Genomic DNA, 115,343 nt, shown 5'->3' with positions numbered 1-115,343 from the left:
TTCTACCACTTGCCGGGCAAGCAGTTCCAGGTTGGCCAGTTGCCGAATCTGTTGATCGTTACTGAGTTGAGGCATGGTTTAATATATTCCGAGCTCGAATTAAAAGAATTTAAGTTCAGCTTAAAAACGTGTATAAATGGCAGTTTGTATAACGTGGTTAAAAAAGTATGCTTCTGCTTGCTTAACGTACTGGTTTAAGTAACCTACCTCAACATCTACCTTTTTATGCAGACGATACCCTAAAGCCACGTATGCACGATTTTGATCAAAGAAGTGTTTATTTACTTTTTCTTTATTCTGCACGTTTACAAATATCTCGTTCTGTAAGCCTATGAACGGCCCTTTTACAAAGGTTGAATCTTTTTTGAACGGGATAACCGCCCTGGCGAAATAACGTAAGCGTTGCGAAAAGTAATGATCATTGCGGTTGGTGGTGTTGCCCAAAAATCGCTGCTCTAACCTGAATCGGTGCTGCATGGTGGAGATCTTACCGATCTTGCTATTGATGATCAATTGCTGCCAGGTACGGCTCTCGGGCCTAAAGGTTTTGCTGCCTGCTGCATCGCGACCGTTGGTGGTTATATATGCATAACCCAGAGCCGCCATTTTGTTGCCGTCAAAGTAATAGTTTACGGATGGGCGTAAAAGAATGTGCTGCAGATACTTGAACTCATCAAACGACCGGAATTGCGCATCAAAGGACAGCCCCCACTGTGGACCAAAGCGCTGGGTATGGAACAAGGCACCCCAACCGGAGAAACGGTTGTCCTGCGCAAGTAATTTTACCGGAGATAGTAGTATGAGAAACAGGAATATCCTGATTAGCTTTTTCATAGTTTATTGTTGGAAAGCTAATATAGAAAATCCCCGTTTTGTTTGGACGGGGATGAGGGATAAATCTTGCTGTGGAATTAAATGCCGAAAGCAATTAACGGTTTCTTATTGTATTTGAGTGCCGCGCTATGGTTCGAAATGAAGCGTCTTTAATAAGAATGTTTAATCCTTAAATCTTACCAGGTTCTTTCTGCCAATATCGTACACCAGCCTGAAGGCCTCCTGGTTACTGCTGTAGCCCGGCGAATTGTGCAAACTAAATATGAATTGCCCGCGTAGCCCTTTGGCAACAAACGGTGTGATAATAAAATCGAGGCGGTTATAAGTTTTAAAACGGTAGTAAGCATCGCCATACTCAATATGGTGACCATCACCTTTGTAAAACTCATCATACAAGGCAACGCGCCAGTAACTTAAATAAGCGTTGGCTACAAAGCCCTTAGGTTTCTGAAAGCCATCAACGCCACGTATACGCTCTAAAGACATCATGCCACCGGCTTCGATATTCAATGAATCCAGGAACGTTTTATGGCTGAAGTTTGCACCGAGTTTCAGTTGGATAGCACCATTATCTTTGATATGATCATTTGGCTCCGGCGTTGCACTCCCCGCATCATGAAGCATAAAGGTGTAATGGGATACATACAATGGGCCATTTAACCATGGTTGGTACTTACCTGAAAACCCGAAGAGAAACTGCTCACGATCCGTAGCCGTTTGCCGGCTTACCCAATCAATCCAGACAGTTTCTGTAAAATGCTCGTTTTTAAATCGCGTTAGCATCCCTTCAACGTTGGGCCGGTAGTAACGTAATGTATCGTTAAGCATGGCACGCGGATAATCGGTCAGCAAACCCTCGCGCGAGAAAGCACCGATATTGAACAACCAGTTCTTGTTGTTAAAGCTGTAATAAATAGTAGGATCTACCTTTACAAAAAAAGGCTTACCGCCAAACTCATGCAGCATATTTGCACCGGCGATAAAGTGGTTGTTGCTATCAAGGTTGAAGCCAAGATCAATAGTTGTACGAACGCCCGAGTAAGTGCGCGACCGCTCAGGAAATTCCTTGTATTCGCGGTTATCAAAAAATCCGAAACCGTTTAAATGGAAGTCAACATTTTGTGCTTTCGCAGCAATTGTTGTCAAAATAAGGAAGAACGATAGTAGTTGTAATTTTTTTATCATCGGTGTGGGTTATTCAACAATTAATTTTATAAAGCGGCTATTCCTGCTGCCGGTAAACGGTTCTGTACGCAGCGAAAAAAACAGATCGTATTTGCCCGGCTTTTGCGGCGCAATGGCCGTAATTTTGTAAAGCGCGCTTTGGCCTTTTTGCAAACTGATTCGGTTAAAATCGCCGCCTGCTTGTTGCACATCAACCGGTGTGGTGTGTATAAAAAAGCAGGTTTCAAGAAAAACCGGGTGTTTTACGCCAAGGTTGGCAAAGGTAATTGCGAAAGGATATGGGTTGGTTATAGTTAAGTCAAATTGTAATTTTTGGCCGGGCTTTGCTTTCACCTCTTTGGTGTTCACTGCTATGGTCACTTTTTGATAAGTGCGCACGTCATCTACCCAACCACCAAACCAGGTACCTGCTTCGTTCTGTATGGTATCCCGGGTTACAGCAGGGTTATTCCAGTTTAAAAGTAAATAGATGCGCTTATGCTGCAGGCTATCTTCAATAGGCCACAAACTGAATTGGGTGCGGCGGTAATCGCGTGCATCATAGCTCATGCCTTTGGTGGTATTATTATAGAAATCGTACTTGCTGGGGTTCTGGAAACCTTCGCTCATGATCACATAATGATCGCCTGCCTTCTGCTTAACCAAATGCGCCCAATCTTTAAAGCCATAGTAGCTTTTAAACTGATCAACCTTGCGTAACCAGGCAGGGCCAAATATAAGGCAGGCCCTTAACACAAATATGAATACCAAATTTACAGCGGCCAGCCTCATTAGCCAGGTATATGGTTTACCGGCTTCGTGTATGGATATCAGCGCCAGTATCACCAGCGGGATAAATGCAATCAACGTCCAGTGTGGTTCAACAATACCTTTCAAACTATTGAGCAGGAAAAAGATAAACGTCCCTGCGGCGTTTACAACAAGTCCGCGTTTAAAAGGATCAGTAGCTTTGTTGCGGAATGCGGCGTAAAATATAAACCAGCCAATGAATGGGCCTCCCATTGCCAGTTGCGCTGGGATGTAGCCTAATGTTTGGTCGATGCGATAACCCGCCTCAGAACGATCGAACAAGTGATAGGTGATAGTTGGATAACCGTGTTTAACCTGCCATAATATATGCGGCAAAAAAAGCAAGGTAGCAACCCCTGTCATCAGCCAGAAACTTTTACGCTTAAGCAGAGCCGGATTTGAGATAATGGTAAACCCGATGACCAACACTGCATGGTACTTGCTATACAGCAAGCATGCGATGATCAGCGCCAGCAGCAGGGTAAGTTTGATGTTATCGTCCTCGAGATACTTTTTATAGAAGTAGAAGAATAATACCGTGAACAGAAAAAGTGGCACATCAGGCGTGGTAGTAAAGCCGTATATGTTAAAGATAAAAGTACCGGCAATGATAAGATTAAACCACAATGCCCTTACCCCATATTGCCTAACGACAAGCCATATGGTATAAAGTGCTATACTGCTGCAGCAAACGGTTAGTAAACGTACGCCAAATTCGTTTTGGAACAGTGCGTATCCCAGTTTGATGAATACCGCCACCATAGGCGGATGATCGAAATATCCCCAGGCTAAAAAACGCGAATAGATCCAGTAATAAGCTTCGTCGGCATGCAGTTCGAGTGTGGCAGACTGGATGATGTTAAATACCGTCCAGCATAAAATAAAGTACCATACCAATCTGTTGTTTTGACTAACTGCCGTGCTATCCATCGGCTACAAATGTAAAATAAATTGACGCAAGCAATACATAGTTTATAGAGGTGATTATTTTAAATTTGATGATACAAATACAACGATGATGATTGACAAACAACTTGAAATTGTGCGCAAAACGCGCTTAAGCATATTGAATATTCTAACCGAATTCAGCCTGGAGAAGTTGAACAAAATACCCACGGGTTTTAACAACAATATCATCTGGAACCTGGGGCATATGGTAGCCACCCAGTACAAGATATGTTACCTAAAAGCTGGTTTGGATGATATGATTGATGATGATTTTTACAAGCGTTATGAATCTGGCAGTAAACCGGAAGGCCCGGCAGATGAGCGGGAATACGAGTTGATCAAATCATTGTTCATCACCAGCCTTGATAAACTGGCAAGCGATCATAAAGCAAAAATTTTTGACAATTACCCTACCTGGACAACCCGCTACGGTGTAGATATCGGCAACATCGATGAAGCACTTGCTTTTTTACCTTTTCACGAGGGATTGCATAACGGTTATATTATGGCTATGAGAAAGGTGGTGTAGATAACAGTCAGCTATTAATTACAAAGACAAAATTACTGCTTGCAAATCATCGAGCCTTTTAAATCCTTTATCCATGGTAAATAGAGGAAGATCGTAATATATTGCAGTAGCAGCAATTATTGCGTCCGGAAGCTTCATCTTGGTTTTCGCCCTGATTTCAATTGTTAGCTCCTTAATAGCAGGTTCAATGTCAACGATATGGCATTTAGATAGGAAGTCGCGCAACAGATCTTTATCAGTTACTGACAATCCTGAAAAACTTAAAACCTCAATTTCTGATATGACCGAAACGAAAAGACTTCTGCCGCTTAATAAATCTTGAACTTCTTCAACACCATTGAATAAGTTAATTATTAAAGATGTGTCTAAAACGATGTTATTGCCACTCATTGCGGGTTTTGAGTTGATAAGCTAAACCGTCTTCGCCAAATTTCACCTTCCCAAAGTACTTCTTAAGATCGATAGCTTCCTTTTTCGTGGCAAGCTTGTTCAACTCTTTATCCAATTGGCTGCGTGTGGTGTTTTTGTCTATCTCTATTACCTTGCCCATATCCAAATATAATTAATAAGCTTAACACAACAAAGCCCGACGTTTGCCGGGCTCTGTTTATTCTATTATATAGTCTTAAACACCTAACAATAACCTTGCAGGGTCTTCCAGCAGTTGTTTAACCCGTACCAGAAAGCTTACCGATTCGCGGCCATCAATAATACGGTGATCGTAAGATAAGGCCAGGTACATCATCGGGCGGATAACCACTTGTCCGTTTACGGCTACCGGGCGTTCAACAATGTTGTGCATACCAAGGATAGCAGATTGTGGTGCATTGATGATTGGAGTCGACATCATTGAACCAAATACACCACCATTGGTGATGGTGAAAGTACCGCCAGTCATTTCGTCGATGGTCAGTTTATTTTCGCGGGCTTTACCTGCTAAAACAACAATGGCCTTCTCAATTTCGGCAAGGCTTAAGCTATCAGCATTACGGATAACCGGAACGACCAAACCTTTAGGTGCAGATACGGCGATAGAAACGTCAGCAAAGTTGCTGTAAACGATCTCTTCACCCTCAATACGGGCGTTAACGGCAGGCCACTCTTTCAAAGCTTCGGTAACTGCCTTAGTGAAGAACGACATAAAGCCTAAGCCAACGCCATGTTTCTCTTTAAATTTATCTTTGTATTTACCGCGCAATTCCATAATAGGCGACATATCAACCTCGTTAAAGGTGGTTAACATCGCAGTTTCGTTCTTAACGGCAACCAAACGTTTAGCAACCGTTTTACGAAGCGAAGACATTTTCTCGCGGCGATCTGTACGTGTACCAGTTACTTGAGGAGCCGCAGGAGTTGAAGCAGCCGGTTTTTGACTTTCAATTTTTGGCTTTTGACTTTCCACCTGCGCGCCAAGTGCATCACCTTTAGTGATACGGCCATCAACACCTGATCCGTTTACGGACGCAGGATCAACACCTTTCTCGGCTAATATTTTGGCAGCAGCAGGCGATGGTGTGCCCGATGCATAAGTAGTACCTTTTGATGGAGCCGCTTGCGGAGACTCGTTCACTTTATCAGCAACCGATGGGGTAACCTGTACAGGTGCAGCACCAGCGGCAGCACCTTCAATTTTACAAACTACGGCACCAATGGCAAGAGTATCGCCTTCATTAGCCAAGGTTTTTAAAGTACCGGCTTTTTCAGCAGTCAGTTCAAAAGTTGCTTTGTCTGATTCCAGTTCGGCAATGGCTTCGTCCATTTCAACCGCCTCGCCATCTTTTTTGATCCAGCGCGATAAGGTTACCTCTGTTATAGACTCACCAACCGGCGGAACTTTTATCTCTAATGATTCGCCGCCGCCAGCCTGTGGTGCAGGTGCGTAAGCGTTTGCAGGATTTTCCGGACTATCGGCTGTGGCTGGTTTGTTGCCGTCGGCAGTAGTGGCAGGTGCGCTATCAGCAGCCGGCGCGCTTTCTGCAGCACCACCTTCTTCAATGGTAGCCACAACAGCACCAATAGCTAAGGTATCGCCTTCGGCAGCTGCAATTTTTAAAGTTCCGGCCTTTTCTGCGGTAAGTTCAAAGGTTGCTTTGTCTGATTCCAATTCAGCAATCACTTCGTCCATTTCTACTTGGTCGCCATCCTTCTTTTTCCAGGATGCCAGGGTTACTTCGGTAATGGATTCGCCTACCGGCGGAACTTTTATTTCTAAACTCATATTAGTATTGATAGTAGTTGTAGTTTTCTATTTAGTTAAGAGCGGGATCTTGGTGCGGGGTACCGGATAATTCTCTTCCCGGGATCTGGCACCACTCACCGTCACTCAAAAATCAATCTGCTCCGGCGTTAGCCATTTTTTCAGTGGTTTTCTCGATCTTTTCTTTAACCTTTTTGCCTGCAGGTGCCTCAAACGCCTTTGAAACGATGTGCGCCTGTTGTGCAGCGTGCTGCTTAGCGAAACCGGTTGCAGTACTGCTACCTTCCAAACGAGAGATTACACTTAAGTTAAGGTACTTATCATCATGGAACTTACGGCAAATGTACGGCCATGCACCCATGTTCTCCGGTTCTTCCTGTACCCAGATAAATTCGGTAGCGTTTTCGTATTTAGCTTTAACCTTCAATATCTGCTGAACCGGCGTAGGATACAATTGCTCTACGCGTACAATGGCAACGTCTTTACGTTTATCAGTCTGTTGTTTCTCTAACAGGTCGTAATAAACCTTACCGGTACATAATAATACGCGTTTAACCTTTTTGATATCAACGTAATTGTCATCGATCAATTCGTGGAATTTGCCATTAGTAAACTCCTCAAGCGGCGACATACAATTAGGGCTGCGCAGTAAGCTCTTTGGTGTAAAGATGATCAACGGCTTGCGGAAACTGCGGTGCATCTGCCTTCTTAAAATATGGAAGAAGTTTGCAGGTGTGGTACAATTGGCAACCTGTATATTATCATCGGCACAAAGCTCTAAGAAACGCTCAACACGTGCCGATGAGTGCTCCGGGCCCTGGCCTTCATAACCGTGTGGCAATAACATTACCAAACCATTACCGCGCTGCCATTTAGTTTCTGCGCTGGCAATGTACTGGTCAATTATGATCTGTGCACCATTAAAGAAGTCGCCAAACTGCGCTTCCCAAATGGTTAGGGCGTTAGGGTTGGCTAAAGCATAGCCATATTCAAAACCAAGCACACCGTACTCAGATAATAACGAGTTATAGATGCTTAGTTTAGCTTCATTATTGATGTTCTCAAGCGGCGTGTATTCGTCTTCAGAATCGGCAAGAGTTAATACCGCATGGCGATGCGAGAAAGTACCGCGTTTAACGTCCTCTCCACTTAACCTAACCGGGAAACCTTCTTTTAACAAGGTACCGTAAGCTAATTGCTCGCCCATAGCCCAGTCAAACACTTTGGTTTTGTTAACCATAGCCTGGCGGTCTTCAAACAATTTCTCTATTTTTTTGAAGAACACCTTATCTTTAGGCAACGTAGTAAGCGTGTTACCAATTTCGCTGATCACCTCTTCGCTTACAGATGTGTCCGGCGTGCTGATGAATTCGCTGTGGTTAGCCAGGTGCAAACCCTTCCATGCGCCTTCAAACATCGGGATGGTATCGGTAAACCTGTCTGCTGCTTTTGCCTCATCAAGCATTTGCTGCAACTCGGCACGGAAGTTTTTCTCCAGTGTTTTTACGTAACCTTCATCAACCGTTTTATCTGCAACAAGCTTTTTGCTGTAGATCTGCAACGGATTAGGGTGTGCCTCAATAGCTTTGTATAATACCGGCTGGGTGAATTTAGGTTCATCAGCCTCGTTGTGGCCATAACGGCGGTAACACAGGATATCGATAAACACATCCTCGTTAAACACTTGGCGGTATTCCATTGCCAGGTTAACAACATATGCCAATGCCTCAACATCATCACCATTTACGTGGAAAACCGGTGATAATACTGTTTTTGCAACATCGGTACAGTATGTACTTGAACGGGCATCCTTATAGTTGGTAGTGAAACCTATCTGGTTATTAATAACCAGGTGAATGGTACCGCCTGTGCTGTAACCATCCAGTTTCTCCATTTGCAATACCTCGTAAACAATGCCTTGTCCGGCTACAGAGGCGTCGCCATGTATCAATATCGGCGCAATCTTAGAATGGTCGCCGTTGTATTTAAAATCAATTTTTGAGCGGGTAATACCTTCAACAACCGGGTCTACTGCCTCCAGGTGCGAAGGGTTGGGGCAAAGGCTTAAGTGAACTTTTTTGCCTTGCTTGGTTTCCACATCCGTAGAATAACCCAAGTGATATTTAACATCACCACCAAATGATTGCGATGAATCGTAGTTTTTCCCTTCAAACTCAGAGAATACCTCTTTATAGGTTTTCTCCATTATATTTGTCAGCACGTTCAAACGGCCGCGGTGAGCCATACCGATGATAAACTCCTCGATACCCAGCTCAGAGCCTTTCCTAACAACTGAATCCAGTGCTGGGATCAGCGCCTCGGCACCTTCTAATGAGAAACGCTTCTGGCCCAAAAATTTGGTACCTAAAAAGTTCTCGAACACAACCGCTTCGTTCAATTTTGAAAGCATTGCTTTTTTCTCATCTACAGAGAAATTTGGCGTGTTGCGTTTTTTCTCCATCCTGTCCTCAAACCATTTTAGTTTTATCGGATTGCGGATGTAAGTATACTCTGCACCAATGGCCTGGCAATAGGTTTGCTCAAGCAATTCGCGGATATCGCGCAGTTTGGCGGGGCCTAAGCCAACTTCAACACCAGCGTTAAATACGGTATCCATATCGGCTTCGCTTAAACCAAAGGTTTCAAGCTCTTTGCCGGGAAAGTATTTGCGACGCTTGCGTACAGGGTTGGTTTTAGAGAATAAATGGCCGCGTGAACGGTAGCCATTTATCATATTTAGAACGTTAATTTCTTTTTGAAAATGCTCCGGAGTTTCGGCTCCGGCCGCACCGCCAACAACAGCATTATCCTGCCCAAACTGAAATCCTTCGAAGAATTTTTGCCAGCTATAGTCTACTGATTCAGGGTCTTGTTTGTAGGCTTCGTATAATGAGTTGATGTGGTCAGCGTTGCCGCTGTTTATATAATTTAGGCGATCCATGAGATAGCTATGTTGTAAGACGTTGCAAAACTAAGCATAATAGTACAATATGCCATATTTATATGTTATAACTTTTTAGCCATAACTATAGTTTGATAAAAGAAATATTTAAAGGTTTAGGCAGGCTGTAAATATTTAAACCGGCAGCTTTAAACTGAGGTGGAAATACCGTCGGCAGCGGGTGCCCAGGTACTAATGTAGTCATCGTCAGACTGCGCCGATTTTGCAGCGTTAAAAAAACGGTTGCTCTTGGTATCGTTACCCACCCCTGCCATAAAAGCCCAATTGCCCCAATTGCTGGCCGGCGAATAATCTATCAGTGTTTCCTCAAAATAGAGCGCTCCCTTTGTCCAGTCAACCTGCAGGTCTTTAATAAGATATGCTGCTACTGCCTGCCGTGCATAATTACTGAGGTACCCGGTGGCGTTTAACTGATGCATGGCAGCATCAATGTAAGGCTCACCTGTTTGGCCGTTCTTCCATCTCTCAAACAGTTCATCCTGGTTATCGGCAATATCAGGGGCACTACCAAAGCCTTCTGATCTGAAAAACTGCTGACCGTGCTTTTTAAACATAAAGCGGAAATAATCCCGCCAAAGCAGTTCCAGCATCAGCGGATCAGCATTTTGCAGGTTGTTCTCTTTTTGATGATTAAGCACTTCCCAATAAACCTGGCGGGGCGAGATGCAGCCAACAGCAAGCCAGGGCCCAAGGCCGGATGAGTTGGGCTGATTTATTATAGAAGCATTTGATAAATACTGGCGCAAACGTTTAAGCGCCTCAGTTTCCCCACCGGTTATTTTTTCACCGGCACGCGGATCGTCTACAGGCTGCACGATGCCTAATTCTTCGAGTGTCGGCAATTCACCGGGATCAATGGTCTCCGGTACAAGTATCTTCTCGGGTGTTGTAACTACAGGTCTTACCGTGCTATCTCGCTCCACCTTTTTTTTAAAGGTTACAAAGCTATCGGGGATATCTTTTATAGGGAAAGGCAGGTCTTCTTTGTGATACATGGTATGGCCGATGAAGTGCTTTAGGTTAAGCTGCTTTTTCCAAAGCGCTTCCTCTACCCTTTCAGATATGGATGTTTCATCAGGTGCAACTTCGCGATGATGGTACACCTCGCTGATGTTAAATTCTTCGGCTAATTGAACAAGCACTTCAGCAGGGTCGCCGGTACGGATAAGTAACTCTGCCCCCATTGCGCGCAGGTTATTACGCAGATCGGCAACAGCTTCAAGCAAAAATCGGGTGCGGAAAGCACCGGTTTTAGTGCCCCCGTTTATACCGGTTTTAAAGTAGAAAGGATCAAAGATAAATACCGGCAAAACGTTATCAGCCCGGCGTACCGCTTCTGATAATATCTCATTATCGCGGATGCGCAGGTCATTTCTAAACCAAACCAGTATCGTCTTTTCACTCATATGAACTACTAATCTAAACTTATTTAGATTGATTACAAAGATGCCGATTATTTATTTCTCCTGCACTTTTCGCTGCAATATTTGACATCGTCCCAACACTTTGCCCACTTTTTTCGCCAGGTAAATGGTTTATTACATACAAGGCAAATTTTTGAAGGAAGATTCTGCTTATTGCCTTTAAAATCCACGGCTATTGCTTTTTGATCTGTTTGCTAACACAGGCCTCAGCAATGTGTTTTAGTGCTATTGGCAAAAGCCGACGGCATAACGTTGAATGAATACTTTTTACGTTTTTATCGCCTTGAACACTACTGTTATCTTATTGTAAAACTAAAGCATCCTTTACACCGTTATTAATAAGTAGGTAAGATTTATGCTTACCTTTATATATAATCAACAAGAGTAAACATGGCAACTACAGAAAGCATCCAAAAAGCCTATATCGATTACGTATTAACGGAAGGACAGCAGCCTAAATCTGTTTACGTTTTTGCAAAAAGGAATAAAATGGCCGAGGAAGAATTTTACCGCTACTTTGGCTCGTTTGACGCTGTTGAACAAAGCGTATGGACAGACCTGATGCAGAAAACGCTTAATGAGATCCGCAGCCAGGAGATCTGGTCACAGTACAGTGCACGCGAAAAGGCCTTGTCTTTCTTCTATAGCTTTTTTGAATTGCTTAAGGGCAACCGAAGTTTTGCTGTTTACAGTGTTAAAAAGCAGCGCAGCATTGGCACCCCAAAGGTGCTTGAGCCTGCAAAGGAAATTTTTGAGGAATTTGCCAACAGTATTCTTAACGAAGGTTTGGAATCGGCTGAACTCAGCGACCGTAAATTCTTTAGCAAACGTTATAAGGATGCGTTATGGGTTCAATTCGGCTTTGTACTCAACTTTTGGATAAATGATGATTCGGCAGGTTTTGAGAAAACCGATGAGGCCATTGAAAAAGGCATTAACGTAACATTCGATCTGTTCCAGCGCTCGCCGTTAGATAACTTATTTGAATATGGTAAGTTCCTGGCGAAAAATGGCGGATTGAAGGAGAAAATGGGGTTTTAAGTTAACTCATTCCGCGGCACTTTGTGCTTACGCACCCTACTCCGCAAAGAGGGATGGCTTATGAAGAGATTTGTCATGCTGAACTTAGGTAAGCATCTATCACCAACGTGAAAAGCGAATACCAGATTCTTTGCTCCCGCTCAGAATGACATATATATTTAGAATACTTTTAAGCGCAACAAAGAAAGCGGAATCTATACGGCGGCTGGCGGAGATAGCCGGGTGAGTAAATAGTTTAACAATATACTAATCATTTGAGCACCAGCTTACCTTACCGTGCTGCCATATTTGATATGGATGGCACAATTGTAAATAACACACCGTTTCATTTTAGGGCGTGGCAGCAATTATTTAAGCTGCACAACTTGCCAGAACTAACAAAGGAAACTTATCTCAACCAGATAAGCGGTGTTCCTATCATCAACACAGTACACCAGTTTTTTGGTAGCAAAGCAGATGAGGAATTTGCCAAACAACTGGCCGATGAAAAGCAGAAGCTATACCAAGAAGCTTTTAAACCATTTCTACAGCCAATAACCGGACTTGAAAGTTTTTTATCAGAGCTGAAAAAAGCAGGCATTAAGATCGCACTGGCTACGTCATCAAATGAGAATGATATTGATTTTATCTTCCATGATGTTGCTATTGGTAAATACTTTGATGTGCTGGTAACCGGCGGCATGGTCAATGAGCCCAAGCCGTCGCCACAAATATTTTTAAAAGCGGCTCAACAATTGAATGTTGATCCTCATGCTTGTGTAGTTTTTGAAGATTCGTTGGCAGGTTTGCGTGCGGGTAAAAACGCAGGCATGAAGGTTGCTGGTATTACCACAAGCCATAAAGCCGATGCGATAAGCGGGCTTGCAGATATAGTTTTTGATAATTACAGCGAATTAAACCTGCAAAAGCTGGCAGCTTTATTTAATTAAAGTTCAGCCTTGATGCTCAGCCGGTCTACGCTACGCCGGACCACCCTTTCTGTTACAAGCAGCAAGGATGGTAATAAGGAATATATCATCCTGCATACGCTCATGTAGAACGGACGGTAGATCCGCGGACTGGCGGAGATGATGGGGTGATTAAATATTTGAGGATATTAACAAATGAACGACGAAAAAGCTAAAGAGCAAAACAGTATACCAACCAGTAAAGTGGAGCGTAGTGCCAAGTTTGTAAAAACCGGCTTTAAAATAGGCGGCAACTACATTAAGCATTACTCCAAAAAATTATTCAATCCGAATCTGGATCGTACCGAACTGAATGAGGACAACGCTACAGACATTTATCAATCCCTTAGCGAATTGAAGGGTAGCGCACTAAAAGTTGCGCAAATGCTGAGCATGGATAAAAACCTGCTGCCGCAAGCTTATGTAAATAAGTTCAGTCAATCGCAATACAATGCACCACCTTTATCAGGGCCGCTCATTGTGCAAACGTTTAAAAAATACTTTGGCAAAACTCCTGATCAGATCTACGATAAATTCAACATCCATTCTACCAATGCAGCCTCAATAGGTCAGGTACACCAGGCTGAGCTTAACGGCAAAAAACTTGCGGTAAAAATACAGTACCCCGGGGTTGGTGATTCTATCTCATCAGATCTTAAACTGGTTAAGCCCTTTGCCTTCCGCATGCTGGGTATGAGCGAGAAGGAATTGGACATCTACATGAAAGAGGTAGAGGAACGCCTTTTAGAAGAAACTGATTATGAGCTTGAGATCCGTCGTTCTATCGAGTTTTCTATCGCTTGCAAAGTTTTAAATAACGTGGTATTCCCGGACTATTATCCTGACCTATCCAGCAAACGCATCATCACCATGGACTGGCTTGATGGCATGCACCTGAAGGAGTTTTTGGCTACCGATCCGTCGCAGGAGTTGCGTAACAAAATCGGTCAGGCCCTGTGGGACTTTTATAATTATCAGCAACACGAATTGCGGGCAGTACACGCCGACCCGCATCCGGGTAACTTTATGATCACCACAAATAACAAATTAGGAGTTATAGATTTTGGTTGCATAAAAGTAATGCCCGATGATTTTTATTACCCGTTCTTCTCGCTCACATCAACAGACTTGTTCAAAGACAAGCAGGAAACTATAAAAGCGTTCAGGCAACTGGAAATGATCTTACCTAATGATACCCCACAGCAAGTAGAGTTTTATCATGATATGTTTAAACAAATGATAAGCCTGTTTGCCAAACCATACATCACCAGTACGTTTGATTTTAGTGATAAAAAGTTTTTTGACGACCTATTTGGCTTTGGCGAAAAGGTTTCAAAAATGCCTGAGTTTAAACAAGCGCGTGGCGTAAAACATTTTATATACGTTAACCGTACCAACTTTGGGCTCTACAATATCCTGCATGATCTTAAGGCATTTGTTAAAACAGATACCTACAAACCACAGGTTGAGAAAGCAACAGCTTAAAACATTTAGAAAAACAGGCCGTTGCCTGCTTTTTTTTAGATCAAGCTTTTTTCTAACTTAATTAGCAACAGCCATCACCGCACCTGCTAACCCAAGTAATACGGCAAACACCCAGCTGATATCAGACCGGGTTGCCCAGATCTGTACATCCGTTAAGCGACCGGTGTGTGCAAAAGACTTTGCCCTGTTACGGCAAAATACAGCAAAACCGGCAATTGCCAGCACTGTAACAGCACAGGCGGCAATCAAGAAAATCTCAAAAGTAGTTGTAAACATCATCTCAAAGGCTCCTTTACAATTGGTATGTTAACAAACGGTTAAACTCAGCCATTGGTTTTGTAAAATAGTTGTTATAGAAACCCTAACAGTTGTATCTGTCATAAAACAAGATTGTAAGCTGCCTGTTCTCAAAATCATAATATTTAAACAATACTTTTAGCAGATCTAAATGGATAATAAGAACATACTGATAACGGGCGGTACCGGGTTAATTGGTAAGCATTTAACTAACGCTTTGTTGGAGAAAGGGTGCAAGGTAAGCCTGCTATCGAGGAAAGCGGGTGACAACCCAAAAGTTAAGACTTATACCTGGGACGTTGATAAACAAGAAATAGATCCCGATTGCATTACCGGAATAGATACCATTATTCACCTGGCAGGTGCCGGCATAGCTGATAAACCCTGGACTGATGCACGAAAAAAAGAAATCGTTGATAGCCGCACAAAGTCTATCAGACTCATCTATGACCTGATGAGGAAAAAATCTCATCAGGTAACAACTGTTATATCTGCATCAGGTATAAATTATTATGGTGATAGCGGCAATAAATTACTTGAAGAAAGCGACCTGCCTGCAAACGATTTTGTTGGTAACTGTTGCGTGGAGTGGGAGAAGGCTGTAGATGAAGGCGTAGAATTTGGTCTGCGGACAGTTAAATATCGCACCGGCGTTGTTTTAACGCAAGAAGGTGGTGCACTACCAAAACTGGCAACTCCTGTAAAGTTATATGTGGGTTCGCCATTGGGCAATGGTAAACAATGGGTGCCGTGGATACACCCGCAGGACGTTACCAATATGTATTTATACGCATTGGAAACACCGGAATTAGCCGGAGCCTTTAATATGGTTGCGCCAAACCCGGTAACTAACAAAGCGCTTACAAAGGCGGTAGCTAAACAATTGCATAAACCCCTATGGGCGCCAAATCTGCCGGCATTTTTAATAAAATTATTGTTTGGCGAAATGGCTTCGCTGGTACTGGGAAGCACGCGCGCCTCAGCCCAAAAGATACAAGACAATGGTTTTACGTTCCGATACCCCGATGTAGAATCGGCTTTAAAAGAAATTTATGGATAAAAAACAGCCAATAAGCATATTTTGGTTTCGTCGCGATCTGCGAATAGATGATAACGCCGGCCTATACCATGCCTTAAAAGGCGAAAACCCTGTTTTGCCCCTTTTTATTTTCGACCGCGAGATACTTGATGATCTGGAAGAAAAAGATGATGCCCGTGTAACTTTTATAGTTGAAACGCTCGAAGACCTCAACAAGGATCTTCATAAACATCACAGCAGCCTGCTGGCAGTTTATGACAAGCCCGAGCATGCCTGGAAAGAGCTGATCTCCGAGTACAACATCAAAGCTGTTTACACCAATCATGATTATGAGCCTTATGCCAGTGAGCGCGATGCCGAAATAGAAAAGCTGTTTAAGAAACACGACATAGCATTTAAGACTTTTAAAGACCAGGTTATATTTGAAAAGGAAGAGGTAACCAAAGATGATGGTAAACCTTATACGGTTTTTACGCCTTATAAAAACAAATGGATGCAAAAGCTTAAGCCTTTTTACCTTAAAGCTTACCCCACAACAAAATACTTAAACAACCTTTACAAGTTTAAAGCGCCTGCCATGCCCACACTTAAAAAGATGGGCTTCGAAAAAAGCAACCAAACTTTTCCTGATAAGAACTACAAGGATGCAATTGCAGATTATGGCAAAAAGCGCGATTTTCCGGCATTGCAAGCTACATCGCGCGTGGGGATGCACTTGCGCTTTGGTACAGTGAGCATACGCCAGTGTGCTACTGATGCCAATAAGGCGCACGACAAAACCTGGTTAAATGAGCTGATATGGCGGGAGTTTTACTCCACGATACTTTATCATTTTCCTCAAACGATGAACCATGCCTTTAGGCCTGAGTATGACCGTATCCGCTGGGAAAACGACGAAAAGCAATTTAAGGCCTGGTGCGAAGGCAAAACCGGATATCCATTGGTTGATGCCGGTATGCGCCAGCTTAATGCCACTGGCTACATGCATAACCGCGTGCGCATGGTTACGGCAAGTTTTTTAAGCAAAGATCTACTGATTGACTGGCGCTGGGGCGAACGCTATTTTGCCAGCAAATTGCTGGATTACGAAATGGCCAGTAACGTTGGCGGCTGGCAATGGGCTGCAGGCAGCGGTACCGACGCTGCACCATACTTCAGGATATTTAACCCGGAAAGCCAGGCTAAAAAATTTGATCCTAAAATGGAGTACATAAAAAAATGGGTTCCGGAATATGCCGACTTCAGCAAATATCCAAAACCCATTGTAGATCATACTTTTGCACGCGAACGCTGCCTAAAGGCATTTAAAGCTGCGCTAAGTAAATAATTATGGTTGTGTAACCGATGCTATCTGCACTTCAAAGTGTAGTACTGAGTTAGCAGGTATACCTGCACTTTGCTGAGCTGTACCGTAACCTAATGCAGAGGGGATAAACAGAGACAAAGATGTGCCTGTGCTTCCATACTTAAGTATAGCGGTTTTGAATCCATCAATTAAGCTATAAGGTGTTAATGTTGTAGCGGTAGTTTGGGATGACTGATCAAAGTTGGTACCGTTCAATAAACTTCCAACGTAAGTTGCGCTTACATTAGAGTATTGCGTGATCTCCCCAACAGAACCTGAACCCTGGGTAACAACTTTGTAATAGAAACCTAACGGGTCTTTTGTGTAGCCGGTTAAATTATTTGCTGTAAAATAATTTTTTATCACCTGGTCATCATAAGCAGCCTGATCTTTTATTACATGCACATACATGTCAAGGCTTTGATTACCTGCTATACGGCCACTTGCAGTAATACTTCCTACACCATACCCTCGTACGCCATAAGCAAGGCGCGAGGGTATAAGAACCTGAATGTTAGCCCCCGGATACTTTAAAAGGTTATGAACAGCTAACTGCGCACCCACGGGAAAATAAAATCCCGTAGTAGTATTCACGCTTGTCATGTAGCCCAAAAAACCGTTGTAATGGTTGGCTATTGTATCAGTACTTACATACTTGCCATCCATCGATTTTAAGGTATAAACAACAGACACCTGGTCTTGATATTTTAGCGAATCGGGGCCGCTGCCCGGGGTAGCAGGGCTAATTAATTTGTAATACAAACCCGTTGCACCATCGCCTATCAGCGTCTGGTCTTTGGTGAACCCGGTTAATGCATTGGCAGATATATAAGCTTGTATCTGCTGGTCATCATACTGCTGTATATCAGGCAGATTATTATCATTCTTTTTACAAGCGGTTAAACCAGCAAGGGCAAGTACTAAAAAGGTAAAAATTCTTTGTTTCATTAAAATCAGTTCGTTACATCTAAAAGTTCAACCTCAAAATCGCATACCGAATTCTTCGGCAGTCCAAGGCTATCCTGGGCGTATGGGCCGTAAGCATAACGCGAGGGCGAGAGGATACGTATTTTACCACCCTTTTTAATTAGCGGGATGGATAACTTCCATGCCCTTAGTGTTTCACCTAAGGCAAAAGTGGGTTTAAAATTATTGCTTTGGCCAAATATCTTACCGGTTGTTAAGATCTTGGCGGTATAATTTACAGTTATGCGGGTTGAGTTGGTATACAGGTCATTACCAGTGCCGGGGGCCGATACTATACAATATATACCCGTTGGCACGTCAATGCTGTCTACCTGTACAACCTGGCTGCGTAAGTTATTGCTGTTAATGTAATCCTGGATGATACCATCATCTATTACAGCCTGCGATCTTTCTTCTGCAACAGCATCAAAACCTTTTTTGCATGATGCAAAACAAGCGGCAAACAGCAACAATATCAACAGCGCCCTATTCATGTAATTTATAACGACAAAGTTATCGTTTTATATCGCAAAAAATGCAGGTTAACACTTTTTAACACTCTTGAGGGATGCAGCCGCAATATCAGGGTTTGTAATTAAGCGTAAGCTGGTTTATTTTCCGCAGCATTTCGGTCAGATAAGCCCGGTCGGCCTCGCTGATATGCGCATTAAGATAATTATTAAATTGCTTAACAACGTTTTTTGCTATCTGCCTTTTCTCTTTACCTAAGTCTGTAAGGTAAATTTTAACCGAACGTTTATCCCCCTGGTTAGATGCCCGGTAAATTAGGCCGGCTTGTTCTAACTGATTAAGCATGCGCGACAAACTTGTTGATTTTAAGCCCAGCAATGCTGCAGCTTGCGAAACAGTGGTGCCCTCCTCATCAATATTAATGAGCAGGTAACCTATAGATTGTGTAAAACCAAACTCGGTAACTGTTTGGTTATACCGGTTAGCAACGGTTTGCCAAACTATTTTCAGGAAATAGTCAATGGTTTCCTGCTGTTTTACATTGCTTCGCATAGTGCACAAACTTAATATTTTAAATGAATACTATGTAGTTCATAGATATTAGTTAATGGTTAATAGTAAAATAATCAAACCCACTGCCTTCACCCAAGCAACACTATTTTGAATTTTTACTTTTAAATTTTCACTTTACCCTTAATACCCAACCGTAGTATCATCTCCTCGCGGATCGGCGCCGCCCTCGTATCCGTGCGGGGTAGCCAATATGGCATCAACCCGGCCTATGGCACCACGGCGACTAAGCTTATAACCTTTTTCCTGCAGCTTTGCTTTTGTCGCTTCAGTGAACGCACCGTCCTCTGACTGCACATCATCAGGGAACCACTGGTGGTGGAAACGTTTTGATGAAACCGCCTGCTGCATGGTCTGGTTAAACTCAAGTACATTCAATATAGTCTGAAAAACTGACGTGATGATAGTAGAGCCGCCCGGCGTGCCTACAACCATAAATAACTTACCGTTTTTTTCTACAATGGTAGGTGTCATGCTCGATAACATGCGCTTTCCGGGCTGTATACTGTTAGCCTTGCCGCCTATTAACCCATACATGTTAGGCACACCGGGTTTAGAGCTAAAGTCGTCCATTTCATTGTTCAGCAAAAAGCCGGCACCGGCAACAAAAATGTGAGAGCCAAAAGTATCGTTAAGCGTTGTAGTGATAGATACTGCGTTACCATCCTTATCAACAATAGAGTAATGTGTAGTTTGGTCGCTCTCGTAACCTATAAAACTACCCGGCTGTATGGCCGTGCTTGGCGTGGCAGCATCCCAGCTAAAATTCTTCATCCTTGCGTCAATGTATCTGGGGTTGATAAGGCTATCCACGGGCACTTTATAAAAATCGGGGTCGCCCAGGTATTTAGACCGGTCGGCATAAACACGCCTCTCGGCCTCCACTATCAACCTAACGGTACTATCAGCGTTAAAACCCCACCTGCGTAGCGGGTATTTTTCTACCGAATGAAGCAACTGCACCAAAGCTATCCCTCCGCTTGATGGCGGCGGCATAGTAATAACCCGATATTGTTTGTAATTGCTTGTTATAGGTTTGCGCCAAACCGAATGATAATTTTTTAGATCATTCCTGGTAAAAAGCCCGGCACCTTTTTGCATTTCTGCGATGATAAGATCGGCAGTTTTACCTTCATAAAAACCGGCACGCCCCCTGTCTCTTATTTGTTCCAGTGTACGCCCCAGATCCGCCTGAACCAAAATATCGCCCTGTTGCCAACCGCCTTGCTTAATCAAATAGCTTTTGCCGGGATTAAGCTTGGTAAATTCATCCGCAGCACGGTTAAGGTCTGATGCCAACCTCTTGGTAATTGTAAAACCCCTTAAGGCAAGGTCTACTGCGGGTTGCACCAGATCGGCCCATTTAAGCTTACCATATTTTTTATGCGCCTCGTATAACCCGTCTACAGAACCCGGCACTCCCGATGCTTTGTGCGTGTACAAACTCAGATCAGGTATGATGTTGCCGTTAGCATCCTGGTACATTTTCTCCGTAGCTTTTGCAGGCGCCATTTCCCTAAAATCAAGCGTATTGATCTCACCTTTGCCAGAACGATAGACCATAAAGCCACCACCACCAATGTTGCCCGCCTGCGGGTGCGTTACAGCCAAAGCAAACTGTACAGCTACAGCTGCGTCAACCGCATTACCACCTTTTTTCAGTACCTCTACCCCTGCTTTTGACGCATCGGGATAAGCACAAACCGCAACGCCATTTTTATAAGATGTTATGGATGGTTGCGCCAGTACGGCACCTGTTGTGCCTATCAAAAGCAGACTTATATATACTATTGTATTTCTCAAATTCATCTTTGATAGCTTTTGGGCAATTTATGTTATTGTAGCTTTAAAGCCCATGGCTTTTTTCACTTTTTAAGCTTTATTCTCAGCGGTATAAGTACAGCGACAGAAGTTTTGCACTCCAAATTAGCATAAATAAAGCTTTTAGCCGTTATGAGATGATATATAAACTAACCACTACTTGCATCTTAATATGAAAAAGATCTTACTTTCCTTAATAGCACTTTGCTCATTTGTGCTGATTACAAGTTCTGTAAAAGCCCAGGATTATAAAACTGCTGTCGGCCTAAAATTTGGCGGCTATGAGAATGGGCCATCTGTAAAATATTTTTTGAATGAGGGCACAGCAATTGAAGGCGTTATTGGTATACGTAGCCATGGCGTTGTGTTTTCCGGTTTGTATGAATTGCACCAACAGGCTTTTAACACGGCAGGTTTAAAATTTTACTACGGCTTTGGTGCGCACCTGGGCAGCGTGGGCAGCGGCGTTTACAAACGTTTTGGCGGTGATGACCAAGTGTATAACGATAGCCATATCCTTTTAGGCGCAGATGGCGTACTGGGCTTGGAGTATAAGATTGAACAAGCACCGATAGCTATTAGCCTTGATCTTAATCCACGTGTAGAATTAGCTACCGGGCCATTCTTTGATGTAGCACCCGGGCTTGGCGTTAAATATACTTTCTAAAAAAGCTATTTTAACAAAAGAGCCGCCCAAACAGGCGGCTCTTTTGTTAATGGAGTACCACTATCTTGCGCGAATATTGTTTATCCCCAAGTTTAATGTTTACCACGTAGGTGCCAGGTACAAGTGCTGATGTATTGATATCGGCATTAAAATTACCTGTTGTTATTTTCCTATTGCTTTGATATACCGTTTGCCCGGCGCTGTTTATCAATGACAACCGAAGATCGCCTCCTTGCGTTGTGTTAAAAACCACATTGACGTAATCATCAGCCGGAACCGGAAAAACCGTTAATCCTATTTCAGACTTATCAGGATTTTTAGCCACCAGCCGGAAATCAAACCCATCAGACTGGGCAACGCAACCTGTACCAAGCGTTAACTGAACAGTATAAATACCCCCCTTAAGTGGCGTATACTTTTGATTAGTAGCGCCTGCTATTGTTTCGCCATTTAAAAACCATTGCAATTCACCGGTAAGGTTTACCTGCAGATCATCACCATTTTGAGTTATTACCGGCTTTGCAACCGTAACCGGGGATCGCTGTGTTGATGCACAGCCGGGACTGCGAAGCTGTATATCATAAAAATAATAATACATGCCCTTGTAATAAGCTGTATCGGTTTCAGGTGCACTTGATGTTGCATTATTCCCTGTTAGCTTGACAATGTTGCCGGCAGTAAACGGATAGCTGATACCTGTACCCTTATTTCTATAAAGTGAAGCACCGTTCAAATAACTTGGCGTTATGGTGTAATTGCCTGCTGCAGGCAGTACTAAATTTAATGTGTAAACTCTTCCCTGGTCAAGCGGATCATCGGCTAATTCAACCGCAGGCAAATTAGGAGCGATAGTAGTTGTACGGGTTTTCGCAACATTTATGGTTGTTGTTGAAACCACTTCGCCATTATCATTTGTTGCAGTAAAGGTGATCTTGCCCGATGTACCTATGTATAACCGTGCACTCTCAATAACCATAGGTGCCTGCGTGGTAAACCTTACACCCGGCGAAAATTGATTGTAACCACCCGCCGGGCCGGCACTTTTAGTTATTAGTCCAATCTTTGCACTAAAATCATTTAACCCTGCATAGAAAGTGTTATTTAAGGGTGCTGTGGTAATAGTAGCAGGTGAGCCGGTGCCTAATGGTAGTGTACTGGTTGCTGCGGCATACCAAAATATTTGCCCATCACCACCGCCGCTCAACTCATAAGATTTTGTGTTGATACAATAGTAAGCCTGCAGATTGGATCCATCCACAGACGGAGGTGTACCAACTTCAATAGTCCCGGTTACCGAATTATTTGATGACAATGGATCACCCGGAACGTTAGTGGTTGCTGTAACCGTGTAATCGCTGCCGGGACGGGTATTAAATTTACCGCTAAAAGTAAAGTCTTCCTCTTCATCCGGATCAAGCGTGCCCGTGTAAGTTTCGCTAAAATTAGTAACGGCGCCATTAGGTGCAGTAACCCTTGCCGTTACCGGGATATTGGTTATGGTGGTGCTGCCGAAGTTCTTAAGCCTTACCTTTACGGCCACGGATGATGCACAGGTAACACCTTCAAGGCTATTTACAATGGCTGTTGCACCTGCGTCAACAGATGGTTTTAAGATCTGTACAAGATAATCCTGGGTTTCGCCCTTAGCATAATTACCACATGGGGTTATCGTTGAAGCATCGTTGGTTTCGCTTAAAACTATTCGTAAAAGTGTGGTATTCCCTATCAACGCCGAAATAGGCACGGCAATATTTCCTGAGAAGCTTGCAGTTCCGTTTATAACAGTTGAAGTTGCTACCGTTTCATTGGTATCAAATACGCCATTGCCGTTCCAGTCTATAAATATCTTGGCTATTTTATTAAAATTACCGCCGCACGTACCTAATGTGATGCTGAACGGATAAGTTTTGCCCACTTCCAGTTGCGCCGTTAAGTTGGTGTTATCAGTATAACTTGTACAACCGGCAGTGGCGGTTTTATTGATGTTGGCAAGGGTAAAGTTATTAATCTTAGAATCAGCACTTGATAGCGGTGCCGATGCACAATACGGGCTGCCTCCAATGCCTGTGGCTATTAGAGCATAAGCCTGGCTGCCCGATTTTAACGTTCCTTTGTGTGTTATGGTTATGGTGTATTTTTTCCCGGGAATAGCATCAGCAATGTTAACCTGTTCAATATTATCTCTAATGTTATCACCCGTGGTAGCTGCTGCCGAAGGGTTATCCGGCGTAAGCACCCAAGGTGAATAGGTGGTTTGGCCGTCGCTTACGCGAATGTCAAGGTCATTCACCAATTTAGGTGTACGGTTGTTGATCACGCCGTCTGCAGTTGGTGTACCTTCCGGATCAGTCCATGATATAGAAACTTCAAGCGGACCAACACCCGAAGCAGTAACTTCAAGCGTGCGGGTTTGTCCTTGAGCCAGCACTTCTTCGTTTATAAGGCTTTTAAACTTACTATCTGTTATGGCTTGCGCTGCAGCTTTCATGTCCAGCAACCCCCATCCATAAACATAATCGGGACCAACATTCCCTGCATCAAATGCAGTATGGCAAGCTAACCCCTTAAGAGTTGCTGCGCGCATGAAAGCACCACCGTTTTTTTGAGCGTAATACTCCTGCAACAAATAAAGAGAACCGGTTACGTTAGGCGCCGCCATTGATGTACCAGACGAGTAGTAATAAAAACTGGGATTACTTGTTCCGGTTGAAAGTATCTGTTCGCCGCAGCCAACAATATCCGGTTTAACACGCCCATCATCCGTTGGGCCCCAGCTACTAAAAGCTGATATGGATATATCCTGTCTGCTGCCTGGTCCGTTTGGCAGTTGTCCAACCGAACCGACCGTTAAGATATTTTTAGCAGTACCTGTTGTGGTGATGATATCATAACCATCATTACTGCTGATGGTTGATGGGCGAGGCCCCTTGTTCTCGAAGGTGGGATCGGTACGGCTTTTATAGCCATAATAGTTTGTACCTACAGCAGGGCCGTTGCTGGTACGTGAGTTACCTGCTGATTCAACTATTAAATAATACGGCGCATTATACGCTATCTGGTCCCAGTCGCGGGTACGGGAGTCATAAAAGCCAAACAAATAGTCTTCGTTATCGCCGGGCAAACCGTACCATTCCCAGCGTTGGTCGGTACTGTTATAATCCCAGCCTCCTACGTCACCATAAGAGTGGTTTGATAATAACAGCCCTGCGGCCGCACCACTCATTTCTGAAACATCGTTATCAAAATCCCATGACAATAAAGTGGAAGCATCAAAGGCCATACCTTTAGCAGGCGCATATACACCTTTCGCCAGCATGGTACCAGCTACGTGTGTAGAGTGATCTGCAACACCGGCAGATGAATTGTTTAAGGTAATGGTTTTACCAGCAAACTCGCGATGACCGGCATAAACGCTGCCACCATCCCAAATACCCAGCTTACCATTTAAAAAACTGCCGCTGCCAGACAGGTTGAGATTAAGCGAACCACCCGGCTGTACCGTATTAGTACCGGTTGTTGCCGCAGCGATAGTATTGTTGTGGGTTGATAAAAATATAGGAAATCCGCGCCCATCAAGCCCTTGCAGTATCACCAGGTTGCCGGCTTTGTTAATTCTTTTTACCGGCCAGCCATTTCGTTTAGCCAGCGATACGGCTTTAGCGTAACTTGCTGTAAAGTTTTGCTTAGCCTGAACTGATATAGCGTTAAGTTTTTGTGTGTTAGTGATGGGCAAAGGCAATTTTTGCCCCATAACATTAGCTGTACATGCCGTTAAAACAATAATGGCTATAAGGGCCAGGTACTTTTTCAAAATAAGCGCGGGTATTTAGCGGCTTAAATTTATACCTTTTTCATGAAGTTTTAGCAATGGCGCAAAATTTGCCTTATGTATAACAGTTATCAGCTATTAAGCTTTATTAAGCACTCAAGCAACTATTTAAAACAATGCTCTTTTTAACCGACCTCGCATTGGGTAAAAATTTTCCCATAGTGGGAAATATATTGCCATTCCACATTATTAAAAAATACAAGACTAAGTCGAAAAACGAATACAAATAAAAAAGGAGCGCTATCGTTAGCGCTCCCTTTTTTTATGTATTTATTAAGACCTTCTCATTGGCGGGGTCAAATTCAATTGTTTGATAATACCGTCTACCACCTTCGGTATATCATTCATCGTCCTCTTAGGATTTTGTAATTCCCCTACGCCGTAACCACGCCATACAATTTGTTGTGTACGGGCATCTATCAGGTCAATGATAATTGTGCCTTCTTTATATTGAACTTTTTGGGTGTAGCCCGGCCCGTATAAACCGCCGTAGTAACCTCCCCAGCCCCATGGGCGATAGAAGCCACCCCAGCCCCAGCCATAACCCCAGCCCCAACCACCACCGTAGTAAGGATAATAGGTTTCCCATTTTGTGCCGCGGCCGGTAACCGTTGCATAGCGTACCAAAAGATCAGGGTTTTGTTGTTGCGGAACCAAGCCCTTGGCAATCAATGCCTCTTTGGTTGCTTCCTGTATGCGGCCGTTACCTATTTCATTTAAAGGGCGCCACTGCTTGTTTGGCGATTGCATAGGCCCTGTAAGTGCAAATGTACGGTAACCGCTTAAATTGGTTTTGTTGGCTGCTGCAGTGTAATAGTTGTAGCTGCTGCAGGCAGATAGTGTTGATACAAATGCTACTACCAACACCAGGTAGATATATTTTTTCATGACGTCAATAAAATTTATAGTCTATTAGACTGAAAGTAATGCAAAGGTTTAACCAATTTATGCTTTATAGAAAAAATATTTTAGGTTAGATATTTCCCTACTATCGGCATGCGCCTGCCCATGCCAAACGCCTTTGGCGATACCCTTAAAATTGGTGGTGTTTGGTAACGTTTATGTTCGGCAATATTCACCAAACGCAGCACTTTACGCACAGTTGCCTCATCAAACCCTTGTTTGATGATCTCTGCTGATGAGCAACGATGTTCAACATACTGCGACAGTATGGCGTCCAGTATATCATACTCCGGTAATGAATCTGTATCCTTTTGATCGGGCCTTAACTCTGCAGAAGGCGGTTTGATGATCGTATTCTCCGGAATGATCTCTCTTTCGCGATTAATATAGCGCGCTAGTTGGAAAACCTGCGTTTTAAAAACATCGCCAATAACTGATATACCACCGCACATATCGCCATACAAGGTACCATAACCAACTGCCACCTCACTTTTATTAGATGTATTAAGCAATATATAACCAAACTTATTGGTCATGGCCATTAGCAGAATGGCGCGGCTGCGCGATTGAATATTTTCTTCGGCTATGTTAAACGGCAGACTTTTAAACTGCGGATGCAAGGCTTCCTCAAAGGCATCAGTGATTTTGGCAATAGCGATCACTTCAGATCTGCAACCTAGGTTATTCACCAGGTCTTCAGCATCTTTGAGAGAGTGGTCGGTAGAGAATTTGGAAGGCAGCATTACCGCCATCACATTGTCGGCCCCTAAAGCTTCTGCTGCCAGGGCACAAACCACTGCAGAATCTATCCCGCCGGATAAGCCCAGGATAGCTTGCTTGAAACCGGATTTTTGAAAATAATCCTTAATGCCTAACACCAGGCCATCATGTATCTGCTGTATGTCGCTATCTCTATTAGCTTTTAAAGTAGTTTGATGCTCAAAGGTGATATCACCTTCATCGTCCAGATCATAATAAGCCAAATGCTCAACAAAGTAAGGCATCTCATCAACAGCTTCGCCTGCACGGTTAAACACCAGCGAGCCGCCGTCAAATATCAGTTCTGTTTGTGCACCCACATGATTAACGTAAAACAGCGGCAAATTATAGCGGCGGGCGTTATCGCTTAAAATGGCAATACGCTCTTCGTCGTGGTTGTAGGCAAACGGTGATGCAGCAATATTGATCATCACATCCGGGTTTTGTTTGATCAGCTCATCCATCGGCCGGGTAATGTAAAGTGGATTCTCAATAGTATTCCAAAGGTCCTCGCAAATGGTAAGTGCTATACGCTTACCCTTAAAATCAATACACTTAAAAGATGTTGAGGGCTCAAAGTAGCGGTATTCATCGAAAATATCGTAATTAGGCAATAGCGCTTTGTTCACCACAGCTTTTACTTCACCATTTTCAATAAAGTACGCCGAATTGTTAAGATCCTTCCCTTCGGGATTATGATTGGGCGTTGGCAGGCCAATTATGCAGGCTATATCTTTGCACTCAGCGGCAATATTTTGGGCAGCTGCATCGCATAGTTCAATAAACTCTTTAAATTCTAAAAAGTCGCGCGCAGGGTAACCACAAACACACAGTTCAGAAAAAACCACCAGGTCGGCACCGTTTTGCTTAGCCTGTTTAATAGTATTTATGATCTTACCGGTATTCGATTCAAAATTACCAATATGGTAGTTCAACTGTGCTAATGCTAATTTCATAGTTTGGATATAACTGCGCGTGCGTGGGCCGCGTACAAATAAAAAAATTATTTTTGCTAAAACGTCAATAACGATGCCTTATTCCTGTAAAACAACCGTCATTTATGCAAGTTTTGCTCTTTGCCTCGCCCTTAGTGCATGCAAACGCCGTAAAGATATAGACGTTAGCAACATACCAGTAACGGTTAAGATAGAGCGCTTTGATAAAGATTTCGACCAAATGCGCACGAAACCTATGGACCAGCAGGCGGGTGTACTTTATACCAAATACGGTAAATTCTACCAGGATTTTATTGAAAGGGTGCTTAAAGCCGGTAGTGCACAAGACACGGCTTACTTTTCGGTTTTAAGACAGGTATTTGCAGGGAAGGCCTACCTGGACCTTAAGCATGACGTTGACGCAGCCTACCCAAATATGGATAAACAAAACGCTGAACTTACAGACGCTTTTAAGCGGATAAAATATTACTTCCCCAAAAAGAACCTGCCAAAGGTGTACGCTTACTTCTCGGGCTTTCAGGCGCAAACTACCATAGGTGATGGTTATTTTGGCATAGGCCTGGATCTTTTTTTAGGAGCCGACTCCAGATTTTACCCGGCATTAACGCAAAACTTCCCGCATTATATATCACGCAGGTTTACACCGGACAATATTACACCGCGGGTGGTGGAAGGAATTGCACGTGAAGATATGTTCCCCGAGAACGACGCTGACAACTCGCTGCTGGCGAAAATGATCTACAATGGCAAAATCCTGTACTTTATGGACCAAACGCTCCCTAACGTACCAGACTCAACTAAGATTGGTTATACTAATAAGCAATTGAAATGGTGCGACGATTTCAAGGGAAATATTTGGGGGTATTTTTTAGAAGAAAACCTGCTTTACGAAACCGATTATCAGAAAATACAGAAATATTTAACGGAAGCACCATTTACCCCGGGACTGGGTGACAATAATGAATCGGCACCCAAATTGGGCGTTTGGACGGGATGGCAAATTGTGAGGGCCTACATGGATAAACATCCTGACGTTACACTACCCCAGCTAATGGCCGACCGCAACGCACAAAAAATACTCAACGAATCTAAATACCGGCCTAAAAATGCTAAAGAATAAAGCTTACTTTTATTGATAGTACCCACCAATTAAATAAATCATTTAAATGAGAGCAATTAACCCATGGATAAACTTTAACGGCAATGCCGAAGAAGCATTCAACTTTTACAGGTCCGTTTTCGGAGGCGAATTCAGCAAGATTGTTCGGTTTAAGGATCTGGCAAGCGAAGAATTCAAGATAGACGAAAAGGACGAGAACAAGATAATGCACATTGCCCTGCCAATCGGCAAGCAAAACGTATTGATCGCTAATGATGTGCCCGAATTTATGGGCCCTGTAAATGAAAGCGAGAACCGTTCAAAAATTGTGGTGAGCACCGAAAGCCGCGATGAGGCTGATAAGATCTTTAGCGGACTATCAGCAGGCGGTGAGGTGGAAGGCGATATTGGCGTTACCCCATGGGGCACTTATGCCGGCATGTTCAGGGATAAGTATGGCATCGAGTGGATAGTTGAGTTTGACGAGAGTTTGTAAACCTTGTCAGTTATAGCTTGTCGATTATCTGCTCAATTGTGCTTAATGCTGCTCAGATTACCGCGCTACCACTCGCAATGGCACTGGGTTTTAAAACAAAAAAGCGCCACCGTTTTCGGTAGCGCTTTTAATATTTAAAGACGATAAATTTACTTCATTATAGCGAATACGGCTCTTAGTACGAAGATAGTACCAACTACCATAAGTATATTACCAACTGCAGATGCAAGTTTAAAATCGGCAAAGCGGATGAAAACACCTACCAAACCAATAGCTACAGCAATAATTAAAGCTATATAATGTTTCTCTGAATTTGCGTTTTGAGTTGATTGTGCCATTACAAAATTATTTGTCGCAAAAATATAAATGTTTGTTGAAAAACAGATAGCTATTAAGAATTTATTGCCTTTTCTTTTTTGCTCCAACCTTGCGGCAGGTTTTCCTCAATTTCAATGTTCTCAAATTCGGCACTGGCGCGTGAGCCTACTACCTTTGCCCAGGCAGCCATTTTAGCTATACCCTCTTTTAGGCTTACATTTTTATTTGCACCAAATACTCCGGCAGCTTTTGCGTGGTCGCTATGCGCGTGCATCACTTCTTTACGGGCTTCAAGGTGGGTAACTTTGGGTTCAACACCTAATTCATCAGCCACAACCTGCACCAACTCATTTACCGTGTAAGGCTTATCAGCGCCAACGTTAAATACCTCATTGTAGGATGCAGGTACATTTACGCAATTGGCAATATGCGGTGCAACATCATCAATATAACTAAATGCGCGGGTTTGTTCGCCATCGCCAAAAATGGTCATTGGCTTTTCCTGCATTATTTGGTTCATGAAGATACCTATCACGTTACGGTATTTATCACCAATGTTCTGGTTCTCACCATAAACGTTATGCGGGCGGAAGATCACATAATTTAAACCAAACATGTGGTGTGCTGCCTTAAGGTCCATCTCAACGGCATATTTAGCTACACCATAAGGATCTTCCGGCTGTGGCACCATGCTTTCCAGCATTGGCAACTGGCCTGCGCCGTATACAGCAATTGATGAGGTAAATACAAAACATTTTACTTTATATAATACCGAAAGGTTGATGAGATTGACCGAGCCAATAAGGTTATTGTTATAATTAAACCTGCGGATAAAGTGCGATAAGCCCTCGGCTGCATAAGCTGCCAGATGGTACACATAATCAAATCTGTGCTTCTCAAAAAGGCTTTCTAATAAGGCTACATCATTGATTGAGCCTTCAACAAACTCTACTCCTGCCGGTATATGGTCTTCAAAACCTCCGCTAAGGTCATCAAGTACTATAACTTTATGGCCAAGTGCTAAACAATGCCTTGCCACGTGCGAACCGATAAAGCCGGCACCGCCGGTTACTAATGAAGTGATCATAACTAATGTGGTATCTTAATTTACTTACTATTGTTTGTGTAAATATTTGCAAAAACCAGGCCGCCAACACCGCATGTTGTAAACCTCTATACTACAGGCACCAAACGCTTTTACAATATAAATACGTGTTGATTTAATTTCCCGTTTTGTTCAAAAACATGGTAGGTTTACACGCTATAAAATTATGTTTATTTAACTATTTAACAAGTTTTTTACTGCCCTGCCGGTGCTGCCTCTATTTGCTTTGGCACTATAGTTGTAATTTCTTTAATATCATTTACTTAAACAAAAAACATCATGGGCTTAATAAGATTTATAGCGATTGGCGCAGCGGTAGGTTTAGGCGTTAACTACCTAATGAAAAAAAGAGACGAGGATGGCCGCTCTGTATTGGATGACCTAAGAGAAAAAGCACCTGAATGGTTTGATAAAGCCAAAGAGTTTGCTGCAGATAAGGTTGATATGGCTGCTGAAAAAGTAAGGTCGTACAACGGTTAAACATTTAAGATAAAATTGGAGCCTCCTGCTTTGCAGGGGGCTTTTTTATGTTCAAAAATCCTGCAGTTAAGTATAGCTTAACAGATTATTAACCATTGTTTAACTACTCAAATTCTCACTTAAATTGAAATAATTTTTATTACAACTATATGATTTACACATATATTTAAAGATTATCTCTTAACCTGTGATCTACATTAACCGATTTACAGACAGTGTAGCAACCTGTGGCGTTTATTGCGAAAAAACGCATGCTCATACGGCTACCAAAGCTTCTTTTAGCCAGCAGATAGATGATTTTTTTAGCAAATTGTTTAGCACTGCTGATTTTCCTGCCCGCTGGCATTGCGGCAACTGGACAGATTTTCACGGATGGCTATATATTGTTTCTGATCTGAGTATATGGGCGGCATATTTTGCGATACCTATCCTGTTATTAAAGCTCGTTCGCAAACGTAAGGACCTCCCGTTCCACAAAATATTTTTGCTATTTGTTGCCTTCATATTATTATGCGGCACCACGCACTTAATTGATGCAGGTATTTTTTGGTGGCCGGCCTATCGTTTTAGCGCCTTGGTAAGGTTTATTACAGGCCTTGTTTCTATATTTTCTGTTTATGCACTTAACCGCATCATCCCACTGGCAGTTAACATACGCACGGTAAAAGACTTGGAAGATGAAATTGAAAAGCGCCGCGAGGTAGAAGAAAAACTTGCTGCCAGCGAATTTTTGCTATCAGAGGCTGGCCGCATAAGTCGTGTTGGGGGCTGGGAAACAGACCTTACAACCGATAAGCGCACCTGGAGCAACACTGTATATGATATTTTCGAGATACCGCATAATATCGATCTGGATAAACTTGAACTTACCGACTATTTTTTCGGCAGTAACCTTACCAAGGCTCAAAATGCTTTGCGTGAAGCAATAGAAAACAACACACGCTGGGACCACGAGCTGCAAATGAAGACCGCCAGGGGTAATGTTATTTGGGTTCGATCGACCGGGGAACCTCTGTTAGATGAGAATGGCAATGTGGTAAAGCTACGTGGTATATTTATGGATATAGACCGTTATAAACAAACGGAATTTGCACTCAACAAATCACTTGAGCTAACCTCTTTAAATAATCAGCAGCTTAAAAACTTTACACACATCCTTTCGCACAATATCCGTAACCACGCCAGCAATATGGCGCTCATCTCATCTTTAGTGGATACGGACAACCTTGATGCAAACAACAAGGAACTTTTTGATAAGATGAGCAATGTAAGCGCAGCTCTTAATGATACGCTTGAACATCTGTCTGAAGCGATACGCATCAAAGATACGGTGATACAGCGGGAGGTGCTTAACATAGGCATAGAGTTGAAGAAGGTGCTGGATATCTTTCAATCCGACCTTAACTTTAATAATGCGAAGATTGAATTACAGTTAGATGTAGAAATGATAAGCTTCCCACGCATTTACCTGGAGAGTATTTTAACTAACCTTATTTCTAATGCTATTAAATATCGTGATACGCAAAGGCCGCTGCTTATCACTATAAAAACCTATAAAAACGATAAACTTGAAACCGTTTTGGAATGCGTTGATAACGGCGTTGGCATAGACCTTAAGCTGCACGGCCAAAAGATATTCGGCTTGTACAAAACCTTCCACGACCGTAAGGATGCGCATGGTGTTGGCCTGTTCCTGGTTAAAACACAGGTAGAATCACAAGGCGGAAAAATTGAAGTAGAAAGTATACCGGGATCCGGATCAACCTTTAAAATAATATTTTGATGAAAAAAATAAATGTTGCGTGTGTAGTTGATGATGATGAAATATACACCTTTTCAGTAAAGCGGATTATTGCCAAAGCAGACATTGCCGATAAAACTATCTTTTTCCATAACGGGAAAGCGGCACTCGATTTTATTATCGAGAACATGAACAACAACGGGGAGTTGCCAGACCTGATATTGCTTGATCTGAATATGCCGGTGTTAGATGGCTGGCAATTCCTGGATGAATTTGCAGCGGTGTTACCCGGCTTAAATAAAAAGATTACGGTTTACATTGTAAGCTCATCAATAGACCAGGACGATTACCGCAAAGCAAAACAAATTGAGTTAGTAACAGACTTTGTGGTTAAGCCGTTAACGGTAGATCATTTGCACGATATTTTAACCATGCTGCATGCATAAACAAGCAACCCCGCCTTCGCGGGGTTGCTTCACACTAAAGAGTCCTCTTACTACTCCCTGTCGTCATAAAACCCAGGAGCAATTGCTACAGACAGCAATGTCTCCATGTGTTTATCCAACAGCTTTTTCCACCAAAACTGGTAATTACGGGGGTAAACAACCCTGTCATGGTGGTCTTTGCGGCCCAGTTCCTCAAGCGCAAGTATTTTATACATTACCTTGCGCGAATGGTCTACCACCGCGTGCGACCGTTTGGTGTAACCTAATACCTGGTTAATTTCGCGATTTGTTTTACCCAGCAGGATCAGGTTAAAAATGTCAATGTGGTGCGTTGAAAATCCCTTAGTTTTAAGGGTTGGTCTGGTTGAAAAAATGGCGTTCGTTTTCATGGCTTTACTTCTCCTTTACTTTTTCTATTCTACTTTAATCACAGTAAATTCAGTACGTCTGTTAAGCTGTCTGCCGGCAGGGTTATCCTTGCCGTTTGGTAGTGTGTTAGGTGCAATGGGGCGGCGCTCGCCGTATCCTTTGGCATAAATACGGTCTTCGGCAACGCCCATGCTAATGATGTAGTCTACACAAGCTTGTGCCCGGCGCTGCGATAGTGCCATATTGTATTTGTCGCTGCCTTTAGAGTCGGTATGGGCAGCCAGTTCTACCTTTATTTTAGGATTATCCTTCATAATGGTTACCAGTTCGTTCAATACCGTTTTTGATTCCGGGCGAAGGGTGGCTTTATCATAATCATAAAGCACATTGTTGATCAAAATAGGTTTATCTTTTTTGAAGGCTTGCAGGCATATATCAGGGTTGAACAAGGTATCGCCCTGCATTTCGCGGCCAGCTGCCGGCACCGGTAGTACTTTAGTGAAGTATCCCTCTTTCTCAAGCACCAGGTTATAAGGCCTGCTGGTTTTTACATTAAAGCTGTAGCGTGCCGTTTTATCTGTTACCAGCGATTTGATAGTTTGCTTACTTAACGAATCGACAAAGCTTACCTTAACACCGGCAAGTGCCTTACGGGTATCGCAATCAACCACAAGGCCGCTTAGTGTGTGGCGCTTGTCATAAGCCTCAAACAGGTTTAAACAGCAGTCAGATTCCCTGTCAGAGCTGATGTAAAATTTGTTGGCATTCGCAGGGTCGGGTACGTAATAGAGATCGTCTTTGGCAGAGTTCATTGGGTAGCCCATGTTTACCGGAGTACTCCAACTGCCATTGTCATTCATCGTTTCAAAAAAATCGAAACCGCCTAAGCCGGTAAAGCCTTTTGAGCTGTACACCAGGCGTTTGTTCTGCACATCGTAATACGGCGCCTGCTCATTTTGGCTGGTATTTACGGTTGAGCCCAGGTTTTTAGAATTAACCGGACTTCCGTCGCCGCTCAGGTCGGCTACCCAGATATCGTCGCCACCGTAGCCCCCGGGCTTGGTAGATACAAAGTACATTTGTTTACCATCGGTAGTGATGTAAGGTTGTATAGAGTTAAAGCCATCGGCATTAACATTAGCATTTAATTTTTCAGGCGCACCCCAAACACCATCGCTACCTTTGCGACTGGTATAAATAGCATAGGTTGATTTGCTGCCCACCTTAAACCAGCGTGTGAAATAGATATGCTGCCCATCGGGTGTAAAGACTGGCGTGCCATATTCAAGCTCTTTGCTTTTCATACTGCCATCATCTTTAAACTGCACCTGCTGTGGCTGCCCGCTGCCGTCATTCCTAAGCATGTAAAGCCTGTTCACATGCGTTTTCTCATCCTTAGCAAATCTCGATGAAGTGAAGTAGCTCATGCCATCTTTCAAGTACATGGCGTAGTCAGATCCATCAGAGAACCATGGGCCTTTGCGTTTTGCAACATCTATCAGTAATGGATATTTATATTGCTCCTTTGCAAACCGGCAATTGGTGATCTCTTTATCGGCAATGGCGCGGTACTTTGCATCGCCTTTGTAGCTGGTATTAAAATCGGTAAGCTGTTTTATGGCTTCATCAAAATGCTGGTTGGCACGCAGGCATACACCATACCACAGGCGGCTCAATGGAAATTTTGCTTCGTCGCCTTCTTGTAATACACGGTAATACCACGGTTCGGCTTCCAGGTAATTTTCATATCCACGGTACGATTCGCCCAGTTGATAGGCGATGTAGGTTTTGTCGCTAACCTTGCCATCCTTTGCTTTAGCGGTTTTTCCGCCACCGCTATATGGGATTGATTGCTGCGTAATGAGGCTCATGCCTTCGGCTGCCTTGCGGTAATAGTAAGCAGCTTCGTAATAGTCCTTATTGTTAAAAGCTTTATCGGCAAGCGCACGCGGGTTATCCTTGCTGTACTGGGCATGTACAGGTGCTATTGCCGCAATTAATAATAATATGGTTAATAGTTTTTTCATAAGCGATAAGATTATAACCTTGGGCAAATAGGTTCCGGCTCCTGTATGCGTCTGCGGAACACGTAGCTGATAGATAACTCGATACCACCCTGGCCAAAAGCCGAACGGGTTTGCGTGGTATTGAAATCATAGCTCGCGCCGATGATCATATTATTAAAATGGTAACCTACGTTAGCTATCGCAGCATCTTTAAAGCGGTACATGGCACCCAGTATAAGACCCTTATCAGCATCAACCTTAAATTCGCTATAGGCACCCGCTGCTTTTTCTTCTGCTTTTTGTTGTTTCATGTAAACAGCATGTGGCACCAGATCAAAACTCTCGTTTATCTTTAAGCGGATACCTGCGTGGGCAGTGTAGCGCATCGGTAAACGCTGTGCTGTACTGGTATTTGATGCCATGGCAATGGGATCTTTTGAACGGGCCAGGTGCGATACACTGAACCCGCCGAAGAAATTGGCATTGTGCGATGGGTCGCCATCATAGTAGAAAGCACCTGCGCCGGCATCAAACACGGTGGCATTGGTATTAAGGAAGTTCTCGTTGCTTGGTAGTGATGGGTCAAAACCACTGGCAGGGTTAAACTGGCTTCCGTATTGCGCTTTGTTTGCATCAAAAAAGCGATTGATAACACCAGCCTGCACGCCAAAGCTTACCTTCTTGTAACCATCGTTTGATACAGCGATGTTGTAAGAGAACGAGCCATAGGCCGAAAAGTAATTATAACCGATGTCACCCGCAGCCTGGTTGAGGATATTAACCCCAACACCAACCCTGTCGGTAGGGCGAAAATCGGCAGAAACGGCACCTGTTTGGTAGGCATTGTTGATGGATGCATATTGGTTCTTGAAATTCCCGGTTATACGCGTATCTCCGTTAAAAACCCCTGTTAAAGCCGGGTTAAGGTACATGGGATAGGCATAATACTGGGAAAAATGCGGATCTATCTGTGCAAAGAGGCGGTTGGCTGCTCCTATCTGGAGCAGCACCGCTATCATTACTATTATCTTATTTTTCATGTGAATAGATTTAGAGAGGTTATCTGATTAGTGTTACGGTACCTTTTTTCCTGACTACCTGCCCGCTGTTAAGCGTTACATCTGCGTAGTACACGTAAACGCCAACCGGTTGCGCACGGCCTTTATAGGTGCCATCCCAACCTGCAGCCTTGTTGGTAGTGCGGAACTGTTGTTCGCCCCACTGATCATACACCGCAAAGGTTAAGCTCTTGATGTTGGTACCGTACACATACAGCACATCGTTATTACCGTCGCCATTTGGTGTAAAGGCGTTTGGTATAAATATGCCGTCGCCAAACGGATTAGAGCTGGTGCCGGTAACCGCGTTGGAGTTTGCACTTAATTGACAGGCACTTGCACCCAGTGCACGTACCACAATGGTAACCGATTGGTTAGGGTTTAGCCCGCCAACAGTGTGCGTTAAACCATTAGCGCCAGAGCTTGGTGCTATGTAAGTAGCACCATTGTCCAGGCTTAACTCGTAGCCTACTGCACCAGGTACGGCGCTGTAAGTAAAGGTTACGCTTGATGTGGTAGTGGTTTGTACGGTTACCACCGGTGCAGGCAGCGGGCCTAACACCTTAACGGTAACCGCTGCACGTGTTGCAGATACGCAACCTGTAGGTGTACTTACGGCCTCTACATAGTAGGTTGTGGTATTGGTTAATACCGGCGTAGTGAAGTTAGCACCTGTGAACAGCGCCGTTCCACCGGTTGCATCAGCGTACCATTTTAAAGTGGTGCCTGCTTCTGATGTTGCAGTAATGGTGGTGCTGGTATTAGGGCATATTTCGGTACCGTTTGCAGATGCCACCGGTGCAGCCGGGCCCTGATTAACGGTAACCGTTACCTGTGTACGTGTGGCTGAAGGGCAGCCATCTTCATTGAGTGCTTCTACATAATAAGTAGTATTGGCATTTAATACCGGCGTAGTGTAATTAGTACCGGTGAATACGGCAGTGCCTCCGGTAGCAACGGTATAGAATTTATAGGTAAAGTTCGGCTGCGCATTGGTAACGTTCAGCACCGCACTGATACCTGCACAGGTTGCTACCGGCACATCGTTAGCTATAACCGGTGGCGCAGGTGCCGGCCTTGTAGTTACTTGTACCATGGCCAGGTTGCTGCTGCTGCAACCGTTGCTGTTAAACGCAGCTACGTAGAAATTGGTAGTTGCTGTAATAGCATCTGTTACATAGGTTGGCCCCGTAAACAATACGGTAGTTTGTGCCGGCGAGCTGTACCATTTGTAAGTGATACCATTTTGTGCAGCAGCCACACTTAGCGTAGCGCTGCTGCCGAGGCACACAGCAACATTTGTTGCTGTAACGGTTGGATCCGGAGGCAGCGGACTAACGGTAACCGTAACCAGTGTACGGGTTGATGGGTTACAGTTGCCTGCGCTTGCAGCTTCAACATAATAGGTTGTTGTTGCAGAAATATTTACTGTGTACTCGGTACCTGTGTAAAGCAGTGTGCCACCTGTCGCAGCGCTGTACCATCTGTAAACCAGATCGGCTTGCGGGTTAGCAATGCTGATGGTGAAGTCGCTGCCATCGCAGGCTACCAAACCACCTGCCGGTGCCTGTACCTGCGGCGGATTTGGTGCAGGTGTAACAGTGATATCTGCACGGGTGCGGGTTGCACTTGTACAGGTTCCTCTCACCGCCTCAACAAACAGCGATACGTTTGCAGTTACATTGTTAAGCGTATAGCTAGTACCTGTAAATACCGGCGTGGCCGAAGTTGCATCTGTATAGAAATTATATTGCTGACCGGCTACCGGGTTGTTAACGCTGATGGTAACAGATCCGCCGCTACAAACTGTTGTATTGTTTGCATTAAGCGTAGGTGCATCTATAACTCCGGTTACAGTAACAGCTACTTCAGTGCGGCCACCGTTGTTGACACAACCGCCAGCGTTGTTCACGGCTTCAACATAGAAAGTTGTGTTTTGGCTGATCGGCGCAGTGGTAACAGTTGCACCTGTGTAAACAATAGTGCCTGCAGTTGCAGTGGTGTACCAGTTGTAAGTAACACCTGCATCTGGGTTGGTTACGCTTAGCGTTGCAGTACCGCCGGTACAAACCTGTACGTTAGCTGCATCCACACCGGGTTTAGCCGGGCGCGGGTTTACAGAAACGGTAGCTGTTGTGCGCGATGGGCTTGTACAGGTTCCGTTGCTTAATTCAGCATAATAAGTACTGTTGGCAAGCGGCGTTACGGTGTAGCTTGCGCCGGTGAATAAAAGCGTGCCATTTGTGGCAGCATTATACCAGCGTACTGTACCTGTACCTGCGTTTGTAACGGTAAAGGTTACGGTTTCGCCGGCGCAGATAGTTGCTGCAGTTTGGTTAAGCGTTGGGTTAACCGGTGATGGCGTTACATTTGCAGTTACCGCTACACGGTTAGGGTTAGCACAACCGTTTGATGTGCGGCTGCTGCCTACATAATAGGTTGTTGTAGCGTTAAGTACCGGTGTGGTAAAGCTTACACCCGTACCTGCTACTGTGTTGCCGGTCGCACTGGTGTACCAGGTGTAAGTAACGCCTGCCTTAGGGTTGTTAACAGTAAATGTTGCTGTTGAACCCGAGCAAATATTTACAGTTGATAGATTTACTACAGGGGCATCAACCTGTTTGCTTGCGTAGTAAATATCAGCTGTGTTAAACACGGCTGCCACTGCGCTGTTCAACCTTATTTCGATGCGATCAAAGGCAGCTTTTGGCGCAAAACTGATGATAGCGGTACGGCCACCGGCAAGGACACGCAAACCAATAAGGCTGCTGCTCAGGTTTATCCTGTCGCCGTTATAGGTACCACCGTTATAAGATGCTATCTGCAATTGATTAAGCACCGTTGCCGAAGCAATAGTAGCAGGGATAGCTATCTTAACTGTAACACTATCATCTGCCAGGCCGCCATCGCTGAAGATCAGTTGCTGGGCCACGTACGAGCCAAGCACCGCCACCGGCATGTTTAGGCGGGCAAAGTTTGTAGTGTCGGTATCAATGGAGTTATTAGGATTAGTTATTGAACATCCAACACACAGCAATCCGCCGTTTACATCTGTTAACTGAGTTGATGCGAAATCACATGATGTTGAGAATATCGGACTTACCGTAACAGTTACCGGCGTGCGCGATGCACTGGTACAACCTGTTGCCGTTAACACTGCCTCTACATAGTATGTAGTATTGGATGTTAATACGGGGGTAGTGAAGGTTGCCCCGGTAAATATTGCGGTACCACCTGTTGCGGAGGTATACCATTTAAAAGCAGCACCCGCAGTGGTTGATGAAGCTGTAAGTGTAGCGGTTTGGCCTGATGAGATCTGTCCGCCGGCAGAAGTAACCGTAACTGTTGGATCAGCCGGTGTAGGGTTAACATTAACCTTAACCTCAGCCCTGGTTGCGCTAACGCAAGTGCCTGAAGCAGCCTCCACAAAATAAGATCTGCTGGCAGTAAGCTCAGGCGTTACAAATGTGGCGCCGGTAGCTACTGGTGTTCCACCTGTGGCAGTAGTATACCAGTTAAAGGTAACGCCCGGCTGGGTTGAGCTTGCAGTCAGCGTAGCTGTAGAACCTGAACAGGTTTGTACGGTGCTTTGCTGCACGGTTGGTACCAATGGGGTAGCAGTTACATTAGCTGTAACCTGCGTACGTGCCGAACTACCGCATCCTCCCGCAGCCTGTGCTTCTACGTAATATGTGGTATTAGCGGTAAGCGGGCCGGTAGTAAAGCTGTTACCTGTTGCTAAAGGTGTACCACCCGTTGGCGTAGCGTACCACGCAAAGGTTACACCGTTTACTGCGGTAGCAGTAAATGTTGCAGGCTGACCTGAGCAGACAGTTACCGTTGGCGCAGCTACCACCGGCGCATTAGGGGCTGGCGTTACGGTAACCACTACCGGAGTACGAACGGCCTGAGCACAACCGTCTGCTGTGCGACTTGCTTCTGCATAATAAGTAACATTTGATGTAAGTACAGGTGTGTTAAAAGTTGCACCTGTTGCCACCGGCGTACCGCCTGTTGCAGTTGTATACCATTTAATGGTAACGTGGCTTGGGGCGGTTGCGCTTAGCGTTGCTTGCGTTCCGGCGCAGGCGGTAACACTTGCAGCTGTTACCGTTGGCGCAGCAACCGATTGTGCCGCATCATAAATATTTAATGCGGTTAAAACGCCGGCAACGCCGGAGTTCAACCTTACCTCTACCCTGTCGAAATCTCCGGTAGCTTTAAATGCCACGCGGAAACGGCTGGTGTTGTTTAATAAAGTGATGGTCAGTAATGCACCGTTAAGAGCTGTTCTATCATTATTAAAGGTAGCGCCATTGTATGTAGCTAAACTTATTTGCGATAGTACGCCTACGCTTGCAAGGCTGCCCGGGATACCCATTTCCACAATAATGCTATCGCCTGAACGGCCAATATTGGCAAACCTCAAGGTCTGATCGGCATAGCCGCCCAAAACTCCGATAGGTACATTTAATTGAGAAAATGTGTTACGGTCGTTATCAACGGCACCGTTTGCGTTTGATATACCACATAGCGCACACAGCAGGCCGCCACCAACTGTATTGGTTTGTGCAATTGCCGCACCACAAGGCACAGGGTTGGTAGACGTTGAGTTAAGCGTAATTGCACCCGGTGCCCTTGTTGCAGATCTCACGCCGGCTTGCGTAACGGCTTCTGCATAGTAAGTAGTTGGTGCAAATACCGAGGGCGTGTTAAATGTTGCGCCGGTATATACGATTGTACCGCCGGTTGGCTGCGTGTACCAGTTAAAGGTAACGTTAGGTGTGGTTGATGATGCCACCAAAGTTGCCGATGTACCCGGATCTACCGCTTGGGTTGGCGGTACTACCGTTACATTAGGCACCACAACCGGTGTTACCGTAACCGATGCCGGTGTACGGTCTGGTGATGGGCAATCGCCTAATACTGCTTCGGCATAATATGTTTTGTTTGCCGAAAGTGCAGGTGTAGTGAACGTTGCACCCGTGAACACCGGTGTGCCGCCGGTTGCCGCCTCGTACCATTTGATAACCGTACCTGTAGCACCGGTAGCCTTAAATGTAGCAGTTTGGCCGGCGGTAATGGTTGTGGTTGGTGGTACAACTGTTGGTTTAGAAGGGGGATTGTTTACAGTAACTGTTATAGGATAACGCACCGGGCTAACGCAGGTACCGCGGCTATACTCCACATAGTAAGTAGTAGTAGCAGTTAGGTTAGCGGTGGTATAAGATAGACCTGTTTTAAGCGCAGTGCCTCCGGTTGGGTTGGCAAACCAGCTGATGGTACCGGTAGTAGGCGCCGTAACAGTTAGCGTTGCCGGACTACCGCTGCATATTTGCGGCGAGCCATTACCAAATACCGGTTTAGGGAACTGCTGTACAGCATAATAAACATCAAGCGCGGTAAGCAAACCTGCAACACCCGCATTTAAGCGGATCTGCACCCTGTCGTAATTACCGGTTGCAGGGATGAAAACACCGTAACGGTTACCCGGACCTAATAAGCGCAGTGTAAGTAAATTATTATCAAGCGTGTACCTGCCTACCTGTGTAGCACCATTGTATAACGCCACCGAGATCTGGCCAAGCAAACTTACATCTGCCAAACCGACGGGTGAGCGGAAAACAAGCTTCACAGTATCGCCCGCGAGGCCCGGTTGTTGGAACACGAGGTTTTGTTCCTGGTAACCGCCCAATAAACCCGCTATTACGTGCAAAGTTGAAGCAGTGGTTGTATCTGCATCTGTAGCAAGTGCGCCATTTTCAACAAAACAGCCAACGCAGAGGCCGTTAGTATTACTTGTTTGCACGTTTGCAAACGAACATGGCGAATTATTATTGATGTTTACGTTGATGGTGATGGATGTTCGCGCTGCTGATTCGCAACCCGCTGCGTTAAATGCAGCCACATAATAGGTTGTATTGGTAAATAAAGCAGGCGTGGTGTAAGTATTGCCGGTAAATACAGGGGTGGCTGCGTTGGCAGATGTATACCACCTGTAAGTAACTCCTGTTTGGGCATTGGTTACACTGACGGTTGCAGTTTGGCCAGCCGTAATAGTTTGGTTGCTTGCAGCCAGTGTTGGGTTAGCCGGTTTGGGCGATATTGTAACGTTTGCCTGCACACGGGTGCCGCTTTCGCAGCCAGTTGCACTTACAGCCGCGGCATAATAAACTGCATTTGCAGTTAAAGCAGGTGTTGTAAAATTAATACCTGTGTAAACAGGTGTGCCGCCTGTTGCTACGGTATACCAGTTGTAAGTTTGCCCCGCCACACGCGTAGCTATTGAAAGTATAGCCACATCGCCGGTACAGATAGTTACATTGTTGGCCGTTAGCGTTGGCACTGCAGGTAGCGCACTTAGCGTGGCAGTAACTTGCGTACGTGTTGGGCTTGGGCAAGCGCCACCTGTGGTAGCCTCTGCAAAGTAAGTTGTTGTGGCGTTTATTGCAGGTGTAGTAAAGCTGTTACCTGTTGCTAATACCGTGGTGCTGGTAGCCGTTGCATACCATTTTATGGATACGCCCGTAACCGGGGTAGCGGTAAAAGTGACCGTTCCACCGGGACAAACAGACAAGTTATTATTAGCGACAACGGGTGCAGCCGGTACTGGATTAACAGTCACGGTTACCTTTGTGCGCTCAGATTCATCGGTACATCCGTTGCGCATGGCCGAAACGTAGTAGCTTGTTGTAGCAGCAAGCACACCTGGTGAAAATGTTGTACCTGTGAACACTGCGGTACCGCCGGTTGGCTGGGTATACCATTTAAACACAGTATTAGGCACTGCAACAGCCGTTAATGATACCGGGCTGCCGGCACAAACATTCGCGTTATCAGTGACTACATTGTTGAATCTGATCACAGGTCGTGGTATCAGCTTTTCAGCCTCAAATAGGTTCAGGCTTGATAGCACATTGGCAATCCCGCCGCCAAGGCGCAATTGTACCCTGTCAAATGCCTTTGCAGGCGCATAGGTTACGGTAAACCTGCGGCGACCGTTCACCAGATCGAGCAAACGGAGGTTGATCAACGCTGAATTAAAAACAACAGCATCATTATTGTAGGTATTGCCGTTGTAGGTTGATATGGAAATATTGGCCAGCACACCGGCATCTATCAGCGCAGGCGGCAACGCCATAGTAAGGCGAACTGAATCGCCTATGGTTGATAATCGTTCGTAAATAACGGTTTGCTGTGCGTAAGCCCCTACTGCAGCTATGCCTGCATTAAGGGTTGATGCCGTATTGATGTTACCATCAATAGCATTTTGTGGGTTGGCAACGCCCCCCACATCAACACCAAGGTTAAGCAACCCTGCCGATATCCCATGCAATTCGTCGAACGCGTTGTTACAGGCAACGTTTGCCGGCCCGTTGTAAAAGGCCTCGTAAACGTAAATGCTGCTTAGTGCGCCAACCAGGCCACCACCGAGCGTAATGCGTATCCTGTCGTAAGTTGCTGTTGGTGTAATGCTAAGCTGTAACTGGTTGTTGTTGCTTAAAGCTGTTAACAGGGTATTAGCAGCGATAGCTCCGCCCACAGGTGTATTGCCATTGTAAGCGCGAATAGTTATGCGCCCCAGCACCGTAAGGTCCAGCAAATTATCGCCTGTGCCCAGTTTAACTGTTACAGGCGTGTTAGCGGCAACCTTGGCTGCACCGGGAAATATAAGTTCCTGGTAGGTTGATGCGGCTACACCTACCCCAACCCTGATTACCGAGTTGGTTTGCAGGTTGCCGTCAACGGCAAGTGCGGCGTTGTCAACAACACAACCGAGACACAAAATATCGTTGCGGCCGCTTTGCTGTGTTGTAGCAAAGTTGCGCTGCGCAATTACATTGAGAGTAGTACAAAGCAGTAGTAGCAGAACGGCTACAAATCTGCTAAAGTAGGTAGAGGTTTTCATGCATAGAGTGTTAGGTTTGATCTTGATCCTAATTACGCTCTTGAAAACCGAATAACCTTAAAGCACTTTGTTCATTTAATGGTCAGCTTTACCATTTTATTCACAAAAAAAGTGCTCTATCCATTTTGTTCATTATTTTAGCTGCTCAGAGAAAAAACACTTATTCCAATGATTGCATTGGCGGGAGCCAAAGCTAACTGATGTAATTGCACAGATTTAACAAGTCAACGCTTAAAACATCAATTCATTATTTATTAATCTAAAACACCAAAACAAATGAGTGAATCTTTTTTCCCTGAAGGAAGCATCCCTGTTATTGAAGCCGACCAAATGATCGCTAATTGGAAAGCATTCCTTGCCGACCAGGAGCCTGACTTTGACATCCGGTCATTCCTTATCCCCATTGCAAGTTTTACTAACATTGTACAGTTTAATCCTGATGCAGAGGCTGTACGAGTGCACATCGGTCTTGAGATCGCCGACGATCCAACCTCTGCAAAACTTATTTTTATTCCGGTAGTGGATGGCAAAGAAGTCCGTCGTATTATCATGCCTCAGGGACAGCCCGGATCCGGTACCGAGGTTGAAGGTGGTGATGGAAGTCAAAGCAACACTTACGACATGAGCAAATCTTGCCCACCTTATTGTACGGAAGAACCTCCAGTAGAATAATCAGGCTAATCGAGACTATCAGCTACTTTGATAATTATCTTTTTGCCGACAGTTTTTTGATTTTAAGGGGATGATGTATATAGCTTTAATTATCTTTAGGCCTTGCACATCCCCTTTTTATGTTCGACTTTTATTCCACGTATATTGTACCAATCAGCGCGCTTATACCCATCTTTATTGGCTTAAGAAATTATCTTTGTTTACCCGCACCATTTAAACTTCTTCTGTTTTTTACCATTGCAGGCAGTTTGTTGAATTTGATTTCCCTTATCATGATGGCTCATCACTATCACACAGTGGGCTTATTCCATTTCTATACTATACTTGAATTTACTTTCATTACACTTATCTTCAGCTATGTCTATGATAAGCGATGGCGGCCATATATGTATTTTATGGTAGCCATCTTCGATATTTTTTGTGTTATTAATTATTTCTTCATTCAAAATAAAATAGAGTTTAACACCTACTCGCGGCCAATTTGCGCATTTATAATAGTAGCGTTTTGTATGGGGTATGTGATCAAAAAAGGCGCGGACGAAAAAAAATGGACAGACGATAATTTTAATTGGATTAACGCCGGGCTTTTGATGTATTACGCAGTTGGGTTCATCATTTTTATTTTTTTTAACTTTTTTTTAGAACGAAACATATTTACCGATATAGTATGGACATTTCATGATACTATATTAATCATAGAATATGTTTTATTTGCAATAGGTTTTAGCAAATGCAGATCACAAATAACGACAACACAGCCGTCCTGATCATTTTTGCCATGGTGGGCGTGTTCATTTTCGTCTCCGCCTTTATCATTTATTCAGTCCGAAATCAAAACAAACTGCTTAGGCAACGCCAGGAATTTCAACAGGCGCAAATAGAGCACCAGAAAGAGTTGCTGCGTGCCACCATTGAGATGCAGGAAGCTGAGCGCAAACGCATAGGGCAAGACCTGCATGACGATGTAGGCTCAACCATATCGGGCCTGAGATTGCTTATAGAGATGTTTAAACCTACCGGAAAAGATGACGATAGCTTTAAAGAGTTTTCCAGATCAAGCAAAACCATCATTGATAAGATAGTTAAAGATGTGAGAAACATCTCACATAACTTGTCGCCTACTACCCTACGCTATTACGGTCTGTCAGCAGCTGTTGCAGAGCATTGCACCATGATCAGTCAATCCGGCAAACTAAACATTGATTTTATAAACGAAGCTGAACAGGAACTTTCTGAGTTACCCATCAACACAGCAACAGCACTTTACAGGGTTTTAGAGGAATTGCTTAACAACACCATCAAACATTCTGGCGCAAGTGCTGCTGTTATAACGGTCAAAAGAAGAGACAATATCCTGCTATTAGACTATGCGGATAATGGCAAGGGCTTAACGGTAAGCCCTGAGATATTTAAGAAAGGGATGGGTATGCAGAACATTGAAAGCCGACTGCTCAACATCAACGCAAGTTACAATATTCCGCTATTTGATAACCAAGGATTTAACATTGAGATAAGTTACCCTATCCCATCTCCTAAAACTGTTTAACCCCAATGAACAGGCGGATAAATATTGCTGTAATTGATGACCAAAACCTGTTCAGGCAAAGTTTGGCCGTTTTAATAAATTCGGTCGATACCTTTAATCTGGCCGGTGAATATCAAGGTGGTAATGATTTTATAAGCGCTTTAGAAGCAATTGCCGAAAATATTGACGTAGCTATTGTTGACTTGGATATGCCGGATATGAACGGTATAGAGCTCAATAAATATTTACAGGCAAATTATCCGGCGATAAAAGTGGTAGTCCTTACTGGTCACGCCAATGAAATGCTGATAACCCAGATGATCAACAGCGGCGCTGCGTCGTATCTGCTTAAGAATTGTGAAGCTTCAGAACTCATTTACACGATCGAAGCTGTCAATAAAAATGGTTTCTATTTCAATGCTGAAGTAAAGCATGCCCTTAAAAATACCAATCTGCAACGCGCTGTTTTAACTAAAAGCATGAATCAGTTACCGGCTAAGCTTACCCGCCGCGAACTTCAGGTGCTGGAATTAATATGTAAAGATCGCAACAATACGGAAATAGCTGATAAGCTGTTCCTTAGCGTCCGCACTATTGAAGGTCATCGCAACTCTCTAATGAACAAAATTGGTTGCCAAACCATTGCCGGACTGGTTATGTTCGCTTTAAAACATCAACTGGTTGATCTTTCCATTTAGAAACCACGTAGAATTACGTGATTTACAGTTTTTCTCGGCAGCTCTACTGTTAAAATCCAACCTTTTAGAGTTAATTTTTAATCTATTAGAAATATTATATCAATTTAAGCGAAAATATATCATTACAGATTATAGTATTCAGCAATTCATTTTCTTCGATATTATTGCCATCCTTTTTGTATAACTTGTTTAACTATATTTACGTACAAACCAATTATTCTGAAAAGTTTTAATAATTTAATCGGAAAAGCGTAGATGGATATCATATTTATAACAAATCAGATTAAATTTGATATATTGAACACGGGTGGCATGCCAGCCCAATACCCCTACAACTTGCTGGCTAATACACCGTTAACAAAAGTTGGCTATAACAGCGCTGAGCGCTGCCGCCTGCTTGAGCAACGGTTGCATCAAATTGCCTTAGATTATAATACCGGTAGAAGAATAAGTGCCGGAGATGTTTCTGAAGAACTGACTGTACGCGAGTGTATAAAACTGGTTATTGCATAAAAACATGTTAACGTCCATCTTACTCTTAGCTTATGACGTCATTTTTACCACAATACTACGAACTATTGAAGCGAGCTGTTATCGCAACATCGGGATTAAGTAATATTACCCCGCATGATTGCCGCATTATAGCAGCTGACATTATTAGGCATACCAAACAAAGCGTAAGCGAAACTACGCTTAAGCGTGTATTTGGATTTGCTTACAGCAAGTTTAAGCCATCTATTTTCACAATTGACGTGATGGCAAAATATTGCGGATTTAAAGGTTGGGAGGATTTTTGCCACAGCCAGGAAGTTACACCCAATAAAACCACACAATACACCACACCTGATTGGGACAGCTTAAACCTAAACGCCCAAAAGATCACCAATTTTACATTACAAGTACTTCGCAATAAATCGGGCATCCCGTATGGTCAAACCATTACAAGGCGCATTGTATCAGACCATCTGGACGATTTTGTAAATAACCATTATTCTGCTACGGTGCTTGCGGCACCAGCCGGGCACGGTAAAACCATAGCACTTTGCCATTGGATAGAAGAACGCTTGTTAAACAACGGAGCAGGCAACAATCAGGATGTTGTACTGTTTTTTAGTACCAGCGCATTGATGAACGCCTTTTTAAGCGGACAGGATATTAACCACTGGCTGCTTGCCTTACTTGGCTATACTGCTAACGACGATGTTGCCGCAATGCTAAACCAACAGCGCGGAAAGGGCGGCAATTTTTACCTGATCATAGACGCTTTTGATGAGCATGTTTACAAACCAGAACAATATAAATTACTGCAGGCGCAATTATTGGATATTTTAGCATTGTACCAGGGTTCATCCTGGTTCAAACTCATTGTTACGATGCGCTCATTCACTTGGATAAACAACAGGCACGAGTTTAACCTTAACGATGAAAACTGGTTTATCAGGTTCATAGGCGATGAAAACAGCGCGCTGAACGTTCCCTTATTTGATACCGGCGAAGTGAGGCAACTGGCATCAAAAATAAACCAGGGAAACACTAATAATATTTCTACAGATATAGCCCTTCAATTTAGCCATCCTCTTTATTTTCAATTTTACTATAAACAAAACTCACAAAACTTTTGCCTTAATAACATCAGTCAGGTATGCATGTATGAGCTTGTTTCAACATTTATACTTAATAAAATTTATATGGGCCAAAGCTCGGCAGAAAAAATGCTGCTTATACAAGGCCTTGCTGATGAAATGGACATTGCCAGCGGTAACTTTACGGTACCGCGCGCAAAGGTTAATGGTTTAATTAAGCTTTATTACCAGGCGTATCATGAACTACTGAGTATTGGATACCTGCGTGAGATCAATAAAAGTACAGGCTTACACTATAATTCATTTATCGAATTTACTAACCAGTATTTCCAGAATCATGCCCTGGCCAAGTCATTGCTATATAATAACAATTCTATTTTTGACGAGAGCCTTATAGCACAGATAAACAACCTGTTTGAAACTAACGCCCAAAAAGTGCCAGTACTACAGTGGTGTGTGCTTTATGCATTTAAAGCCGGGCAGCATTGTAATTTTGATCTGCTTACGCACGCCAAATTAAGCTTAACTGAAAAGGCAGACCTAATCAACTTTATGGGTGATATGTTCTCTGAACAATGCGCCACCCAAGGGCAAAGCGAATCGTTAAGATCCTTCTTCAGACAAGACTGCAGTCCGGAGCTTTTCAACTACTTCTTCGGGCTCGAATTCATCAGCCTAAAATATAAACGAACCTTGCAAGGCTTGCTTAAATTTAATTTGAGTAACCGCAAAAAAGCGCTTATACATACTGCCTTAGCGCTTACGGCTATTTTAAGGTTCGACATGAACGAACTGGAAGAATGCATTATAAAGCTCAAAGCCCTACCATCAGAAAGCTTTAACCGCTTTGCTATAAATCCTGTTAAATGCCTGGATGCTATCTACAGTTTTCTGAAGACAGGCGAAATAAAACGTGATGTTGGACAGGAGCTGACAAGGTTTTACTTTAATCCACCAAAAGAGGGTAACTATTTTACCAATACTGCTTCGCATGATATGCTGTTCCTTTTAGGCGCTTACACGCTTATCATCTTTCAAAAGCCACTTAAAACACTGCGCTATATCAGTACGTTGGAGAAAAATTACAAAAATCCTAAGGTATCAGCACAACATGGCTACTCATTTATTATCGGCCTGATAAAAGCGGACTGCTACTACAGGCATGGCCGCACCGTTGAACTTGCAGAGAGCTACCAGCTTTATAAGGCGCTTTACAGGCAAAGCCCGGAAACTTTTACAGATTATATGAAGACTGCCTTTTACGCTCTTCGCATAAAGATCAATCTTTTAGAAAAAGACTACATCCATATCATTGATAATACAAGGGCATTTATGGATGTGGCAGGTCAGCATAATCTTTCAAAGTGTATCATGCTGGGAACCATCGTCAATAACACGGAACTTGTTAATGTTTATCCGGAATTTTATAAACAGTGCCGTTATGAATTTGGCAAACTAAGCAGAGAACTTGGCTTGTTAAAAGAAGTTATCTTTCCGGAAATGACTATTGTTCAGCATTAAAGCTCTGCATGCACCCCACGTGTAATTAATTTGTTACAATTAGAGGATTAGCTATCTTTGCCGAAAACCTAACTCTCAAATGACGTTTAGTTTGAACCGTGCAACCGCAGCACGTAACGCTATATATTTCCTCTGGTTTAGCATTAGCCTTTTCCTTGTTATTAAAACTGTTTGTTCGCATCAATCGCTTAATAACTACCTTATATTTAAGCATAATTTTCTGAACGTAACGCAACAGCTAAATCTATACGTTCAACAACCAGAATACTATTATGACCGTAATCATTACGGCCCGGTATTTTCGCTGCTAATAGCCCCATTTGCCTTGTTGCCTGATAGTATTGGGGTTGTGCTTTGGGTGTTCTTTAACGCTTTGTTTCTGTTCCTGGCTATCAAAAAACTTCCGATCAAAAGTAACCTGTCTGACTATATATTGTTGCTTTGCACTAACGAATTAGTGGGATCATCGCTTTACTTTCAATTCAACCCCAGTATAGCTGCATTTATTATTTTCACCTTTTACTTCATCAACACCAAACAAGATTTTTGGGCAGCACTCATGATCATGTTAGGTACCATGACTAAACTTTATGGCATCGTAGGCCTGGCTTTTTTCTTTTTCTCTGATCACAAACTGAAACTTATAATCAGCCTGATATTTTGGTCGGCAGTGTTGTTTGTGCTGCCGATGGCGATATCATCTCCTACATTTATTATGCAAACCTACCGCGATTGGTACTATGACCTTGTGGCGAAAAACACGGAAAACATGTCTTCAGAGATGCAGAATATCTCTGTACTTGGGATGATAGCAAGAGTATTTAAAATCAATAAACTCAACAACCTGGCAGTGATAGCTCCCGCACTTTTACTTTTCCTGCTGCCTTACTGTCGGATCAGCGCTTATCGTTATACCGGTTACCGTTTATTGCTACTCGCCTCGGTATTGATATTTACAGTAATATTCAGCAGTTCAGCGGAATCACCAACTTATGTTATTGCTTTAACCGGTGTAGGTATCTGGTTTATGAACCTGAAGCGGCCAGTAACCAAATTTGAGATCTTCTTACTGGTGCTTGCTATAATTTTAACGAGCTTTTCTACCTCAGACATCTTCCCGGAGTTTTTGACCATGAATTATGTAAACCCTTACCGCCTAAAATCGCTACCCTGCCTTATTATCTGGCTTAAAATAATCTGCGAAATGCTAACACGTAATTTTGAAGCCGAAGACAGAATTGTAACCGCATCGTAAGGATTACGTGAGAAATAATAGGTGATTAAAATTTTATCTATATTAGTAACTTAAATGTTACAAATTTTAAAATAGCTGTATCACTTGCTTGGTAATTAGCGTAATGTTTAATAAAGTATTAATCACCCCTATCGAATAAACCAATGCCCACCCGCAAATTAATATCTGTAGTTGTGCCTGCACATAACGAGGAAGGCAATATTAGTGAACTTACTAACCATATTATAGATCTATTTAAGCCACTTGATTACAGTTACGAACTGATATTTGTAGATGATGGCAGCGAGGATAACACGCTAAACGAGATCAAGCTTAATGCTCGCCTGCAAAGCAATGTTTATTATGTTGAGCTTTCAAGAAATTTTGGTAAGGATTATGCCCTGAAGGCTGGGCTTGCCCTTGCCAAAGGTGATGCAGTAATAACCATTGATGCAGATATGCAGCATCCGCCCCAGCTTATCAAAAAAATGCTGAATTATTGGGAAGATGGTTTTGATGTAGTTTATACTTACCGCGAAACAGCGAACAAGCATGCACAGATTTACCAGCGCATAACATCTAAACTTTTTTATAAGGTTATTAACGCCCTTTCTGACGTTAAATTAGAAAATGGTATTGCCGACTATCGTTTAATAGACACAAAGGTTGTTAAGCAACTAAAAGAACTTGATGAATCTGAGATATTCTTTAGAGGGATTGTAAAATGGGTTGGTTTTAAACAGATAGGCTTCCCATACACGCCATCTAAAAGGCACATGGGCAACGCGAGTTATTCGTTTTTTAAGCTGCTCAAATTCGCCATTGGTAATATTATGGCCTTTAGTCCGCGCCCATTGTATGTATCAGCCGGCATTGGGCTTGGTTTTGCAGCATTAGCTATTTTATATTTTCCATATATATTGATCAGTTACTTTGAGGGGTATGCAGTACCCGGCTGGGCCTCTCTTATCGCTTCTATTGAGTTTTTGGGTGGCATGCAATTGTTCCTGCTCAGCGTCATCGGCATTTATGTGGGTAAAATATTTGCGCAATCTAAGAACCGACCAAGCTACATTATTCGGTCAACAAATATAGTCACAGCGGCACGTCAAGAATTGGATTTCCCGCTTAACTGATGATCTTACTTGGTTTTGATCTTGAAGAGTTTGATCTGCCTATTGAGCTTGGCAAGGAAATAAATTTTGATGAACAATTAGCTGTTTCAACAATTGGCAATGCCGCGGTCCTGGCATTATTGAAAAAATATAACATCAAAGCCACCTTCTACTGCACGGCTAATTACGCTGACCACAAGCCGGATGTGATAAAGCAAATAATAGCAGATGGGCACGAGGTGGCTTCTCACGGATATTACCATTCCGCTTTTGCTACCGAAGATCTTTTGCGGTCGCGACTAAGATTACAGGAAATTACCGCCGACGCGGTTACAGGATTCAGGATGCCGCGCATGATGCCGGTTGATGAGGAAGAAATATCTAAAGCAGGTTACGTTTACAACTCATCATTAAATCCTACCTGGCTACCGGGGCGTTATAATAATTTTGATCAGCCTCGCACATACTTTTATAAAAGTGGAGTATTGCAACTACCGGCTTCCGTTTCGCCGTTGTTACGCATACCATTATTTTGGTTGAGCTTTCATAACCTGCCCATGTGGCTCCTTAAAAGCCTTTGTTCTTCAACCTTAAAAAAAGACGGCTACCTTAACCTATATTTTCATCCCTGGGAATTTTTTGATCTTGCAACAAAGCCACAATATGGCCTGCCCTCTTATATTGTCAGGAATTCAGGGCAAAAACTTCTGAAAAGGCTTTCCGAGATTATAGAAGGGGCACAGAGCAAACAAATTGCATTTGGCCGCACCGGTGATTTTGTTGAAACGTTTATAAGATAGATCCGCTTATCTTATTTTTGTAAGGCACCATATATTTCTGCAGATAGCAAACCGCTACCACCCCCAAAATGCTGAACGACCTTTACTTTTGGGTTTAGCGCAATAAACTCCTCCCGCAATTTTGCTTCAGATTCGGCTTCAACACCTGCGCCAATTAATACCACATTATGTTTGGTTAGCATAAAAGCTTTAACAGCTTCGTCATCACTCTGGCAGCCTGTGGCATGCCACTCCGGGTTATTGTTGATCAGCCTTACAACTGTCGCCAGAATATCCGGATGGCGGCATACCACCAATATCTCACACTTTTTCATCATCAAAATTCCATTGGTACTTCCATTAACAAAAACTCAGCGTCGGTTTCAGCAGTGATCGAAAACTGATCAGTATCCCAGATCCCTAAACCATCGCGGGTGTTCAGTAGCACATTGTTTACGTTAACATCCCCCTTTAAAACAAAAACGTAAACGCCCTGTCCCGGTTTGTGCATTTTATATTCTGTTGTTATGCCTTTATCAAATTCGCCGAGGTTAAACCAGGCATCCTGGTGGATCCATACCCCTGCATCATCCGGGTTAGGTGATAATACCTGCTGTAATTTATTATGGCGATCCTCAGCCTGCAAGGTAAGCTGATCATACCGTGGTTCTACATTACGCTTATTAGGGAACACCCATATCTGCAAAAACTTTACCTGGCTGTTAGCTGCTTTATTGTACTCACTATGATAAATGCCGGTGCCGGCGCTCATCACTTGTATATCCCCGTTTTTGATCACAGCAACGTTATCCATGCTGTCGCGATGCTCCAAGTCGCCCTCCAATGGTATGGATATGATCTCCATATTATCATGCGGGTGTTCGCCAAAACCTCTGCCACCGTCAACACTATCATCATTCAAAACTCTCAGGGCGCCAAAATTTATCCTTTCGGGATTGTAATAGTTAGCGAAACTAAATGTATGATGACTTTTTAACCAACCATGGTCTGCAAAACCACGGGTTGCTGCTTTATGCAATACTGTTTGTGCCATTGTAATTGTTATTTGTTGATACAAAGGTACATTCTGCTGCACTGCTTACACTTAATGTAGGTTAAGTGTGAGGTTAAAAAATATTTGTCGAGTACATGGTTGGCTTAAAAGAAAAAAATTGCCCTTGCGAGGCGATTAGAAATTAGTGGAGAATATCGGAGTCGAACCGATGACCTCTTCCCCGAACGCTTTCGGGGCAAGCAAGCGCTCATTTTGCTGCAATGAGCCATTCGATATATTTTCTGCTTTTCTTCTTTTGATTCCAAGTTCGCGGCTACGGGCATCGTCTCTTGAAGAAAATGCTTCTGAATATACTAATATCCAATCATCCGCCTTTGATGTAAATGTTGAAACTCCCGATTGTGCTGCTTCAACCTGGTATTCAGATTCTCTGTATGACCAACGTAGTATTTGTCCAGCCTTTCAGAATAAATGATGTAGCAAAAATATTCCATAAAAAAATCGCCCTTGCAGAGGCGATTTAAAATTGGTGGAGAATATCGGAGTCGAACCGATGACCTCTTCCCCGAACGCTTTCGGGGCAAGCAAGCGCTCATTTCGCTGCGATGAGCCATTCGATATATTTTCTGCTTTTCTTCTTCTTAATTTCAAATTCGCGGCTACGGGCATCTTCTCTTGAAGAAAATGCTTCTGAATAAACTAATATCCAATCATCCGCCTTTGATGTAAATGTTGAAATACCCAAATTGTGCTGCTTCAACCTGGTATTCAGGTCCTCCGTATGACCAACGTAGTATTTGTCCAGCCTTTCAGAATAAATGATGTAGCAAAAATATTCCATAAAAAAATCGCCCTTGCAGAGGCGATTTAAAATTAGTGGAGAATATCGGAGTCGAACCGATGACCTCTTGCATGCCATGCAAGCGCTCTAGCCAGCTGAGCTAATCCCCCGTGTGGGCTGCAAATATATCATTATGTAAGTAAAATGGAAAAGAATTTTTAGTGTAGATATCCGTTTACTCAATATTATCTTTCATATTCTCCTCTTCCAGGTCAAGGCGGTTCTCTATCAGGCGGATCACATCATCATCAAAGCCTTCTTTTTTGCGGAAGTAATGGAGTTTACTCCTCTCCTTTTCGGTAACGGCTGTCATAATTCGTCTATATTCCTTAACCAGTTTGTTGGCCCACTCTCTTTCTCCGTCACCTTTTACAGAACACTCCAGCAGATCAATCTTATTTTTAACAAATTCGTACTTGTGCAATAGCAATGGGTTGCTTTGCATTTGGTCGGCGTATTTTTCGTCCATTTCTGCCACGGCGGTATTCATTAATTTTAATTCAATCTCTACTATCTGCTGGTCGTCTGGTCTTTGGTCTATACCTTTATCGGGTTTCACTATCCTTATCACCCACGGGAGTACCAACCCCTGCCCCACCAGGGTTACAACGATGGTAACAAAGGTGATGAACAGTATTAAGTTGCGATGCGGAAACGCCTTTCCGTTTTCAAGCAGCAAAGGAATTGATAGTGCCGATGCTAATGATACTACACCACGCATACCTACCCACCCAACGATCAAGGGATTACGCCAGCCCGGATTGCTTTGTGCAACTGTAATGTAGCGGCCCATAAAACGTGTAAATACCCCAGTAAATATACCGGCAACCATCCTGGCAACTATCACCACTAAAGATATTACCAATGCAATTACGAGCGCAGTACCCATATCAACAGAGCCAATGCCTTTTGCTATGTCCGGCAGTTGCAATCCTATCAAAAAGAAAACAACAGCATTCAATATAAATACAATTGACGACCATAGCGCCCCCGACCGCAGCCTGCTGCTATGCGAAAAAACAAAGTGATTTTGGTAGGCGATAAACAAGCCCCCGCTAACAACTGCTAATACACCTGATGAGTGAACCGCCTCTGCAGTAATATAAATGATATAAGGTATAACCAAGGAAATGGCTATGTCCAGATCAACAGTTGTGGGCAGCCATTTATATATGGCGTAAAATATCAATCCGAACAAAAGCCCGATGAAGATACCCGACATAACTACCAGTATAAAACCACCTGCTGCTGCCCCCCACGTAAAGTGATTGGTTAAAATTGCCGCCAAAGCAAACCTGAATATGGTTAAGCTAGTAGCATCATTCAGCAAACTTTCACCTTCTAATATGGAGACCATGCCTTTAGGCAGCTTTACGTATTGCAAAATAGCCGTGGCGGCTGCGGCGTCGGGCGGAGATATAATAGCCCCTAACAAAAATCCCTGCTCCATAGTAAAGCCCGGAATAAGCCAATGGCTTACAAACGCTACGGCAATTGCTGTGAAAAGTACGAAACCTATAGACATACCACTGATGATACGGCGCCAACGCCATAACGCCTTTAACGACATATTTTGCGCAGCATCATACAATATAGGCGGCAGTATCACCAGGAATACAAGATCAGAATCGATATGTATGATAGGAACAGCGGGAATAAAGCTGATCAATAAGCCCGCAAGGGTTAAAAAAATAGGGTAGGCAATCTTCAATCTGTTGGCCAGCAGAACCAATAATGATACGCTGAACACAAGCCCAAGGCACAGCACTAAAACCGAGTGAGTATTTTCCAATGGAGGTGAATTTTGGTTTAAGATAATCAAATATACATCGTGATGCATCACTGCGAAAGATACTGGACTAAATAACAGACAACGACTATGAAAAGTTTATAAAAAAGTAAAGCCCCTGATGGGCAGGGGCCTTTACTAACCAATTATAAACCTAAATTATGAGAAGACTTTTTATTAAATTTTAATAGTGTAAAAGTAACACTATCTTTTTAAATCAGAAAATAAATTTTGTAATTAAATTGTAACCTTTTGATTTGCAACCTAATTATTTTATCGCTCTCGCAACGATGAAGCAAATATATTAACATTCATCAAAATAATCATAATTTTTTCAATAAAAACTTAAAATTTATCATATAAAAGCTGAGATAACTTGTTATTAACATTAATTTAACCAATAAATAGTAATAAATGTTTAATAAAGTGATTGATTTGCTAATTTTTACATCATTTTACGTGCTAAAGCTGCATAATTGATCAGTTTAAATCATAAATAACCAAAAAATTTCAAAATAATAGCGTTTGGTCGTAAATACTTCCCCTATAACAGAAGATTACAATACAACCCTACACTTGATTATTCAAAACCGAACACATTTATAATTGATTTGCATCATTTTTTTAATGTTGAGAGTACATTTTTGATCACGTGGTATTGCTAATACTAAAAACCCATTTCTGAAACGGTTTAAAATCCACTCAAATTATCTAATATCAACGTTCACTTAGATATTTTTCACTTCTCGCAATTTTTTTTCTCCGATTTGGAATTTTTGGCATTCAATTGGAACAGCATATATCAAACAACGTTACTATGGCTATCGATAACATTATTGAGAAAAACGGCGACGAAAAGGAATGGGACAACCCAGGAGAGCCGGAGAAAACCTCAGACAGCCGCGACGAGGAGCAAGTGGAAAGGCAACACAGAGAGGCAAAACGCAGGCACGATAATTTGACTGAGAACCAGGACGAAGAAGAAGACAAAAACAAAGACAAATAACTATAACTGAATATAAAAATACTTGAACTATGAAAACTCAAAAAACAGCAACAAGCAAATTAGTTAACCGTTTCGATAAAGAGCTAATGAACATTTTGATGAGTGATCTAAAAGCGATCAAATCAAAAAAAGCAGCTTAATGATTTAAAACATCTACACTAAAACTAAAACAAAAACACTCACAACAAAATATTCACCTATGAAAACCTACAAACAAGCTACCAGCAAATTAGTTGCGCGTTATGATAATGAGTTAAAGAACTTGTTGATGGAAGACCTAAAGGCTTTCAGAGAGCGTAATCAATTCTCAAGCAACAAACAGAAGGCTGCGCAACAACAGTTGTCAGCTGCCTGATCTACCATATATCATCTATTCTATTTTAAACATTTCACCTTTGAGAGACTTAAGGCTCGGCTACCAGATAGCGGAGCCTTATTTTTTTGAAGCATACTTCAAAATAAGCGAAGCAGTTTTAGCAGATGCGCCGGGCAGGCCCATCCGCTCATCAAGAAGATCGTAATTACGTAGCATTTCGGTCCGGTAAGTATTATCGTTCAGTAATTTATCCAGCTCTGTAGCGATAACCTTTGGATTACAATCCTCCTGTATTAACTCTTTCACCACCAGTTTATCCATAATAAGGTTTACAAGTGATATAAATTTAATCTTTACCAGCATGCGCGCTATGCCAATGGTTAAAGCATTTCCTTTATATAAAACCACCTGTGGCACGTTAAACAAAGCGGTTTCTAAAGTAGCAGTTCCGGATGCTACCAGCGCAGCTTCGGCATTGCAGAGAATATCATAAGTGCTATCGAATATAACGGGCACGTCGGCACCGTTTAGATATTGCGTATAGTAATCAGCATTAAAGGAAGGCGCACCTGCAACAACCAACATAAAATCCGGAAACCTTCGGGCAGAAGCTACCATATCAGGCAGTAAGCGACTGATCTCCTGTTTCCTGCTACCGGGAAGGAAGGCAATGATCTTTTTATTTTGGAGATTATGCTTCTCTCTAAAGTCAGGATCAGGGGTAAATGCATCAACAGCATCAAGCAGCGGGTTACCTACGTAGTCTATATCCATTCCCCACTCCTTATAAAACTGCACTTCGAATGGTAAAATACAGAACAGATGGTCTACAATGCGTTTGATTTTCAAGACACGCTTTTGATTCCAGGCCCACACTTTTGGTGAGATGTAATAACAAACCAGTAAATTATTTTGCTTTGCAAACTCCGCTATCTTCAAATTAAAACCCGGAAAATCTATTAGTACGAGAACATCTGGCTGATATTGCAGTATATCTTGCTTACAGGTGCGCAGGTTTTTGAGGATCGTTTTCAGGTTAAACAGCACTTCTACAAAACCCATAAAAGCCATATCCGCGTAGTGTTTTGCCAGGGTGCCACCTTCGGCCTGCATCAGGTCACCGCCAAAGTATCTAAAATCTGCATCAGCATCGCGCTCCTTCAATGCTTTCATCAAGTTTGCCCCGTGCAGATCGCCCGAAGCCTCTCCGGCTACCAGGTAGTACTTCATACTTAATGAAATTTGAATATGGCAATTAACAACATGCACACAAAAGTGGTCATCATAATTCCGCGCGAGGTTAGATCGAAATGTTTACGGGCAAAATAACGCAGCATAACCAGGTTTAAGCCTATGGCTATCAGGTAAGGGATTGCAGGTTTATCCATAATAATGGCTTCATTCCTTAAAAATATTACAAAAATGAGCCATAACACAAGTGGCGGCAATGCAGCCAGGCCAATTCCCAGTAAAGTGCTGTTGCGGTTAAACATTAAATTTCCAGCTGTTTAATACAGGTATTGCATGGTGGGCGGTCATATCGAATTGTACAGGCACTACGCTTGCATAATTATGATCTAAAGCCCATACATCAGTGTCTTCACCATTATCGTTGTTTTGAAAAACACCGGTAAGCCAATAATAAGGTCGGCCGTGCGGGTCTTTACGCTCATCAAACTCCTCGGCCCACTTGGCGTTAGCCTGCCTGCAAACTTTTATGCCTTTTATTTGAGCGCCCTGCGGAAAGTTAACGTTAAGCACCGTACCGATAGGTAACCCGTGCGCTAAAACTTGGGAAGCTATTTCCTTAACAAATTTTATGCATGGCTCAAAATCTGCCTGCATGGTATAATCATCCAAAGAAAAGCCGATAGACGGTATGCTCTCAATAGCGCCCTCGACCGCTGCCGACATAGTACCCGAGTAAAGCACGTTTATTGAATTGTTGAGCCCATGATTAATGCCCGATACACATAGGTCGGGGCGCTGACCTTTAAAAACCGAGTTGACGGCAAGCTTCACACAATCCACCGGGGTACCGCTGCAGCGGTAAGTCTCAATACCATCGTAAAGTTCTATCTTATCCAGGCGAAGTGGTTTACCAATGGTGATAGCATGCCCCATGCCCGATTGCGGACTATCCGGCGCTACCACTACCACGCGACCAAGATCTTTCATGGCGTGCATCAGGGCTTTTATGCCCGGCGCGGTTATACCATCATCGTTTACTACCAGTATATTAGGTTGCTTGCTTTTCATCGCCACAAAAATAGCGATAATACAAGCTACAAAACAGCTGTATTTTAAATAATGCGGTTAACACCAGGGATGCGCACCACCAAGCCGCCCAGTGAAAAGCTGATGATAATGCCAAGCGGCGCAAGTACTAAAAGCTTATAAACAGGGTCGACCTGCCAATTGATCAAAAGCATTGACAATGAAATCAATACAAAGGGATGCAAAATATAAACAGCAAATGCGGAGCGCGACAAACTCCTCATAAATTTAGATTGCGTATTCCATGTATGCTTGCAGATAAAAAGCAATGCAACAATTATCGCCACCCCTGTAAACTGCTCCCAAAAAGCATACATTGCAGCCTCTAAATGCAAGCCCCCGTTAAACCATTCTGTCGGATTGTTCAACGTCACTTTGATGGCATACATTGCAGGAAACCCAATAAAGATAGTTGCCACAGCAAACCATGCCATCAATTTCCCCTGTTTATATTCCGCTTGCGCCAGCCAGTTATTGTTTGCCGCAATGAGGCCAACTACAAAGAGTAAAATGTATTGCGAAAAATGCCCCAATTGGAAACCAAAAGGCTGTAATGTCCATCCTATCGGAAAAATAATACGCACCAAAAAGGTTATTATGGAAAGCACTCCTGCAAATAACAGCATCATTGGTACGGAAGGTGCTTTAAATACCAGCGACTTATCACCTGCTAATTTAACCACAAGCACGTATACTATATTGAATAACAGCAATGCCCATACAAACCAAAGCACACCAAATTGGATCCAGCCATCATATCCGGTTAAAAATTGCATAAATGTTATTGGATGCTTACCGGCATACCGATACACCATAAAATTCATGATGGGGAATAAAATGAACGCATAGAAAACTAATGGAACACCAAAGCGCAACAACCTATCGCTCAAAAAGCGCAGCACACCTTTTTTATAATATGATGCCGGTACAAACAATGCCGACAGCAAAAAGAAACAACCCATAAAGAAGGATTGGTTTACGGCTACAAACAAGGTCATGGGTATTACGGCAGCAGCCTTTGCTGTTTTCTCTGCATAATACCAGCCACCCGGTGCGCCATAGGTTATAAAGGCGTGATGTAAAATTACCAGCACTGTGAGCGCTACCTTTATATTATCAACGTATACGATCTTAGGTTTTGAAGGTTGGCCCGCGGCCTGTGTTTGCGGCATGCTGGCGCCAATATAGAGAAATTACTCCACCTTGAAATTAAGCTGATTTACCCATATCGCATCACGGTCAAAATTGCTTTTGAAATTATTAACGATGTATTTTTTATCAGCTGCAACCGCCTTGTTGTAGACTTCTTTGCCGTTGATAATAACCTTAATCGGTTTAGTCAAATCAACCATCTTCGGGCTTATCTTTAGAGCTACCTCCGCTGCACAGGATGTTTGCAGCGTAAAGACGTTGTTTGTGTAAGAAGCTTTTACAACGGCGCTTTTAAGAGGCTGATAGTAATTATCGGTGTACCACACGCCCTGTCTTTCAACAAAATAACGATAAGTAATTTCAAATGGCTTATACCAATTAGTGCTTGGGCTAATGGTATCTGCCTTTAAAACAGTTAGCCAATCGCAAGAATTGTAGGGACTATTTTGCGTAGTCTCTAAAAAGATGGTGTGTTGATAAGCGTCACGGATATTTGCCTTCATAAACTTGTCGGCATTGGGCGCGTCAATTGCCAAATGCTTATCCCAATGCTCGTACCCTTGATATTCTTTATAGCTAATGCGGTTGTCGAACGTCTTAATCGAATCTATGATCTGTCGGTTGACGTCTATTCTTCTTAAAGCATCCCTATCTGAATGCACCTCGTAAAGCGATCGGTTTTGAATATTCCGGATATAATAATCATGCGCAAAAAGGTTCTTAAACATAGTGTTGTAAGCCACCACCGCCGCAAACTGGCTCGGCTCATAAACACCTAAACCTATTGCACCATCGGCACCATCTGAGTGGCCAAAAGCATAAACACGATTATCATCAATATTTAACACCTGTTTAAGCGCCGCCACAATGTTGGCCAGCCTCTGATAAGTAAGATTGAATTGATACGGCCCGCCCCCTTTACGAAATATGCCACCCCAAGTAAAACCTTTGGATTTATCTGCCAGCGGCTGTATCACTATGTAGTTATTAGCCTTCAGCGGATCGGCAAGTATACCCTCATCTGCATCAGCCAGGCTATCAATAAGGTTGAACTTGCTTACCGATACCGCACCATGTAACTGAAACACACAGGCAGAGCGTTGTGTGTTTTTATAATTCGCAGGCACGTAAACCCGCAAAGGTATTGCCCCCAATATAGTATCCTGGTAGTAAAACTTGTAATTACAACCTGTTTTGTTTAGCGCTGGGTATTGGTTGTAACCAGCCAATAGTTTGGCAGTTTGTTCGGCATTTATAGTCTTATCAGCCGCAATGCGATCTATAATTTTCGAGTTCTGTGATTTCGATAGTTCGGGGAGGTCTTTTTGTGCGAAACCGAAAAACGGCAGCACAAAAAACGAGAAGATAAGGATTTGGATTCTCATGTTAATAGTTTAGCTAAACCAAATGACATGGAAATAAAGAGTTCGTTGCACAAAAAAACCATCTCGGTTGAGATGGCTTTTAATGATATTCTGGATTTACAATAAGTAAGCTAACTAAATAGCTCGGTTTGCTTTTTAACCATTACAGAACTTAACTCCGCCATTAGAATCACAAACATGCGAAGCAGTGTCGCATGCAGGAGACTGCATTTCAATAGTACTACCATCATTACAAGTGTAAATTACAGTGTGAAATTTACCTCCAGAAACGTTTTTCATCTCTTCTCTTGTAAGTTTTTTTAGATTTTTCATGCTTTGTGGGTTTTATTTTGCTTGAAGCTACAAATACCGTATAATAAAAGCAAATAAAACTCAAAGCAAATCTTATATTAACTTCTACAATATCAAGAATTTACAAAGTCCAAAATATCAGCATTGATTGTAGCTGCCTCAATTGTTGGCATACCATGCGGAAAGCCCGGATAAGTTATGAGCTTGCCGTTCTTTAAAAGTTTAATGGCTTTTTTTGCCGAGTTATCGATAGGGACTATTTGGTCATCTTCGCCATGTAATACCAGTACTGGTATGTCAACACTTTTCAGATCTTCGGTAAAGTCGGTTTCAGAGAAAGCCTTTATACCATCATGGTGGGCAAGCACGCTTCCCATCATACCCTGTCTCCACCAGTTTTTACGTATACCTTCAGAAGTTTTAGCCCCCTCACGGTTGTAACCATAGAATGGAATGGTAAAATCTTCAAAGTATTGCGGCCGGTTAAAAGCCGTGCCCTGGCGTATCTCATCAAAAACAGACAAAGGGACACCATCCGGGTTAGCTTCGGTTTGCAGCATTAAGGGAGTCACAGCGCTTATCAATACTGCTTTGGTTACAATACCTTTTCCATATTTAGCTACATATTTGATCACTTCGCCGCCGCCGGTTGAATGGCCTACGTGTATAGCATCTTTCAGCTCAAGAAAATCATAAAGTTCGGCAGCATCATTTACATATGTTTCCATATCGTTACCTGTAGCTGTTTGGGTTGATCGGCCATGCCCCCTGCGGTCATGTGCAATTACCCTGTAACCTTTCTGAGAGAAGAACATCATTTGTGCATCCCAGTCATCGCTTGATAATGGCCAGCCATGGTGAAAAACAATTGGTTGCCCTTTACCCCAGTCTTTGTAATAGATCTCGGTTCCGTCTTTAGTTGTAAATTTCATAGTTTTTGAAATAAGTAGAAATGATTAATTGAGGTTATAGTTAAAGTTTGCAACATCAGGTAACAATAAATCCTGATGCGTCAATTAAAACTTTCAAATATTCCTCACGGCTCTAATTTAATCAAAAAAATAAAGGCCTTGCGGCCTTTACATTATTAAATTATAAACTCTTTAACCAGTCTATTAATCCTTCGCGGGTTTTACCGGTTTTTTGCTGGAGACGGCCAAGGGTTTCATCATCTTTACCTTCTTCCCATTTAAGGTCGTCATCAGTAAGATCTGCATAAGCTTGTTTGATCTTACCTTTCAACTCGTTCCATCCGCCTTTTAATTCCAATTTGTCCATTGTGTGTTTCTCCTTAATTTAGATGTATAAGAAGAACAGGCGGGCAGGTGTTTGGTTTGGAGAATGGCAAATAATAGATATGTCATTGCGATCCGCCGAATGGCGGAGAAGCAATCTCGTCGCAAGCAAATCCTAAACGCGAGGAGATTGCCACGTCGCTGCGCTTCTCGCAATGACATGTTAGATATCTCTTACAACGCCCCCGCCTTTATCTCATCTACCACAGCCGGATCAAGCAACGTTGAGGTATCCCCCAGGTTAGAGGTATCGCCTTCGGCTATCTTCCTCAAAATACGACGCATGATCTTGCCCGAGCGTGTTTTTGGCAGGCCGCTTACAAACTGGATCTTATCGGGCTTGGCAATTGGGCCTATGATGCGCGATACGGTCATGATGATATCCTTGCGGGTTATCTCCTCATCGCCGTGTTTGCCGGGGCTTACCACAAAAGCGTAAACACCTTGGCCTTTAATATCGTGCGGGTAACCTACCACGGCACTTTCTACTACGGTGCTGTGCATATTAATGGCGTTCTCTACCTCGGCAGTACCAATGCGGTGGCCGGATACATTCAGTACGTCATCCACACGGCCGGTTATGCGGTAGTAACCATCCTCATCGCGCAGACAGCCGTCGCCGGTGAAGTACAGGTTTTCATAAGTTGCAAAATACGTTTGGCGGCAACGCTCGTGGTCGCCATAAGTGGTGCGCAGCATGCCAGGCCACGGGAATTTGATACAAAGGTTGCCGCTTACGCCGTTATCTTCAATCTCTTTACCGTTCTCGTCAACCAAAATTGGTTGCACACCAGGTAGTGGCAAGGTTGCGTAGCCGGGCTTGGTTGGCGTAACACCTGCAATAGGCGATATCATAAAACCGCCGGTTTCGGTTTGCCACCAGGTATCAACAATTGGGCATTTGCCATGACCGATCTTTTCATCGAACCAGTGCCATGCTTCTTCATTGATAGGCTCACCTACAGACCCTAATTTGGTTAAGGAACTCAGATCTTTGCCTGCAACTACCTCATCACCAAAACTCATCAACGAGCGGATGGCCGTAGGCGCGGTGTATAGTATATTTACTTTATATTTTTCTACAATATCCCAAAACCGACCGGCATTTGGCCAGGTTGGGATACCCTCAAACATCAGCGTAGTAGCGCCCTGGCTAAGCGGACCATATACTATATAAGAGTGGCCGGTTATCCAGCCAATATCAGCTGTACAGAAGTAGACCTCTCCGGGCTGATACTGGAATGCGTTGCTGAAGGTGTAACCTGTGTAAACCATGTAGCCTCCGCATGTATGCACCACGCCTTTTGGCTTACCGGTTGAACCTGAAGTATATAGAATGAACAGCATATCTTCCGCGTCCATTTCTTCAACCGGGCACTCAGGGTTGCCTTGCGTTTCAACTTTTTTCACCTCGTCTTCCCACCAAACATCCCGGCCTTTGATCATTGATACAGGGGTGTGGCTGCGGGTGAGCACTATCACACGCTTAACAGAAGGACACTGTACCAGCGCGTCATCAATGGTTGATTTTAACGGAACTTCTTTGGTTCCACGATAACTTCCATCTGCGGTTACGATGATATTGCAATCTGCATCCTTTATACGGTCTGCAATGGACTGTGCCGAGAAGCCACCAAAAACTACTGAATGGATGGCACCTATACGGGCGCAAGCCAAAACGGCAATAGCGAGTTCCGGAACCATTGGCATATATATACAAATGCGGTCGCCGCGTTTGGCCCCGTTATTTTTAAGCACATTTGCAAACTGGCACACCTTATCATGTAACTGCCGGTAAGTCAATACGCGATGATCTTCGGTAGGGTCATTAGGTTCCCAGATAATGGCAGGCACGTCGCCGTTCTTCTCCAGGTGGCGGTCAAGGCAGTTCTCGGTAATGTTGAGTTTGGCTCCTTTAAACCATTCCACTTTTGGTTCTTTAAAGTTCCATTCTAAAACTTTATCCCATTTTTTGCGCCATTGAAAATTGCCGGCTATTTCTTCCCAAAATTGCTCAGGCTGCTCAACGCTTTTTCGCCAGGCCTGCTGGTACTCTTCAAATGATTTAACTTGCATAATGTGGTTATAATGGTGTGCGTAAATTAGTTATTTTTAAGAAAAAAGCTAATTCATATTATAAGCTTTTTAAAAAATTTTAAAAAGCTTATTTCAGCACTTGTCTTTTTGCTAAAAGGTTTTACTGACGCTAATATGAGGATATTTTGATGACAAACGCAAATCAAATCCTCATAAACAGAAGTATCTGGGCGAGATTTTTGTTTTCGCGGGATGCCATTTACATAGATAAACTTAAAGCAAACGTTTGCGCTGTTTTTAGGAAAGATAAAAAATATGTAACCCGTTTTTACAAGACGCATCTTATTATATATGAAATTAAAAACCATTTTAATCTGCATTTACGCATTTGTTTGTGCCGGTTTTGTGAAGGCCCAAGCTCAGGTTTTAGATACTATGGTAAATACCGGGACGTATAGCCTGCATTTTCATATCATTAAAGGCAAGGGACTTCCTATCCTATTTGAATCGGGCGGTTGTGATGGTGCGACTGTTTGGGACGGCATCACAGCAATGCTTCATAAAGATCTAAATGCAACTTTAATAACGTATGACCGCCCCGGCTTTGGTAAAAGCGGACTGGACACCAATAAAGTTGGTGTTATAAACGACATAGAAGGGCTTGAGGTTGGATTGAAGAAGTTAGGTTTTGATAAGAGGTTATTTATGGTGACGCATTCGCTTGGCGGGAGTTATACGATGGTATTTTCGGCACGGCATCCCGGTTTAATAAGAGGAGCAATTTTTATAGATACCAGTACACCTTGTTATGTAACGCCTCAAAAATCTCAAGAGGTTTTGACCTCATACGCCACAAAAATGGACTCCTTTAAAAGAGAACTGCCAGGCGTGTACTACCTGCTTAAAAGTTACGCAGAGACGGGCTTAAGAGCCGCCGAAGCTGCGCCAAAAGCAAAAATGCCGATAACGGTTATCGGGTCAGATGTACCGCCATTCAACAGTTCGGATAACCAGGCCTGGAAAAATTGCTTAAGATTGTTTGCCACCGAACGCCCTAACCGGAAATACATTCTGGCTAAAAATACCCACCGCTGTGTTTTTTAGATGATCCGCAATTGGTAGCAGATGAAATTGTTACGCTTTACAGAAAAGTACAAACCAGGTAAAGCCAAGCCGTAATTGATGTTGATAATATTTTTAAATATTTTGTTTACACTATTGCCTTTTTCACTTAAAAGCCTGATATTTGCAAACTCTTTTTAGAAGAAGGGTAAATAAAAAATATTTGTCATGTCAAGAATTTGTGATTTAACAGGAAAAGGTTACATGAATGGCCACAACGTTTCTAACTCAAACGTTAAGACCAAACGTAAATTTTATCCTAACTTAAAACTTAAGAAGTTTTATATACCTGAAGAAGATAAATGGATCACTTTAAAAGTATCTACTTCTGCTATTAAAACAATCAGCAAAAACGGTATAACCGCTTGTATCAACAAGTTTGTAAAAAAAGGTTCAATATAATTGCAGCCAGCGATTGGGAGAGCAGTGATGTTCACCGAGACCTGTAGCAGATAAAAAATACATCAAGATGGCTAAGAAAGGTAACAGAGTTCAGGTAATTTTAGAGTGCACAGAGCACAAAACCAGCGGCATGCCAGGTATGTCTCGCTATATTACCACCAAGAACAAAAAAAATACAACTGAGCGTTTAGAGTTGAAAAAATTCAACCCTGTATTGCGTAAAGTAACAGTTCACAAAGAAATTAAGTAATTTGGTTGAAGTTTAACCGTTAATAGGTTTACTATTTCGATTACACTACAACGTAAAAACATAATAACATGGCAAAGAAAGTAGTTGCAACCCTGAAAACAGGTAAAGGAAAAGAATTTTCAAAAGTTATTACAATGGTTAAGTCGCCACGTACCGGTGCTTATTCATTCAAAGAGCAGATCGTTCCAAACGATAACATTAAAGATGCTATTGCAGGTAAACTGTAATCACTTTTGATAAAAATATAAAAGCCGTCTTGTTTACAACGAGAGGGCTTTTTTTGTTATAAGTTCGTCTGGAACCAGAATTTACAGAATTAAAGAATTTACTGAATGCTTTAGCTCTTCAAGTTCTGATAGATAGAGTAAATTCTGAGATCCTAAAATTCTGTAAATTCTGATCACCTATGGGATTATTTGATTTTTTTAAAAAGAAAGAAACCACGCAGGAAGAGAAGCAGGTACTGGATGCCGGCCTCGAGAAAACTAAAGACAGTTTCTTTTCTAAAATAACAAAAGCTGTCGCAGGCCGCTCAACAGTAGATGATGATGTGCTGGATGATCTGGAGGAAGTACTGGTAACATCAGATGTAGGCGTTACTACTACCTTAAAGATCATTGAGCGTATACAGGCCCGCGTTGCGCGCGATAAGTATGTAAGTACATCTGAGCTGAATACCCTCCTTAAGGACGAGATACAAAAGCTACTTGCCGAAAACAACAGCAATGATTTTCGCACCCTTGAATACGGCGACCATAAGCCCTATGTAATTATGGTGGTTGGGGTAAATGGTGTTGGCAAAACTACTACCATTGGCAAACTTGCTCACAAACTAAAGCAAGCGGGTAACCAGGTTGTATTGGGGGCGGCAGATACCTTTCGGGCGGCAGCAGTTGACCAAATAAAACTTTGGGGTGAGCGCGTTGGCGTTAAGGTTGTAGCACAGGCCATGGGCAGCGACCCTGCTTCTGTAGCTTTTGATACCCTGCGCTCGGCAGTAGCCAATGGTGATGATGTGGCAATTATTGATACTGCTGGTCGTTTACATAATAAGGTGGGCCTGATGAATGAGCTAACCAAGATCAAAAACGTGATGCAGAAGGTTATCCCAGGTGCTCCGCATGAGATCTTATTAGTTCTCGATGCCTCAACCGGCCAAAACGCCGTTGAACAATGTAAACAATTCACAGAAGCTACCGCAGTTAACGCCCTGGCTTTAACCAAGCTTGACGGTACCGCAAAAGGTGGCGTGGTAATAGGCATATCAGAACAGTTCAAGATCCCGGTTAAATACATCGGCGTTGGTGAAGGTATTGATCACCTGCAGTTATTCGACAGGCAGGAATTTGTGAATAGTCTGTTTAATTAAGTAAATAAGGATTTGTCATTGCGAGGAGGTACGACGAAGCAATCTCGTCGCTTGCAGATCATTAACGCGAGGAGATTGCCACGCTATCGCTCGCAATGACATAGTGAGATACAATGAGGACTAAAGAAATAAGTAAGCAACTAAAGCCAACAGCTAAGCCACGTGTAAACGTGGTTACCCTGGGTTGCTCTAAAAATATTTACGACAGTGAAGTACTGATGGGCCAGCTTAAGGGCAACGCCTTTGATGTGGTGCATGAAGCTGATAAAGTTGGGCAGAACGACATTGTGGTGATCAATACCTGTGGTTTTATTGATAATGCCAAGCAGGAATCTATCGATACCATCTTACAATACAGCGAACTTAAAGAGCAGGGCAAAGTTGGAAAAGTGATAGTTACCGGTTGCCTTAGCGAGCGCTACAAACCCGAGCTGGAAGCTGAAATTACCAACGTTGATGCCTATTTTGGCACTAACGATCTACAGAATATCTTACAAAACATCGGCGCTGATTATCGCCACGAATTGATTGGCGAGCGTTTGTTGACCACTCCTTCGCACTTTGCATATTTTAAAATTGCCGAGGGTTGTAACCGCCCATGTTCATTCTGCGCTATCCCGCTAATGCGTGGTAAACATGTGAGCACGCCAATAGACCAATTAGTTAAAAATGCGGAGAGCCTGGTTGCCAATGGCACCAAAGAACTGATATTGATTGCACAAGATCTGACTTATTACGGCTTAGACCTATACGGCAAACGTAACCTGGATGAGTTATTACGCAGACTGAGCGATGTAAACGGTGTAGAATGGATAAGATTGCAATACGCCTATCCCGCAGGTTTCCCGATGGAAGTACTGGAAGTAATGAACGAGCGCGACAATATCTGTAAATACCTGGATATGCCGTTGCAGCATATCACAGATAACATGCTGAAATCGATGCGCCGTGGGCTGACCAAGCAAAAAACTATTGATGTAGTGAACGAGATCCGCGACCGGGTGCCTAACATTGCTATGCGTACCACATTAATTACAGGCTATCCCGGCGAAACCCAGCAGGATTTTGAAGAAATGGCGCAATGGGTTGAGGATACCCGCTTCGACCGCTTGGGTTGTTTCACTTACTCGCACGAGGAAAAAACCCATGCCCACACTTTGGTTGATGACGTACCTGAGGAAGTAAAACAGGAACGCGCTGATGCAATTATGGAAATCCAGCAAGGTATCTCTTACGAGAAAAACCAGGAGAAGATAGGCAACACCTACAAGGTGTTGATCGACAAGAAAGACGGCGGCTATTTTGTTGGCCGGACAGAGTATGATTCGCCCGAGGTTGATAATGAGGTATTGATAGATGCCAGCGTGAATTACGCAGCACCTGGTACTTTTGTTAATGTAAAGATAAACAGTGCCGAGGACTTTGACCTTTATGGACAAATTGTAAAATAAAACCGTTTGCAGCGGCGCCTTGTTGGTATTCAGATATTAAAATCTAATTTCGACGATTAACTTTGAATAGGGTAACGCTTTGTTGCCTGGCATTAGACTCACCCCGACTACACTACGCTGGTCGACCCTCTCTGCTCAGCAAAGAGGGTAAGAAACGAAATCCCTCTTTACGCGCAGCGAAGAGAGGGTGGTCGAGCGATAGCGATGACCGGGTGAGTTGATTTAAGCCATGCATTTACAATGTTGCCGCCAAATTGACGATAAATGGAAGCTGCCTGTATTGACTATAAAGACACGGGGTTATTCTCCCAAACGGTGATCGATTACCTGGAAGATGTCCCGGAGTTACGTTCATTTTATGGTTACAGGCCAACGCTACAGGGCTTTGCTGAGTTTTTCGATAACAAAAAGGTTACTGCAAACCGCACCTTACTTGCCGAGGTTTTAACTGAACAATACTTCGGTAAAGGTGCCGATTTCCGTCAGTTAGAATCACAGGAGCATGTTAAAGCCCAGATCGGACTTCTTAAAAACGATAACACCTTTACAATTACTACCGGTCACCAGCTCAATATATTTACCGGCCCGCTTTACTTTATTTACAAGATTGTAACGGCCATAAAGCTTTGCAGCCAGCTTAAAGAAGCTTTCCCTGACAAAGACTTTGTGCCTGTATATTGGATGGCTTCTGAGGACCATGATTTTGCCGAGATCAATTACACCAACATCGGTGGCAAAAAAGTGCATTGGTGGTATGAGGCTGCCGGCGCAACCGGCCGCATCAACCCCGATACCATGCGCCAGGCCATTAATCAATACAAGGGTGTTTTAGGTATTGACGGGCACTCATCTGAATTGGGCGAGATGGTGGAAACCGCCTACACCAAATTTGATAAGCTTGCTGATGCTACCCGCTACTTGGTAAATGCTTTGTTTGCGCGTTATGGGCTGGTAATAATCGATGCCGACGACCGCAGGCTTAAAGCCGAATTTGCACCAATAATTGAGCGCGACATTATAGAGCAGAACAGCTTTAAAAATATCAGCGCCGCCAACATCAAACTGCAGCAACTGGGCGTGCATATACAGGTTAATCCACGCGAGATAAATTTCTTTTACCTTAAGGATCAGCTTCGAGAACGCATCGTGTTCGAAAACGGCCGCTACGCGGTGATGAATACCGACATCACCTTTACCGAAGATGAGCTTAAGCAGGAATTACAAGCAGCGCCGGAGCGCTTTAGCCCCAACGTGGTAATGCGCCCTTTATACCAGGAGTGCATACTGCCTAATGCAGCCTATATTGGCGGTGGTGCCGAGGTGGTTTACTGGCTGGAGTTAAAATCGAACTTTGATTTCTATGGAGTCGATTTTCCGGTGCTGATCCTCCGCAACTCCGGGTTGGTTATCCGCAAGGAAACTGCTGCCAAAATTAAAAGCATGGAGCTCTCTCCTACACTGTTGTTTAAAAGCACCGACGAGATCAAAAACGATTGGGTGAAGAAACACAGTAACCATGACCTGAGCCTTAACGAGGAATGGCGCGAGTTTGAGCGTACGTTTGAAAAAATAAAACTGGCCTCGCATAAGATAGACCCTACCCTGCCCCCATCGGCAGCGGCCATACAAGCAAGACTGAAACATGCCATTGGCAATTTTCAGAAGAAACTCGTAAAAGCCGAAAAGCGCAATTATCAAACTCGTCTTGAGCAAATAGAACATATAAAAGAAGACCTATTTCCAAAAAACAGTCTGCAGGAACGTAACGAAAATTTTGGTTTGAGCTACGTAAAATGGGGACAGTTGTTTATTGACGAACTGGTGCGCAACTTTGAGCCTTTAGATTTTAAATTTACAGTGCTAACGGAGTAGCGGTTTCTCCAGAGGTTTATTATCTTAGAGGCAAACCTAATGTATGAAAGTCGCAATCATCATTCTTATCGTACTCTATTTTCTTATCAGAAAATCAAAAAGCAAAACAGGTGTTAGCAAGCGTCCTTTAACAGGAAAACCATCTCTTGTAATTTCAAATGATAAAATAATACTGATAAGCAATGCTACTTTGGATGAAGTAAAAAAGGCTTTAAAGGACTTTTGTAATCAGTATAATCAAGAGGATTATGCTGCGCTGCCAAGAGTTTACTCATTATTTGGATCAGAGTATACAGTAACCTTTCCATACAATATCGATCTAACTACATTTTGTTTTGCTGTAAATTATTTAGCTTATCCGGTAGACATCAAGTGGAAAGCCGAAATTCATGGTTGGTCAACCGTCAGCAAAAATGAGGGAATTGATCAGGAGGATTTAGAGGGTAAAGTTTGTATGTTCTACCTGGTGGATGATAAAGAATATGACAACGTTTATCTCACATCGTCAGACAATTTTTGCTACAAAATTCCTTTTACAAACTTCAAACCGAAAGCAATAACTCCACCCATTGAGCTTTTCAGAAATCTTCCTCAAAAGTTGGCAGATTTAAGTCACTTGCCTTACGAAGATATTGAGTAGCACCCATCATTATTTAGCAGCGCCAGCGTTATGACTGTTTATGATTAACATGAACATTCAAAATATCACCTTCGGCAGTGGCTGCTTCTGGTGCACCGAGGCAATTTTCCAAAGTGTTAAAGGCGTCGTTTCGGTCAAATCGGGCTATATGGGTGGTACGGTGAAGTATCCTACCTATATGGAGATTTCGAATGGCAACACCGGCCATGCTGAGGTAGTACAAGTGGAATTTGATGGCGATATTGTTTCACTGGACGAACTCTTGCTGTTTTTCTTTAAAACTCACAACCCGACAAGCCTTAACCGCCAGGGTGGCGATATCGGCACACAGTACCGCAGTGTGATCTTTTATCATGATGACAGGCAAAAGCGCGCGGCTGAGGCCATGATGAAACGCCTTGCCGATGAACAGCTTTTTGATAAACCTATCCTTACAGAAATAAGCCCGGCATCTGAGTTTTACCAAGCCGATAATCACAATCAAAACTATTACATTACAAATCCATTAAAGCCATACTGTACCGTTGTTATTCATCCCAAATTGAATAAGTTTGTGAAAGAATTTACGGATAAAATAAAGCCCGAATTACTGTAAGGGCTACAAGCTTTCGTTATGAAAAAAAGTATCGGTCTGGTGTGCGCAAGTGCAATTTTATTAGCTGCCTGCTCTCCACCAAAACAAACGCAACAAGGTATTTCATTAGCCAATGGCGGCAAGGTGTGGGCCTCTTTGTGGCAGCAGCGCGCTGCAGAATATAAAGCACTTTGTTTCCAGGCCTATAATTTGGCTAAATTAAGATTAGATGAAGCACTGGCTAAGTCTTCGGGCAATAACAAACCCATGGCCGTTGTAACAGATATAGACGAAACTTTGTTAGATAACAGTCCATACGACGCCATGCGCGCTTTGAATAACCAGGAATACACATTAGATACCTGGAAAACCTGGACGGCAAAGGCTGATGCTGATACCGTACCAGGCGCGCCTGCATTTTTTAAATATGCGGCATCAAAAGGTGTTCAGGTGTACTACATCACCAATCGCGACGAAAGCGAACGGGAAGGCACTACAAAAAACCTGCAGAAATATGGCCTTCCGTATACCGATGCCGCACATATCTTTCTAAAAAACGGCCCATCAAGCAAGGAAGCGCGCCGCCAGCAGGTTGCAGCTAAATGCGATATAGTTTTACTGTGCGGAGATAACCTGCCGGATTTTGACAAGGTTTACGATGACAAACGCCCGGAAGCAGAACGTACGGCTGCCACCGAGCGACTGAGAAAAGAATTCGGAAGCAGGTATATTGTAATCCCTAATCCATCCTATGGCGATTTTGAAAGCGCATTGTTCAAATACAATTACAAACTCAGCGGCGCCCAAAAAGATTCCGTTATAAAGGCGAATATCAAGTTAGAAAAGCAATAATCAGGCAGCCCGATTTGTGTCAGGCTATTTTATTATTCACCATTTTGATAATTTCTTTTTCTGCTTCTACAGCGGCATTTTCCAGTTCAGCTCCCTTACTCAAAACTTTGGCAACATAAGCCTTGTCATTATAACCTGATGCGTTAATTTTCACATTCATAAAAGCACCTAACACTGCAGACCGCGCACATAAGGCAGCCACACCTGCATCCGTAACAGAATTTGGATTTCCACCCTCAACCATTGCTTTAATAAGGCCGAAACTTTCTACTGCAACCTCCATCACTTTAAAGGGAACTTCAATGGCATACTTTGTTGCAGACTGAATGGAGGCTGTACGTGCAGCTTTTTCATCGTCGGTTGATTTAGGTAGCGAGAAAGCTTCCATGATCTGGTTAAAAGCAGCTGTATCCTTATCTACCAGGCCCAGCAATTCATCTTTATAGCGTTGCCCCTGCTCTGCCCAGTTGCTAAACTCTTCCCATCGGCTGTCCCATCCTTTTTTGTGAGATGAAAGATTAGCTACCATGGTAGCTAATGATGCCCCCAATACACCCAGGTAAGCCGATATGGAACCACCACCAGGGGCCGGGCTTTCACTTGCAGTTTCATCAGCGAAACCGGTTAAACTCAAGCCGATCAATTTACTGTCGGCCTGATCTTTCAAAAGGTATTCGATGATCCTCTCTTGCGGTTTGAATGGCCCCAACTCATCCAGCCCCATTGATTTAATGGCGATTTTGACCAGCTCGCTTTCGCTGACGCCTACCGATCTTTTTTGCTTACGCAGAAAATATTTACCTGCCTCAAGCATCGCCTTGAGCGGTATTAAACCTACCAGTTCGCTGCCTGTAACACGGATGCCTCGCTCGTTAGCTTTCTTGCAAACCTCGTCAAAGGCCATGTGCACAGGCGTAACCTCAATATTGGTCAGGTTCATAGAGATCTGCGCAATACCGTATTCTTCAATATACCAGCCAATCGCCTTTACACTTTTAAGCGAACCGGGGATGCTTTTGGGTTTACCGTTCTCGTCGGTGACGATATTACCTGTTACCGGGTCGCCCTCACGCATGGTGCGGCCAGCCTCGCGAACATCAAAGGCTATTGCGTTTGCCCTACGGGTTGAGGTAGTGTTTAAGTTAACGTTATATGCAACCAAAAAATCGCGCGCACCAATTACCGTAGCACCGCGCTTCACATCATTTTCTGCCGGGCCAAAATCAGGCGCCCATTCGGGCTGTTTGATCTTCTTGAAGAAACTCTCGTATTCCCCCGCACGGATGATAGATAAATTGCTGCGGCTTTTATTGGGTTGTGCGTATTCATACAAATAAGCAGGTATTTGTAACTGCTCGCCAACACGTTTGGCCAATTTCACGGCATACTCAGCCGTTTCTTCCATGCTGATATTGGCAATAGGTATCAGCGGGCAAACATCAGTTGCACCCATACGTGGATGCTCCCCTTTTTGCTTGCTCATATCAATTAGCTCACCAGCTTTCTTAATGGCCCTAAAAGCGGCCTCTATCACCTGCTCGGGTTCGCCAACAAAAGTTACCACCGTACGGTTGGTAGCCTTGCCTGGGTCAACATTTAACAAACGTACACCATCAACAGATTCAACCTCATCGGTTATCTGTTTAATGATGCCCATATTTACCCCTTCGCTAAAGTTGGGTACGCATTCAATTAATTTCTTCATATTATGATTTCATTAGGTCATTCTTTAATTCCCTCCCTTGGGAGGGGTGCGCCGGGCTGTGTTATGGCGGGGAGGGGTTCCTGCATTTGCAAACCGTAATAACCCCTTCCTACACCTTCCCGAGGGAAGGAATCGCACAAGCCCTACGCTTTATTTCCGCCAGTCCACACTGCCACCGGCTTCATCTTTCCCTGGTAATATAAGATCTCCCGGTAATCGGCGCATGGGTATGATTGCATATCTGCCACCATACCAGGCGATAATATACCACGGTTGTTTATTTTTAGCGCCGCTGCTGCACGGTAAGTTAACCCTGCGAATACTTCTGCAGCGGATAGCTTTTCTGCGGCGCTCATCACGGCAGCCTGCATCAGCAGGTCGCCCATGGGTGCCGAGCCTGGGTTCCAGTCGCTGGCAATAGCGAGGCAGGCACCTGCATCAAGCAACTTGCGGGCAGGCGGATAATTCATGCCTAAGCCTAACGATGCACCAGGCAAGGCCACGGCCACCGTATCACTCTCCGCCAGTAATTTTATTTCGGCTTCGCCGGATGCTTCCAGGTGATCGGCAGAAACAGCACCAACCTCAACCGCTACCTTACTACCGCCCATGGTAAACTGATCTGCGTGAACGGTAACATCAAACCCCAATGCTTTGGCTTTAGTTAAATAATTCAACGCGTTATCGGCACTAATGGCGCTTTGTTCGATAAATATATCAACCCTGTTAGTTAATTGTTCATCTTTTATTTTAGGCAAAAGCTCATTCAGGATCAAAATCAAATATTCCTCTTGCGAACCACTAAAATCTTTAGGCACCATGTGTGCAGCCAGGCAGGCGGGTATCAATTTAGCTTTAGTTTGTGCAGATGCCGCTTTAATTGCATGCAGCTGTTTCAACTCTTCCTGTAAAGATAATCCATAACCACTTTTCACCTCTATGGTAGTTACACCTTCAGCAAGGTGCCGGTTAGCACGTTGTATGAGAGTTTCGGTCAGTTCCTTTTTGGTCGCGTTACGTGTTTGGGTAACCGTATCCCAAATGCCGCCCCCGGCATTGGCTATCTCCAGGTAAGTTTTACCTGCAATGCGCATGCTGTAATCCTTAGCGCGGTTACCAGCAAAACAAATATGCGTATGGCAATCTACAAAGCCGGGCAACAAAACCTGCGGCCCAATAGTTTCCTCAATTTGTGCCGATGGGTTGGCTTTTCGCAGTTCGTCAAAATCGCCAATGGCTAATATAATTCCGTTCTCAGTTAATACTCCGCCGTTATGGATGATGTTTAGTTGCTCATCGTCAAGCCTACCTTTGAGCGGCAAGCCATCAAGCGGTAATATTTGTGTGAATGGGCCGGTTAGTTTCATGTATTATTTACTTACCTCATTGCAAGTAGCGATGGCAATGACGCGTTTGTTTCTATCGTTTTTTATTAATGACTCAATGACTTAACGCCCCAATGACTCAAATCACCACACCTTCAATCCAAACCTTTCACCCCATTCAGCAGCTTTATCATAACCTGCATCAGTGTGGCGGAAGATACCCATTGCCGGATCGTTATGTAGCACACGTTTAAGGCATTCTGCGGCGCGTGGAGTGCCATCGGCCACCACCACCATACCTGCGTGTTGCGAATAACCTATCCCCACGCCCCCACCATGATGGAATGAAACCCATGTTGCCCCACCAGAAGTGTTGGCCATCAGGTTAAGCAGCGGCCAGTCTGATACTGCGTCCGTGCCATCTTTCATTGCCTCCGTTTCCCTGTTGGGTGAAGCCACAGAGCCACAATCCAGATGGTCCCTGCCGATAACTATCGGTGCCTTTACTTTTCCGGTTGCCACGAGGTCGTTGAATATCAGGCCCGCTTTTTCCCTCTCGCCCATACCGAGCCAGCAAATGCGCGCAGGTAAGCCCTGAAATGCCACTTGCTTTTGCGCTTTCTCTATCCAATTGATTAGCGCAGTATTCTCAGGGAAAGCTTCCATCAAAGCTCTATCTGTCGTATAAATATCTTCGGGATCGCCGGATAATGCCACCCAGCGGAACGGTCCTTTACCTTCGCAAAATAGCGGGCGAATGAATGCGGGCGTGAACCCCGGGAAATTAAAAGCATCAGGTTCACCGCCCTGGCGGGCAAACTCGCGCAGGTTATTACCATAATCGAAAGTGATGGCACCTCTTTTTTGCAATTCCAGCATCAGCCCAACATGGCGGGCCATGCTTTTTAGCGACAACAATTTATATTGTTCGGGATCTGCTTTACGGAGATCAACTGCTTCGTCCAAACGCAAACCGTTCGGCACGTAACCATTTATCGGGTCATGCGCCGAGGTTTGGTCGGTAAGCATATCCGGCACTAAACCATCAGCTATCAATTTCTCAATCATATCGCCGGCATCGCTAACCAGGCCTACTGAAAGCGGCTCGCCCTTTGCCATGGCCGCTTTTACCAAGGCAATAGCTTCATCGTATGAATGGGTAAGTCGGTCGATATACTTACTTTCAATACGTTTCTGAATGCGGCTTTCATCTACATCGGCACCCAGGAAAACTGCGCCTGCCATGGTAGCTGCCAATGGCTGTGCGCCACCCATACCGCCCAAGCCCGCGCTAACAATTAGTTTACCACGCAGATCACCATTAAAATGCTGGCGACCGGCTTCAACAAAGGTTTCATAAGTGCCTTGCAATATACCTTGCGTTCCTATATAGATCCAGCTGCCCGCAGTCATTTGGCCGAACATCATCAAGCCCTCAGCGCGCAGTTTATTAAAATGCTCCCAGGTAGACCATGCCGGCACCAGGTTACTGTTGGCTATCAGCACACGTGGCGCCTGCGGGTGCGTGCGTACAATACCTACCGGCTTTCCCGATTGTACCAACAATGAATGGTGCTCATCCAACTCCAGCAATATCTCTATGATCTTTCGCAACGATTCGGGGTTACGTGCTGCTTGGCCTATACCGCCATAAACCACCAGTTCATCCGGGTTTTCGGCCACCTGTTTATCCAGGTTATTCAAAAGCATACGTAAAGGCGCCTCTGTTTGCCAGCTTTTAGCATGCAAACGGTTACCTATCGGCGCCTTGTAATGCGGATGGTTGGCGTGTGTATCAATAAATTCCGAACTCGTCATCGTCATTTAAATTAAGTTTATGGTTTTGGGCGGTTTGGTTAGCCAAGGATAAAAACTGCCCGCTTGTAATGAGTTTATGCAGGGCATTAATATCCGTAGCAAAGATCCTGTCCTCTTTTATCGCTGGCACATGTTCGCGCACTAATCGATAGCACGCCTCTATCATATTGGTTGATTGCAACGGCCTGCGAAACTCTAAAGCTTGTGTTGCATACAGCAACTCTATGGCCTGTATATATTCTATGTTATCGATGATCTGATGTAGCTTTCGCCCACTTATGGAACCCATGGAAACATGGTCTTCCTGTCCAAGCGAAGTCGGTACGCTATCGGCGCTCGCAGGGAAGCAAAGCGTTTTGTTCTCGGTTACCAAGGCCGCAGTAGTATATTGCGGGATCATCAAGCCGGAATTTAAGCCGGCATCACTGGTCAATAATTTGGGTAAACCGTATCGTCCTTCACTCATCAAGTAACAACGACGGTCGGCAATGTTGCCTAATTCTGCTGCCGCGATGGCTGCGTAATCCAGAGGAATAGCCATGGGTTGCCCGTGGAAGTTGCCACCGCTGATGGTATCGTCGGCATTAAAAACAATTGGGTTATCGGTAACGGAATTCAGTTCAATTTCCGTCATTTCCTTTAAATGCATCCAGGCATTGCGCGATGCACCATGCACCTGCGGCATGCAACGTAAGGAGTATGGGTCCTGCACACGGTCACAGTCTGCATGTGAGTTGCCAATTTCTGACCCTTGCAGCATAGCAGCCAGGCGTTTAGCCACATGTTTGGTACCCTTATACGGGCGAATAGCATGCAGGCGCTCATCAAACGGCTTAGCCGACCCCATCAAGCCCTCTAACGATACTGCACCAATGATATCAGCCGTGTCCAATATATTCTTTAAGCGCTCTACGCCTTTTACTGCAAAAGCAAGTATGAATTGCGTGCCGTTGATCAGTGCTAATCCTTCTTTAGGCCCAAGCGTTAACGGCTGCAAGCCATTATCTTTTAAAACCACATCAGCCGGTTTACGATTTCCGTCAACCAGCACCTCTCCCAAACCGATCAAAGGCAGAAAAAGATGTGACAATGGTGCCAGATCGCCTGACGCACCAACCGAACCTTTCTCCGGCACAACCGGTATCACATCATTTTCGATATGCCAGATAATGCGCTCCAAAGTTTGCAAGGCAATACCGGAAAAGCCCTGGGCCAAAGCGTGTACTTTGGTAATGAGCATCAGTTTAGCGGTCTCTTCGGGAATTGGGTTCCCTACGCCTACGCTATGGCTTTTTAAAATGTTACTTTGCAACAAACTGGTATCCAGCTCAGAGATGCGCGTATCACACAGCGGACCAAAACCAGTATTTATTCCATATACAGCTTCTGTACCATGAGCTATCTTTTCCACCTCGCGCCAGGATGTTTCAATGCGGATTTTAGCATCCTCACTGATTATTCCCTTTACCCTCCCCGCAGCAATATCAAGGCAGAGGCCAACACTTAAATGATCTATGCCGTAATTAAATGTTTTCATTGGAGATGGCGGCTTTAAGTTTATCGCCTACGTGGCCGGAAAGGTTGTAAGCGCGAAATGTATCTTCCATGGCGGTGATGGCAGGCAGCAGGTGTTCTATCTGTGTATCACTGGCTGCAAGCTCGGCCATGCTGGCGCTGATGGCATCCCATATAGGTAGGATCTGTTGCAGCAGGGCTTTACCTTTTTCTGTAAATTGTACCAGCTGGCGGCGGGCATCGTCGGGGTCGGCGGTGGTCTCCACCAGGTTGCGATTTTTGAGGTTGGTAATGAGTTGACTTGCCGCCGGGTGCGATACCTCGGTTTTATCGCTCAGTTCTTTTATCGACAGCGAATCATTCTGTGACAATAGATAAAAAACCGGGAACCAACTGGCATCAAACTCAATGCCTTCGCTCTGATAAATGCGGTTTATTTCACTTAAAAAAGCCTCGCTTAAACGCCGTAAGCGACTGCCCAAAACCAGGTAACCTAAATTCTGATACAAATTCATAATGCAATTTATATAAGCGCTTATATAAATGCAAGTTTATTTGTTCCACAAATTGATAAAGATTTATTGCTCTGTTAGTTGAGAGTTACAGTATGAGTAAATTTTGAGGATCTTTCCATCTCCCCCAAATTCATAAACGTCACATGAATGAACCAGGTTAACTGTTTTTCCTTCGCGGATAAATTCGGCACGACCGTAGATCGAGATCTTATCTCCGCCGTTCACAAGGCCAAACATCTCAAACTTGGTGGTGATGGTTTTAAAATACTCAGCTACCGATCTGCAGAACTTAAGTACTTCAGCTTTCCCGGTGATAGTCATCTTCTCTTCGTAGATCTGCCATTCTACATTTTCGGCGAGATGATCCTCAACCTCATCAAATTTTCCACCCGAGAAAAGTTGTACAACTTCTGTGTTGCTTTTCATTTTGCTTTCTATAAACCAGAATATTTTCTTCACTGTTAATTTACGTACAATATCGCCGCTTGACAAGCACCTTTATGAATTTAAAGTGTCTGTTTCAATGTATCACCCTTTTTACACCGTTAAAGCATATTTGTAAAGGTTTAAATTACATTTGCTGCATGAAAAAATACGCTTTAACACTAATACTTGGCTTGTTAGCGATAACGAGCTTCGCTGATAGTATCGATACCTTAAAAAAGAATGGCTATATGCTGATCGTATCCGGCAACGATGGTAATTTTGATAAGGCTTTACGTCAAAAATTGATCACTACATTTTTTGAGGTTTATCCGGGCATTGTTAAAGAATATAACAAGAATAGTCTTAAGACGGTAAACTTTTTTATTGACACCGCCTACCACGGCGTTGCCGCTACGGATAACGGCCGCGTGGTTTTTAGTGCTTCTTACATGACTAAACATCCTAATGATATTGATGTAGTTACCCACGAAGTGATGCACATAGTGCAAGATTATGGCAATACAAACGGCCCATGGTGGATCACAGAAGGCATTGCGGATTATGTGCGTAACGAGTACGGCATTGCTAACCAGGCGGCCGGTTGGAAACTACCCGATTACAAACCCACTCAAAATTTTGATAACAGCTACCGTATAACCGCTCGTTTCTTTACCTGGATAGAAAAACACGTGAAGAAAGGCACTATAAAAAAGCTTGACGATATTATGCGCAAACACACCTACAGCGAAAATACTTTTAAGCAACTGACAGGTAAAACTGTAGAAGAGTTATGGAGGGAATACGCTGCCAATCCAGTACTATAATTTAAGAGCGGGGAGCCGGGATTTTAGATCGTATTTGCTGACGTTGAGCTAAATTATGCAAAACTTTCTCCCTACATAAAAAAAGCATTGATGGCATAATTATTGGTTAACTAATAAGTAAAAAATCTATCATGAAAAATATCACAAAATTACTATTAGGAACCATTATAGTAACTGCTGCAGCATGTAGCGGTAACGGAAGCAATGGCACAGCAGACACGGATAGCTCAAAAAGTGTAATGAGCAACAGCACCGATGCTGCCATAGACAGCAACAAGAAAGAACTGGAATCAAAAGATTCTACTGAGCTAAAAGATGATGCGAAATTTATGGTTAATGCCGCTAACGGAGGTATGCTTGAAGTTACCCTCGGTAAACTTGCACAGCAAAAGGCATCATCAGCACAAGTAAAGGAATTTGGTGCCATGATGGTTTCCGATCACTCAAAAGCTAATGATGAGCTTAAAGCGTTAGCAGGTACCAAAGTGATCACGCTGCCTGCCATTTTATCAAACGATAAACAAAAAGATGTGGACGAGATGGCTAAATTGAGTGGTGCCGACTTTGATAAAAAATACATCGACTACATGGTGAAAGACCACAAAGAAGATGTAGAAGAATTTAAAAAGGAAGCCACTGATGGTAAAGATGCAGAGATCAAGGCTTTTGCAGCCAAGCATGTACCTATTTTGCAGCACCATTTAGAAGCTGCTGAAAAAGCACAGGCAGCAGTGAAAAAATAAGTATTAGCCTTCGCTTTAATACGAGGTATATAAACAGCAAGAGCCGCAAATGCGGCTCTTGCTGTTTATAAGCATAATGTTCTTATTAATAGTGATATCTTACAAAAGCTTCCATGGCTGCATACTCTGCCATACCTAATTTATCGTATGATTGTGCAGTTTCGCGGTTACGGTCTTCTGCACGTACCCAAAACTCGCGTGCATCATCACCAGGGAATACAGGGCGGTCTTTTTGCGATTGGTGCTTAAAGATGGCGTTGCGTTTACGGATAACCTCGGCAGGTGAAAGGGGGACAGCCATCTCGATCTCATAGGTTGGGAATTCCTGCCATGCGCCGCGGTACATCCAAACCCAGCAATCCTTTACCCAATCTTCGGTTTCGCGCAGGCGGCGTAACGATTCAATGATGATATTGAAACAAACCACGTGCGTACCATGCGGATCGGCAAAGTCGCCGGCAGCAAAAACCTGATGTGGTTTTATTTTTTGCAACAGCTCCATTGTAAGCCTGATATCTTCTTCGCCAACCGAGTTTTTTTGTGTTTTACCGGTTTCATAAAAAGGCAAAGCCTGGAAATGGATATTACTATCAGGCAAACCTGCGTAGCGGGCACCGGCAATAGCTTCCGTTTTGCGGATAAAGCCTTTTACATCGCGTATCTCAGGTGTATCTATCTGGTTTGGTTTTTTGCTTGTCATAAACTCGCGCATCTCGGCGTATGTTTTTTTCATTGCTGAAACATCTTCGCCTACGCTCTCTTTAAAGTCGATAGCAAACTCAACAAAGCGCAAAACATCATCGTCCCAAACTGCTGTGTTGCCTGATGTTTGGTAGGCCACGTGCACATCGTGTCCCTGATCTACCAGGCGTATAAAGGTGCCACCCATTGATATCACATCATCATCAGGGTGCGGAGAGAATACGATAGACCTTTTGCGTGCAGGTTCAGCACGTTCAGGGCGCTGGCTGTCATCTGCACCCGGCTTACCACCCGGCCATCCGGTAATGGTGTGTTGTATCTGGTTAAATATATCGATGTTTATCTGGTAAACAGGGCCCTTATCTACGGCCAGCTGCGCCATACCGTTGTTATTATAATCTTCTTCCTCCAGTTTAAGGATAGGTTTGTTCACGGCGCCAGAAAGCCATATAACGGCCTTTTTGATCAACCTCTCGTCCCAAACGCAATCTTTAACCAACCAAGGTGTATCAAAACGAGTAAGCTGCGAAGCTGCATCAACATCCAATACAAATTCTACGTGATCTGATAATTGCAGGAAAGTTGCCGGCACCTCGCTTGATATCTCCCCCTCAACTGCCTGGCGAATGATTGGCGCTTTTTTAGCGCTCCAAGCCATCAGGATAATTTCGCGTGCCTTAAAGATGGTGCCCACACCCATGGTTATAGCTTTGGTAGGCACATTCTCTTTACCACCAAAGTCGCGGGCAGCATCACGGCGGGTAAGATCATCCAAAGTAACCAAACGGGTACCGGAGTTTGGTGCCGAACCTGGCTCGTTGAAACCGATGTGACCGGTACGGCCTATACCTAATATTTGCAGGTCTAAACCACCAAGTTCTTCTATCTTATGCTCGTAAGCCAAACAAAAAGCAGCAACATCATCCGGAGCAAGCGTACCATCAGGGATGTGTACATTGGCTTTATCTACATCGATGTGATCGAATAGGTTTTCGTTCATGAAGGTAACGTAGCTTTGATCAGCATCCGGCTTCATAGGGTAGTATTCGTCAAGGTTAAAAGTGATCACATTTTTAAAAGATAACCCTTCCTCTTTGTGCAAACGCACCAATTCAGCATATACCCTAATCGGGGTAACACCGGTAGCCAAACCTAATACGGCTTTTTGGCCTGCTGCCTGTTTGCTACGGATAAGATCGGCTATGCGTTGCGCAACTGCAATCGAGGCTGCCTTCTGGTCCGAGTAGACCGTAACCGGCAGCTTCTCGTACCGGGTTTCTTCTAATAAATTTAATCTTGCCATAATGGGGTTTATTTGTGTTGAATATCTTAAAAAAATCAGGTCAAAAAAAATCCTCACTTAAAAGTGAGGATTTACAACCAATAAACTAAAATTGTTGCCCTTTCTCAAGGACGAATACGCTATATCATATGATGGGTTTAATAACTTCATCAGTGCAAACTTAGTAAATGTGTAAACATTAAGCAAAATACTTTTTAAAAAAATTTAAAAAGCTGATTTGAGTGCTTGTTCAAGGTCTTTTATCAGATAATCCGGTTCTTCCAAACCAACATACATTCGTATCAGCTGATGGCGCGGGTTCTGCTTATCATAATCCTTTATGCTTACCCCCGCAACAGCAGGTATAATTAAACTCTCGTGCCCTCCCCAGGATACCGCCATTAATACATGTTTGAGGCTGTTACAAAATGCTTCGATCTTTTCTATCGAAGCACCCTTGAGCGTAAAGCTGAATAAGCCCCCGCAACCTTGCATTTGCTGTTCGGCAAGCTCGCGTTGCGCAAATTCTTCATCAAACGGCCAAAGTACCTGGTCTACTCGGGGGTGTTGCTTTAACCAGGTAATAATCTTTTTAGTTGTTTCAAAACTGCGCTCCAGGCGCAACGGCAGTGTACGCAATCCCCTGATAAGCAGCCATGCCGAATGTGGTGAAAGCGCAGCACCGGTATTTAAAAACTCATGATCGAATATCCGTTTGATCAATGCTTTGCTACCTGTTAGCACGCCCGCCACCACGTCAGAGTGCCCGCCAATATATTTGGTTGCCGATTGCGCTACCAGATCGATCCCCAACTTTATGGGCTGTTGATATAATGGTGTACAATAGCTATTATCTATCATGGTGATGATATTGCGTTGCTTTGCGATAGCTGCAACGGCAGTAAGATCCTGCAGATCATAACTAAAAGTATTGGGGCTTTCCAGATAGATCAGCCTGGTGTTGGGCTGTATAGCTTGCTCGATATTTGCCGTATCGGTACCATCAACAAAGGTAGTGCTGATGCCGTATTTGCTGAGGAAGTTGTTAAAGAGTTTGATGGTCCAGCTGTAAGGATTTTCTATAGATACAATATGGTCGCCGTGTTTAAGCAGGGCAAGTATGGGCACAGTGATAGCCGCAATACCGCTGCCGAACACTAAAGCATCTTCGGCACCATCAAGTGCAGCCAGCTTTTTTCGCAGGATGTTCAAAGTGGGGTTTTGCCCACGTGAGTACAGCGTTGCCTCAAATTCATCTGTAAGCGCTTCCCTAAAACCGGCAACCGTTTTAAAGGTAAAATTACTGCTTTGGATAATTGGCGGCGCTACGGCATTAAAGTATTGGTCGCGCTCTTCGCCAAGTTCGTTTAGGATATAAGAAATGTCCATTATTTACTCAGGTTGAATGGTTTTTGGTTTGCGAGCGCCCAGGTAATAAATGCCCAGCCCCAGGGCATAGGCAGCGAGGCACCAGAAAGCTGCGAATGGATTTTCTTTAAACGTGATGAAGATATTGATGGTGACAAACCAATAAGCCAATATAAAGATCACCGGGATAAGCGGAAACCATTTGATGGTGTAAATGCCGCTAGTATCGAGGTCTTTTGTACGCTTGCGTAAAATGAAGATGGTTAAGGCGCAAAGCGAAAGCCCGATGGTATCAAAGAACATCACATACTTAAGCATCTGGCTAAATGAATCTACAAAGAAAAGGATGATTAATGCCGCAGCTACAAACACCGTCATCCCAAATTCCTGTACCTGTGTCTTGGGATTTACACGCTTAAAAATCTGCGGTAGTATGCCGTCTTCGGCCATGGCGTAGTAAACGCGCGGATTGGCCAGGATATTCACATTTACATACCCAAGCACGGAAACAAACATCAGTATAGATGTGATCTTGTATCCAGTTGGCCCGAATATTACCCCTGCCAGCTTAGCTGCCAGTGTGTGCGTTTGTTGCAGCCCGCCAATGCCTAAAACAGCATAATAAGCATAATTGATAGCCAGGTATAATGCTATGACCGTACTGATGCCAAATACAATGGCTTTTGGGATGTTAGTTTTTGCATTAATGATATCGCCACCAAAATTGATGGTTTGCTGGTACCCTCCGTAAGTAAAAAATACCGCCACCAGGCTAAGGCCAAATGCAGTTATCATGTTGCCGCCCTGCGCAGGAGCTGCTGCAACTACCGGAGCGGTAGCGTCACTTTTAAAAATAGCGGTGCAAAGCACCAAAACAGCAACAACCTTGAATATGGTAAGCACGTTTTGTGCGCGTGCACTCATCTTTATGCCCAAAAAGTTTATAACGTATAACACAAGTACTGTTAAAATAGTGGTAAGCTTTGTACCAACCTGGTTTTGCAAACTGGCAGGCAACAGGATAGGATTAATATATTCGGCGCCCAGCAAAGCGACGGCTGCCACAGATGATGCATTACTTATAACCAGAACCCAGTTGATCATGAACGCAAATGCCGGGTGATAACAATACGAAAATACCTTATAAAAACCACCGGTAGTTGGGTAGCGTGCGCCTATCTCCGCAAAAGTAAGTGCGCCGCATAAGGTCACCAACCCGCCAAATATCCAGGCCCCGAAAAATATCCATGCGTTACCGGCCTTTACAGCTACATCGCTTGGGCTGCCAAATATGCCCATACCAATCACCAGGCTAATTACAATCATGCTGAGGTCAAAGCGGTTAAGCCGTGGTTGGATACTCATTATTACCTATGCGTTTATTTTTTAAATTTATATTTTATATTTATTGCAAATTATAGCAAAAAGCCTTTACTTAGATAGCTGAAGCTACCGCGCCTTATTAAACTATTGTGAAGCAATTTAAACAAATATTACTTACGGGTATATTGATGTTTGCGTTTAAAGCTTATGTTTTTTCACAAGCTCGTAAAACGCATTATGCTTCTGCAAGGGCACAAAAACAAGTGACTCCTCCGCAGCGCCAGCAAGGTAGTGCACAATTAAAAGCTTTTCAGCAATTGGCCGCTGATGCCAACGTTTCATTCACTTTTCCGCAAGGCTTCAAAGAGCTAAAAGCGCCTAACAACGAGGATGTATCGTTTGACTACGCCATGGAATTACCAGGTAAAGAGTTTGAGATATGGTTTAGGGTGCGTTCGCTTAAAGAAAACTGGGCTGCTTACGAAAAAACCACCGTTAGCTATGCTGACAGGCCGGATAACCCCGACTCTTTATACATAGCTATGGGTAAGGCGCAGGCTACAGCTTTTGCCGGCGATAATCCCATTCTTTCACGCAGTATTCCGGCTAACATGGTAGCGCGTTACAATGGCGATGCCGGGCGCTCTTACATGATAAACTTACCCGACGAAGCGTTGACCAAACATTACCGTTATGCTTTATTATTAACGTTGCAAAAAGATCATACCGGCAGCATTATGGTGGTTTGTTTCTCTAACCAGCGTGGGCCCGAGTTTTTTAAGAACATTGACAAAGCCAGCAACTGTATCAAATTTAAGCCCTGATTTTCCTGGTGTTAATATGTTAAGATATTTAGATGCGATTTAAGTATTCGTATCTTATTTTTGCAAATAGCGCATTATGCGCCTTCCAATTTTATTATGGCAGAGAATGTAAATTATAACGACGATAGTATCCGTTCGCTCGACTGGAAAGAACATATCCGTTTAAGGCCGGGCATGTACATTGGTAAGCTTGGCGATGGCTCTGCTTATGATGATGGGGTATATGTTTTGCTGAAAGAGATAGTGGATAACTCTATCGATGAGTTTGTGATGGGATCGGGCAGGACCATCGAAATCAATATGAGCGATCACAAAGTCTCTGTACGCGATTATGGCCGTGGTATACCATTGGGCAAGGTGATAGATTGTGTATCTAAGATCAACACCGGTGGTAAATACGATAGTAAAGCATTCCAGAAATCGGTTGGTTTAAATGGTGTAGGTACTAAAGCTGTTAATGCACTTTCTACTAACTTTATTGTTCAGAGTTACCGCGATGGACGCACTAAAATTGCTGAGTTTGAGAAAGGTGAGCTGGTTCGCGAGGATCCGGAAAAAGATACCACCCAGCGCAACGGTACTGCCATAAACTTTATGCCCGATAACAGCATTTTTCGCAACTACCGCTTTATCCCGGAGTTTGTGGAGAATATGATATGGAACTACGTTTTCCTTAACTCGGGGCTTACCATCAACTTTAACAACCAAAAATATTTTTCGGAACGCGGCCTTTATGACCTGCTTACCCGCAATGCTGACGCCGAAAACCTGCGCTATCCGATCATCCACCTTAAGGGTGAGGATATTGAGATAGCCATGACGCACGGCCAATCATACGGCGAAGAATATTATTCATTTGTGAACGGCCAGCACACCACCCAGGGTGGTACGCACCAGGCGGCCTTTCGCGAGGCGGTGGTTAAAACCATCAGGGAATTCTACAAGAAAGAGTTTGATGCAGCCGACATCCGCGCATCGATAGTGGCCGCAATTGCAGTTAAGGTACAGGAACCGGTTTTTGAATCGCAGACCAAAACCAAGTTGGGCTCGCAAAACGTTGGCCCGGATGGACCATCGGTGCGCGGTTTTATCAACGACTTTCTAAAAAAAGAACTCGATAATTATCTGCACAAGAATCCTGCAACAGCAGATGCATTGCTAAAACGGATATTGCAATCAGAACGCGAACGTAAAGATATTGCCGGTATTAAAAAACTTGCTAACGATCGCGCCAAAAAAGCATCATTACACAACCGTAAACTGAGGGATTGCAAACTGCATTTTGATGACAACCACGAGCGTAAGCAGGAAACAACGCTGTTTATCACCGAGGGTGATTCGGCCAGCGGATCAATCACCAAATCGCGCGATGTAATGACGCAAGCGGTATTCAGCCTAAAAGGCAAGCCGCTCAATTGCTTTGGCTTAACCAAAAAGGTGGTTTACGAGAACGAGGAATTCAACCTGTTACAGCACGCCTTGAATATTGAGGATGGCATTGATGTATTACGTTACAACAACATTGTTATAGCAACTGATGCCGATGTGGATGGTATGCACATCCGCTTACTGCTGATGACCTTCTTCCTGCAATTTTTCCCTGACCTGGTAAAGGCGGGGCATGTTTCCATCCTGCAAACGCCATTATTCCGCGTACGTAATAAAAAGGAAACTATTTATTGTTACAGCGACGAAGAGCGACGCAACGCCATTGCCAAACTGGGCAACAAGCCCGAGATAACCCGATTTAAAGGCTTGGGCGAGATATCGCCGGAGGAGTTTGGTCTGTTCATCGGTAAAGACATGCGCCTTGATCCGGTGATCCTTAAAAATGCCGACATCAAAGCATTGCTTGAATACTTTATGGGTAAAAACACCCCAACCCGCCAACAGCACATTGTAAATAACCTGCGCGTGGAGAAAGACGACGAAAGCGTTAACCCGCTGGTTGCCGAGAAATCGGACGATGTGGAATTAGCTGTAGCGGTGTAAAAATAACTTAGGATTATTCAATGACATACATGAGGCAATGAAAATTGTATTATCTGAACAACCAGGCCATATTGCAACTATTGAATTGATACTGATGAAATCAACAAGAGGAAATTATTTGTACGTAAAGACCAACAACTCCTACCAGCTTATCAAGTAGTGATGAGAGCGAAGTTATCTAATGGTAAATACCATCATTTATTTGAATGGATTGAGCCTGGTTTGGTAAAGTTGAAAGTTTAATAAATAACACTTATCTTGTATCCCCCATTCTTAAAAGAGCGGGGGATTTTTGTTACCAATAAAACAAAGCCCTCTCCTTTGGAGAGGGTTGGGAGAGGCTCAATGACAAACCACGAAATAAAAATAGATTTTAACGAATACGACTCGATCGGTGATTTAAACATACCTGATAAATTACTTTGCGAAGAAGCGGTGAAGGCTTTAGAAACTTCACACTCACCCTATTCAAAATTCAGAGTTGGTGTTGCGGTGCTGCTGCAAAGCGGCACCGTTTTACATGCCAGCAACCAGGAAAACGCAGCCTACCCATCAGGGCTTTGTGCCGAGCGGGTGGCGCTGTTCCATTGGGGAACATCTCATGCAGATGACCCTATTGTAGCCATGGCTGTTACTGCCCATACTAACGAATTTGAACTCACCAAGCCCATAACATCTTGCGGTGCCTGCCTGCAGGTAATGGCCGAATGTGAGAAAAGGCAACACCAACCGTTCAGGATATTGTTATATTGCATTGACGGCCCCGTGTGGGAAGTGAACGGCGTACAAAGCTTTTTGCCCTTCATGTTTTTTGAAGACCGCCTGATACAACAACCATAGCTATGAAAAAGTTAATTCTGTTATTTGTTCTGGCCTTTGCAGGCTTAGGCGCATACGCGCAAAAAGGTTTTCCGTTTGATAATGAGATCCGCGATTTCAAACACCAGGACAGCCTAAAGTTTCCGCCGAAGAATGGTATTTTGTTCATTGGCAGTTCATCGATACGTAAATGGACTGATCTGGAGCAACGCTTTGCAGGCAAAACCATAATCCGCCGTGGTGTAGGCGGCTGCACCATTGAGCAATTGGTAGATTACTATACACCCTATATTATGTATCCCTATCAGCCGCGTAAAATATTTATTTACGCCGGGGAGAACGACATTGCTGCAGGTAAAAGCGGCGAATTTACTGCACGCCAGTTTTACCAGCTATGGGCAATGATCAAACAGAACCTGCCAAATGCAGAGATCTATTACATGTCTATAAAGCCAAGTCCAAGCCGGGCCAAGTACTTCGCTGAGGTTAGCAGGGCTAACACGCTTATTAAGAATTTCATAAAAGGTAAACGCAAAAGCCATTACGTAGATGTGGCATCCGTTATCCTTGACCCTACAACCCAGCAACCGGATACCAGTTTGTTTGAAAGCGACATGTTGCATTTAAACAGTAAAGGTTATGATAAATGGCAGGCAGTGTTAAGTCCGTTAGTTAGGTAAAAACAACAAGCGTCATTGCGAGGTACAAAGCAATCTCATAGGACAGGCTTTTGAGATTGCCGCGTCGTCCCGATAGCCATCGGGGCTCGTTGCAATAACACTTTTAAGTTGTTTTAGCGTTCTTTATTAAAACAGAAAAGCCCCATAAAGGGGCTCATCTCACACTCAAACACTAAATAAAAATCAACTAAAAACGCTGTACACGTTTGTTATCTTCCAGCCGTTACCGGTGTTGGCAATGGTTACATAATTACTGCGTGTAAAACCGTTGTATTTCATATCCACTTTCACAACGGCTATGTGGCTGTTACTTTCAACCACTTCGGTATTGGTTGTGCAGGTTTGCTCAACATTTTTCTGCTCCTTTAAAAAGTCGGTCATTTGTTTTTTATCGAAACTCACAATTGATTTGCCTCTTAGTATGCTAAATTTAGCCGAAGCATCAACAACCTGGTTAAGGCCTTCGATTTTGCCGCGGGTCATGGCATCCAGGTAAGTATTAATAGCGTGTACACGGGTTAAATTTACGGCCGGTTCGTCGGCTTTTGCAAAGCTACATGTAATCATTAAAGCTACTACTGCGGTTAGGTTTCTTAAAGTTTTCATGGTATAAAAGTTTTGGTTTTAATTCTTGCTTGTTTATCTATAAGATGTGGTCAACTTACGTTTCGTTACACTCCTAAATGTTAAAATGGCTTATTTAACAAACATTTAACATCCCGCGCCGAAAATTTATATTTGAGATGATGATTGATTACACAACCGTAATACAGCAGTATGGAGAGAACGGCGACAAAACCGGATGGACCTTCGTCATCATACCTTCCCACATCGCCCAAGAAATATTACCTGGTAATAAAAGGGCTATGCGGGTACGTGGTTATCTGGACGAGTATCCTGTTTCGGGTATGTCAATGCTGCCTGCAGGAAAGGGTAATTTTATCCTGGCGCTTAAGGCAGAGGTACGCAAAGCCATACGTAAGGAGCGCGGTGCCATGTTGCGCTTGAGGTTGGAACACGACAAGGATTTTAAACTGGAGATGCCTGCTGAATTACAAGAATGTTTTGAGTTTGAACCGCCCGAAGCCCTTGCCTATTTTGATAGTTTATCCAAATCACATCAGGGCTACTTTTTCAAGTGGATAAATGATGCTAAAACAGAGCTAACCCGGGCCAACCGCATAGCAGCAACCATCAGCGCAGCAAATAGAAGGATGGATTACGGGGCGATGTTAAGGGAATTGAAGAAGTTAAGAGATTAAAGAGATACAAGATTTCAATTACTTAAATTTATTACCCCCAAGCGGTAACATCTAAACTGATTTGTAAATTTAATTCAGCCATTAATTTTATACATTCCAAATTGATAAATGCACCGCCTAACAATTGATTACCAGCATGAAAATCCAGAGTGGCCTGAATAAATACATCAACTCGATCTGAAAGACTCAACAATCCGATTTTATCGTTTTCTAAAGATATTAGAAGTTTGAGGAGCTTGTCCTCGAACTCATCCGGTTCAGGGTTTGGCTCATACTCAATACAATTCATTTTATATTGTCTTTTTCCATTGGGGTAAAATGCACCTCTTTTTACTGAAGAGGTTGGAATTATCCCCAAATAAGATTGCATTTCTTCTGGAAACATTTCTTCAGATACGGCTCTTAAACATATTGTATTGCGCGATTCGGTGCTGATATTGAAAATTTCTTTTTCATCTGCATAGACTGCGAAAAAAAAGCTTTCGTTTTTTACCGGTAAGTAAGCAATGGTTACATTTTCTTTATCACGATTTACCCGCGCTATTTTAATTATTTCGTTTTCATAAACGGGTTCGTGAATTTCTAAATACTGCTCTGTTACGCCCAAAGTTGGGGATGCAAATTCAGCGTCTATTAAAGCAAATATCTGTTCATCGGTCATACTTATATTTTAAGATCTTACTTGTAATGCTGGCAGTTGAAATTGTCTTAATAATGCTTGTCACCGCATTAAAATTAGTCAATTTGTGTATAAAATCTACATTTATTGACAGTCACATATCTTTACATTCTCTTATCTTTACCCATCCGCATTAATTTTAGCTGTATAAATGAGCGAAGATATAAGCAATACTGATACTCCCGAAAATAACGAAGAAAACGTACTTCATAACGTAACCTCACTCAACGGGTTATACGAGAACTGGTTCCTGGATTATGCTTCTTATGTAATCCTTGACCGCGCCGTGCCGCATATCAACGATGGCTTAAAGCCTGTGCAGCGCCGTATTTTGCACTCGCTAAAAGAGATGGACGACGGACGTTTCAATAAAGCGGCCAACGTTATTGGTAACACCATGAAGTACCATCCGCATGGCGATGCTTCCATCGGAGATGCCATGGTACAGATAGGCCAAAAAAACCTGCTGATAGACTGCCAGGGTAACTGGGGCGACCCGATAACCGGCGACTCGGCAGCGGCACCACGTTACATAGAGGCCAGATTATCCAAATTTGCGCTGGATGTGGTATTTAACCCCGATACTACCGTTTGGCAGGCCAGTTATGATGGCCGTAACCGCGAGCCAATTACCTTACCTGTAAAATTCCCATTGTTATTAGCGCAAGGTGCTGAGGGTATTGCCGTAGGCTTGGCTACCAAAATTTTGCCGCATAATTTTATTGAACTACTGGATGCATCCATAGGTGTATTACGCGGCGAGCGCCCTAATCTGGTGCCGGATTTCCCGACAGGTGGTATGGCTGATGTGTCGGCATACAACGACGGGCAGCGTGGCGGTAAGGTGCGGGTCCGCGCAAAAATTGTAGAGCGCGATAAAAAGACACTTGCCATTACCGAGATACCGTTTAGCACCACTACCGGTGGTTTGATAGACAGTGTTATATCTGCAAACGACAAAGGCAAGATCAAGATCAAAAAGATAGAAGATAACACTGCCAAAGATGTAGAGATAGTTGTGCACCTGGCACCAGGTATTTCGCCTGATGTTACCATTGATGCACTTTACGCATTTACCGATTGCGAGGTATCCATATCGCCAAACACCTGTGTGATACAGGATGATAAACCACGCTTCATGAGCGTGAATGATATGCTTACCGAGAGCACCCACTTTACCAAAGATCTGCTAAAGCAGGAATTAGAGATACGGCTGAAAGAGCTGATGGAAAAGATCTTCTTCAGCTCATTGCTCAAAATATTTATTCAGGAAGGCATGTATAAGCATCCTGATTATGAAAGCGCATCAGACTTTGAGATGGTGTTAAGCGTGTTAAACCGCTTGTTTGAGCCATTCTTTGCGCAATTTTATCGCGCAATTACACCTGAGGATTATAAAAAGCTTATTGATAAGCCGATGAGCAGCATTACCCGCTTTGACGTTAAGAAAACGGACGAGCAGATCAAAGGGCTGGAAGCGGAGATCAAAACGGTTAAACATCACCTAAAAAACCTAGTGGATTACACCATTGCATGGTTTGAAAAACTAAAAGAGAAATATGGTAAAGGCCGCGAACGTAAAACCGAACTGCGCACCTTTGACCGTGTAGAAGCCTCGCAAGTGGCTTTAGCCAACGTTAAGCTGTATGTAAATAAGGTTGACGGTTTCATCGGCTCTGGTTTAAAGAAAGATGAGAACGTGGAACTGGTTGGCGAATGCTCTGATATTGATGATATCATCGTTTTCCGTAACGATGGCCGCTTTATTGTAACCAAAGTACAGGACAAGGTTTTTGTGGGTAAGGATATCGAACACGTAGCTGTGTTTAAGAAAAATGATGAGCGCACCGTTTATAACATGATCTATAAAGACGGGCAAAGCGGTATTGCTTACATTAAGCGTTTCTCTGTAACCGGCATAACACGCGATAAGGAATATGACCTTACCAAAGGCACCAAAGGCTCTAAAATGCTTTATTTCACCGCCAATCCAAACGGCGAGGCGGAAGTGGTGAACATACAATTGAAACCACACTCAAAGCTTAAAAAGTTACAATTTGACGAAGATTTTGCGCTTATCGCTATCAAGGGCCGCGGATCGATGGGTAACATCGTCACCAAGTATCCTATCAAGAAGATAACGCTCAAGAGCAAAGGCATATCTACACTGGCCGGACGAAAGATATGGTATGATGATATCCTGAAACGCCTTAACGCTGATGGACGTGGTAAGTACCTGGGTGAGTTTGATGGCGATGACCGCATACTGACCGTAATGCCTAATGGTGTTTATGAACTTACCAGCTTTGATCTTAATAATCACTTTGATGATAAGATGATCCTTATCGAGAAGTATGACCCGGCCAAGGTTTTCTCGGTGGTGCACTTTGAAGGAAAATCAAAGAACTACATGATTAAACGCTTTGTATTCGAGAACGTAGCTATTGGTAAGCAAACCAGCATTATTAGTGATGAAAGCGGATCTAAGCTTGTCATCATCTCCGGTGCATCGCAGCCTGTTGTAAAAGTAAATCAGCTTAAGGGCAAAACCGCTATTGAGGAAACAGTGGAGCTGAACCTGGCCGATCTGATAGATGTGAAAGGCATGAAGGCCATGGGTAACCGTTTATCGGTACACCAGGTAAAAACTGTGGAACTGATAGCCGAGCACGACGATGAGGAAGATGTACCCGACCCGGCACCGGATTCTGTAGAGGATACTGAAATTGTAATTACCCCTGACGAAAAGAAAGTTGCTGATGCAGAACCTGCAGATACACAATCTGACCCCATTGATAACGTTGTAGAAGAGGAAACTAAAACGGCTGAAAAACCTGCTGCGGAACAACCAAAGAAAAAGGTTGACCTGGAGATAACCAACCCCGATGATATTGACATGAACGGACAGTTAGACTTGTTTTAAACCACAAACATCATATGCTAAAACGTATACTTGCGTGTTGCCTGCTTGCAATGGCCTGCAACACCATTATCCTTGCCCAAACTGCAACGCATACTTTCGCTTTAGGCGATAAAGATTTTCTGCTCGATGGTAAGCCTTTTCAAATGATATCCGGCGAGATGCATTACACGCGTATCCCTAAAGAATATTGGCATGAGCGCATGAAAATGGCCAAGGCTATGGGGCTTAATACCATAGGTACCTATGTATTTTGGAACGCTCATGGGCCGGCGCAGGGCAAATACAATTTTGAAGGCGAGAATGATATAGCCGGCTTCGTACGTGCCGCAAAAGAGGAAGGCTTATATGTAGTGCTGCGACCCAGCCCTTATGTATGTGCTGAGTGGGAGTTTGGTGGTTACCCATGGTGGTTGCTTAAAGACCGCAACATGAAGGTACGCAGTAAAGACCCTGCCTTTATAAACGCTTACCGCAACTACATGATGGAAATAGGTAAGCAACTTGCGCCGCTGCAGGTTAACCATGGCGGTAACATCCTGATGGTGCAGATAGAGAACGAATACGGTTCTTACAGTAACGACAAGGAATACCTGGCCCAGAACGAAAAGATCTTCAGAGATGCCGGTTTTGATGGTTTGTTGTTTACCTGTGATGGCCCGGGCCAGATGCCGGCAGGCTACCTGCCCGGCTTTTTACCAGCAGTTAACGGCGAGGACAATCCTGCAAAGGTTAAAGAACTGATCAATAAATACCATGACGGTAAAGGGCCATATTACATTGCAGAATGGTACCCGGGTTGGTTTGATAGCTGGGGTAAAGCACACAGCCGCAGCAATGCTGATGAGGATGCCAAAAAGCTTGACGAAGTATTGTCAGCGGGCATCTCTATCAACATGTACATGTTCCATGGCGGCACCACGCGCGATTTTATGAATGGCGCAAACATGAACCGAAAAGAACCTTACTCGCCGCAAACATCGAGCTATGATTATGATGCGCCCCTTAACGAGGCAGGTGACCCTACGCCCAAATTTTATAAGTTAAGAGAAGTTATCGCCAAACATTTGCCTGCCGGGCAAACCTTGCCGGATGTGCCGCAAAAGCGCCGCCGTACCTATGCTTTAGAAGTGACTAAAGTAACAGGCGTAGCAAATTTATTTAACAACCTCGGTACTCCTGTTGAAAGCGAAAAGCCTATGAGCTTTGAAGACCTTGATCAAGGTTATGGTTTGGTGCTTTACCGCACTACGTTGGCCAATGCAACCGGTGGACTGCTTAAAATCAAAGAAATGCGCGATTACGCTACGGTTTATCTGAACGGTAAACGTGTTGCTGTATTAGACCGTCGTTTGGCACAAGATTCAGTTCAATTAGATGGAGTGACGGCTAACAGCGTACTTGACATATTGGTAGAGAACAATGGCCGGATTAACTACGGGCCATTCTTAACAGATAACCGTCAGGGAATCACCGAAAAGGTTACGCTTGCTGATAAAGAACTACTGGGTTGGAAGATGTATAAATTCCCGTTAACTACACCTGCAGGGTTTAAGTATGTGCCCGCCCAAAATGAAGGTGAGCAATATCCGGCCTTGTACCGCAGCACGTTCTCACTTAAAGGTGTTGTAGACACTTATTTGGATATGCACGGCTTTGGTAAAGGGGTGGCCTTTATCAACGGCCATAACCTGGGTAAATATTGGAATATTGGCCCACAGCAAACATTATTTGTACCTGCTGCATGGTTAAAAAGAGGAACTAATGAAGTAGTAATTTTTGATGAACTCAATAGCGGACATAAGCAGATAAGCACCATCGATCATCCCGTGCTGGATGAACTCATGAAAAAATAGGTAAAAAAAAAAGGCATCCGAATGGATGCCTTTTTTTATCGTGTTTTGTGCTGATTATAAGATCAGGATCAAAACTAAAATGATGATGATGATAGCACCTATTGAAAGATAGATACCACCGCTACCCATTGCTTGTGCTTCTTTCTTTAATTCTTTAAGCTCACCTTTTAATTCTTTTTTGTCAGCTTTAGTTAACTGCGATTTGTCCATCGCTTTAATTTCTTCAACGCGCTCTTTAATTTCCTCGCAACGTGCAATACGTTGTTCTTTGGTCATGTTAGCAGCTGCTTCTTTGTACATCTTTTCAGTGTTGATAGTACCCGCATTTGCGCTAAAGGTGAATGTTGTTAACAACATTGCGATGGCGAATAGATAAAATTTTGTTTTCATAGCTTAAAATATTGTAATGAGTAATTTTAAACTGATAAGTATCTAAACACACAAAAAGTTTTAATGAGCATTAAAAAAATGCAATTAAATGCTAATAAAGTATGCTGATTCAAATACGTGGCCTACGGCAACCTTCTGTATTGCCTCTTTTTCCTTAATGTCTTTAACTCCATCAGCAGAGTCGGCGCAGCCCAGCCACGGTTCAATACAAACAAAATCAGCACCGGGTTTTGACCATACGCCCAGATAATTAAAATGTGGGAATTCAACAGCCAAAGTTTTATCATGCCTGGTACTTTTAATGGTCACCAACCTTGATTTAAGACCTTTAAAAACCAGTGCATCGTTGGCAAAAAGTTCGCGCTTTAAATGCAGTTTTTTACCGTCAAGGGCAACAGGCGTTGTTTCGCCGGTGAATTGGCCGTCGGCGTTTAACAAATGGGCATGCAGATCTTCCGGCGTTTCAAACTCAAGATAGTAGTCTTCGTATGCTTCGCCCGTATTAAATGGCACATTAAAGGCTGGATGTCCACCTACTGAAAAATATACCGTTTGCGTATCCCTGTTGATCAATTTATAGGTAATGCGTAAGGCATTATCTATTAATGTGTACAAGACCTGAAAATCAAATTTGTAAGGATAAACCTCAAGTGTATGATCTGAATATGGAAGAGAGAAGCCTGCGTGCTCACTATCGCCCTCCAATACTAAAAATTCAGATTGGCGGGCAAAGCCATGCCTGTTCATTTTATAGGTTTTACCATCTACATGCAGCTCGTTATTTAACAAACCACCTACAATAGGAAAAAGGTTTGGCGCATGGTAAGCCCAAACATCAGGGTCGGCCTGCCACATATGTTCTACTCCGGTTTGTTTGTTTACAAGCGAGGTTAATTGTGCACCCTTGGCATCTATAGTTGCCCTTAGGTATTCATTTTCAAGAATGGTCATGGTTATGTGAGCGTTTAAAAAGCTATTAACAATCCTTATTGGATCTGGTTTCAAAGGTGAAAGTGCAAATAAAATTGGACGAGACAGCTATAAACAACAAAAGCCTCCAAATATGGAAGCTTTCGTTGTTATGTGATAGTAGTGGGCTTATGAGCCGCTTAATGCTGCTGCACCGCTTACTATCTCGGTTAATTCTGTAGTAATAGCCGCCTGGCGCGCCTGGTTGTAAGAAAGTTTAAGGGCTTTCAACAAGTCGCCGGCGTTCTCGGTTGCTTTGTCCATAGCGGTCATGCGGGCACCATGTTCAGATGCGTTTGAGTCTAATACCGCACGGTATAACTGGATCTTAATGTTTTTAGGGATCAGTTGCTCTACTATCTCCTCTTTTGATGGTTCAAGAATGTAATCAACCTGGCTTTCCGGAGTTGCTTCCTTTTTAGAAGCAAAAGCTTCTTTCTCGTTCTTTTCAGGTTTTGGCACCGGCAGCAATTGCTCGGTTATCAAAAACTGCGTTGCTGCGTTTTTAAAATGGTTGTAAACCAGCTCAACTCGGTCATACTGGCCATTAACAAAACCCTTCATTATCTCATCGGTAATTTTTGATGCGTTAATGAAGTTAAGATCAAGGTAAAGGTCGTTATGGTTACCTACCACATTGTATTTGCGGCGGGTATAAAAATCATGGCCTTTTTTACCAATGGCTACGATAGATACGTTACCCGCTTTCATTTGGGCACTGTATTTATCGTTGATAAGATTATTGGCAGCCTTAATGGCATTGGTATTAAATGCACCAGCCAAACCACGGTTTGAGGTTACTACTATCACCAATACGCGTACCGGCTCACGCTCCTGCAGGTAAGGTGATGCACCATCTTCTAAACTTGCAGAAAGGTTAGCCAACAGGTCTTTCAATTTGCTGGCGTATGGGCGCAATTGTACAATGGCATCAGTAGCCCTGCGCAACTTAGCCGCCGAAACCATTTTCATGGCCTTGGTGATCTGCTGCGTTGAGTTTACAGACGCTATCCTGTTTCTTACTTCTTTTAAATTAGCCATTCGTTGTTTTGAGTATCAAGTATCGGGTATCAAGTATCAGGATCTTGGCCTCTCTTGCTTCCCTACTTTCAAAATTTATGTAGTGTATGAGGTATCAAAACAGTGTCTTGATACCTCATACTTGCTACTAAGTACTAATTAGTAATTCGCTGATATTTCTTTAGCTACGGTTTCTAACACGCCGGTTAGCTGATCGTCAAACTTACCTGCTTTAAGGGCTGCAAGCACCTCCGGGTGGCGCACCTCTAATTGGTTGGTAAATTCTTCTTCAAACTTACGGATCTTGTTAACCGGTACGTTACGCATTAAGTTCTTGGTACCAATGTAGATGATGGCAACCTGCTTTTCTACTGATACCGGAGAGAACTGGCCCTGTTTAAGGATCTCTACGTTACGTGCACCCTTATCAATTACAGATTTGGTTGAAGCGTCAAGGTCTGAACCGAATTTAGAGAATGCCTCTAACTCGCGGTATTGTGCCTGGTCAAGCTTTAAGGTACCTGCTACTTTCTTCATTGATTTGATCTGCGCGTTACCACCCACACGTGATACCGAGATACCTACGTTGATGGCCGGGCGGATACCTGCAAGGAACAAGTTAGACTCCAGGAATATCTGACCATCGGTAATAGAAATTACGTTGGTTGGGATATACGCAGATACGTCACCTGCTTGTGTTTCAATGATAGGCAATGCCGTTAATGAACCACCACCTTTAACAATGCCCTTGATAGACTCTGGCAGATCGTTCATTTGCTGAGCGATACTGTCGTTAGAGTTGATCTTAGCGGCACGCTCTAACAAGCGGCTGTGAAGGTAGAATACGTCACCAGGATAAGCCTCACGGCCCGGTGGGCGGCGTAGTAACAATGATACCTCGCGGTAAGCAACAGCCTGTTTAGAAAGGTCATCATAGATGATTAAAGCAGGGCGACCTGTATCGCGGAAGTACTCACCAATAGCTGCACCTGCAAACGGAGCAAAGAACTGCATGGTAGCAGAGTCTGAAGCGTTTGCTGCAACTACGATAGAGTAAGGCATTGCACCGTTCTCTTCTAATGTACGCACGATGTTAGCTACGGTAGAAGCTTTCTGGCCACAGGCAACATATATACAGATCACAGGTTTACCTGCGTCATAAAATTCTTTTTGGTTGATGATGGTATCGATACACACCGCAGTTTTACCTGTTTGGCGGTCGCCGATAACCAACTCGCGCTGGCCACGGCCGATTGGGATCATCGCATCGATAGCTTTGATACCGGTTTGTAACGGCTCGGTAACCGGCTGGCGGTAGATAACGCCCGGTGCTTTACGCTCCAGAGGCATTTCGTAAGTTTGACCGGCGATTGGGCCTTTACCATCAATTGGAGTACCTAAAGTATCTACAACACGGCCAAGCATGCCTTCGCCTACGTTGATAGATGCAATACGGTTTGTACGTTTAACGGTATCACCTTCTTTAATATCGTCTGATTTACCTAACAATACCACACCCACATTATCTTCTTCAAGGTTAAGTACGATACCTTGTAAACTGTTACCAAACTCAACCAGCTCACCTGACTGAACTTTGCTTAAACCGTAAACGCGTGCAATACCATCACCCACCTGGAGTACGGTACCCACTTCTTCTAATTCAGATTCTGACTTAAAGCCGGCTAATTGCTGACGCAGGATAGCTGATACTTCGTCTGGTCTTACCTCTACCATTTTAAATTTATTTAGAGTTTATTTTTCTGTTATTATAGTGCCTTAGCGGCAAAATCTTTTCTTAATTGATTTAGGGCGCTTTGTACGCTGGTATCCAGTTGCCTGTCGCCAACGGTTAGTACAAAACCACCTATTAAAGCTGCATCCACTTTGGTTTTAAGCTGTATGGTGCCGCCAATAGCTTTCTGCAACTCATCAGTAATAACCTGTTTGTTAGCCGCAGACAACGGGGTAGCAGATACAACAGTAGCTTTAGTAATGTGCTTAGCTACGTTATACAGGTTAATGTATTCTTTAGCTGTTGCATAAAGCACTTCGCCACGGCCTTTGTTCACCATCAGTTTAAAAAAGCTGATGGTAATGCTGTTTACTTTACCCCCAAATATGGCATCAAGAATCTGTACCTTTTTCAGTTGCGGAACAATTGGATTGCTCAGTACTGCCTTAAGTTCAGATGATGCTTTAAGTGTTTGAAGAAAAGTATCCATATCGGCTTTGATCACATCAACAACATTTTGCTCCTGTGCAAGCTCAATAAGCGATTTGGCGTACCTGATTCCTATGGTTACTTCTGACATAGTATTTTAGTAGTGAGTGGTGAGCATTAATTGGTGATTAGTTACCTAATCTCTAACCTCTGGTCACTAATCTCTAATTATAATTTCACTTCTTTTAGCAGTTGTGATACAAGCTCGTCCTGCTTTTGCTGGTCTTGCAATTGGTTTTGTAATATCTTTTCAGCAACCTGTATTGAAAGTTGTGCTACCTGATTTTTTACATCAGCCATTGCAATAGCTTTCTGGTTGTTTATCTCAACACGTGCAAGCTCAATCTGGCGTGCGCCTTCTTTATGGGCAGCCTCTTTAGCATCAGCTACAATTTGATCTTTAATTTTCTTGGCTTCAGAAAGGATAAGGTCGCGCTCGGCACGGGCTTGTTTTAACAATACCTCGTTCTCGTTAGTAAGGCGGCTCATTTCTTCTTTAGCAGCTTCGGCTTTAAGCAAAGCATCTTCTATAGAACGCTCACGATCATCAATAGCGCCCATGATAGGTTTCCATGCAAACTTGCCAAGCAGGAAAAACAGCACTAAGAACGATACGGTGGTCCAAAAAACTAAACCAATCTCAGGAGTTACTAATTCCATGTTTTGTTTTATATATGAGTTTTAATGTCAATTATAATAACCGTACCTGCTGCCAACCGCTGCAAGTACGGTTAAAATTTGTTTCCGGGCGGCGGATTAACGTAAGCCCAGGAATGATACAACCACACCGAACAGAGCAGCACCCTCGATAAGAGCGGCAGCAATGATCATCGCAGTTTGGATTTTTGAAGCAGCTTCAGGCTGGCGAGAGATACCTTCCATCGCTTTACCACCTACCTGACCGATACCGATACCAGCACCGATTACTGCTAAACCTGCACCTAATGCAGCAATACTTCCAATCATTGTTTTAAATTTAAAGTGAATATATGTTATATAGTTATTTACAATTATTAATGGTGATGCTCTTCAATGGCAGTACCTATGAACAGCGCTGTTAACAGCGTAAAGATGAAGGCCTGCAATGCAGCAACCAGCAACTCTAACACATCCATGAACACCACAAACGCAACTGATACCGGAGCAATGGCAACGCTTTTGAACACAAATATCAATGATATCAAGCTCAATACGATAATGTGACCTGCTGTGATGTTAGCAAACAAACGGATCATTAACGCAAAAGGCTTAGAGATAATACCTACCAACTCTACCGGCCACATGATAGGGTACAACCAAACCGGTACGTCTGGTGCAAAAATGTGTTTCCAGTAGTATTTATTACCATTTACGTTAACGATGATAAGCGTGATAACAGATAGTACAAACGTTACCGCGATGTTACCCGTTAAGTTTGAACCACCCGGAAAGAACGGGACCAAACCAATTAAGTTATTGATCCATATAAAGAAGAACACGGTTAACAACAAAGGCATAAAGCGCTGATATTTGTAACCAATGTTAGGGCGGGCTATATCATCACGCACAAACAGGATGATAGGCTCCATAAAAGATTGCAAACCTTTAGGCGCCTTACCTGCGCGTTTCTTATAAGCTGCAGAAACACTAAGGAATATAATTAACAACAACACTAAAGAGATCCACATACTCACCACGTTTTTGGTGATAGAAAGGTCGATCAGTTTTTTATGCATGTTAAGCATGTTGGCACCTGCAGTAAGCTCCTCGCCCGGGCCAACAATGGCAATTTTATCTTTAACTAAACGGTAGGTGTAATATTTACCAGGATAGTCGGCATGGCCGTGCTCAAAGTGAGCAGATGAAAACATCTCGATGCCCTGGTCAGTATAAAGAATAACCGGCAAAGGCACGGTGGTATGGCCCCATAAGTGCCAGCTGTGCGAATCGGCAATGTGTTCAAGTATTACCTCACTTGGGCTAAACTCTTTTTCGGTGTTTGTTTCTTCGGCAGCCACGGCATGTTCTTCATGCTGTATAGCAAAAGTTTTACAAGAGATAAACGTTAAAAAAACGCCTAAAATGAGGCTTAAAGCTATTTTTTTTGAATTCAAAATATGGCTTAAATACATTGAATGAGTGTTTTTTACTTTCAATTTTGGTTGCGCAAGTTACACAACAAAACGTAAACTTCAAAGGCAGTATTTAAGAAATATAAATAAGCAAAATCGATCAAAAAAATGGTGTGATCGATGTGTATTTTTGACACAAAAATCAACGCAAAAGCCATACATCCGAGCATCTTTACAATGGTAGTTGCCAGGAAGGTTTGGGCATATAAATTGGGTTTTATACGCTGTACGGCCAATATTGAACCAATTACTATAAAGGTAAAGGCAGTAATAAAGAAGAAAAGCACCCAGAATTTTGGTACCAGCCAGGCCCCGCCAAGGAACGCCGGAATAGCAGCAAGCACCGCCACAAACAGCACAAATTGGAGTAAAATTTTTTGCGCTTTCAATTCCTTACCGCTCTAATAACCAGGTACAACGAAACAAAAACGCCTGCCAGTGCCAGCGTAGCGGTAACCCATTTAGTTTGGTGCGCAGCAGACTCATCTATCTTATAACCTACAAAGGTAAATACGCCTATAACCACTATCATTTGTACGGCAAGCCCGGTGTATTTTGCATAAGCGTTAACCTGTCCTCCGCCTCTACTGTTATCCTTTATTTCGTTTTCTTCCATCAGGCAAATTTATTAAACCTTTGCATAATGTTTGTTATTTTAGCGAGGCATTTACTTTGGCCGGGCAACCTTTAATGAACCGCTAACACTTGAGGGAAAATTCTACGTTATACACATCTCGTTTTATAAGGTCTGCAGCATTTGCGGTAGTGCTTGCAATTGCCGCATGCTCGCTCGAAAAACAAAGCGCTGTTAACCGTGGCCTCCAAAACCTCACGGCCAAATACAATATCCTTTTTAATGCTAACGAGATATTGCGCGCCAAGCAGGAAGCTTATGCGCAGGCTTATGTTGACGACTACAGCGAACTCCTGAGCGTTTACCAGGATACCACGGCCGGCATGGACCAGCCCGACCCCGACCTGGATGCCGTAAAGAAACGCGCCAATACCATCATCAGTGTTAAAGAGCAAAGCCATTATTTGGGCGACGCCTATATGCTTTTGTGTAAAGCAAATTTTTTAGATGGCAATTATTTTGACGCGATTGAGTACGCCAATTACGTTATCCGCTCTTATGGCACACAACAGCCCGATCTTCGGCAGGAAGCATTGGTTTATAAGGCGCGTGCGCTTTTATATATCAGACAACCAAACGATGCCAAAACAGCTTTAGATATTGCGTTACGAAACGTTAATCCTAAAAAGAACATCACCGCCGATGTTTACGCCAGCAAATTGCAGTATGACATTAACGTGCAGGAATACAGCGATGCTGAAGCCATGGCCAAGCTTGCCATAGAATATGCCAACAACAGCCGCCAGCGCTTACGCTGGACCTACATTTTAGGCCAGTTGCAGGAGTTAAACCATAAACCGGCAGAAGCTATTGAAAGCTATAATCGCGTGGCAAAAAGTAATGCTTTGTTTGGTATGGCCTTTAACGCCAACCTTAACCGCATACGTATTGAGGAAGGGCAAACCGGTGTAAAACTTACCCGCACCGCAAGGCTGCGCTCACTTTTGAAGAACCAAAACAACAACGATTTTGCGGATCAGATCTATTATCAGATAGGCGAACTGCAATATGCTGATGGTAATGTAGACGACGCCCTTAAAAGCTATGCGCAATCGGTAAAGGTGAGTACCAGGAACCAAACACAAAGAGGCCTATCCTACTTGCGCAGTGCCGATATCTATTTTAAAGACAAAGCCGACTACGTACGTGCTAAAATATATTACGATAGCACGCTGGCTAACCTGCCGCCTAACTACCCGCGTTACATCACGATCGCTAAAAAGGCCGATAACCTGCAGGTGTTAGCCGATGCACTGCAAGCTATAGCTCACCAGGATACGCTACAAATGCTGGCCAAGCTTGATGAAACCGCGCGCACGCAGCGTATCGATAAAATGGTGGAGGCTCAGGCTTTAAAGCAAGCGCGCCAGGCTAACATTGCTACAAGTGCACAGGCCCGCAATACAATAAACGTTAATGAGCCACCTGTGGAAAGCACGCCAACGGGTACTGCGTTCTATTTTAATAATGCCAATGCGGTGAGCCAGGGTTTTAGCAATTTTAAAAGAGTTTGGGGCAACCGTAAACTGGAGGATAACTGGCGCAGGGCAAACCGTGCAAGCAGCAACATCACGCAGAACAACACCGTAACGCCCGTTAACACTGATGCTGATATAGTGGCTAATGATCCTGCAAGTCCGGGCAATGCGGGTAATATTGCTGCTACCAATTACAAACAGCAGATATTACAGGAACTGCCGCTTAATCCGGAGTTGATGGCCCGGTCAAACAGGATCATCCTGGATGCTTACATGGATATCGCTAATTTTTACCGTGATATTTTAGATGACAAGAAAGAGGCCATCATTGCATTTGAGAAAGTGTTAAGCCGTTTCCCGGCGAATGACAACACACCTGCTATTTATTACAATTTGTACAGGCTTTATACCGATACCAGGGATGAACCATCCGCAAACAGGTATAAAGATCTGCTGGTAAAAAACTATCCGCAAACACCTTTTGCCAAAACCATCCTCGATCCCGAATACGCCCGCCATGTAGCAGATGAAGATAACGGTTTTGCCATGCTCTATAATAAGGTGTATGATCTGTATGCAGCCAGGAAATATGCCGATATGATAACCTCTGCGGATGCTTTGCTGGCGCAATATCCAAATAACCGTTATGCAGCCCAGGTTTATTACCTGCGTGCTTTTGCTGCCGCGCATAAGGAGCCGCTTACTCCATTTGCAAACGATCTGCAGCAAATTGCAACGCGCTACCCCAATGATAAGCTGATAACGCCTTTGGTTAACCAGCACTTGGCTTATATTGCCGCCAATCAAACTGAACTGGCCCAGCGTAAAGTGGTGTTGAGCGACCGCGACGTTGCCGACCCTTTATTTACCCTACCAATAGTTTATCAGCAAAAAACAGAGTACCGTGTACCTGCCGAAAAGATAGAGGTAGTGCCTGATGTACGCAAACCGGAGGAGCTCGCTGTAATTACGCCAGAGCCCGTAATTAAAGAAAAGGCATCTGAAATAACCAAAACAGAATTAAAGCCTATAGCCAAACCTGCTGAGCAACCTGTGGCTGAAAAACCTGCAGAACAGGGAGTTGTAGCTAAACCGGAGCCGGCCACACCAACTGTAACGAAACCAAAATACAACACATCAATATTTAGTAAGCGTGATAGCACAAACTATTATTTTGTAGTAAATGTTAGCTCGGGTACAACTAACCTCGCATCTTCGCGTTTTGGAATTGGGCAATTTAACAGGGTCAACTTTGAAGGTAATACCATCAAACATCAACTTAAGGCCGTTGGCGCCGATAACCAGCTGATATACGTTGGCAGGTTCTCCAGCTTAAACAATGTTAAAGATTATGCCCGTAACATTATCCCGCTGATGCCTGATATTATGAAGGTACCTAAGGACAAATACAGCTTTTTTATCATAACACAAGAAAATCTGGATAAATTAGCAGACAAAATTGCGTTAGATAGTTACTACCAGTACTATCAGGAGAATTACTAAATGAAACCCACAAAAAATAAACTTACACAGCAAGACATCAGAGGATATAACTGGGCCATCTGGCGCTTATTTATCATAGGCTTTAGCTTGTTTGTAATAGCCTTATTGCTGATAGCCTTCCAGGTGTTTGGTCCGCTGCCATCATTCCGCGAGTTGGAGAACCCTAAAAGCGACCAGGCATCAGAAGTGATTTCTTCTGATAAGGAGATATTAGGTAAATATTATATCAAGAACCGCACAAGCGTAACATACAAACAGATATCGCCCAACGTAATAAATGCCTTGGTTGCTACAGAGGACTCGCGCTTTTTTGAGCACTCCGGTATAGATTTTCAGCGTACGTTTACTATTGTACTGTATAACCTGGTAGGTAAAAAACAAGGTGGCAGTACCATCACCCAGCAGCTGGCGCTTAACCTGTTCTCAGAACGTTCACGTAACCCGTTTAAGCGTATAGTACAAAAACTGCAGGAATGGATAACCGCTGTTAAGCTGGAGCGTAATTATACCAAAGAAGAGATCTTAACGCTTTACCTGAACACGGTAGACTTTGGTGCTTACAATACCTATGGTATCAGCTCGGCAGCGCGTACCTATTTTAATACCACGCCGGATCAGCTTACCGAAGACCAGGCTGCTTTGTTAATAGGCATGATCAACGGGCCGGGCATCTACTCGCCTATCAACCATCCGGATAATGCACTTAAACGCCGAAACTTTGTGCTTCGCCGTATGGCAGAGGAAGAAAAAATAAGTCAGGGCCAGGCAGATGAATTAAAAGCGAAGCCTTTGGGTTTAAAGTTTAATCCTATCAATCATAATGATGGTATAGCGCCATACTTCCGTGCTGTGCTTAAAAAGGAAATTCAAAAAATACTGGTTGATAAAGCCATTTTTAAACCGGATGGTGTTACACCTTATGATCTTGACCGCGACGGTTTAAAGATCTATGTGACCATTAACGCCACCATGCAAAAGTATGCCGAAGAAGCGCAAAAGGAATATATGCGCAACTTACAGGCGCAATTTAATGCACACTGGCGCGGTATAAGCTTATGGAAAACCATACCAACTTTTAAATCATTGCTGGATAAAGGCATGAAACGATCAGACCGTTACATAGCGGCCAAGCAACTGAACAAGTCTGACGAGGAGATCAAAGAAGAGTTCAACACACCCGCCAAAATGAACCTGTTTACCTGGCGAGGTGATATTGATACAATAATGAAGCCGATCGACTCTATTGTGTATTGTAAAATGATGCTGCGTAACGCCATGATGAGTATGGACCCAACCACCGGCTACATAAAAGCTTGGGTTGGCGGCACCAATTTTGAACACTTTAAGTACGACCAGGTTAAAATGGGTACTCGCCAGGTGGGCTCAACCGCCAAACCTTTTACTTACGCGGTGGCTGTTGAAAATGGTTTCTCTCCATGTATGCAGGTTGCTAACGAACCAATAACTATTACCGGTTACGGCACGCCATGGTCGCCGCGTTCATCGCCGAGCGAGACTGTTCCCGGCGTGATCACCCTTCGCAAAGCTTTGGCGCGTTCGCAAAACTGGGTTACCGCCTATGTGATGAACGAGGTGAAACCGCAGCCGGTTGCAGATCTGATCAAAAAGATGGGCATTACCAGCAATGTACCGCCCTATCCGTCGATCTGTTTAGGAACGTTTGATGCATCGGTGTTTGACATGACCGGAGCTTACTCGGTATTCTCTAACCAGGGTGTTTGGACAGAGCCCACCTATCTTCTACGTATTGAGGATAAGAACGGAAACGTGCTTTACAATAATTCGCCACGCGTGGTACAAGCCATGAACGAGCAGACCGCCTACGTAATGACTTACATGCTTAAGGGGGTCATTGAAGAAGGTACCGGATGGCGCTTACGCGGAACGTATAAACTCACTAACCCCATCGGTGGTAAAACAGGTACAACTAATGATAACTCAGACGGTTGGTTCATAGGTATAACCCCTCAATTAGTTACCGGTGTTTGGACAGGCTGCGAGGACCGCGATATCCACTTCCGGTCGACCCGGTTGGGCGAGGGTGCCAATACTGCACTGCCTATATTTGCATTGTACATGAAACGGGTGTATGCCAACCCTGAACTGGGCATTAAAAAGAACGTCGACTTTGTTCCGCCAAAATCCGGTTTATCAATAACGCTTGATTGTAACGCCTACAGCCAGCAACAAACCGGGCAAACAGAGGTAGACCAGAAGTTAGATTTTTAGCCCCCCTACCCCCTGAAGGGGGTTATTGGGAAGGGTTCAACTTTATTCCCCCTTTAGGGGGTTAGGGGGCCAATGGAAAAATTCGATTACCGAGAAGCTTTAAAAAATATACCGCATAAGCCGGGTGTATATCAGTATTGGGATACCGATAACGAGTTGATATACATCGGCAAGGCTAAAGACCTGCGTAACCGTGTGGGGTCTTATTTTAATAAGGATACGCAGATAAATGCCAAGACACGTGTGCTGGTGTCTAAGATCCGTAAGATCACTTTTACTATCGTTGATACGGAAGTGGATGCATGGTTGCTGGAAAATGCCATGATCAAGAAACATCAGCCGCGCTATAACGTGATGCTGAAGGATGATAAGACCTATCCCTGGATCATTATCAAGAACGAGAACTTCCCACGCATTTTCTGGACACGCCGCATCATTAAAGACGGTTCTAAATATTTGGGACCATATGCTTCGGTAAGCATGATGCATACTATTTTGGGGCTCATTAAAGAAACTTATCCCCTGCGTACCTGCAGCCTTGCCTTAACCCGAGAGAATATCGATAAAGGCAAGTTTAAGGTTTGCCTGGAGTACCAGTTGGGCAACTGTAAAGGGCCTTGCCAGAACTATCAATCAGAAGAAGACTACAACCGCGGAATTGCTGAGATTACCGACGTTTTAAATGGTAAAATAGGCAACGTGGTCCGTAACCTGAAACGTGACCTTGACGAAGCAGTTGCCGATCTGAATTTTGAACTGGCCCACCGCCTTAAACGTAAAGCTGAGCTTTTGGAGAATTACCAAAGTAAATCAACCGTAGTAAACTCCTCTATTACAGATGTTGATGTCTTCAGCATTGCATCAGAAGAGAAATATGCCTTTGTGAACTACCTAAAAGTGATGAATGGCACCATCATTCAAACGCAAACCATTGAGCTTAAGAAACGCCTTGATGAAAGCGATGAAGAGTTACTGGAAATAGCCATCAGCGAATTTAGAACGCGTTACAACAGTACCTCAAAAGAGATCATCGTACCGTTCGACATCGATTTAGAGGATACCCGAATCAAATTTACCGTTCCCAAACTGGGCGAGAAAAAGAAGTTGCTTGATCTGTCTCAAAAGAACGTTCAATTCTTTAAAAAAGAGAAGATCGACCAGTATGAAAAACTGAACCCCGAGATTCGCACGGAACGTTTGTTAACGCAGATGATGAAAGACCTGCGCATGAACCAGTTGCCGCGCCACATCGAGTGTTTTGATAACTCCAACTTCCAGGGTAAGTATCCCGTATCGGCGATTGTTGTTTTCAAAGATGGCAAGCCTTCTAAAAAGGATTACCGTTTCTTCAACGTAAAAACCGTGGAGGGGCCAAACGACTTTGCCACTATGGAAGAAGCCGTTTTCCGCCGCTATCGCCGCACGTTAGACGAAGATACCGGCTTACCCCAACTCATCATTATTGATGGTGGTAAAGGCCAGCTTTCATCGGCATTAAAGAGCTTGAGACTTTTAGGGATAGAGAAACAGGTAACCGTTATTGGCATTGCCAAGAGACTGGAGGAGCTTTACTACCCGGGCGACCAATACCCGATGTACCTGGACAAGAAATCAGAAACTTTAAAGATCATTCAGCAACTGCGCGATGAGGCACACCGCTTTGGCATAACTGCCCACCGCAAAAAACGTGATAAAGGAACACTCGCTACCGAACTGGAGATTATACCGGGCATAGGCAAAACAACTGCAGAAAAGCTTTTAAAATACTTTAAGTCCGTAAAGAAAATACGTGAAGCCAATGAGACCGAACTACAGGAAGTAGTAAATCTAAAACAAGCTAAAGCCATTACTGCTTACTTTAACCCGGCTGTAAGCGAGCAGAAGGCCGGCGGTTTGCTGCCTTGAGCTATTTTTAATACTATCAAAAAATTCATGTAATTGCGAGGAGCGCCAGCGACGTGGCAATCTCCTCGCGTTAAAGATCTGCATGCGACGAGATTGCCACGCTATCGCTCGCAATTGTAAAGGTCAATTAATTCGGTAACAGAATTAGCTTTAAAGAATAAAGCAATATTGTTATGCGGAACATTAATAATGACCTTACGTTAAAGCGGAATTATCTGAGCAAATACCGT

104 protein-coding genes and 1 tRNA gene (1 of these 105 running past the window's edge) are annotated in these 115,343 nt (G+C 43.5%); 45 read left to right on the top strand and 60 right to left on the bottom strand.

The window, feature by feature from the left end; all coding sequences use genetic code 11:
* The 4 genes from FPZ42_RS15665 to FPZ42_RS15650 all read right to left on the bottom strand — a co-directional run.
* Nucleotides 1–75 carry the beginning of a DUF58 domain-containing protein gene (locus FPZ42_RS15665; protein ID WP_146272800.1) on the bottom strand. It extends 846 nt beyond the left edge of the window, so the window shows 75 of its 921 coding nt (coding positions 1–75); the start codon lies at nucleotides 73–75; the stop codon falls past the left edge of the window.
* Between the two features lie 45 nt (nucleotides 76–120).
* A complete protein-coding gene (locus FPZ42_RS15660) occupies nucleotides 121–834 on the bottom strand; it encodes a DUF2490 domain-containing protein (RefSeq protein ID WP_146272799.1) in 714 nt (237 codons plus the stop codon).
* Nucleotides 835–996: 162 nt separating this feature from the next.
* On the bottom strand, nucleotides 997–2,019 hold the full coding sequence (locus FPZ42_RS15655; protein WP_146272798.1) for a hypothetical protein: 1,023 nt from the start codon (nucleotides 2,017–2,019) through the stop codon (nucleotides 997–999).
* A gap of 9 nt (nucleotides 2,020–2,028) precedes the next feature.
* Nucleotides 2,029–3,738 carry an ArnT family glycosyltransferase gene (locus FPZ42_RS15650; RefSeq protein ID WP_146272797.1) on the bottom strand — a complete coding sequence of 570 codons (1,710 nt, stop codon included), beginning with the start codon at nucleotides 3,736–3,738 and terminating at the stop codon, nucleotides 2,029–2,031.
* Nucleotides 3,739–3,823: 85 nt separating this feature from the next.
* Between FPZ42_RS15650 and FPZ42_RS15645 the strand changes: the two genes are divergently transcribed.
* Complete coding sequence (locus FPZ42_RS15645) at nucleotides 3,824–4,285, top strand: DinB family protein (protein ID WP_261382322.1); 462 nt, start codon at nucleotides 3,824–3,826, stop codon at nucleotides 4,283–4,285.
* Nucleotides 4,286–4,303: 18 nt separating this feature from the next.
* Here FPZ42_RS15645 and FPZ42_RS15640 read toward each other — a convergent pair whose 3' ends face one another.
* From FPZ42_RS15640 to FPZ42_RS15620, 6 genes are all read right to left on the bottom strand, one after another.
* Nucleotides 4,304–4,675, bottom strand: a complete 372-nt coding sequence (locus FPZ42_RS15640; protein ID WP_146272796.1) for a type II toxin-antitoxin system VapC family toxin — start codon at nucleotides 4,673–4,675, stop codon at nucleotides 4,304–4,306.
* A complete protein-coding gene (locus FPZ42_RS19245; protein WP_186458794.1) occupies nucleotides 4,662–4,835 on the bottom strand; it encodes a hypothetical protein in 174 nt (57 codons plus the stop codon). Before FPZ42_RS19245 ends, FPZ42_RS15640 begins: the two co-directional genes overlap by 14 nt.
* A 75-nt stretch (nucleotides 4,836–4,910) precedes the next feature.
* Nucleotides 4,911–6,503: a 2-oxoglutarate dehydrogenase complex dihydrolipoyllysine-residue succinyltransferase gene (odhB, locus tag FPZ42_RS15635; protein ID WP_146272795.1), complete on the bottom strand. Its 1,593-nt coding sequence runs from the start codon at nucleotides 6,501–6,503 to the stop codon at nucleotides 4,911–4,913.
* 112 nt (nucleotides 6,504–6,615) lie between these two features.
* A complete protein-coding gene (locus FPZ42_RS15630) occupies nucleotides 6,616–9,423 on the bottom strand; it encodes a 2-oxoglutarate dehydrogenase E1 component (RefSeq protein ID WP_146272793.1) in 2,808 nt (935 codons plus the stop codon).
* A 149-nt stretch (nucleotides 9,424–9,572) separates the two neighbouring features.
* A complete protein-coding gene (locus FPZ42_RS15625; RefSeq protein ID WP_146272791.1) occupies nucleotides 9,573–10,850 on the bottom strand; it encodes a DASH family cryptochrome in 1,278 nt (425 codons plus the stop codon).
* 47 nt (nucleotides 10,851–10,897) lie between these two features.
* A complete protein-coding gene (locus tag FPZ42_RS15620) occupies nucleotides 10,898–11,038 on the bottom strand; it encodes a DUF2256 domain-containing protein (RefSeq protein WP_146272789.1) in 141 nt (46 codons plus the stop codon).
* 220 nt (nucleotides 11,039–11,258) lie between these two features.
* Between FPZ42_RS15620 and FPZ42_RS15615 the strand changes: the two genes are divergently transcribed.
* The 3 genes from FPZ42_RS15615 to FPZ42_RS15605 all read left to right on the top strand — a co-directional run bounded on the left by FPZ42_RS15615 (nucleotide 11,259) and on the right by FPZ42_RS15605 (nucleotide 14,341).
* Complete coding sequence (locus FPZ42_RS15615; RefSeq protein ID WP_146272787.1) at nucleotides 11,259–11,909, top strand: TetR family transcriptional regulator C-terminal domain-containing protein; 651 nt, start codon at nucleotides 11,259–11,261, stop codon at nucleotides 11,907–11,909.
* A gap of 254 nt (nucleotides 11,910–12,163) precedes the next feature.
* Complete coding sequence (locus FPZ42_RS15610; RefSeq protein ID WP_146272785.1) at nucleotides 12,164–12,838, top strand: HAD family hydrolase; 675 nt, start codon at nucleotides 12,164–12,166, stop codon at nucleotides 12,836–12,838.
* Between the two features lie 174 nt (nucleotides 12,839–13,012).
* Nucleotides 13,013–14,341: an ABC1 kinase family protein gene (locus tag FPZ42_RS15605; protein WP_146272783.1), complete on the top strand. Its 1,329-nt coding sequence runs from the start codon at nucleotides 13,013–13,015 to the stop codon at nucleotides 14,339–14,341.
* A gap of 57 nt (nucleotides 14,342–14,398) precedes the next feature.
* On the opposite strand, the gene FPZ42_RS15600 is transcribed toward FPZ42_RS15605, so the two are convergent.
* A complete protein-coding gene (locus FPZ42_RS15600) occupies nucleotides 14,399–14,620 on the bottom strand; it encodes a hypothetical protein (RefSeq protein ID WP_146272781.1) in 222 nt (73 codons plus the stop codon).
* Nucleotides 14,621–14,789: 169 nt separating this feature from the next.
* On the opposite strand from FPZ42_RS15600, the gene FPZ42_RS15595 reads away from it, so the two are divergent.
* Complete coding sequence (locus FPZ42_RS15595; protein WP_146272780.1) at nucleotides 14,790–15,698, top strand: TIGR01777 family oxidoreductase; 909 nt, start codon at nucleotides 14,790–14,792, stop codon at nucleotides 15,696–15,698.
* Nucleotides 15,691–17,004 (top strand): cryptochrome/photolyase family protein, encoded by a 1,314-nt coding sequence (locus FPZ42_RS15590; RefSeq protein ID WP_146272778.1) that lies wholly within the window; start codon nucleotides 15,691–15,693, stop codon nucleotides 17,002–17,004. The genes FPZ42_RS15595 and FPZ42_RS15590 overlap by 8 nt, the downstream gene beginning before the upstream one ends.
* On the opposite strand, the gene FPZ42_RS15585 is transcribed toward FPZ42_RS15590, so the two are convergent.
* The 4 genes from FPZ42_RS15585 to ggt all read right to left on the bottom strand — a co-directional run bounded on the left by FPZ42_RS15585 (nucleotide 17,005) and on the right by ggt (nucleotide 20,838).
* Nucleotides 17,005–17,970 carry an FKBP-type peptidyl-prolyl cis-trans isomerase gene (locus tag FPZ42_RS15585; protein ID WP_146272776.1) on the bottom strand — a complete coding sequence of 322 codons (966 nt, stop codon included), beginning with the start codon at nucleotides 17,968–17,970 and terminating at the stop codon, nucleotides 17,005–17,007.
* A gap of 5 nt (nucleotides 17,971–17,975) precedes the next feature.
* The gene (locus FPZ42_RS15580; protein WP_146272774.1) at nucleotides 17,976–18,482 is read right to left on the bottom strand and encodes an FKBP-type peptidyl-prolyl cis-trans isomerase; all 507 of its coding nucleotides are present in this window, start codon (nucleotides 18,480–18,482) and stop codon (nucleotides 17,976–17,978) included.
* A gap of 88 nt (nucleotides 18,483–18,570) precedes the next feature.
* Nucleotides 18,571–19,011, bottom strand: coding sequence for a MarR family winged helix-turn-helix transcriptional regulator (locus tag FPZ42_RS15575; RefSeq protein ID WP_146272772.1), 441 nt, complete (start codon nucleotides 19,009–19,011; stop codon nucleotides 18,571–18,573).
* 141 nt (nucleotides 19,012–19,152) lie between these two features.
* Nucleotides 19,153–20,838, bottom strand: a complete 1,686-nt coding sequence (gene ggt, locus FPZ42_RS15570) for a gamma-glutamyltransferase (RefSeq protein WP_146272770.1) — start codon at nucleotides 20,836–20,838, stop codon at nucleotides 19,153–19,155.
* 184 nt (nucleotides 20,839–21,022) lie between these two features.
* Between ggt and FPZ42_RS15565 the strand changes: the two genes are divergently transcribed.
* Nucleotides 21,023–21,517 carry a hypothetical protein gene (locus tag FPZ42_RS15565; RefSeq protein WP_146272768.1) on the top strand — a complete coding sequence of 165 codons (495 nt, stop codon included), beginning with the start codon at nucleotides 21,023–21,025 and terminating at the stop codon, nucleotides 21,515–21,517.
* A gap of 46 nt (nucleotides 21,518–21,563) precedes the next feature.
* Here the strand turns inward: FPZ42_RS15565 and FPZ42_RS15560 are convergent, their stop codons facing one another.
* The 3 genes from FPZ42_RS15560 to FPZ42_RS15550 all read right to left on the bottom strand — a co-directional run bounded on the left by FPZ42_RS15560 (nucleotide 21,564) and on the right by FPZ42_RS15550 (nucleotide 27,964).
* Nucleotides 21,564–25,328, bottom strand: a complete 3,765-nt coding sequence (locus FPZ42_RS15560) for a S8 family serine peptidase (protein ID WP_146272766.1) — start codon at nucleotides 25,326–25,328, stop codon at nucleotides 21,564–21,566.
* A gap of 291 nt (nucleotides 25,329–25,619) precedes the next feature.
* Nucleotides 25,620–26,234, bottom strand: coding sequence for a DUF4136 domain-containing protein (locus tag FPZ42_RS15555; protein WP_146272764.1), 615 nt, complete (start codon nucleotides 26,232–26,234; stop codon nucleotides 25,620–25,622).
* Between the two features lie 80 nt (nucleotides 26,235–26,314).
* Nucleotides 26,315–27,964 carry an NAD+ synthase gene (locus FPZ42_RS15550; RefSeq protein WP_146272762.1) on the bottom strand — a complete coding sequence of 550 codons (1,650 nt, stop codon included), beginning with the start codon at nucleotides 27,962–27,964 and terminating at the stop codon, nucleotides 26,315–26,317.
* A gap of 73 nt (nucleotides 27,965–28,037) precedes the next feature.
* Here FPZ42_RS15550 and gldB point away from each other — a divergent pair, with 73 nt between their 5' ends.
* Nucleotides 28,038–29,084 (top strand): gliding motility lipoprotein GldB, encoded by a 1,047-nt coding sequence (gene gldB / locus FPZ42_RS15545; protein ID WP_146272760.1) that lies wholly within the window; start codon nucleotides 28,038–28,040, stop codon nucleotides 29,082–29,084.
* A gap of 46 nt (nucleotides 29,085–29,130) precedes the next feature.
* Nucleotides 29,131–29,559 carry a VOC family protein gene (locus FPZ42_RS15540; protein WP_146272758.1) on the top strand — a complete coding sequence of 143 codons (429 nt, stop codon included), beginning with the start codon at nucleotides 29,131–29,133 and terminating at the stop codon, nucleotides 29,557–29,559.
* Nucleotides 29,560–29,708: 149 nt separating this feature from the next.
* Here the strand turns inward: FPZ42_RS15540 and FPZ42_RS15535 are convergent, their stop codons facing one another.
* Entirely contained in the window at nucleotides 29,709–29,897 is a 189-nt protein-coding gene (locus FPZ42_RS15535) for a hypothetical protein (RefSeq protein WP_146272756.1), read from the bottom strand.
* Between the two features lie 53 nt (nucleotides 29,898–29,950).
* Nucleotides 29,951–30,964: an NAD-dependent epimerase/dehydratase family protein gene (locus FPZ42_RS15530; RefSeq protein ID WP_146272754.1), complete on the bottom strand. Its 1,014-nt coding sequence runs from the start codon at nucleotides 30,962–30,964 to the stop codon at nucleotides 29,951–29,953.
* Between the two features lie 297 nt (nucleotides 30,965–31,261).
* On the opposite strand from FPZ42_RS15530, the gene FPZ42_RS15525 reads away from it, so the two are divergent.
* The 3 genes from FPZ42_RS15525 (at nucleotide 31,262) to FPZ42_RS15515 (ending at nucleotide 33,649) form a co-directional block, all read left to right on the top strand.
* On the top strand, nucleotides 31,262–31,462 hold the full coding sequence (locus FPZ42_RS15525) for a YtxH domain-containing protein (protein WP_146272752.1): 201 nt from the start codon (nucleotides 31,262–31,264) through the stop codon (nucleotides 31,460–31,462).
* Nucleotides 31,463–31,649: 187 nt separating this feature from the next.
* Nucleotides 31,650–33,245, top strand: coding sequence for a sensor histidine kinase (locus FPZ42_RS15520; protein WP_146272750.1), 1,596 nt, complete (start codon nucleotides 31,650–31,652; stop codon nucleotides 33,243–33,245).
* Nucleotides 33,245–33,649, top strand: a complete 405-nt coding sequence (locus FPZ42_RS15515; RefSeq protein WP_146272748.1) for a response regulator — start codon at nucleotides 33,245–33,247, stop codon at nucleotides 33,647–33,649. Before FPZ42_RS15520 ends, FPZ42_RS15515 begins: the two co-directional genes overlap by 1 nt.
* Nucleotides 33,650–33,699: 50 nt before the next feature.
* On the opposite strand, the gene FPZ42_RS15510 is transcribed toward FPZ42_RS15515, so the two are convergent.
* The 4 genes from FPZ42_RS15510 to FPZ42_RS15495 are packed head-to-tail and all read right to left on the bottom strand — an operon-like array spanning nucleotide 33,700 to nucleotide 44,991.
* Nucleotides 33,700–34,038 carry a hypothetical protein gene (locus tag FPZ42_RS15510; protein ID WP_146272746.1) on the bottom strand — a complete coding sequence of 113 codons (339 nt, stop codon included), beginning with the start codon at nucleotides 34,036–34,038 and terminating at the stop codon, nucleotides 33,700–33,702.
* Between the two features lie 24 nt (nucleotides 34,039–34,062).
* Nucleotides 34,063–36,045 (bottom strand): OmpA family protein, encoded by a 1,983-nt coding sequence (locus FPZ42_RS15505; RefSeq protein WP_146272745.1) that lies wholly within the window; start codon nucleotides 36,043–36,045, stop codon nucleotides 34,063–34,065.
* 11 nt (nucleotides 36,046–36,056) lie between these two features.
* On the bottom strand, nucleotides 36,057–37,064 hold the full coding sequence (locus FPZ42_RS15500; protein ID WP_146272743.1) for a PorP/SprF family type IX secretion system membrane protein: 1,008 nt from the start codon (nucleotides 37,062–37,064) through the stop codon (nucleotides 36,057–36,059).
* 19 nt (nucleotides 37,065–37,083) lie between these two features.
* Nucleotides 37,084–44,991, bottom strand: coding sequence for a gliding motility-associated C-terminal domain-containing protein (locus FPZ42_RS15495; RefSeq protein WP_146272741.1), 7,908 nt, complete (start codon nucleotides 44,989–44,991; stop codon nucleotides 37,084–37,086).
* A gap of 276 nt (nucleotides 44,992–45,267) precedes the next feature.
* On the opposite strand from FPZ42_RS15495, the gene FPZ42_RS15490 reads away from it, so the two are divergent.
* From FPZ42_RS15490 to FPZ42_RS15455, 8 genes are all read left to right on the top strand, one after another.
* A complete protein-coding gene (locus FPZ42_RS15490) occupies nucleotides 45,268–45,663 on the top strand; it encodes a hypothetical protein (protein WP_146272739.1) in 396 nt (131 codons plus the stop codon).
* A 730-nt stretch (nucleotides 45,664–46,393) separates the two neighbouring features.
* Entirely contained in the window at nucleotides 46,394–47,209 is an 816-nt protein-coding gene (locus FPZ42_RS15485; protein WP_146272738.1) for a sensor histidine kinase, read from the top strand.
* 5 nt (nucleotides 47,210–47,214) lie between these two features.
* A complete protein-coding gene (locus FPZ42_RS15480) occupies nucleotides 47,215–47,886 on the top strand; it encodes a response regulator transcription factor (RefSeq protein ID WP_146272736.1) in 672 nt (223 codons plus the stop codon).
* Between the two features lie 255 nt (nucleotides 47,887–48,141).
* On the top strand, nucleotides 48,142–48,399 hold the full coding sequence (locus FPZ42_RS15475) for a hypothetical protein (protein WP_146272734.1): 258 nt from the start codon (nucleotides 48,142–48,144) through the stop codon (nucleotides 48,397–48,399).
* A 32-nt stretch (nucleotides 48,400–48,431) separates the two neighbouring features.
* Nucleotides 48,432–50,990: a hypothetical protein gene (locus FPZ42_RS15470; protein ID WP_146272732.1), complete on the top strand. Its 2,559-nt coding sequence runs from the start codon at nucleotides 48,432–48,434 to the stop codon at nucleotides 50,988–50,990.
* A gap of 79 nt (nucleotides 50,991–51,069) precedes the next feature.
* Nucleotides 51,070–52,245: a glycosyltransferase family 87 protein gene (locus tag FPZ42_RS15465; RefSeq protein WP_146272730.1), complete on the top strand. Its 1,176-nt coding sequence runs from the start codon at nucleotides 51,070–51,072 to the stop codon at nucleotides 52,243–52,245.
* 143 nt (nucleotides 52,246–52,388) lie between these two features.
* Nucleotides 52,389–53,360, top strand: a complete 972-nt coding sequence (locus FPZ42_RS15460; protein ID WP_146272728.1) for a glycosyltransferase family 2 protein — start codon at nucleotides 52,389–52,391, stop codon at nucleotides 53,358–53,360.
* Nucleotides 53,360–54,139, top strand: a complete 780-nt coding sequence (locus tag FPZ42_RS15455) for a polysaccharide deacetylase family protein (RefSeq protein WP_146272726.1) — start codon at nucleotides 53,360–53,362, stop codon at nucleotides 54,137–54,139. Before FPZ42_RS15460 ends, FPZ42_RS15455 begins: the two co-directional genes overlap by 1 nt.
* 11 nt (nucleotides 54,140–54,150) lie before the next feature.
* Here the strand turns inward: FPZ42_RS15455 and FPZ42_RS15450 are convergent, their stop codons facing one another.
* The 6 genes from FPZ42_RS15450 to FPZ42_RS15425 all read right to left on the bottom strand — a co-directional run bounded on the left by FPZ42_RS15450 (nucleotide 54,151) and on the right by FPZ42_RS15425 (nucleotide 57,766).
* Nucleotides 54,151–54,456, bottom strand: a complete 306-nt coding sequence (locus FPZ42_RS15450; protein WP_146272724.1) for a hypothetical protein — start codon at nucleotides 54,454–54,456, stop codon at nucleotides 54,151–54,153.
* Complete coding sequence (locus FPZ42_RS15445; protein WP_146272722.1) at nucleotides 54,456–55,172, bottom strand: pirin family protein; 717 nt, start codon at nucleotides 55,170–55,172, stop codon at nucleotides 54,456–54,458. Before FPZ42_RS15445 ends, FPZ42_RS15450 begins: the two co-directional genes overlap by 1 nt.
* Before the next feature lie 314 nt (nucleotides 55,173–55,486).
* Nucleotides 55,487–55,627, bottom strand: a complete 141-nt coding sequence (locus FPZ42_RS19500; RefSeq protein WP_391561010.1) for a GIY-YIG nuclease family protein — start codon at nucleotides 55,625–55,627, stop codon at nucleotides 55,487–55,489.
* Nucleotides 55,628–55,725: 98 nt separating this feature from the next.
* Nucleotides 55,726–55,974 (bottom strand): GIY-YIG nuclease family protein, encoded by a 249-nt coding sequence (locus tag FPZ42_RS15435; protein WP_146272718.1) that lies wholly within the window; start codon nucleotides 55,972–55,974, stop codon nucleotides 55,726–55,728.
* Between the two features lie 36 nt (nucleotides 55,975–56,010).
* Nucleotides 56,011–56,084 (bottom strand) — tRNA-Ala (locus tag FPZ42_RS15430).
* Nucleotides 56,085–56,149: 65 nt separating this feature from the next.
* A complete protein-coding gene (locus FPZ42_RS15425) occupies nucleotides 56,150–57,766 on the bottom strand; it encodes a Na+/H+ antiporter (protein WP_222431594.1) in 1,617 nt (538 codons plus the stop codon).
* An 814-nt stretch (nucleotides 57,767–58,580) separates the two neighbouring features.
* Between FPZ42_RS15425 and FPZ42_RS15420 the strand changes: the two genes are divergently transcribed.
* Entirely contained in the window at nucleotides 58,581–58,769 is a 189-nt protein-coding gene (locus FPZ42_RS15420; RefSeq protein ID WP_186458793.1) for a hypothetical protein, read from the top strand.
* Nucleotides 58,770–58,968: 199 nt separating this feature from the next.
* Complete coding sequence (locus tag FPZ42_RS19240) at nucleotides 58,969–59,124, top strand: hypothetical protein (RefSeq protein WP_186458792.1); 156 nt, start codon at nucleotides 58,969–58,971, stop codon at nucleotides 59,122–59,124.
* 78 nt (nucleotides 59,125–59,202) lie between these two features.
* On the opposite strand, the gene lpxB is transcribed toward FPZ42_RS19240, so the two are convergent.
* The 9 genes from lpxB to acs form a co-directional block, all read right to left on the bottom strand.
* Nucleotides 59,203–60,315, bottom strand: coding sequence for a lipid-A-disaccharide synthase (gene lpxB, locus FPZ42_RS15415; protein WP_146272714.1), 1,113 nt, complete (start codon nucleotides 60,313–60,315; stop codon nucleotides 59,203–59,205).
* A 2-nt stretch (nucleotides 60,316–60,317) separates the two neighbouring features.
* Nucleotides 60,318–60,578, bottom strand: a complete 261-nt coding sequence (locus FPZ42_RS15410; RefSeq protein ID WP_146272712.1) for a hypothetical protein — start codon at nucleotides 60,576–60,578, stop codon at nucleotides 60,318–60,320.
* A complete protein-coding gene (surE, locus tag FPZ42_RS15405) occupies nucleotides 60,571–61,344 on the bottom strand; it encodes a 5'/3'-nucleotidase SurE (protein WP_146272710.1) in 774 nt (257 codons plus the stop codon). The genes FPZ42_RS15410 and surE overlap by 8 nt, the downstream gene beginning before the upstream one ends.
* Nucleotides 61,345–61,388: 44 nt before the next feature.
* Nucleotides 61,389–62,534 carry an acyltransferase family protein gene (locus FPZ42_RS15400; protein WP_146272708.1) on the bottom strand — a complete coding sequence of 382 codons (1,146 nt, stop codon included), beginning with the start codon at nucleotides 62,532–62,534 and terminating at the stop codon, nucleotides 61,389–61,391.
* Between the two features lie 21 nt (nucleotides 62,535–62,555).
* Nucleotides 62,556–63,899 carry a hypothetical protein gene (locus tag FPZ42_RS15395; RefSeq protein WP_146272706.1) on the bottom strand — a complete coding sequence of 448 codons (1,344 nt, stop codon included), beginning with the start codon at nucleotides 63,897–63,899 and terminating at the stop codon, nucleotides 62,556–62,558.
* Between the two features lie 135 nt (nucleotides 63,900–64,034).
* A complete protein-coding gene (locus FPZ42_RS19235) occupies nucleotides 64,035–64,211 on the bottom strand; it encodes a bacteriocin-like protein (RefSeq protein ID WP_186458791.1) in 177 nt (58 codons plus the stop codon).
* Nucleotides 64,212–64,303: 92 nt separating this feature from the next.
* Complete coding sequence (locus FPZ42_RS15390) at nucleotides 64,304–65,122, bottom strand: alpha/beta fold hydrolase (protein WP_146272704.1); 819 nt, start codon at nucleotides 65,120–65,122, stop codon at nucleotides 64,304–64,306.
* Nucleotides 65,123–65,282: 160 nt separating this feature from the next.
* The gene (locus tag FPZ42_RS15385) at nucleotides 65,283–65,468 is read right to left on the bottom strand and encodes a CsbD family protein (RefSeq protein ID WP_146272703.1); all 186 of its coding nucleotides are present in this window, start codon (nucleotides 65,466–65,468) and stop codon (nucleotides 65,283–65,285) included.
* Nucleotides 65,469–65,659: 191 nt separating this feature from the next.
* Complete coding sequence (acs, locus tag FPZ42_RS15380; protein ID WP_146272701.1) at nucleotides 65,660–67,561, bottom strand: acetate--CoA ligase; 1,902 nt, start codon at nucleotides 67,559–67,561, stop codon at nucleotides 65,660–65,662.
* Between the two features lie 312 nt (nucleotides 67,562–67,873).
* On the opposite strand from acs, the gene FPZ42_RS15375 reads away from it, so the two are divergent.
* The 10 genes from FPZ42_RS15375 (at nucleotide 67,874) to FPZ42_RS15330 (ending at nucleotide 76,054) form a co-directional block, all read left to right on the top strand.
* On the top strand, nucleotides 67,874–68,626 hold the full coding sequence (locus tag FPZ42_RS15375) for an alpha/beta fold hydrolase (protein ID WP_146272700.1): 753 nt from the start codon (nucleotides 67,874–67,876) through the stop codon (nucleotides 68,624–68,626).
* 186 nt (nucleotides 68,627–68,812) lie between these two features.
* Complete coding sequence (gene rpmB, locus FPZ42_RS15370) at nucleotides 68,813–69,046, top strand: 50S ribosomal protein L28 (RefSeq protein WP_095705630.1); 234 nt, start codon at nucleotides 68,813–68,815, stop codon at nucleotides 69,044–69,046.
* 67 nt (nucleotides 69,047–69,113) lie between these two features.
* Nucleotides 69,114–69,296, top strand: a complete 183-nt coding sequence (gene rpmG / locus FPZ42_RS15365; RefSeq protein WP_022830075.1) for a 50S ribosomal protein L33 — start codon at nucleotides 69,114–69,116, stop codon at nucleotides 69,294–69,296.
* A gap of 68 nt (nucleotides 69,297–69,364) precedes the next feature.
* Nucleotides 69,365–69,523 carry a DUF4295 domain-containing protein gene (locus FPZ42_RS15360; protein ID WP_095705631.1) on the top strand — a complete coding sequence of 53 codons (159 nt, stop codon included), beginning with the start codon at nucleotides 69,365–69,367 and terminating at the stop codon, nucleotides 69,521–69,523.
* Nucleotides 69,524–69,702: 179 nt separating this feature from the next.
* Entirely contained in the window at nucleotides 69,703–70,665 is a 963-nt protein-coding gene (gene ftsY, locus FPZ42_RS15355) for a signal recognition particle-docking protein FtsY (RefSeq protein WP_146272698.1), read from the top strand.
* Between the two features lie 113 nt (nucleotides 70,666–70,778).
* The gene (gene rimO / locus FPZ42_RS15350; protein WP_146272696.1) at nucleotides 70,779–72,116 is read left to right on the top strand and encodes a 30S ribosomal protein S12 methylthiotransferase RimO; all 1,338 of its coding nucleotides are present in this window, start codon (nucleotides 70,779–70,781) and stop codon (nucleotides 72,114–72,116) included.
* A gap of 264 nt (nucleotides 72,117–72,380) precedes the next feature.
* On the top strand, nucleotides 72,381–73,988 hold the full coding sequence (gene bshC, locus FPZ42_RS15345) for a bacillithiol biosynthesis cysteine-adding enzyme BshC (RefSeq protein WP_146272694.1): 1,608 nt from the start codon (nucleotides 72,381–72,383) through the stop codon (nucleotides 73,986–73,988).
* A 43-nt stretch (nucleotides 73,989–74,031) separates the two neighbouring features.
* Nucleotides 74,032–74,628: a hypothetical protein gene (locus FPZ42_RS15340; protein WP_146272692.1), complete on the top strand. Its 597-nt coding sequence runs from the start codon at nucleotides 74,032–74,034 to the stop codon at nucleotides 74,626–74,628.
* A 49-nt stretch (nucleotides 74,629–74,677) separates the two neighbouring features.
* Nucleotides 74,678–75,223: a peptide-methionine (S)-S-oxide reductase MsrA gene (gene msrA / locus FPZ42_RS15335; protein ID WP_146272690.1), complete on the top strand. Its 546-nt coding sequence runs from the start codon at nucleotides 74,678–74,680 to the stop codon at nucleotides 75,221–75,223.
* A gap of 18 nt (nucleotides 75,224–75,241) precedes the next feature.
* On the top strand, nucleotides 75,242–76,054 hold the full coding sequence (locus FPZ42_RS15330) for a 5'-nucleotidase, lipoprotein e(P4) family (protein WP_146272688.1): 813 nt from the start codon (nucleotides 75,242–75,244) through the stop codon (nucleotides 76,052–76,054).
* Nucleotides 76,055–76,073: 19 nt separating this feature from the next.
* On the opposite strand, the gene ftcD is transcribed toward FPZ42_RS15330, so the two are convergent.
* The 6 genes from ftcD to FPZ42_RS15300 all read right to left on the bottom strand — a co-directional run bounded on the left by ftcD (nucleotide 76,074) and on the right by FPZ42_RS15300 (nucleotide 83,391).
* Nucleotides 76,074–77,759 (bottom strand): glutamate formimidoyltransferase, encoded by a 1,686-nt coding sequence (gene ftcD, locus FPZ42_RS15325; RefSeq protein WP_146272686.1) that lies wholly within the window; start codon nucleotides 77,757–77,759, stop codon nucleotides 76,074–76,076.
* A gap of 143 nt (nucleotides 77,760–77,902) precedes the next feature.
* Nucleotides 77,903–79,126 carry an imidazolonepropionase gene (gene hutI, locus FPZ42_RS15320; RefSeq protein WP_146272684.1) on the bottom strand — a complete coding sequence of 408 codons (1,224 nt, stop codon included), beginning with the start codon at nucleotides 79,124–79,126 and terminating at the stop codon, nucleotides 77,903–77,905.
* 102 nt (nucleotides 79,127–79,228) lie between these two features.
* Entirely contained in the window at nucleotides 79,229–80,902 is a 1,674-nt protein-coding gene (gene hutU, locus FPZ42_RS15315; RefSeq protein ID WP_146272682.1) for a urocanate hydratase, read from the bottom strand.
* On the bottom strand, nucleotides 80,880–82,439 hold the full coding sequence (gene hutH, locus FPZ42_RS15310; protein ID WP_146272680.1) for a histidine ammonia-lyase: 1,560 nt from the start codon (nucleotides 82,437–82,439) through the stop codon (nucleotides 80,880–80,882). The genes hutU and hutH overlap by 23 nt, the downstream gene beginning before the upstream one ends.
* Nucleotides 82,426–82,932, bottom strand: a complete 507-nt coding sequence (locus FPZ42_RS15305; protein ID WP_146272678.1) for a MarR family winged helix-turn-helix transcriptional regulator — start codon at nucleotides 82,930–82,932, stop codon at nucleotides 82,426–82,428. The genes hutH and FPZ42_RS15305 overlap by 14 nt, the downstream gene beginning before the upstream one ends.
* A 63-nt stretch (nucleotides 82,933–82,995) precedes the next feature.
* Nucleotides 82,996–83,391: a nuclear transport factor 2 family protein gene (locus FPZ42_RS15300; protein WP_146272676.1), complete on the bottom strand. Its 396-nt coding sequence runs from the start codon at nucleotides 83,389–83,391 to the stop codon at nucleotides 82,996–82,998.
* Nucleotides 83,392–83,516: 125 nt separating this feature from the next.
* On the opposite strand from FPZ42_RS15300, the gene FPZ42_RS15295 reads away from it, so the two are divergent.
* Complete coding sequence (locus FPZ42_RS15295) at nucleotides 83,517–84,182, top strand: basic secretory protein-like protein (protein ID WP_146272674.1); 666 nt, start codon at nucleotides 83,517–83,519, stop codon at nucleotides 84,180–84,182.
* 131 nt (nucleotides 84,183–84,313) lie between these two features.
* Nucleotides 84,314–84,925, top strand: a complete 612-nt coding sequence (locus FPZ42_RS15290; RefSeq protein ID WP_146272672.1) for a DUF4142 domain-containing protein — start codon at nucleotides 84,314–84,316, stop codon at nucleotides 84,923–84,925.
* An 85-nt stretch (nucleotides 84,926–85,010) separates the two neighbouring features.
* On the opposite strand, the gene nagB is transcribed toward FPZ42_RS15290, so the two are convergent.
* From nagB to FPZ42_RS15275, 3 genes are all read right to left on the bottom strand, one after another.
* On the bottom strand, nucleotides 85,011–86,930 hold the full coding sequence (gene nagB / locus FPZ42_RS15285; RefSeq protein WP_146272670.1) for a glucosamine-6-phosphate deaminase: 1,920 nt from the start codon (nucleotides 86,928–86,930) through the stop codon (nucleotides 85,011–85,013).
* A 204-nt stretch (nucleotides 86,931–87,134) separates the two neighbouring features.
* On the bottom strand, nucleotides 87,135–88,298 hold the full coding sequence (locus FPZ42_RS15280) for a trans-sulfuration enzyme family protein (RefSeq protein ID WP_146272668.1): 1,164 nt from the start codon (nucleotides 88,296–88,298) through the stop codon (nucleotides 87,135–87,137).
* A 3-nt stretch (nucleotides 88,299–88,301) separates the two neighbouring features.
* Complete coding sequence (locus FPZ42_RS15275) at nucleotides 88,302–89,642, bottom strand: APC family permease (RefSeq protein WP_146272666.1); 1,341 nt, start codon at nucleotides 89,640–89,642, stop codon at nucleotides 88,302–88,304.
* A 107-nt stretch (nucleotides 89,643–89,749) separates the two neighbouring features.
* Between FPZ42_RS15275 and FPZ42_RS15270 the strand changes: the two genes are divergently transcribed.
* The 5 genes from FPZ42_RS15270 (at nucleotide 89,750) to FPZ42_RS15255 (ending at nucleotide 93,915) form a co-directional block, all read left to right on the top strand.
* Nucleotides 89,750–90,424 carry a hypothetical protein gene (locus FPZ42_RS15270; protein WP_146272664.1) on the top strand — a complete coding sequence of 225 codons (675 nt, stop codon included), beginning with the start codon at nucleotides 89,750–89,752 and terminating at the stop codon, nucleotides 90,422–90,424.
* A gap of 96 nt (nucleotides 90,425–90,520) precedes the next feature.
* On the top strand, nucleotides 90,521–92,416 hold the full coding sequence (locus tag FPZ42_RS15265) for a DNA topoisomerase IV subunit B (protein WP_146272662.1): 1,896 nt from the start codon (nucleotides 90,521–90,523) through the stop codon (nucleotides 92,414–92,416).
* Between the two features lie 37 nt (nucleotides 92,417–92,453).
* Nucleotides 92,454–92,576, top strand: a complete 123-nt coding sequence (locus FPZ42_RS19415) for a hypothetical protein (protein WP_261382316.1) — start codon at nucleotides 92,454–92,456, stop codon at nucleotides 92,574–92,576.
* A 185-nt stretch (nucleotides 92,577–92,761) separates the two neighbouring features.
* Nucleotides 92,762–93,256, top strand: a complete 495-nt coding sequence (locus FPZ42_RS15260) for a cytidine deaminase (protein WP_146272660.1) — start codon at nucleotides 92,762–92,764, stop codon at nucleotides 93,254–93,256.
* Nucleotides 93,257–93,258: 2 nt separating this feature from the next.
* Complete coding sequence (locus FPZ42_RS15255; protein ID WP_146272658.1) at nucleotides 93,259–93,915, top strand: GDSL-type esterase/lipase family protein; 657 nt, start codon at nucleotides 93,259–93,261, stop codon at nucleotides 93,913–93,915.
* 183 nt (nucleotides 93,916–94,098) lie between these two features.
* Here the strand turns inward: FPZ42_RS15255 and FPZ42_RS15250 are convergent, their stop codons facing one another.
* On the bottom strand, nucleotides 94,099–94,521 hold the full coding sequence (locus FPZ42_RS15250) for a nuclear transport factor 2 family protein (RefSeq protein ID WP_146272656.1): 423 nt from the start codon (nucleotides 94,519–94,521) through the stop codon (nucleotides 94,099–94,101).
* 137 nt (nucleotides 94,522–94,658) lie between these two features.
* On the opposite strand from FPZ42_RS15250, the gene FPZ42_RS15245 reads away from it, so the two are divergent.
* Entirely contained in the window at nucleotides 94,659–95,177 is a 519-nt protein-coding gene (locus tag FPZ42_RS15245) for a YdeI/OmpD-associated family protein (protein ID WP_261382315.1), read from the top strand.
* Between the two features lie 31 nt (nucleotides 95,178–95,208).
* Here FPZ42_RS15245 and FPZ42_RS15240 read toward each other — a convergent pair whose 3' ends face one another.
* Nucleotides 95,209–95,838: a DUF4279 domain-containing protein gene (locus tag FPZ42_RS15240; RefSeq protein WP_146272654.1), complete on the bottom strand. Its 630-nt coding sequence runs from the start codon at nucleotides 95,836–95,838 to the stop codon at nucleotides 95,209–95,211.
* 169 nt (nucleotides 95,839–96,007) lie between these two features.
* Between FPZ42_RS15240 and FPZ42_RS15235 the strand changes: the two genes are divergently transcribed.
* Both FPZ42_RS15235 and FPZ42_RS15230 read left to right on the top strand, forming a co-directional pair.
* On the top strand, nucleotides 96,008–98,779 hold the full coding sequence (locus FPZ42_RS15235) for a DNA gyrase/topoisomerase IV subunit A (RefSeq protein WP_146272652.1): 2,772 nt from the start codon (nucleotides 96,008–96,010) through the stop codon (nucleotides 98,777–98,779).
* Nucleotides 98,780–98,793: 14 nt separating this feature from the next.
* Nucleotides 98,794–100,632: a glycoside hydrolase family 35 protein gene (locus FPZ42_RS15230; RefSeq protein WP_186458790.1), complete on the top strand. Its 1,839-nt coding sequence runs from the start codon at nucleotides 98,794–98,796 to the stop codon at nucleotides 100,630–100,632.
* 54 nt (nucleotides 100,633–100,686) lie between these two features.
* On the opposite strand, the gene FPZ42_RS15225 is transcribed toward FPZ42_RS15230, so the two are convergent.
* From FPZ42_RS15225 to FPZ42_RS15180, 10 genes are all read right to left on the bottom strand, one after another.
* Entirely contained in the window at nucleotides 100,687–101,022 is a 336-nt protein-coding gene (locus FPZ42_RS15225) for a hypothetical protein (protein ID WP_146272650.1), read from the bottom strand.
* An 84-nt stretch (nucleotides 101,023–101,106) separates the two neighbouring features.
* A complete protein-coding gene (locus tag FPZ42_RS15220) occupies nucleotides 101,107–101,973 on the bottom strand; it encodes an aldose 1-epimerase family protein (RefSeq protein ID WP_146272648.1) in 867 nt (288 codons plus the stop codon).
* Between the two features lie 147 nt (nucleotides 101,974–102,120).
* The gene (atpG, locus tag FPZ42_RS15215; RefSeq protein WP_146272646.1) at nucleotides 102,121–103,032 is read right to left on the bottom strand and encodes an ATP synthase F1 subunit gamma; all 912 of its coding nucleotides are present in this window, start codon (nucleotides 103,030–103,032) and stop codon (nucleotides 102,121–102,123) included.
* 138 nt (nucleotides 103,033–103,170) lie between these two features.
* Nucleotides 103,171–104,745: a F0F1 ATP synthase subunit alpha gene (gene atpA / locus FPZ42_RS15210; RefSeq protein ID WP_146272645.1), complete on the bottom strand. Its 1,575-nt coding sequence runs from the start codon at nucleotides 104,743–104,745 to the stop codon at nucleotides 103,171–103,173.
* A 32-nt stretch (nucleotides 104,746–104,777) separates the two neighbouring features.
* Entirely contained in the window at nucleotides 104,778–105,323 is a 546-nt protein-coding gene (atpH, locus tag FPZ42_RS15205) for an ATP synthase F1 subunit delta (protein ID WP_146272643.1), read from the bottom strand.
* Between the two features lie 77 nt (nucleotides 105,324–105,400).
* Nucleotides 105,401–105,892 (bottom strand): F0F1 ATP synthase subunit B, encoded by a 492-nt coding sequence (gene atpF, locus FPZ42_RS15200; protein WP_146272641.1) that lies wholly within the window; start codon nucleotides 105,890–105,892, stop codon nucleotides 105,401–105,403.
* Between the two features lie 96 nt (nucleotides 105,893–105,988).
* Entirely contained in the window at nucleotides 105,989–106,198 is a 210-nt protein-coding gene (gene atpE, locus FPZ42_RS15195) for an ATP synthase F0 subunit C (protein ID WP_091171878.1), read from the bottom strand.
* Between the two features lie 47 nt (nucleotides 106,199–106,245).
* A complete protein-coding gene (gene atpB / locus FPZ42_RS15190; RefSeq protein ID WP_146272947.1) occupies nucleotides 106,246–107,343 on the bottom strand; it encodes a F0F1 ATP synthase subunit A in 1,098 nt (365 codons plus the stop codon).
* 20 nt (nucleotides 107,344–107,363) lie between these two features.
* Nucleotides 107,364–107,732, bottom strand: a complete 369-nt coding sequence (locus FPZ42_RS15185) for a hypothetical protein (RefSeq protein ID WP_146272639.1) — start codon at nucleotides 107,730–107,732, stop codon at nucleotides 107,364–107,366.
* Nucleotides 107,729–107,959 carry an AtpZ/AtpI family protein gene (locus FPZ42_RS15180; RefSeq protein ID WP_146272637.1) on the bottom strand — a complete coding sequence of 77 codons (231 nt, stop codon included), beginning with the start codon at nucleotides 107,957–107,959 and terminating at the stop codon, nucleotides 107,729–107,731. Before FPZ42_RS15180 ends, FPZ42_RS15185 begins: the two co-directional genes overlap by 4 nt.
* A gap of 89 nt (nucleotides 107,960–108,048) precedes the next feature.
* On the opposite strand from FPZ42_RS15180, the gene porW reads away from it, so the two are divergent.
* The 3 genes from porW to uvrC all read left to right on the top strand — a co-directional run bounded on the left by porW (nucleotide 108,049) and on the right by uvrC (nucleotide 115,113).
* A complete protein-coding gene (porW, locus tag FPZ42_RS15175) occupies nucleotides 108,049–110,958 on the top strand; it encodes a type IX secretion system periplasmic lipoprotein PorW/SprE (protein WP_146272635.1) in 2,910 nt (969 codons plus the stop codon).
* Nucleotides 110,959–113,208 (top strand): penicillin-binding protein 1A, encoded by a 2,250-nt coding sequence (locus FPZ42_RS15170; protein ID WP_146272633.1) that lies wholly within the window; start codon nucleotides 110,959–110,961, stop codon nucleotides 113,206–113,208.
* A 72-nt stretch (nucleotides 113,209–113,280) separates the two neighbouring features.
* Nucleotides 113,281–115,113: an excinuclease ABC subunit UvrC gene (gene uvrC, locus FPZ42_RS15165; RefSeq protein ID WP_146272631.1), complete on the top strand. Its 1,833-nt coding sequence runs from the start codon at nucleotides 113,281–113,283 to the stop codon at nucleotides 115,111–115,113.
* Nucleotides 115,114–115,343 lie beyond the last annotated feature (230 nt).

The organism is Mucilaginibacter achroorhodeus (assembly GCF_007846095.1).
In the GTDB taxonomy this organism is placed as follows: Bacteria; Bacteroidota; Bacteroidia; order Sphingobacteriales; family Sphingobacteriaceae; genus Mucilaginibacter; species Mucilaginibacter achroorhodeus.
Note: the sequence above shows the minus strand (reverse complement) of the source record. Positions and strands in the feature narration are given on the sequence as shown.

Excerpts from the sequence above, each read along its gene's own strand:
- FPZ42_RS15660 (WP_146272799.1), bottom strand. The coding sequence starts at position 834 with ATGAAAAAGCTAATCAGGATATTCCTGTTTCTCATACTACTATCTCCG.
- FPZ42_RS15655 (WP_146272798.1), bottom strand. The coding sequence starts at position 2,019 with ATGATAAAAAAATTACAACTACTATCGTTCTTCCTTATTTTGACAACA.
- FPZ42_RS15650 (WP_146272797.1), bottom strand. The coding sequence starts at position 3,738 with ATGGATAGCACGGCAGTTAGTCAAAACAACAGATTGGTATGGTACTTT.
- FPZ42_RS15645 (WP_261382322.1), top strand. The coding sequence starts at position 3,824 with ATGATGATTGACAAACAACTTGAAATTGTGCGCAAAACGCGCTTAAGC.
- FPZ42_RS15640 (WP_146272796.1), bottom strand. The coding sequence starts at position 4,675 with ATGAGTGGCAATAACATCGTTTTAGACACATCTTTAATAATTAACTTA.
- FPZ42_RS19245 (WP_186458794.1), bottom strand. The coding sequence starts at position 4,835 with ATGGGCAAGGTAATAGAGATAGACAAAAACACCACACGCAGCCAATTG.
- odhB (WP_146272795.1), bottom strand. The coding sequence starts at position 6,503 with ATGAGTTTAGAAATAAAAGTTCCGCCGGTAGGCGAATCCATTACCGAA.
- FPZ42_RS15630 (WP_146272793.1), bottom strand. The coding sequence starts at position 9,423 with ATGGATCGCCTAAATTATATAAACAGCGGCAACGCTGACCACATCAAC.
- FPZ42_RS15625 (WP_146272791.1), bottom strand. The coding sequence starts at position 10,850 with ATGAGTGAAAAGACGATACTGGTTTGGTTTAGAAATGACCTGCGCATC.
- FPZ42_RS15615 (WP_146272787.1), top strand. The coding sequence starts at position 11,259 with ATGGCAACTACAGAAAGCATCCAAAAAGCCTATATCGATTACGTATTA.
- FPZ42_RS15605 (WP_146272783.1), top strand. The coding sequence starts at position 13,013 with ATGAACGACGAAAAAGCTAAAGAGCAAAACAGTATACCAACCAGTAAA.
- FPZ42_RS15600 (WP_146272781.1), bottom strand. The coding sequence starts at position 14,620 with ATGATGTTTACAACTACTTTTGAGATTTTCTTGATTGCCGCCTGTGCT.
- FPZ42_RS15595 (WP_146272780.1), top strand. The coding sequence starts at position 14,790 with ATGGATAATAAGAACATACTGATAACGGGCGGTACCGGGTTAATTGGT.
- FPZ42_RS15590 (WP_146272778.1), top strand. The coding sequence starts at position 15,691 with ATGGATAAAAAACAGCCAATAAGCATATTTTGGTTTCGTCGCGATCTG.
- FPZ42_RS15585 (WP_146272776.1), bottom strand. The coding sequence starts at position 17,970 with ATGAAACAAAGAATTTTTACCTTTTTAGTACTTGCCCTTGCTGGTTTA.
- FPZ42_RS15580 (WP_146272774.1), bottom strand. The coding sequence starts at position 18,482 with ATGAATAGGGCGCTGTTGATATTGTTGCTGTTTGCCGCTTGTTTTGCA.
- FPZ42_RS15575 (WP_146272772.1), bottom strand. The coding sequence starts at position 19,011 with ATGCGAAGCAATGTAAAACAGCAGGAAACCATTGACTATTTCCTGAAA.
- ggt (WP_146272770.1), bottom strand. The coding sequence starts at position 20,838 with ATGAATTTGAGAAATACAATAGTATATATAAGTCTGCTTTTGATAGGC.
- FPZ42_RS15565 (WP_146272768.1), top strand. The coding sequence starts at position 21,023 with ATGAAAAAGATCTTACTTTCCTTAATAGCACTTTGCTCATTTGTGCTG.
- FPZ42_RS15555 (WP_146272764.1), bottom strand. The coding sequence starts at position 26,234 with ATGAAAAAATATATCTACCTGGTGTTGGTAGTAGCATTTGTATCAACA.
- FPZ42_RS15550 (WP_146272762.1), bottom strand. The coding sequence starts at position 27,964 with ATGAAATTAGCATTAGCACAGTTGAACTACCATATTGGTAATTTTGAA.
- gldB (WP_146272760.1), top strand. The coding sequence starts at position 28,038 with ATGCCTTATTCCTGTAAAACAACCGTCATTTATGCAAGTTTTGCTCTT.
- FPZ42_RS15540 (WP_146272758.1), top strand. The coding sequence starts at position 29,131 with ATGAGAGCAATTAACCCATGGATAAACTTTAACGGCAATGCCGAAGAA.
- FPZ42_RS15535 (WP_146272756.1), bottom strand. The coding sequence starts at position 29,897 with ATGGCACAATCAACTCAAAACGCAAATTCAGAGAAACATTATATAGCT.
- FPZ42_RS15530 (WP_146272754.1), bottom strand. The coding sequence starts at position 30,964 with ATGATCACTTCATTAGTAACCGGCGGTGCCGGCTTTATCGGTTCGCAC.
- FPZ42_RS15525 (WP_146272752.1), top strand. The coding sequence starts at position 31,262 with ATGGGCTTAATAAGATTTATAGCGATTGGCGCAGCGGTAGGTTTAGGC.
- FPZ42_RS15515 (WP_146272748.1), top strand. The coding sequence starts at position 33,245 with ATGAAAAAAATAAATGTTGCGTGTGTAGTTGATGATGATGAAATATAC.
- FPZ42_RS15510 (WP_146272746.1), bottom strand. The coding sequence starts at position 34,038 with ATGAAAACGAACGCCATTTTTTCAACCAGACCAACCCTTAAAACTAAG.
- FPZ42_RS15505 (WP_146272745.1), bottom strand. The coding sequence starts at position 36,045 with ATGAAAAAACTATTAACCATATTATTATTAATTGCGGCAATAGCACCT.
- FPZ42_RS15500 (WP_146272743.1), bottom strand. The coding sequence starts at position 37,064 with ATGAAAAATAAGATAATAGTAATGATAGCGGTGCTGCTCCAGATAGGA.
- FPZ42_RS15495 (WP_146272741.1), bottom strand. The coding sequence starts at position 44,991 with ATGAAAACCTCTACCTACTTTAGCAGATTTGTAGCCGTTCTGCTACTA.
- FPZ42_RS15490 (WP_146272739.1), top strand. The coding sequence starts at position 45,268 with ATGAGTGAATCTTTTTTCCCTGAAGGAAGCATCCCTGTTATTGAAGCC.
- FPZ42_RS15485 (WP_146272738.1), top strand. The coding sequence starts at position 46,394 with ATGCAGATCACAAATAACGACAACACAGCCGTCCTGATCATTTTTGCC.
- FPZ42_RS15480 (WP_146272736.1), top strand. The coding sequence starts at position 47,215 with ATGAACAGGCGGATAAATATTGCTGTAATTGATGACCAAAACCTGTTC.
- FPZ42_RS15475 (WP_146272734.1), top strand. The coding sequence starts at position 48,142 with ATGGATATCATATTTATAACAAATCAGATTAAATTTGATATATTGAAC.
- FPZ42_RS15470 (WP_146272732.1), top strand. The coding sequence starts at position 48,432 with ATGACGTCATTTTTACCACAATACTACGAACTATTGAAGCGAGCTGTT.
- FPZ42_RS15465 (WP_146272730.1), top strand. The coding sequence starts at position 51,070 with ATGACGTTTAGTTTGAACCGTGCAACCGCAGCACGTAACGCTATATAT.
- FPZ42_RS15460 (WP_146272728.1), top strand. The coding sequence starts at position 52,389 with ATGCCCACCCGCAAATTAATATCTGTAGTTGTGCCTGCACATAACGAG.
- FPZ42_RS15455 (WP_146272726.1), top strand. The coding sequence starts at position 53,360 with ATGATCTTACTTGGTTTTGATCTTGAAGAGTTTGATCTGCCTATTGAG.
- FPZ42_RS15450 (WP_146272724.1), bottom strand. The coding sequence starts at position 54,456 with ATGATGAAAAAGTGTGAGATATTGGTGGTATGCCGCCATCCGGATATT.
- FPZ42_RS15445 (WP_146272722.1), bottom strand. The coding sequence starts at position 55,172 with ATGGCACAAACAGTATTGCATAAAGCAGCAACCCGTGGTTTTGCAGAC.
- FPZ42_RS19500 (WP_391561010.1), bottom strand. The coding sequence starts at position 55,627 with ATGGAATATTTTTGCTACATCATTTATTCTGAAAGGCTGGACAAATAC.
- FPZ42_RS15435 (WP_146272718.1), bottom strand. The coding sequence starts at position 55,974 with ATGGAATATTTTTGCTACATCATTTATTCTGAAAGGCTGGACAAATAC.
- FPZ42_RS15420 (WP_186458793.1), top strand. The coding sequence starts at position 58,581 with ATGGCTATCGATAACATTATTGAGAAAAACGGCGACGAAAAGGAATGG.
- FPZ42_RS19240 (WP_186458792.1), top strand. The coding sequence starts at position 58,969 with ATGAAAACCTACAAACAAGCTACCAGCAAATTAGTTGCGCGTTATGAT.
- lpxB (WP_146272714.1), bottom strand. The coding sequence starts at position 60,315 with ATGAAGTACTACCTGGTAGCCGGAGAGGCTTCGGGCGATCTGCACGGG.
- FPZ42_RS15410 (WP_146272712.1), bottom strand. The coding sequence starts at position 60,578 with ATGTTTAACCGCAACAGCACTTTACTGGGAATTGGCCTGGCTGCATTG.
- surE (WP_146272710.1), bottom strand. The coding sequence starts at position 61,344 with ATGAAAAGCAAGCAACCTAATATACTGGTAGTAAACGATGATGGTATA.
- FPZ42_RS15400 (WP_146272708.1), bottom strand. The coding sequence starts at position 62,534 with ATGCCGCAAACACAGGCCGCGGGCCAACCTTCAAAACCTAAGATCGTA.
- FPZ42_RS15395 (WP_146272706.1), bottom strand. The coding sequence starts at position 63,899 with ATGAGAATCCAAATCCTTATCTTCTCGTTTTTTGTGCTGCCGTTTTTC.
- FPZ42_RS19235 (WP_186458791.1), bottom strand. The coding sequence starts at position 64,211 with ATGAAAAATCTAAAAAAACTTACAAGAGAAGAGATGAAAAACGTTTCT.
- FPZ42_RS15390 (WP_146272704.1), bottom strand. The coding sequence starts at position 65,122 with ATGAAATTTACAACTAAAGACGGAACCGAGATCTATTACAAAGACTGG.
- FPZ42_RS15385 (WP_146272703.1), bottom strand. The coding sequence starts at position 65,468 with ATGGACAAATTGGAATTAAAAGGCGGATGGAACGAGTTGAAAGGTAAG.
- acs (WP_146272701.1), bottom strand. The coding sequence starts at position 67,561 with ATGCAAGTTAAATCATTTGAAGAGTACCAGCAGGCCTGGCGAAAAAGC.
- FPZ42_RS15375 (WP_146272700.1), top strand. The coding sequence starts at position 67,874 with ATGAAATTAAAAACCATTTTAATCTGCATTTACGCATTTGTTTGTGCC.
- rpmB (WP_095705630.1), top strand. The coding sequence starts at position 68,813 with ATGTCAAGAATTTGTGATTTAACAGGAAAAGGTTACATGAATGGCCAC.
- rpmG (WP_022830075.1), top strand. The coding sequence starts at position 69,114 with ATGGCTAAGAAAGGTAACAGAGTTCAGGTAATTTTAGAGTGCACAGAG.
- FPZ42_RS15360 (WP_095705631.1), top strand. The coding sequence starts at position 69,365 with ATGGCAAAGAAAGTAGTTGCAACCCTGAAAACAGGTAAAGGAAAAGAA.
- ftsY (WP_146272698.1), top strand. The coding sequence starts at position 69,703 with ATGGGATTATTTGATTTTTTTAAAAAGAAAGAAACCACGCAGGAAGAG.
- rimO (WP_146272696.1), top strand. The coding sequence starts at position 70,779 with ATGAGGACTAAAGAAATAAGTAAGCAACTAAAGCCAACAGCTAAGCCA.
- bshC (WP_146272694.1), top strand. The coding sequence starts at position 72,381 with ATGGAAGCTGCCTGTATTGACTATAAAGACACGGGGTTATTCTCCCAA.
- FPZ42_RS15340 (WP_146272692.1), top strand. The coding sequence starts at position 74,032 with ATGAAAGTCGCAATCATCATTCTTATCGTACTCTATTTTCTTATCAGA.
- msrA (WP_146272690.1), top strand. The coding sequence starts at position 74,678 with ATGAACATTCAAAATATCACCTTCGGCAGTGGCTGCTTCTGGTGCACC.
- FPZ42_RS15330 (WP_146272688.1), top strand. The coding sequence starts at position 75,242 with ATGAAAAAAAGTATCGGTCTGGTGTGCGCAAGTGCAATTTTATTAGCT.
- ftcD (WP_146272686.1), bottom strand. The coding sequence starts at position 77,759 with ATGAAGAAATTAATTGAATGCGTACCCAACTTTAGCGAAGGGGTAAAT.
- hutI (WP_146272684.1), bottom strand. The coding sequence starts at position 79,126 with ATGAAACTAACCGGCCCATTCACACAAATATTACCGCTTGATGGCTTG.
- hutU (WP_146272682.1), bottom strand. The coding sequence starts at position 80,902 with ATGACGAGTTCGGAATTTATTGATACACACGCCAACCATCCGCATTAC.
- hutH (WP_146272680.1), bottom strand. The coding sequence starts at position 82,439 with ATGAAAACATTTAATTACGGCATAGATCATTTAAGTGTTGGCCTCTGC.
- FPZ42_RS15305 (WP_146272678.1), bottom strand. The coding sequence starts at position 82,932 with ATGAATTTGTATCAGAATTTAGGTTACCTGGTTTTGGGCAGTCGCTTA.
- FPZ42_RS15295 (WP_146272674.1), top strand. The coding sequence starts at position 83,517 with ATGAAAAAATACGCTTTAACACTAATACTTGGCTTGTTAGCGATAACG.
- FPZ42_RS15290 (WP_146272672.1), top strand. The coding sequence starts at position 84,314 with ATGAAAAATATCACAAAATTACTATTAGGAACCATTATAGTAACTGCT.
- nagB (WP_146272670.1), bottom strand. The coding sequence starts at position 86,930 with ATGGCAAGATTAAATTTATTAGAAGAAACCCGGTACGAGAAGCTGCCG.
- FPZ42_RS15280 (WP_146272668.1), bottom strand. The coding sequence starts at position 88,298 with ATGGACATTTCTTATATCCTAAACGAACTTGGCGAAGAGCGCGACCAA.
- FPZ42_RS15275 (WP_146272666.1), bottom strand. The coding sequence starts at position 89,642 with ATGAGTATCCAACCACGGCTTAACCGCTTTGACCTCAGCATGATTGTA.
- FPZ42_RS15265 (WP_146272662.1), top strand. The coding sequence starts at position 90,521 with ATGGCAGAGAATGTAAATTATAACGACGATAGTATCCGTTCGCTCGAC.
- FPZ42_RS19415 (WP_261382316.1), top strand. The coding sequence starts at position 92,454 with ATGAAAATTGTATTATCTGAACAACCAGGCCATATTGCAACTATTGAA.
- FPZ42_RS15260 (WP_146272660.1), top strand. The coding sequence starts at position 92,762 with ATGACAAACCACGAAATAAAAATAGATTTTAACGAATACGACTCGATC.
- FPZ42_RS15255 (WP_146272658.1), top strand. The coding sequence starts at position 93,259 with ATGAAAAAGTTAATTCTGTTATTTGTTCTGGCCTTTGCAGGCTTAGGC.
- FPZ42_RS15250 (WP_146272656.1), bottom strand. The coding sequence starts at position 94,521 with ATGAAAACTTTAAGAAACCTAACCGCAGTAGTAGCTTTAATGATTACA.
- FPZ42_RS15245 (WP_261382315.1), top strand. The coding sequence starts at position 94,659 with ATGATGATTGATTACACAACCGTAATACAGCAGTATGGAGAGAACGGC.
- FPZ42_RS15240 (WP_146272654.1), bottom strand. The coding sequence starts at position 95,838 with ATGACCGATGAACAGATATTTGCTTTAATAGACGCTGAATTTGCATCC.
- FPZ42_RS15235 (WP_146272652.1), top strand. The coding sequence starts at position 96,008 with ATGAGCGAAGATATAAGCAATACTGATACTCCCGAAAATAACGAAGAA.
- FPZ42_RS15230 (WP_186458790.1), top strand. The coding sequence starts at position 98,794 with ATGCTAAAACGTATACTTGCGTGTTGCCTGCTTGCAATGGCCTGCAAC.
- FPZ42_RS15225 (WP_146272650.1), bottom strand. The coding sequence starts at position 101,022 with ATGAAAACAAAATTTTATCTATTCGCCATCGCAATGTTGTTAACAACA.
- FPZ42_RS15220 (WP_146272648.1), bottom strand. The coding sequence starts at position 101,973 with ATGACCATTCTTGAAAATGAATACCTAAGGGCAACTATAGATGCCAAG.
- atpG (WP_146272646.1), bottom strand. The coding sequence starts at position 103,032 with ATGGCTAATTTAAAAGAAGTAAGAAACAGGATAGCGTCTGTAAACTCA.
- atpA (WP_146272645.1), bottom strand. The coding sequence starts at position 104,745 with ATGGTAGAGGTAAGACCAGACGAAGTATCAGCTATCCTGCGTCAGCAA.
- atpH (WP_146272643.1), bottom strand. The coding sequence starts at position 105,323 with ATGTCAGAAGTAACCATAGGAATCAGGTACGCCAAATCGCTTATTGAG.
- atpF (WP_146272641.1), bottom strand. The coding sequence starts at position 105,892 with ATGGAATTAGTAACTCCTGAGATTGGTTTAGTTTTTTGGACCACCGTA.
- atpE (WP_091171878.1), bottom strand. The coding sequence starts at position 106,198 with ATGATTGGAAGTATTGCTGCATTAGGTGCAGGTTTAGCAGTAATCGGT.
- atpB (WP_146272947.1), bottom strand. The coding sequence starts at position 107,343 with ATGTATTTAAGCCATATTTTGAATTCAAAAAAAATAGCTTTAAGCCTC.
- FPZ42_RS15180 (WP_146272637.1), bottom strand. The coding sequence starts at position 107,959 with ATGGAAGAAAACGAAATAAAGGATAACAGTAGAGGCGGAGGACAGGTT.
- FPZ42_RS15170 (WP_146272633.1), top strand. The coding sequence starts at position 110,959 with ATGAAACCCACAAAAAATAAACTTACACAGCAAGACATCAGAGGATAT.
- uvrC (WP_146272631.1), top strand. The coding sequence starts at position 113,281 with ATGGAAAAATTCGATTACCGAGAAGCTTTAAAAAATATACCGCATAAG.